This is a genomic window from Streptoverticillium reticulum, assembly GCF_047456005.1.
GTDB lineage: Bacteria > Actinomycetota > Actinomycetes > Streptomycetales > Streptomycetaceae > Streptomyces > Streptomyces reticulum.
This window is the reverse complement of the sequence record NZ_CP179755.1, coordinates 3103695-3217708: the sequence shown is the minus strand read 5'-3', so window position 1 is coordinate 3217708 and position 114014 is coordinate 3103695. Positions and strand designations below refer to the sequence as shown.

Genomic DNA, 114014 nt, shown 5'->3' with positions numbered 1-114014 from the left:
TCGCCCGCCTCGACCGGATGGACGTCGGGCTCGGCAGCCACCTCGCCGCCCTGCTGCCCGGCACCCGGTTCGGCGTGCTCGTCCACCCCGTACCGGCGCTGCTGCGCACCGGCGGCGCCGCCGGGCGGGCGGCCGCGCCCGAGGGGCCGGGCTTCGCCACTTCCCTGACCGTCGCCCGCAGCAGGCCGTGCCGCGAGGGGGACTGGGTCACCGGCACCCTCGCGCCCGCCTGGAAGGTGCGCGGCGTGCAGGAGATCCAGCCGCTGCCCGCGGAGTCCCGGCGCTGGTGGGGCACGCAGCGGGCCGTGGAGTTCGCCGCCGCGATCCCCGATCCCTCGGTGCTCTACCAGCTCGTCTCCTCCGTGCGGCGGGAGGAGTGCCACTGGTGCGGGCGCGAACTCATCGGCGACCGCTGCGGGTTCTGCAACGCGCCCCTCGCGCGCGCCGGGAGCACTCCAGCCATCGGGCCGCCGGCCCGGGCCCGTACCGCCGTCCCCGCTGCCGCCCCCGCCCCCGCTGCCGTCGCCGCCGCTCCGAACAGCCGCTGAACGAGCTGAACGAGGTTCGCCGTCCCCATGAATTCACGCCAGCGCCGCGGGATCGTCCTGCTGCTCCTGTCGGCCCTCTGCGCAGCGGGCGCCTTCGCCGGGGTGTTCGTCGTCGTCCACGACGCCGACTCCAAGGTGGGTCCGGAGGTCACCGCCTACCGGCTGAAGTCCGACGTACCCGCCTACCGGACGCTCGACGGCGGCGAGTTCGAGCGGATCTCGATGCCGCGGCGCTGGCTGCCGGACACGGCCGTCACCGACCTCGACGAGGTGAACGGGAAGATCGCCGTCACGCCGCTGCGGCGCGGATCGCTGCTGCAGAGCGACATGATCGTGGCGCGGCCCGCGCTGAATCCGGGGCAGCAGGAGATCGCCATCATGATCGATGCGGCGACGGGCGTCGCCGGGAAGATCAACCCCGGGGCGCGGGTCAACATCTACGCCACCTTCGACGGCAAGGACCAGGGCCAGGGCGCCAAGCCCGTCTCCAAGGTCATCGTCAGTGGCGCCCGGGTCATGGACGTCGGCAAACTCACCCCTCTCGACCGGGACCGCGACGGCGGTGGCGGGGCGACGGTCCGCCGGGCCGGCGACGCCGTGCCGATCACCTTCGCGCTCGACACCAAGGACGCACAACGCGTCGCCTACGCCGAGTCGTTCGCCTCCCACGTCCGCCTCGCCCTCGTCGCGCCCGGCGGCGACGACGGCGTCGGCAGCGGCGACCGCACCTACACCCTCGACGGCGACAAGTAGAGGCAGGGCCACGGTGACGATCCGAATCCTCCCGGCCATCGGAGACCCGGAGACCGCGCGGTCCGTCTGCGGACTGCTCGGACAGCTGCCCGGCGTGGAACCGCTGCACACCGCCGCCGACTCGACGCGCCTGCTGGACACGCTCGCCGCGCTGGCGGCGGCCTCGGTGCGGGAACTGCCCGAGGTCGTCCTCGTCCACGAGCGCATCGGGCCCGTGCCCGCCCTCGAACTCGTCCGGGAGATCGCCCTCCGCTTCCCCGCCACGGGCGTCGTCCTGGTCGCGGCCGACGCCGGACCGGCGCTCTACGCGGCCGCCATGGACTGCGGGGCGCGGGGCCTGGCCGCGCTGCCGCCGACGTACGACGAACTGGGGGCGCGGGTGCAGGCCGCCGCGCACTGGGCGACCGGGGTGCGGCAGCACCTGGGCGGCAGCCCGCCCGCATACACCGGCGGCGGCGCCGCGGGCGGGCGGCTCGTCGCCGTCGTCGGGTCCAAGGGCGGCGTCGGGACGACCGTGACCGCCGTCCAGCTCGCCCTCGCCGCGTGCGCCGCCGGGCGCAGCGTGGCCCTGGCCGACCTGGACCTGCAGTCCGGCGACGTCGCCTCGTACCTGGACGTCCAATTCCGCCGCTCGGTCGCCGACTTGGCGGGTATCGCCGACATCTCGCCGCAGGTGCTGCAGGACGCGGTCTTCCCGCACCCCACCGGGCTGGGTCTGCTGCTCGCCCCCGCGGAGGGGGAGCGCGGCGAGGAGGTCGGCGACCACGCGGCACGGCAGATCGCGGCGGCGCTGCGCAGCCGGTACGAGGTCGTCGTCGTGGACTGCGGCACGCAGATCACCGCGGCGGGCGCCGCGGTGATCGAGACGGCGGACCTGGCGCTGCTGGTCACCACGCCGGACGTGGTGTCCGTGCGGGCCGCCAAGCGGATGGTGCGGCTGTGGGAGCGGTTGCAGATCCGGAAGGCGGAGGAGACGACGACGGTGGTCAACCGCTATGCGCGGCACGCGGAGATCCAGCCGCCGCTGGTGGCCCGCACGACGGGCACGGCCACGGCGCGGACGACCGTCCCCGCCGCCTTCCGCGAGCTGCGGGGCGTTGTGGACTCCGGCCGGATGCAGGACCTCGACCCGCGGTCCGGGGTGCGGCAGGCGTTGTGGGCGCTGGCGGGGGAACTGGGCCTGGCGGCACCGGTGTCGCATGCGCGACGGCCTGCGCGGCGTGCCCTGGGGAGCGGCGGCGGTACGGGGCCGGATCAGTTGCTGCCGGTGCCGGCGACCCCGCCGCTGAACCGCTTCCGACGGCGCGGGGGCGGCGACCGGGGCCAGCTCGCCGTGGAGTTCGCGGGCCTGCTGCCGCTGATCCTGGTGGCGCTGGCGGTGGTGTGGCAGTGCGTGCTGGTCGGCTACGCGTACTCCCTTGCGGGGCATGCGGCGGACCGGGGGGCGCGGGCGGGGGCGGTGGGGCGCGACTGCGTCGCGGAGGCTCGGGCGGATCTGCCGGGCGGGTGGACGGCGACCCCGCAGTGCGGGGCGAGCCCTGACGGGGAGGTTGTCGCGGACGTCGCGCTGAAGGTGCCGGTGCTGGTGCCGGGGCTGGTCGACTGGCCGTGGCAGGTGCGGAGCACCGCCGGTGCGGTACGGGAGGACTGACGTGGTGACCGCGGGGTGGTGCAGGCCGGTGGTCCGGGTTGTGCCCACCCTCCCCCAGCTACCGCTGGGGGTGCCCCCAGCCCTGCGGAGCGATTGCCCGCAACCGAGGTGGGGGGTCGGGGGGCGAAGCCCCCGGAGCGGGGGTCCGGGGGCGGAGCCCCCGAAACGGGGGGTTTGGGGGGCTTGCCCCCCAAGAAACGGGAAGGGGCGGGTCAGGGGCAACAACACCCCCCGCGACCGCGGGTCCGTTTCCGTCGAGTTCCTCGGGTTCCTCCCGCTCCTCCTCGCCGTGGCGCTGGCCGCGCTCACCCTGGGCCTGGCCGCCTTCGCCGCCCAGCAGGCGGCGACCGGCGCCCGCGCCGCCGCCCGTACCGCCACCCTCGACGAGCCCCGCACCTGGCCGGAGGCCGCCGCGCGCAGCGCGATGACGGGGTGGGTCGGCGACCGGGCCGCGGTCAGCGCGGGACGGTGCCCGGGGCAGGACGTCACCGCCACCGTCACCGTCACGGTCCCCGCGATCCTCCCCGGCACCGGCTTTCACGTCACCCGGCACGCCACCATGCCCTGCCCCGGGGAGGGCGGACCATGAGCTTACGGGCCCGTATCGGCACCCCCGAAGTCCCGGACGCCGGGCGCGAGTCCGGGCACCTGGTGCCCGTCTACCGGGCCAGGCTGCTGGAGGAGATCGACCTTGCCGAGATGTCCTCGCTCGCCGCGGGCGAGCGCCGCAGCCGCCTGGAGCGCGTCCTCGGGCACATCATCAGCCGCGAGGGCCCGGTCCTCTCCACCGCGGAGCGGGACCGGCTCATCCGCCGCGTCGTCGACGAGGCCCTCGGGCTGGGCGTCCTGGAGCCGCTGCTGGAGGACCCCTCGGTCACCGAGATCATGGTCAACGGGCCGGACCAGGTCTTCGTCGAGCGGGCCGGCCGCGTCGAGGCCGTCCCCGTCCGGTTCGCCTCCACCGAGCAGTTGATGCAGACCATCGAGCGGATCGTCTCGACCGTCAACCGCCGTGTGGACGAGTCGCATCCGATGGTCGACGCCCGGCTGCCGAGCGGCGAGCGCGTCAACGTGATCATTCCCCCGCTGGCGCTCAACGGCCCCACCCTCACCATCCGCCGCTTCCCCCGCGCGTACACCCTGCAGGAGCTGACGGCCCTGGGGACCCTCGACGAGCAGACGCTGCTCCTGCTGTCCGCGCTCGTCCGGGCCACATTCAACCTCGTCGTCTCCGGGCCGACGGGCTCCGGCAAGACGACGCTGCTCAACGCGCTGTCGGGGCTGATCCCGGAGGGCGAGCGGATCATCACCGTCGAGGACGCGGCCGAGCTGCAGTTGCAGCAGCCGCACGTCATCCGCCTGGAGTCGCGCCCGCCGAACGTCGAGGGCAAGGGCCGCATCACCATCCGGGACCTCGTCCGCAACTCCCTGCGCATGCGCCCCGACCGGATCATCGTCGGCGAGGTGCGCGGCGGGGAGACGCTCGACATGCTCCAGGCCATGTCCACCGGTCACGACGGCTCGCTGGCCACCGTGCACGCCAACAGCGCGGAGGACGCGCTGCTGCGGCTGCGCACCCTCGCGTCCATGTCCGAGGTGCGCATCCCCTACGAGGCGCTGCGCGACCAGATCGACAGCGCCGTCGACTGCATCGTCCAGCTCACCCGCACCGCGGACGGCACCCGCCGCATCACGGAGGTCGCCCTCCTGGACGGCGACAGGAACGGGGGCGGCTCCGGCCACCGCCTCGTCACCGTCTGCCGTTTCGACGCCGAACCCCTCGGCCCGGACCGTGTCGTCCGTGGCCGCTTCACCCACCTCCCGCTCCCCGAACGCGCCGCGGAACGGCTCCGGCTGGCGAACGAGGCCGTGCCGCCGGCCTTCGGCGTCGCCGCGCTCCCCGGCGGGCTCACGATCCGAGAGGCCAGGCAGAGGTAGCCGCACATGGACAATCTGGCACTGCTGACCGTCGGCACCACCCTCGTGGCCGGTGCCCTGGGCGTCGCGGGCGTCCGGGGGTACGCGGCCGGGCGGGCGCAGCACCGCTCGCTCGTGGACCGGCTCTCCGACACCCCGGCCGGCGCGTCGTCCGGCACCGGGCGGGCCCGCCGGCTCGCCGGTCTCGACCGGTACTTGCGCACCACCCGGTACGGGAGACGGCTGGAGCTGCGCATCGCCGCGACGGGACTCCGCGTCACGGCGGGGGAGTTCACCCTGTACGCGGTGGGCGTCGCGGCCGGGCTGTGGCTGGTCGCGGCCGCGGCGCTCGCGCCGTTCTTCGGCCCGCCGGCGGGGGTGATCGGTGTCTGGGCGGCCTTCTCGTTCCTGGGCTGGCAGCGGCGCAAGCGCACCGAGAGGTTCATCGGCCAGCTGCCCGAGCTCGCCCGGATCCTGGCCAATGCGACGCAGGCCGGGCTGGCCCTGCGCACGGCCCTGGGCATGGCGGCGGAGGAGATGGAGGCCCCCGCGGGCGAGGAGCTCGCGCAGGTGGCGGACCGGCTCTCGGTCGGGCACTCCGTGGAGGAGTCGCTGGGCGAACTGGCCGAGCGGCTGCCGTCCCGCGAACTGGTCGTCCTCGTGACGACGTTGGTGCTGTCGAATCGCGCGGGCGGCACGGTCGTCAGCTCGCTGCGCAACCTCACCGTGACGCTGGAGGAGCGCAAGGAGACGCGGCGGGAGGTGCGTACGCAGTTGTCGCAGGTGACGGTGACGGCGTACGTCGTCCCGCTGATGGGCGTCGGCACGCTGCTGCTGATGGACCGCATCGTGCCGGGCTCGCTCGGCCGGATGACGGGGTCCTGGCTCGGACAGACGGCTGTGATCGCCGCGTTCGGGCTGTACGGCCTCGGGTTCTTCCTCATCCGCCGCATGTCGAAGATCGACGTCTGAGGGCGGGGGAGGGGAGGACGGGCATGGGGACGGGAACAGGGACGGGACTTCTGCTGGCGCTGCTGGCCGGGGCCGGCGTGGTGGGCGTCTGCTACGGCATCGCGCTCTGCCGCAGCGAGACGAAGCTGCCGCCGGACCTGGCGCTGGCGCTGGAGGTCGGCGCGACGCGCACCACGGCGATGGGCTCCGCGGTGGACCGCCTCGGCATGCGGTATGCGCCGCTGGTGCTGCGGATGATGGGCGAGAGGCGGGTGGCGCGGGTCCGTACGCGCATCGACCGCGCGGGCAATCCGGGCGGTCTCACCGTCGACCGGTACGCGGCCCGGCGGGCGGTGTACGGGATGCTGGGCTTCGGCGGCGCGCTGGTGATGGCCCTCAAGGGGCAGCTGTTGCTGGCGGTGCTGCTGGTGGTGTTCGGGCTGTTCTGGATCGAGGTCGGCATCTGGGCGGCCGTCCGCGAGCGCAGGGACGCGATCGAGCGCACCCTGCCGGACTTCCTGGACGTCCTCGCCGTGGTCGTCGGCGCGGGCCTGGGCTTCCGGCAGGCGCTGGACCGGGTGGCGGAGCGCTACGAGGGGCCGTGGGCCGACGAACTGCGCATCACCCTGCGCCAGATGGACATGGGGGTCAGCCGCCGTCAGGCCTTCGACGGTCTGCGCAAGCGCAACGACTCCGAGCAAGTGGCGCGCTTCGTCACGGCGTTGCAGCAGGGCGAGGAGCTGGGCACCCCCATCGTCGACACGCTGATCGGCATCGCGGCCGACATGCGCCGCACCGACGCCCAGCAGGCCCGGCGGCGGGCGGCGCGGGCGGTGCCGAAGGCCACCATGGTCATCACGACGTTCATGGTCCCGGGCACGATGATCCTGCTGATTGCAGGGTTCTTCCTGGGCTCGGGCATGGATTTCGGCGCGGTCACGGGAGGCAGATGAGCCCGGCCCGCCGATGGTGAGAGCGGACGACGAGAAGGGAGACCCCCGTCATGCAGCCGCCTCCTCAGGGCAGCGCATCCGCGCACGCCTCGCAGCACACCTCGCCCCATCACGCCGCCCCGTGCTCCGAACGCGCCCGGGCGGCACCGTCGGAGTTGTGTGAAGACCCTTCGCTCCTGCAACCGGATGTGGGACAGTCGGCGCGGGGCGGCCGGGGCGAGGGCTCCCCGCCGACGGAAGCGGGGTGAGGCGGATGCGGCACCGTGATCGCCAACTCCCCTTGTCCGCACGGTTCCTTACGGGGGAACGGTGGTGCGTGCTCTGTTCCGGGACGGGCGTTCCGGCGTACGTTTCTCGTGCCGTGAACGGCACCGTGAACGGAACCGCCGGGGAAACCGCCGATGAAGGGGAGCACGATGCGGAAGCAGCACTTAGCGCGCACGCGCACGCGCATGCGTACGGTCGGGGCGGTCCGGGACGACCGGGGGCAGACCTCGGTCGAGTACCTGGGCATCATCGCCGTGGTCGTCGCGATCATCCTGGTGCTGACGACCACCGACTTCGGCACCATGATCGCCACAGCCATCACCAACCAGATCTCCAAGATCACCGGTTAGGCGGCGGTCCGGGCGGCGATGCGGGGCAGGCCTTCCCCCTCTACATCACGGCGGTGGCCGCCCTCCTCTTCCTGGCCCTGGCCTTCTTCGCCGTGGGCCAGGCCGGCGCCGCCAGGAACGGGGCCCGCACGGCGGCCGACGCGGCGGCGCTGGCGGCCGCGCAGGACTACCGCGACCAGCTGCGCACGGGCCTGCTGACGGCGCTCGCCGCGGGCGCGGACGGGCAGGACTGGCTGGCCGGGCGCGGCGCCGACGGCGCCCGTGCCTGCGCGGCGGCAGCCTCGTACGCCGCCGCGAACGGCGCCCGCCGGGCCGTCGCCTGCGAGGAGGGCGACCGGCCGGGCTCGTTCACGGTCGCCGTCGTGTCGGCCGCGTCCGTGGGCCGGTCGGTGGTGCCGGGCACCGAGCACTTCCACGCGAAGGCCACGGCGACGGCCGTCGTGGCACCGCGCTGCGCGGCGGGCCCCGCGGCCGGGCAACTGACCTGTGACGGAAGGGTGCTCGACGTCGACCCCCGGCAGCAGCGCCCCGGCACCGTCGTGAAGGCCGCGGACCTCTTCACCGTCCACCTCGCGAAGTGACCGACGACCAGCAAAGGAACGTATTCATGCAGAGGTTCCGCAGATGCAGGGCGCGGGCGACGCTGTCGGCGGCCTTGCTGATATCCCTGGCGGCGCTGACCGGCTGCGGGAGCGACGGCGGAAAGGGGGACGCGTCCCCGGCCGCGGCGTCCTCCGCCCGGCCGGTGTCGGGGCCCGCGAGCGGGAACAGGTCCGCGTCGGACGCGCCGTCGGAGTCGATCGGCGAGATCAAGGGCCCCGACGGGGTGGTGGTGTCGCTCACGTCCGCGACCCGGGACAAGGGCGGCTTCGTCACCGTCAACGGGGCGGTGATCAACCGGGGTTCGAAGCCGTACACCCCGCTGACCTGGCGGTCCAAGGAGACGGCGATGAAGTCCCAGTCGTCGGTCTCGGGCGCCTCGCTCATCGACGAGGCGGGCCGCAAGCGCTACCTCGTGCTGCGGGACACCGACGGCGAGTGCCTGTGCACCACGGGCCTGGTCAACATCCGCCCCGGCGAGAGCCGCCCGGTCTTCGCGCAGTTCCCCGCGCCCCCCGACTCCGTCACGGAGGTCGACTTCCAGCTGCCGGCCATGCCGTCCGTCCACATCAAGCTCTCGGGGTGAGCGCACCGTGCCGACACCACTGCGGGTCCGCTGCGGCACCGTCGTTGCCGCGCTCCTCCTCGGTACGGCGGCCGTCTCCTCCGCACACGCCGACACCGGCCCCGGCAGCCCCGCCGACACCACCCCTCCCGTGAAGACCGACCCGGGCGCGCGCGGCCTCAAGCTCCGCCCGGGGGCGAAGCTGGCGCCCGGGCGCGTCCTGGACATCAAGTCCGTGGTGGAGACGAACGGCGGCACCGAGCGCCGCGAGGACACCAACGCGGACGTGACCTTCGCCGTCCAGGCCGAGGTCCTCTTCGGCAAGGACAGCTCGGGCCTGGGAGGCGCGGCGGACGCCCGCATCAAGTCCATCGCCGACGAGGCGCGCCGCCAGCACGCCACCACCATCCGCATCTTCGGTTTCACGGACAACCTGGGCTCCCCCGAACACGGGGTGGACCTCTCCAAGGAACGGGCCCTGTCGGTCCAGCGCCAACTCGCCGACCAGCTGGGCTCGTCGGCGGTGAGCTACCAGATCCGCGGCTACGGGGAGGACTACCCGATAGCGGACAACGCGACGGAGGAGGGCCGCAGAAAGAACCGCAGGGTGGAGATCAGTTTTCCGAGGGGCACTCCGGCCCCGTAAGGGGCGCTGGGAACCGCGCGACCAGCCATAGACGCTCCGCAGCCGTAGAACAACGCTCGAATCCGCCCCCACCCCGGTAGGGGAACCGGCAGGATAGGACCCGTCCGGTGCGAGGGAGGCGCAAGATGAGGGGCGGGTTGGCCGGGCTGGCCGTCATGGGCGCACTGGCGGCACCGCCAGGCGGCCAGCTCCCCGCATACACGATGGCACCGGACGCCCAGACGGTCCGCGGAGCGGCCACGGCGGACGACGCCCCCCAACTCAAGCCGGGCACCGGCACGTACACGGACAGCATCGCCCCCGGCGAGAAGAAGTACTACGCGGTGACGCTGGACAAGGAGTCCAGCGCCTACGTCTCGGCGGTGGCCGCGCCACGCCCCGGCGCGGCGCTCGGCCTGCGCGACGGCATCGCGGTCTCGCTGCAGACCGCGGACGGCACCCCGTGCGGCACGCCGCGGCACCGCACGTTCCTGTCGGAGGGCGGCCCCTATCCGCTCGCTGACACGGCGGAGCGCGTGGTGAAGGCGGGCGGGCCGTGCCGGGCGGCGGGCACGTACCGGTTCGTGCTGGAGCGCGGGGACGCCGCGGGCGGCGACCCGGCGCCGGTGCCGGTCGAGCTGGCGTACATGACCGCGGAACCGGTGGACGGGCCCACGGCGCAGGGCGGTCGGCCGTCGGGGCCGGCGCACCCGATGCCGGAGGGCGAGGCGCGGAAGGTGACGGGCGGCACGGGGTTCAACGACGCCGCCGAGGTGCGCGACGGTGTGTGGACGGATGCGCTCCGCCCCGGCGAGACCCGCTTCTACCGGGTGTCGGTCGACGAGGGCGAACAGCTCTTCGCGGACGCGGAGTTCGGGGGCGTGGGCGGCAGGACCGCCTACGCGGTCAGCGGGGTGCGCCTCGGGCTGAACAACGGTGTCCGCGGCCATGTGCTGAACAGGACCGGGGGCTACAAGGGCACGCCGACGGAGCTCTCCCTGGCCGCGGCCCCGACCACCCTGCCGGGCTGGCAGTTCCTCCAGGTCAGCGTCAACCCGAGGGCGGGGCAGGGGGAGGCCGTCCCGGTGACGCTGCGGGTGGACGTGTCCGGCGCGCCCAGGCCGTCGGGCTCCGCCGGGCAGGGGCACGGCGGGGTCGGCGGAACGGCGCTGGCGGCACGGGCCCGGCCGCGCAACGAGTCACTGAGGATGGTGGGTTACGCGGGGATCGGCACGGGGACGGCCCTGCTCCTGGGCCTGGGGCTCTGGACCCTGCTGGCCCGGCGCCGGGGCTAGGGCTGCGCCCCGTAAGGGGCGCGGGGAACTGCGCGACAAGCCACCGACGGCCTGCAGCCGACGCACTGCCCCAGGGGTCCGGGGCGAAGCCCCTGGGGGCACCTCCTGGGGGTACCCCCAGCGGTAGCTGGGGGAGGTAGCTGGGGGAACCTCGACTGCGGGAGCGTCGTGGTTGCTCGCGCAGTTCCCCGCGCCCCTTACGGGGCGCCGTGGTGGGCGCGAATCCGTAAACGCACCCCCGGCCGCACCCCCCACCGGGCCATCGCCCCCGCCTCGGCCTCCAGCACGTGGCGCGCCCGGAGCCGCGGTGCGCCGAGCCGCCCCGGGGGCATCCGGCGCACGTCGAGCACGGTGAACTCCCGGTCCAGGTAGGCGACATCGAGGGCGAAGCGCATGCCGAAGGTGTGGACGCTCCCGGCCGGGGTGAGCAGCAGTGCGCCGTCGATCCCGGTCCGGCCCAGCAGCCCGCGCGTCCGGGCCCGCCAGGACGCCGCGATCTCCAGCGGGATCCCGGACGCCCCTTCTGTCACGTCGAGTTGGGGCTCGGCAGTCATGCGCCCAGGTTATCCACGTTATCCACAGGCCCGGGCGAAGATTGCTCACACGCCGTAATCTCGTTGCATGGAGGCGGTGTTGATCGTTCTCGCGGTGCTGTACGGGGCGGTGGCCGGTGCGCTGCTGCCGCGCGCGCGGTACCGGCTGAGCGTGGATCCCGGTGCGGAATGGCGGTCGTGGGGGCCGTGCGGGCATCCGGTCGGCGGGTGGGCCGGGCGGGCGCGGTGCGGGGTGTGCGCCGAGGGGTACGGGGTGCCGGTGGCCGTCCCGGCGGTGGTCACGGCGCTGGTGTGCGCGGGGCTGGCCGTGGGCACGGGTGCGCGGCCGGAGCTGGCGGTGTGGCTGGCGGCGGCGCCGGTGGGGGTGCTGCTCGCGGGGGTCGACCGGTCGGTGCACCGGCTGCCGGACGTGCTGACGCTGCCGCTGGCCGCGGGCCTGGCCGCGGGGCTGGGCCTCGTCGCCCTGATACCGGGGGCGGCCGGGTCGTGGCGCGGTGCGCTGCTCGGCGGGGCGGTGCTGGGCGGCGGGTACGGCGCGCTCTTCCTGCTGCACCCCGCGGGTCTGGGCTTCGGGGACGTGAAGCTGGCGGCGGCCCTCGGCTGTGCCCTGGGCTGGTACGGCTGGCCGGCCGTCGTCCTCGGTGCCCTCGCCGGGCTGCTGTCGGGCTCGCTCTACGGCTCGGCGCTGCTCGTGACGCGCCGGGCGGGCCGCGGTGCGGCGATCCCGTTCGGGCCGTTCCTGCTCGCGGGCGCCTGGGCGGGGGTGATCGCGGGAGGTTCGGGAGCGGTGTGAGGCGGAGCGGGGCGATCAGGTGCGGGGCATCCGGTGATCGGAAATTGCCCAGAGGGGATCACTCTGCGTGTCCGTCCCGGGGCGACGCGTTGCGCGGAGTCTCGCGAATGGCGGCGACGCGTCAATCCGCCGAAAACTTTCGAAGACATTCCGGAAAGTTTCGGCGACGGTTCTCCGGATCAGACCGCTTGACCTGTTATACGGTGTATGCCCTGCGCTGGCTGGCCTTATGCGTTCCGAAGCCGCTTTGTCGACAGGCCTGTTCAAGATCAACTAAGTGGCTTCGGGTCAGCTCGCCACACGCCGTCACCCTCATCGGTGCACAAACAGAGGCCCGGGAAAGGTTATGGTGGAAACCCCCCCTCGGGCCGGTCCGTATCCCCCCCACGGACCGGCCCGTTTTCTTTCCCTCGTGTCACTCTCTGTAGGGAAGAGCGCGACCTTGGGCGACGATCGCCCGTTACGGAGCTCTTTCCGGAATCGGCGGATCCGGAAAACGATCCGTATTCCTCCGCGGCTTCACCCGCGGCGCGCCCAGATATTGATGCCTTCCGTGCTGACGGCCAGCGCCTCGATCTCCGCCAGCTCCTCCTTGGTCAGCTCCGGCGCACCGACCGCGGCGACATTGGCCTCCAGCTGGGCCACGCTGGACGCGCCCATCAGCGCGGAGGTCATGCGCTCGTCCCGCAGCACCCAGCCGAGGGCGAGCTGGGCGAGGGACTGGCCGCGCCGCTGCGCGATGTCGTTCAGGCCGCGCAGCCGCCGTACGACGTCCTCGGTGAGCAGCCCCGCGTCCAGCGAGGTGCCCCGGGAGGCGCGCGAGCCCTCCGGGACGCCGTGCAGGTACTTGTCCGTGAGCAGGCCCTGGGCGAGCGGGGCGAAGGCGATGCACCCCATGCCCTCCTCCTCCAGGGCGTCCAGCAGGGCGTCCTCCTCCGTCCAGCGGTTGATCATGGAGTAGGACGGCTGGTGGATGAGGGCCGGTACGCCCATCTCGCGCAGCAGCCGGGCCGCTTCGCGCGTCTGCTCCGCGTTGTAGGACGAGACGCCCGCGTACAGCGCCTTGCCCTGGTGCACGGCGGACGCCAGGGCGCCCATCGTCTCCTCCAGCGGCGTCTGCGGGTCGAATCGGTGCGAATAGAAGATGTCGACGTAGTCGACACCCATCCGGCGCAGGGATGCGTCGAGTGACGACAGCAGGTACTTCCGCGAGCCCCACTCGCCGTACGGGCCGGGGTGCATCAGATACCCGGCCTTGGTGGAGAGGACCAGCTCGTCGCGGTAGGGCCGGAAGTCCTGGGCGAACAGCTTGCCGAAGTTCAGTTCGGCGGAACCGGGCGGCGGGCCGTAGTTGTTGGCCAGATCGAAATGGGTGACCCCGAGGTCGAAGGCCCGGCGGAGAATGGCCCGCTGCGAGTCGAGGGTGCGGTCGTCGCCGAAGTTGTGCCACAGTCCCAGAGAGACGGTCGGCAGTTTGAGGCCGCTGCGGCCCGTACGCCGGTACTCCATGGCGTCGTAGCGCGTCTCGGCAGCTCGGTACAGCAAGGGATCGGTCATGGCCATCTGCCTATCACGGTCCTGTGACGGGCCGAGTTGGGTGCACGCGACACGCTGGCAGTAGGGTGGCGCCTTCGGGGCGACCGCCGAGCATGGAGGGGCTGGAAGACGTGAAGTTGCGCGACCTGGTGTACAGGCTTTACGCACGCCGGGTGGAGGGCCGCCTCGACCACGCCCAGGTGCCCAAGCACATCGGCGTCATCCTCGACGGCAACCGTCGCTGGGCGCGCGCCGACGGCCGCACGACGATGCAGGGCCACCAGGCCGGCGCCGACAAGATCTCCGAGCTGCTCGGCTGGTGCGCCGAGACGGACGTCGAGGTCGTCACCCTCTGGATGCTGTCCACGGACAACCTGGACCGGCCCGCGGAGGAGCTCAACCCGCTGCTCACGATCATCGAGAACACGGTGCGCGGCCTGGCGGCCGACGGCCGCTGGCGCGTGCACCACGTGGGCACCCTCGATCTGCTGCCGGCCCGGACCCAGTCCGTCCTGAAAGAGGCCCAGCAGGACACGATCGGCGTCGACGGAATAGTGGTCAACGTGGCCGTCGGCTACGGCGGCCGGCAGGAGATCGCCGACGCGGTGCGCTCGCTGATCCTGGAAGCCGCGGAGAAGGGCAGCTCTTTCGAGGAGCTGGCCGAGACGGTCGACGTCGAGCACATCACCAAGCACCTCTACACGCGCGGCCAGCCCGACCCGGACCTCATCATCCGCACCAGCGGCGAACAGCGTCTGTCCGGTTTCATGCTCTGGCAGAGCGCGCACTCCGAGTACTACTTCTGCGAAGTCTTCTGGCCTGCCTTCCGAAAGGTCGACTTCCTGCGCGCACTTCGCGACTATGCGGCGCGACACCGGCGTTACGGGTTCTGAGCGCCCCGAAAGCGCAAGTAACCACAAACGACCCGCACGTAGGCACAGGTGACCAGTGGGCTACGGCCCCTGACGGACCAACCGTTCACCTGTGAGTCGCATATGCCGTTGCATGGTCTCCCGGCACAGCGGGAATATCCCCTCCAGGCCGACGGCCGGTCATAGAGCCGTCGCTCTGCCAGCGGGCGGCATGGGGCCGCCCGCCCGGGAGGCCTTTTTGCACCAGACGACGACCGTGCGCAGCAGGATGCGGATCCGGCGAAGCCGAGTGGATCCCGCGGGCCCATGGGGCCGCCGCACGGTCGGCGCGGAGGGCCGGCGTCCGGCTCCCCGCACGGCAGGCTCCCGGACCGCTCCCCGCGACACCGTCGCGCCCCGACCTCTTCCGAGGGGGTTCGTCCACCCGTGGTGACCAGCAAGAAGCGCCGTGAGAACGACCGGCGCACCTATGTCCTCGACACCAGCGTCCTGCTGGCCGACCCAGGAGCCATGTGCCGCTTCGAGGAGCACGAGGTCGTGCTTCCCGTCGTGGTGGTCACGGAGTTGGAGGCCAAGAGGCATCACCCCGAGCTGGGCTACTTCGCCCGCAAGGCGCTGCGCCTGCTCGACGAGTACCGCGTGCAGTTCGGCCGGCTCGACGCGCCGATCCCGATCGGCGAGCTGGGCGGGACGCTGCGGGTCGAGCTCAACCACTCGGACACGGGCATACTGCCGGCCGGATTCCGCCTCGGCGACAACGACTCGCGCATCCTCGCGGTCGCCCGGAACCTCCAGGCCGAGGGCTACGACGTCACCGTCGTCTCGAAGGACCTCCCGCTGCGCATCAAGGCGTCCGCGGTGGGGCTGCTGGCCGAGGAGTACCGGGCGGAGTGGGCCGTCACGGACTCGGGCTGGACGGGCATGGCGGAGCTGGCCGTCACGGCCGGGCAGGTCGACGAACTCTTCGCCGAGGAGCGGGTGTACGTTCCCGAGGCCGCCGAACTGCCCGTGCACACCGGTCTGGTGCTGCAGTCCGAGCGGGGCAAGGCGCTGGGCCGGGTCACGGCGGACGGTTCGGTGCGGCTGGTGCGCGGTGACCGGGAGGCCTTCGGGATCCACGGCCGCAGCGCCGAACAGCGCATCGCGCTGGACCTGCTGCTGGACCAGGAGATCGGCATCGTCTCGATGGGCGGCCGGGCCGGCACGGGCAAGTCGGCGCTGGCGCTGTGCGCCGGGCTGGAGGCCGTCCTGGAGCGGCGGCAGCACCGCAAGGTGATGGTCTTCCGGCCGCTGTACGCGGTGGGCGGCCAGGAGCTGGGTTATCTGCCGGGCAGCGAGGCGGAGAAGATGAGCCCGTGGGCCCAGGCGGTCTTCGACACCCTGTCGGCGGTGACCACCGCCGAGGTGATCGAGGAGGTGGTCGGGCGCGGCATGCTGGAGGTGCTGCCGCTCACCCACATCCGCGGACGTTCGCTGCACGATGCGTTTGTCATCGTGGACGAGGCGCAATCGCTCGAACGGAACGTTCTTCTGACCGTTTTGTCGAGGATCGGGGCCAACTCCCGTGTGGTGCTGACCCATGACGTGGCGCAGCGCGACAACCTCCGCGTCGGGCGCTACGACGGCGTGGTCGCCGTAGTGGAGCGGCTGAAGGGCCACCCCCTCTTCTCCCATGTGACGCTGACGCGTTCGGAGCGTTCGCCGATTGCGGCACTGGTGACCGAAATGCTGGAGGACGGCCGCATCTAGGCCGGTTCGCCTGAGAAGGGCTCAACCTCCGCTGTGCACAGTGCGCGGCAAAGCCGAGAAGCTTAGCCGCGCGCTGTTGCCGGGTGCCGAACTTTCCGCAAAACCCCAGGAGTAAACAGGGTGTGAGCTTTCCCACGTACCCGTGAATTGCCTACGGGCGTGTCGTTCGGGCAGAGTCTCAGTCCTGTCAGGCCCCGCATACGGCACTTGAGCCCCTCAGGGGGCGGTGTGTAACACAAACTGAACAGCGTCGCCGTATGCCGCCCGAGCATCATGCGGACCTCCTTCGCGGGAGGGCCCACCGGGTCCGTGCCTCCAGTGACCAGCCGGCTCCTGCTTCTTGGGGGCCGCGCCTGACGGAGGCCAGCGCCAGGGGCACGATTGCGCCCGCGAGGTCACCGATGCGGGTGCTGCTGGAAGGAAACCGTGTGAGCCGGATTTCGGTCCGGGGATTCGCCGTGGCATCCGCCACCGCGGTCACCACCGTTGGCGCCGTCGTGGGCGTCGCAGCGGGCAACGATCAGGGCGCGACGACCGACCGGGTCGAGGCCACCGCAGCCGACACGACGCTCCTCGCGGAAATCCCCGTCGGACAGAACGTCCAGGCGCAGACCGCTTCCCTGACGCAGCAGGCCGACACCCAGGCCGACGCCGCCGACACCGCAGCGAAGAAGGACGTCGAGGAGGCCGCGCGCAAGCAGGCCGCCGAGGACGCCACCGCGAAGAAGCAGGCGGCCGACGACGCGGCGAAGAAGGAGGCCGAGGAGAAGGCCGCCAAGGAGCGCGAGAAGGACCAGGTCGCCAGCCGCTCCGCGGCGCGTGACGCCTCGGACTTCGCGGTCAAGGGCTCGTACTCCGTCTCCGACGTCCAGGCGATCGCCCGGCAGATGGTCCCCGGTGACCAGTTCCAGTGCTTCAGCAACATCGTGAACGAAGAGAGCACCTGGAACTACACGGCCGTCAACTCCTCCTCCGGCGCCTACGGTCTGGTCCAGGCGCTGCCCGGCTCCAAGATGTCGTCCGCCGGCGACGACTGGCGCACCAACCCGGCCACCCAGATCAAGTGGGGCCTCAGCTACATGAACGAGCGCTACGGCAGCCCCTGCTCCGCGTGGACGTTCCACCAGGCCAACGGCTGGTACTAGGCCACGGCCCGCCTTATATCTCCACTTTCCAGGCCCTCGACCTCAACCAGGTCGGGGGCCTGTGGTGTCTTCAACGACGGATCGTTTCGGCCGCGGAGCGGTGGCCCGGGTAACGTCGGGGCGGATGGCCACGGGGGAGTGGGGTAGAGGAAGAGAAATGTCCAGATTGCCACAGTGGGTCGGCGGCTTGGGAGCGGGCCTGACGCGGCTCGCCGAGAAACTCGACGAGCGCAAGGCCGCCGTTGCCGAGCCGTCGCCCGCACCTGCCCCGGCCGCGGACCCTGCCGCGGCCCCCGAACCGGCCGTCGCGACGCCGGAGCCGGCCGCCGGACCGACCGCCGGACCGGCCGCCGAGCAGGCCGCCGACCACGTGCCCCCGCCGCCCAGTTATGCGCCGGCCGTGCCGTCGCGGCCGGACCCGGTGGCCGCGGTGCCGTGGGGCGTACGCGTCGCCGCCGAGGCCAGCTGGCGGCTGCTGCTCCTGGCGGGCACGCTGTGGGTGCTGATGCAGGTGATCAGCGCGGTCCAGCTGGTGGTGCTGGCCTTCGTCGTGGGCCTGCTGATCACGGCGCTGCTGCAGCCCACCGTCGCCTGGCTCAAGGCGCACGGCGTGCCGCGCGGCCTCGCCACGGCGATGACCTTCATCTCCGGCTTCATCGTGATGGGCCTGGTCGGTTGGTTCGTGGTGTGGCAGGTGACGGACCACCTGGACGACCTGACCACACAGGTCCAGCACGGCATCAAGGAACTCAAGCGCTGGCTGCTGAACAGCCCGTTCCACGTCACCCAGACGCAGATCAACAACATCGCCGACAACCTCAGCCAGGCGATCGGCACCAACACCAAGGACATCACCTCGGCGGGCATAGAGGGCGTCCAGGTCGTCATCGAGGTGCTGACCGGCATCCTGCTGGCCATGTTCAGCACGCTGTTCCTGCTCTACGACGGCCGGCGCATCTGGGAGTGGCTGCTGAAGCTGGTGCCGAGCGCCGCCCGCGAGGGCGTCGCGGGCGCCGGCCCGCGGGCGTGGGCCACGCTGACCGCGTACGTGCGGGGCACGGTGATAGTGGCCCTGATCGACGCGATCTTCATCGGCATGGGGCTGTTCTTCCTCGACGTGCCGATGGCGGTGCCGCTGGCCGTCTTCATCTTCCTGTTCGCCTTCATCCCGCTCGTCGGCGCGCTGGCCTCCGGTGCGCTGGCGGTGATCGTGGCGCTGGTGACCAAGGACGTCTTCACGGCGGCGATGGTGCTGGCGGTCGTCCTCGCGGTGATGCAGATCGAGAGCCACGTGCTGCAGCCGTTCATCCTCGGCCGCGCGGTGCGCGTCCACCCGCTGGCGGTGATCCTCTCCGTCGCCTGCGGCTCGATGATCGCCGGCATCGGCGGCGCGGTCGTGGCGGTCCCGCTGGTGGCGGTGATCAACTCGGTGGTGGGCTACCTGCGCGAATACGCGAAGGCGTCGGCGGAGCCGGCGGCGCCGGAGCCGGGGGCGGGACGAGTCCCGGGTCCGCGCTGACGCGCAGCGCCCCGTAAGGGGCGCGGGGAACTGCGCGACCAGCCACCGACGGCCTGCAGCCGACGCACTGCCTCGGGTCCGGGGCGAAGCCCCGGGTACTTCGTCTGCGGGCGCGTCGTGGCTGATCGCGCAGTTCCCCGCGCCCCTCGCGGGGCGCATTCGCAACGCAAAAAGGCCCCGCCGACGAATCGGCGGGGCCTTTTTGCGTCAAAGCCTCACGCAGTGAGAACGGCTTCGGCGTCCAGCGTGGCACCAACGGCCTGCAGGACAGAGGCGATCTTGAACGCCTCCTGGATCGTCTCGCGAGAGACCCCGGCCTTGCGCAGCACCTGCTCGTGGGAGTCGAGGCACATGCCGCAGCCGTTGATCGCGGAGACGGCCAGCGACCACAGCTCGAAGTCGACCTTCTCCACGCCCGGGTTGCCGATGACGTTCATCCGCAGACCGGCGCGCAGGTTGCCGTACTCCGGGTCCGACAGCAGGTGCCGGGTGCGGTAGTAGACGTTGTTCATCGCCATGATCGCGGCAGCGGCCTTGGCGGCGGTGTACGCCTCCGGCGACAGGTTCTCCTTGGCCTGCGGCTCCAGCTCGCGCAGCACGATCGGCGAACGGGTCGCGATCGCGCAGGCGAGGACGGTGCCCCACAGCTGCTGCTGCGGAAGGTCGGAGTTGCCGATGACCGAGCCGAGGTTCAGCTTCAGGTCCTTGGCGTAGTCCGGAACGGCGGACTTCAGCTCGTCGAGCGCCATGGCGGTCAGCCCGCGAGCAGGGCGGCGGCGTCGAGGGTCTCCTCGCCCTTGCTCCAGTTGCAGGGGCACAGCTCGTCCGTCTGCAGCGCGTCGAGGACCCGCAGGACCTCCTTGGGGTTACGGCCGACGGAACCGGCGGTCACCATGACGAACTGGATCTCGTTGTTGGGGTCCACGACGAAGACCGCGCGCTGGGCGTAGCCGTCCTCACCCTCGACGCCGCAGGCCTGCATCAGCTCGTGCTTGGCGTCGGCCAGCATCGGGAAGGGCAGGTCGCGCAGGTCCTTGTGGTCCTTGCGCCAGGCGTGGTGGACGAACTCGGAGTCGCCGGAGACACCGAGGATCTGGGCGTCACGGTCGGCGAACTCGTCGTTCAGCTGGCCGAACGCGGCGATCTCGGTCGGGCAGACGAAGGTGAAGTCCTTCGGCCAGAAGAAGACGACCTTCCACTTGCCCTCGTGGGACTTGTGGTCGATCTGCTCGAACTCCTTGCCGCTCTCGAGCGAGACACAGGCGGTCAGGTCGAACTCGGGGAACTTGTCACCGACAGTGAGCACGGGCTCTCCTTGCAGCGGAGGAAACCCCTGGTGGAGAAGTTTCCTGCGGGTTGCGGGTTGGACGGCTCCCACAGTGCCACAGGAGGCATTGATAGCGGAAATAGCTAGACTGGGTCGTGTTGATCGGAGGTGGTTATCAGTGGTGGTGGACATAGGTGCCGGGCAGGCGAAGGTCGCTCCGGCGCGCCCCCGGCAGCCGAGCCTTGCGCAGCTGCGGGCGTTCGTCGCGGTTGCCGAGCACCTGCACTTCCGCGATGCGGCGACGGCGATCGGCATGAGCCAGCCGGCGCTCTCGGGGGCGGTCTCGGCGCTGGAGGAATCCCTGGGGATTCAGCTTCTCGAGCGTACGACGAGGAAGGTGCTGCTCAGTCCCGCGGGTGAGCGGCTGGCGGCGCGGGCGCGCACGGTCCTCGACGCGGTGGGCTCCTTCCTGGAGGAGGCGGACGCGGCGCGGGCGCCCTTCACGGGCGTGCTGCGGCTCGGGGTGATCCCGACGGTGGCGCCGTACCTGCTGCCGACGGTGCTGCGGCTGGTGCACGACCGCTACCCGGACCTCGACCTCCAGGTCCACGAGGAGCAGACGGCGTCACTGCTGGACGGCCTGACACAGGGCCGGCTGGACCTGCTGCTGCTCGCGGTCCCGCTGGGGGCGCCGGGCGTCACCGAACTCCCCCTCTTCGACGAGGACTTCGTGCTCGTCATGCCGAACGACCACTGGCTGGCCGGGCGCGAGGACATTCCGCGCAGCGCCCTGCGGGAGCTGGACCTGCTGCTCCTGGACGAGGGGCACTGCCTGCGCGACCAGGCGCTCGACGTGTGCCGGGAGGCGGGCCGGACGGAGGGCGCGCTGGCCACGACCAGCGCGGCCGGGCTGTCGACACTGGTGCAGCTGGTGGGCGGGGGCCTCGGGACGACGCTGCTGCCGCGGACGGCGCTCCGCGTGGAGACGGGACGCAACGACCAGCTCGCCACGGGCTGCTTCGCCGATCCGGCACCGTCGCGGCGGATTGCGCTGGCGATGCGGTCGGGGGCTGCGCGGCAGGCGGAGTTCGAGGAGTTCGCGGATGCGTTGCGGGAGGCGATGGGAAAGTTGCCGGTGCGGGTCCTGAACGGCTGAGCGTCAGCTGTCGGGGTTGGCGGGCTTGAGCTGGAGGAGTTTGTCCACGGAAAGTTCGACCTCGGCCCCGATGGAGGCGGGGAGGGTGAAGGTGGTCCCCGGTGCGTGGACGGCGTGTTCGTATGCGCCGTTGCGCGGGTCGGTCAGGACATGTACGCGCTGGTGGTGGCGGTCCACGATGACGTATACGGGGATGCCCGCTTCGGCGTACAGCGCGACCTTGGTCCGCAGGTCCGTTCTGTAGTTGGAAGAGGTGACCTCGAGAACCATGCGGAAGACGGCCGGGTCGTAGCTGTTGTACTTGATCAGGTGGTCTTCGACGTCCGCGTCGACAACGGAGATGTCGGGGATTGCGAAGTCCTCTTCGCCCGTGGGGAGCCAGAGGCCGATGGCCTGGAGCACATTGGACTCTTCGCCGTCCAGCCCAGCAGCAATGAGAGGCGCCATGACTTTGGTCAGTGCCTTCGCGTGGGCTGCGTCTGCAGGTGGGGCCACGGTGATCTCTCCCCCGAGGATCTCGACACGGTAGCCGGGGAGCTTCTCGGAGATCTCCTCGGCGGCTTCGAGGAGCGAACGCTCTTCCTCGAAGTGGTAGTAGTTGCGCTCTACTGCTGCGGCGGACATGGAGTGCCTCCTGGCGTCCGGTGTCGAGAACATCATCGTAGGCCGGACAGCCCGCCCCCGCCCCGCGCGCACACGTTCACCCATACGAGGGTTCGGCCCGGCTCCGCCCCCGGAGCCGGGCCGAACAACAGTCACTCCGACCGCAAGCCGTCCGCCCGCATCATGCGCCACAGCGGCACCAGCCCCAGCACCGTCACCGCCAGGATCACCGCCGCCCCCGTGCCGGCCACCGGTGCGAAGGACCACCAGTCCTGGACGCTCTTGTGCAGCAGGCGCAGCATGGCCCAGCCCATGCCGAGGCCGCCGCCCACCGCCAGAGCCATGCCGAGCACCACCGGCACGGCCGTCTGCCACAGCACCGACCAGCCCAGCGTCGAGCGTCGCGTGCCGAACGCGACGAGCACCGACAACAGCCGCTTGCGCTCGCGCAGTTGCTCGGCCGTTGTCACGGCCATGCTGGCCGCGATCAGGGCGAGCGTCGCCACTGCGCCGATGAGCAGGCCCTTCTCGACCGTTGCGTAGTGGTTGTCCTTCACCACGCCGCCCATGCGCCACACCCGCATCGACGGGTCGATGTGGGCCGCCGTGTTCCGGAACTCCTCGATCGCGTCCAGGTCGCCCTTCTTCACCTGCGCCACGAACGTCGTCGTCGCGTCCGGGATCTTCGCGACGTCGATGGCCGAGGGCGTGGCCAGGATGCCGAAGGGGTGGTCGCCGGCCGGGTCCGGCCGCGTCGTCACGACACGGGCCGAGGCGGGGACCGTCCAGTCGTACTGGCGCGCCTTCTGCCCGGACGGGGCGCTGTACTCCTTCGTCGTCAGCCGGGTGCCGGGCGCGAAGCGGTGCTCCGTGTCGACGTCGCCGCCCGGCTCCTGGGCCACGAAGACGTCGCCGTCGCGACAGGAGTCGATGTGCGCCATCCGCTGCAGCGTGGCGCAGTCCCCGACGCGGATCGTGGTGACCGCGTCGGCGTCGCCCGGCTTGTCGGCGTAGCGCTCCACGTAACCGTTCACCGCCTCCACGCCCTTGGTGGCGCGGAACCGCTCGGTCCAGGCGCTGGTCTCCTCGGCGGTTCCGGGGCGGTACGAGGCCCGTACCTGGAAGTGGCTCGGATCGTGACCGTCGGACTTCAGGTAGTCGTTCTGCACTCCGGCGAAGAGCATCTGCACCGCGATCGCCCCGGCCACGGCCACCGTGATGCCGCTGACCGCGCGCGCCGCCGGGCCGCTGTTGAACTGCAGTCGCCGGGCCGCCAGTTGCCAGGGCAGCGGGCCGCCGCGGAAGCGGGACACGCAGATCTCCACCGCCCAGGGCAGCAGCGTCGTCACACCGATCAGCAGCAGGACCGCACCGGCGGCGATCTGGTACGTGTCGAGCGGTACCGAGTGCATCGCATAGCCGGGGGCCTTGCGGAAGAGCGGCACGAGCAGTGCGACGCCCGCTGCGGGGATCAGCAGCCGCCACCACAGCCGGCGGCGCCGGGCGACCGTGTTGCGCACGATGCCCAGCGGCTCGATGGCGATGCGGCGCAGCGCGAACAGCGTCACGATCACGGCGCACACGGGCACGGCCACGGCGATCGTCGCCGCGATCCAGGGCTCGGGGACGATGTCGGAGGGGAAGACGCTGCTGTCCCGGATCGTGAGGTACGTCGCGAACTCCCGCAGGAACAGGAAGAGTCCGGCACCGACCGACAGTCCGAACAGCGCACCGCCCAGTGCCTCGCCCGCCGCGACGCGCCGGGTCATCCGCGCGTCGGCGCCCACGAGCCGCAGCGCGGCGAGCCGTTGATCGCGCCGTTCGCCGCCGAAGCGTACGGCGGTGGTGATGAAGATAGCGATCGGCATCAGCAGCACGACGCACACGACGATCACGAGCAGGACGATTGCGGCGTCCAGCGGGATGTCCGGTTCCTCGTAGCCGTAACCGTCGACGCGGATGGTCCCGTGGCCCGGCGCCAGCTTGTCGCTGCCCGCGTAGTAGAAGAGCTCGCTGGGGCCGACGAGTCCCGAGGGGGCGATGGTGCCGACGGTCCGGTAGCCCTCGAACCGCTCGCGCAGCAGCTTTCCGCCGTCGGAGCGCAACAGCTCGTCGAGCGCGGGGGAGACCACCATCTCGCCGGGCCGGGGCATGGCCTGCACGCCCGGAGGGGCGGGGGCCTCGGGCCCGTCGGCCTGCAGCACTGCGCCCTGGACGGGCTTGTCGTGGTAGTCGGTGTCCGCGGTCTTGTACAGGAACGTGCCGCTGCCGGGCTTGAGTTCGTGCGCCGGCCGCTTGTCGAAGAACATCTCGGGGCTGTCGACCGCGCGGGCGGCGCTGCGCTGGTGGCGCTCGGACATCATGTGCGGCACGGACGCGGCGATCATCAGCAGGGCCACGCCGAGCCCCACGCCGACCGCGGTCAGCGCGGTGCGCAGCCAGGCCTCGCGGCCGCCGGTGACGGCGAACCGGATGCCCATGGCCAGGTCGCGGACCCAGGCCGCCACGCCGGTGGGGCCTGCCGTGATCTTGGTCGTTCCGGGCTCAGGCGGCGTCATACATCCCTGCCATGTCGCGCGCGGTGCCGTCGCGGACGACGACCTCGCGGTCGGAGTACGCGGCCACGCGTGCCTCGTGGGTGACGAGGACGACGGCGGCGCGGGTCTCGCGGGCGGAGTCGGTGAGCAGCTGCATGACGCGCTCGCCGTTGAGGGAGTCGAGCGCGCCCGTGGGCTCGTCGGCGAAGACGACGCGGGGCTCGCCGACCAGCGCACGGGCGACCGCGACGCGCTGGCCCTGGCCGCCGGAGACCTGGCCGGGGCGGTGGTGGCGCACGTCTGCGACCTCCAGACGCTCCAGCCACCGCAGGGCGCGGGCCTCGGCGTCCTTGCGCTTGTGGCCGGTCAGGCGCAGCGGCAGGGCGGCGTTCTCCAGGCAGGTCAGCTCGGGGACGAGCTGGCCGAACTGGAAGACGAAGCCGAACTCGCGGCGGCGCAGGGCGCTGCGCTCGCCGTCGGACATGGCGGCCAGGTCGCGCCCGTCGTAGTGGACGGTGCCCGCGTCGGGGCGCACGATGCCGGCCAGGCAGTGCAGGAGGGTGGACTTGCCGGAGCCGGAGGGGCCCATGACGGCGACGACCTCGCCGGCGTGGATGGAGAAGTCCGCACCGTCCAGGGCGGTGGTGGGTCCGTAGGCCTTGCGCAGGCCGGCGGCGGATATCAGGGAGCCGTCGGGGGTCATGCGCGCACCGCCTTCGCGAGCTGGTCGAGACGGGCGGCGGTCAGTTCCAGCCATCGCAGGTCGGCTTCGAGGTGGAAGAGCGCGTGGTCGCAGATGAGCTGGTCGGCCAGGTCGCCGTCGCGCTTGCGCTGGGTGAGGTCGCGCATCAGGCGCAGGTGCTCCGAGCGCTGGGCGTCCAGCAGGTCGCCGGCGTCGCGTCCGGTGAGCAGGGCGAGGACGACCTTGGTGTAGAGGGTCGACTGGAGGTAGGGCTCGGGCTTCTCCGGCTGCGCCAGCCACTGGGCGACGTCGGTGATACCGGCGTCGGTGATCGCGTAGCGCTTGCGGTCCGGGCCCCCGCCGTGCTCGATGCCGTCGACCTCGACGAGACCGTTCTTCAGCAGCCGGGACATGGTCGCGTAGACCTGCCCGTAGTGCAGCGGCCGGTCGTGGCCGAAGTGCTCGTCGAAGGTCCGCTTGAGGTCGTAACCGTGCCGCGGACCGGACTCCAGGAGGGCGAGGAGGGTGTGACCTATGGACATGTGGGACACAGTACATGGTGTGTATACATGGGATGTATAGCGCCCGAAGGGGCGCGGGGCTGTTTCGATTTGCGGCTCCGCCGCGTGGGCGCGAGCAACCAAAGACGGCCCGCAGCTAGGCACCGTCGGCAGACTTCGGCGGCCGCCCCCGTTTGCGCATCGCACCGACTTCCTTGGGGAGCCGCCCGGCGTCGGCCAAGGCCTTCCGCAACAGGAACTCGATCTGCGCATTCGTGCTGCGCAACTCCTCGCCCGCCCACCGGGCCAACGCGTCATGCACCGACGGGTCGAGCCGCAGCAGCACCTGCTTGCGCTGCCGCGGCTTCCCGGATCCGGCTGCCGAGTCCTCCGTCACTGGTAGAGCGTGCCGGTGTTGAGGACGGGCTGTGCGGCCCGGTCGCCGCACAGCACCACCATCAGGTTGCTGACCATGGCCGCCTTCCGCTCCTCGTCCAGCTCGACGATGCCCTGCTCGCTGATCCGGGCCAGCGCCTGCTCGACCATGCCGACCGCGCCCTCCACGATCTGCTGGCGGGCGGCGACGATCGCGCCCGCCTGCTGGCGCTGGAGCATCGCCGAGGCGATCTCGGGGGCGTAGGCGAGGTGCGTGAAGCGGGACTCGATGATGTGGACGCCGGCGGCCTCGACGCGGGCGTGCAGCTCGATCGCGAGCTTCTCGGTGATTTCCTCGGCGTTGCCGCGCAGCGAGAGCGCGTCCTCCTCGTGCGCGTCATAGGGGTACTCGATGGCGATGTGCCGCACGGCGGCCTCGGTCTGGACGGCGACGAACTCCTGGAAGTCGTCCACCGCGAACACGGCCTGCGCGGTGTCCTCGACCTGCCAGACGACGACCGCCGCGAGCTCGATCGGGTTGCCGTAGGCGTCGTTCACCTTCAGTACGGCCGTCTCGTGGTTGCGCACCCGGGTGGAGATCTTCGAGCGGCTGGTGAACGGGTTCACCCAGCGCAGGCCCTCGGTGCGGATGGTGCCCCGGTAGCGGCCGAAGAGCTGGACGACGCGGGCCTCGCCCGGGGCGACGGTGTTCAGCCCGGACATCGCGATGATCGAGGCCAGGCCGACGACGATGCCGCAGACGATGAGCGCGGCCGCGGCCCCCTTGTTCCCGTCGGCGCCGAAGCCCGCGCCGACGATGACGCCGCCCACGCCGACGAGCAGCCCCACCAGCCCCAGCAGCAGGGCGAGACCGCCCCCGATGTCCCGGGCCGGAACTTCCTTGATGTCGATCTTTGCCGTGGCGTCCGACATGGACGTACCCCCGCTTCGTCGGCGTGCGGTGGTCGGCCGCACGCTCTCTCGGTGTCTAGCAAAGTGATAACACATTAAGGCCCTGTACGGTTTGCCGCTAGTACGCCGTTCCGGGTTCCGCCACCCGGGGTGCTATATGTCACGTCCGTCATTGCCGTGATGGATGGGCGTTTGGTGGCAGATGCGGTGTTAGCTTCATGAGCTGGGTTGGGGGCGGACGGACTGGAGCGACGGGAGAGATGGGCCGAGCGGACGCGCGACGCGCGCAGAAGAAGGGCAGTCGCCCCGGCAGGGGTGGCGGGAAGCCCAGGAAGACGGGCATACGCCGCTTCTTCACCTGGAAGATGCTGCTCGCCTACGTCGGAGCACTGATAGCCCTCGGCGTGGGCTCCTTCGTGGCGCTCTACCTCTATGTGGACGTGCCCGGTGACGGCAATGCGGCGGCCAAGCTGCAGAGCAACATCTACAAGTCGAGCGACGGCAAGACGATCGCACGGATCGGCGAGGTCAACCGCGAGGAAGTCCCGCTCTCGAAGATCCCCAAGAACATCCAGCAGGCTGTCGTCGCCGCTGAGAACAAGAACTTCTACACCGACCCCGGAGTCGACATCCAGGGCACGGCGCGCGGCATCATCAACACGCTGATGGGCCGCGGCAAGCAGGGTGGTTCGACGATCACCCAGCAGTACGTCAAGAACTACTACCTGGACCAGCGGCAGACCGTCACCCGCAAGGTGAAGGAGATGTTCATCTCCCTCAAGGTCCAGGACAAGTTCAGCAAGGACCAGATCCTCGAGGGCTACCTCAACACCAGCTACTACGGCCGCGGCGCCTACGGCATCCAGGCCGCCTCCCGCGCCTACTACAACAAGGACGTCGACAAGCTGAACCTGCAGGAGGGCGCGTACCTCGCCGCCCTGCTCCAGGCGCCGAGCCAGTACGACTGGGCGCAGGCCACCGACGCCGGCAAGCGCAACGCCACGGCCCGCTGGAACTACGTGCTCGACAAAATGGTCGAGCAGAAGTGGCTGACCGCTGCCGACCGCGCCAAGATGCAGTTCGAGCAGCCGGGCACGCCCAAGCCCTCCGAGGGCCTCAAGGGCCAGAACGGCTACCTGGTCGAGGCGGCCAAGCAGGAGATCATCCGCGACCTGGTCAAGGAAGGCCGCAGTCAGAAGGACGCCGAGCAGGACTTCGCCGCGGGCGGCTGGACGATCACGCTCAGCATCGACCCGAAGAAGCAGGCGGAGCTGGAGAAGGCCGTCAAGGACAAGCTCCTGGACGACCTGGACCCCAAGGCCCGCGAGGTCGACGGCCATGCCCAGGTCGGCTCGGTGTCCGTGGACCGCAAGACCGGCAAGATCGTTGCTCTGTACGGCGGTCAGGACTTCGTACAGCACCAGATCAGCAACGCCACGCGCCGGGACTACCAGCCGGCGTCCACCTTCAAGCCGCTGATCCTGGCCTCGGCCCTGGAGCACGGGTCGACGACCCAGGACGGCAAGAAGATCACGCCGGCCACGATCTACGACGGCACCAACAAGCGGGCGGTCGTGGGCCCGGGTGGCGACGGCTATGCGCCGGAGAACGAGGACCAGTACACCAACCCCGCGGTCTCCGTCCAGGAGGCGATGAACCGCTCGGTCAACACCGTCTTCGCGCAGATGGCCGTCGACGTGGGCCTGGACAAGGTCAAGAAGACCGCGGTCGACATGGGCATGAAGGGTGACGGCGTCGGTTTCGATGCCAACCCGTCCATGGCGCTGGGCTCCATGGGTGCGAGCCCGATGGACATGGCGGGCGCCTATGCGACGCTCGACAACCACGGCATGAAGATCACGCCGAGCATCATCAAGTCGGCCTCCCGCGGCGGACAGGAGTTCAAGCTCCCCGACGCGGCGGGCAAGGAGCGCGTCCTCGACCGCAACACCGCCGACGGCCTCACCCACGTCCTGCAGGGCGTGATCGAGGGCGAGGGAGGCACCGGCATCGCCGTGCAGAGCTCCCAGTACCAGGTGGCGGGCAAGACCGGCACCTCCGACGACAACAAGTCGGCCTGGTTCACCGGTTACACGCCGGACCTCATCACCTCGGTCGGCATGTTCGGTGAGGGTACGGGCGGCAAGCAGGTCACCCTCCAGGGCACCGGTGGCAATGGCCGTGTGAACGGCGGTGCGTACCCGGCCAAGATCTGGGCCGCGTACAACTCGAGCGCGTTCGACGACGACTCCGACGCCAAGTTCGACCTGGAGACCGACGAGCCGACCGCCCCGGTCGCGCCCCCGGCCCCGTCCGTGGCGCCGACCCCGTCGACGGGCCCGTCCCGCGCCCCGTCGACGAAGCCGTCGCCGAGCGGCCAGACCCCGTCTCCCTCGCACTCCCAGTCGCAGGAGCCGGGCCCGAACCCCTCGCGCCACACCCCGCCCGTCCCGCCGTCCCCGCCGCCGTCCCCGGTGAACCCGACGACGCCGGCCGGCGGTGACACCGGCGACACGGGCAACAAGCCCAACCGGAACGGCTGAGGCACCGCAGCACGCACAACGGCGACGGCCGCCGCCCTCCCACAGGGGAGGGCGGCGGCCGTCGCCGTATGTCCTTCCGGCAGGACGGAGTCAGTGGCCGGGTGCCTTACCGGGCTTGAACACTTTGTAGTAGTCGCCGGAGTCGAGATCCAGTTTGAACACCATGCCGTACTGCTTACGGATGTCGGCAACTGTCGTGGACGCCGGTTCACGCACGACTCGGGATACCGGCGGATCATTGGAGAGACCTCTGTAGGGATCAGGACGCCACCTGGCCGGATTGCCCGGTGTCAGCGTCTTCCCCACCGGCGCCGAGCTGTTCGTGCCGCCGCCGGGCAAGTATCTGGGAGAACGCGTGTGGGTCATGCCCGATCAGGGCGAGGGTGAGGTCACAGTGACTCTCACCGCTGCCGACGACCTCCGCGAAGCACTCGAAGGCGCTGTACGGCAGCCGGGATGCAGGACCCCGTCATAGCAAGGCTCCCCGGGGCGTACACCCCGGGGAGTAACCGTTCCGCTGTCTCTCAGGCCCCGTTGACCCGCGTAGCGATCTGGTCGCCCACCTTCTTGTCGATGTTGCGCCAGTACTGCAGCGCGCGTTCCAGGACCGGCGGGGTGACGCCGTTCTTGAGGTGGCCGGACACGTTGGAGACGAGGCGTTCGCGGGCCGCCTCGTCCAGGACCTTGCGGACCATGGTGCCCGCCTGGCCCCAGTCGTCGTCCTCGCGGTGGAGCTTGTACGCCTCGCGCACCATCTCGCCCGAGGCCTCCCAGCCCGCGATCTCGCCGAAGCGGGCGGTGTCGGCGGCCGGGCCGCCGTAGGAGTTGGGGGCGTACGGGCGAGCCGTGTTGGCCGGCTCGTAGCGCATCGGGCCGTCCTTGGCGTAGGAGTTGACGGCGGAGTGCGCGCGGTTGGGCGGCAGCTGGGCGTAGTTGGGGCCGATCCGGTACCGGTGGGTGTCCGGGTAGGAGAAGAGCCGGCCCAGCAGCATCTTGTCCGGCGAGGGGCCGATGCCGGGGACGAGGTTGGACGGTTCGAAGGCTGCTTGTTCGATGTGGACGAAGAAATCCTCGGGGTTGCGGTCGAGCGTCATGCGGCCGACCTCGATCAGGGGGTAGTCGCCGTGCGGCCACACCTTGGTGAGGTCGAAGGGGTTGAAGCGGTAGTCCGGGGCGTCGGCGAAGGGCATGACCTGGACGTACATCGTCCACGACGGGGCGTTGCCGCTCGCGATCGCCTCGGAGAGGTCGCGGCGGTGGTAGTCGCCGTCCTCGCCGGCGAGGCGGTCCGCGTCGGCCTGCGTGAGGAAGTCGATGCCCTGGTCGGTCTTGATGTGGTACTTGATCCAGAACTTCTCGCCGCCGCCGTTGACCCACATGTAGGTGTGCGAGCCGTAGCCGTTCATGTGGCGCCAGGTCTTCGGGATGCCGCGGTCGCCCATCAGCCAGGTGACCATGTGGGCGGTCTCGGGGGAGAGGGTCCAGAAGTCCCACTGCATGTCGTTGTCGCGCAGGCCGTTGTCGGGGCGGCGCTTCTGGGAGCGGATGAAGTCCTGGAACTTCTGCGGGTCGCGGACGAAGAAGATCGGGGTGTTGTTGCCTACGAGGTCGTAATTGCCGTGCTGTGTGTAGAACTTGAGGGCGAAGCCGCGGGGGTCGCGCCAGGTGTCCGGGGAGCCCTGCTCGCCGGCCACCGTGGAGAAGCGGGCCAGCATCTCCGTGCGCCGGCCGGGCTGGAAGAGGTCGGCCTTGGTGAACTGGCTGACGTCATTGGTCACCTGGAAGGTGCCGTATGCGCCGCCGCCCTTGGCGTGCACCACCCGTTCGGGGACCCGTTCACGGTTGAACTGGGCCATCTTCTCGATCAGGTAGTGATCCTGGAGCAGGATGGGGCCAGTGTCGCCGATGGTGAGCGAGTGCTCGTCGCTTTCCACCGGGACACCGGCGTTGTTCGTGGTGTACGGAGTGCTCTGCGCCGAGTCGGTCATGTCTGGAGACGCCTCCCGGAACGGGTTGGGTGAGGACGTCGTGATGCCGCCCTCCACCCGAGCCAGTGAACCCCGCCGACAGAGTGTCGGCAACAGGGGGCTGGACACTGTCCAGAATTTCACCTCGTACGAGGGAACGGAAGGCGCGGCAGGTTTCGGTGCGCGGTTCAGTGCACGTGAGTCGGCAGCGCCAGCTCGAACCACACCACCTTGCCCGTGCTCAGCCGGGTCGCTCCCCACCGTCTGGCCAGCCTGTTCACCAGGTACAGGCCGCGCCCGCCCTCGTCCGAGGGCCGGGCCCGGCGCAGCCGGGGCAGCTGCGGCACGTCGTCGCCGACCTCGCAGCGCAGCACGTCCGTCCGCAGCAGGCGCAGCGTGATCGGTCGCTCCGCGTACCGCACCGCATTGGTGATCACCTCGCTGACCAGCAGTTCCACGCTGTCCGTGAGCTCCTCCAGGCCCCAGCGGGTGAGCGCCCGGCGGGCCAGGCGGCGGGCCTGGCGGGCGGTCTGCGGGCGCGGGTCGAGGAACCAGTACGCGACGTCGCTGGGTGCGATGCCCTCGAAGCGGGCGGCGAGCAGGGCGATGTCGTCGTCCCGGTCGCCCGGGCCGAGCATGCCGAGCACCTCGTCGCACAGCGGCTCCAGGGGCGGCGGGTTGGGGCCGGTGAGCCGGGCGGTGTCGATCAGCCGCTCGCGGAGCTGCTCGATGCCGGTCCACACGTCCCGGATGCGGGACTCGACCAGGCCGTCGGTGTAGAGGAGGAGGGTGGCCCCGGCCGGGGCGTCCAGCTCGACGGCCTCGAAGTCCACGCCGCCCACGCCGATGGGCGCGCCCGGCGGGACGCGCAGCACCTCGGCGCGGCCGCCGCGGTGCAGCATGATCGGCGGCGGATGGCCGGCGTTGGCGATGACGATGCGGTGCGCGACCGGGTCGTAGACCGCGTAGAGGCAGGTGGCCATGCGGTCGCTGCCGAGGCGCTGCGCCTGCTCGTCGAGGTGGTGCAGCACCTCCTGCGGCGGCAGGTCCAGGCCGGCCAGGGTCTGCGCGGTGGTGCGCAGCTGGCCCATGATCGCGGCGGAGGTCATGGAGTGGCCCATGACGTCGCCGACGACCAGGGCGACGCGGTTGCCCGGCAGCGGGATCGCGTCGTACCAGTCGCCGCCGACCCGGGCGGTCTCGGCGGCGGGGAGGTAGCGGCTGGCCAGCCGGACGCCCGTGGGCTGGGGGAGGGAGTCGGGCAGCATGGTGCGCTGCAGCTCGTCGGCGATGTAGACCTCGCGGCCGTAGAGCACGGCCTTGTCCACGCCGAGGGCGGTGTGGGTGGCCAGTTGGGCGGCGACGAGCAGGTCGTCGCTCTCGAACGGGGTCCGGTCGGCGCGGCGGACGAACACGGCCGCGCCGATCACCCTGCGCCGCCCGCGCAGCGGCGCGAGGACCGTGCGGTGCGCCTCCGGTACCTGCCGCCCTTCGCCGAGCAGCTCGGGCAGGGCCGCCCGCGCGGCCGGCGAGTCCCCGAAGACGGGTCTGACCCCGCGCAGCACTTCCGCGAGCGGCCCGCCTATCCGCACCTCGCAGCGCTCGGCCGCGGTCTCGGCGAGCGCCGGCCCCGGGTCGGGCCGTTCGTCGGGCAGGCTGCCGGTCTCCTCGCCGTCCGCCCGCACGTACTCCGGCAGCCGGTCGGTGCGGCGCAGCCGCAGCACGACGGGGCCGACGGGCCGCTCGTCGCCCACGGGCAGCGGGTCGCGCAGGTAGACGAGGATCGCGTCGGCGAAGGTGGGCACGGTGGCCCGGCACAGCCCGAGGACGATCTCGTCGAGGTCGATGCCGCGCGCGATCCGCCGCGTCGCGGCCCCCACGAACCGGAGCCGCTCCCCGCCGCCGGGTGCCCCGTGCGGGGCGGGCTCGGTGCCGGGGGCGCCGCCGGAGGGCGAGGCGGGGCCGGTTTCCGGACCGCCGCCCTGCTCCGCGGGCTCCACAGGCGCCGTCACACCCTGCGCGGCGGGCCGGGTACGCGGGGCCTTGCCCGCTCCCGCGGCAGGGGTGCGGGGGCGTTCCGTGTCCGGTGCTGTCGGTTCGTCGCCCTGCCGGGGACGGCATACCGCGTCCGCCCCCGCAGCAGCGGTACGGCAGCGCTCCGCGCCCGGTGCCGCCGGGTCCGGGTCGCGGTGGGCGCGCGGGGACGTGCCGTACGCCCCGGCCGTGGTGCGGCCGGGGGCGGCGTCCTCACCGTGCCCGTGCGCGGGAACGTGCGAGGGCTCGTGGGCGCTTCCGTGGGAGTTGGGGTGCTCCGTCACGCGTGGGGTTCCATCCGTCGGGGCTGTGCAACCCGCCCGAGGGGGCGGGTCAGGCGCGTCGCAGGTTGAGGAAGATCTGGATCTCGGGTGGTACGTCCGTGCTCGCCGGGGCGTACGCCAGCGAGCTTTCCCCGGCGATCTCGAAACCCGCCTCGCGTACGACCTCACGCAATTCGTCCCGCAGATATCCCGATACCCGGATCGTGTGGCCCAGGAACGGAATCGCGTAGTCGTCCACGTCCGCCTCGACCATCGAGAGCGCCAGCAGGCCCCCGGGCCTCAGCAGTGCGTGCAGCATGCGCAGGGCGTGCGGGATCTCCGGGCGCGGCAGCATCAGCAGGGCGAAGAAGGCGGCGGCGCCGTCGAAGGTGCCCAGCCGGCCGTCGCGCAGCGCGGCCAGGTCGCCCTCGTGGAAGGCGGCTTCCGGCACGTTCGCGCGGGCGAGGTCGAGCATGCCGGGGGAGAGGTCGTAGCCGACCACCGTGTGCCCGGCGTCGACGAGTTGACGCGCGGTCGGCAGGCCCGTGCCGCAGCCCAGGTCCAGGATGCGGGAGCCGGGCGGCAGCGCCCCGGCCAGCCAGGCGCCGGACGCGAGCTGGCCCTCCTTGTGCGGGAAGGCCTCGTCGTAGCGGTCGCCGATGGCGTCGAACGCCTCGGCCTGGCCGCTGCGGTCCAGCCCTAAGCGGGCGTAGCCGTCGTAGTCATCCCGCTGGTCGTCACCGCTCACGGCTCCGCCCTCTCTGCGACTGTCCTGTGCGACGTGACGTGTGATCGTCCGTCACCTGCCGTGCGGTCGTGCTGCCTTGCGAGTACCGCGGAGCCCGATCCTACGGTTGCCCCGAGGGGAGACGGCAAGCGGTCAGGTCGGGAGGCGGTCCGGCGTGCGGTCCCAGTCGCCGGGCAGCGGGGGGACGGTCCAGGCGGGGTCGGGGCGCCAGTTCTCCCAGCCGGCGTCGAAGGGCGCCGCCCAGGACTCGATCAGGCCGACCGCCGTCCGCCCGGCGTCCCGCACCCGGACGGCCTGGCCGGCGCTCATCAGGCCCGCGCGCTGCGCCTGGACGAACTCGTCCTCGTCCTTCCACTCCCAACTGCGGTCCGGGTAGACGGCGATGTCCAGGAAGTGGTCCTCCGAGTCGACGCCGCCCGCCCAGCGCACCAGCGGTTCCTCGAGGTTCACGTACCAGTTCCTGAACCGCCAGTCGTCGTCCCAGAACAGCCAGACGGACCAGGGCTCGCCGGGCCGGGCGAGCTTGAGCACGCCGGGGCCGTGCCAGCGGGTGAGCGAGGTGGTGCGCGGCTTGGTGTAGCGGGTGGCGAGCGGCTCCTGGTGCACGGGGGTGCCGTCGGCGAGCAGCGGCTTGACGCAGTCGGTGCCGGGGGCCATCCACACGGCGAGCAGCTCGTCGGTGTCCCGGACCACGGTGACGGGGCGGCAGATGTGCACGTGGTCGGTGGCATTGCCGCGGTAGCGCCAGAGGATGTGGTCCCCCGGGGCCCAGGGGGCGGCGCCCGCCGCCGTCGTGTTCACCGTGTCCGCCGTCATGCGCAGATCTTAGGTGTCCCGGGCAACGAGCGCCGTGACGTAAGGCACGCACCCGCCGCAGAGGGTTTACGGGTGCGTCATGCGCAGGACATCCAGGGCCTCGTCCAGCTGCTCCCGTGTCAGCAGGCCGCGTTCGACGTAGCCGCCCTCCAGGACCGTCTCGCGGATCGTCTTCCGTTCGGCGAGCGACTTCTTGGCCACCTTCGCCGCCTCCTCGTACCCGAGGTAACGGTTCAGCGGGGTCACCACCGACGGCGACGACTCGGCGTACTCCCGCGCCCGTTCGACGTTGGCGGTGATGCCGTCGACCGTGCGGTCGGCCAGCAGCCGGCAGGCGTTGGCGAGCAGCCGGACGGACTCCAGGAGGTTCTTCGCCATCACCGGCAGCATCACGTTGAGCTCGAAGTTGCCCGCGGCGCCCGCCGTCGCGACGGTCGTGTCGTTGCCGGTCACCTGGGCCGCCACCATCAGCACCGCCTCCGGCACCACCGGGTTGACCTTGCCCGGCATGATCGAGGAACCGGGCTGCAGGTCCGGCAGGCCGATCTCGGCGAGCCCGGTGCGCGGCCCGGAGGCCATCCAGCGCAGGTCGTTGGCGATTTTGGTGAGGCCGACGGCGATCGTGCGCAGCTGTCCGCTGGTCTCCACCAGACCGTCGCGCGCGCCCTGCGCCTCGAAGTGGTTGCGGGCCTCGGTCAGCGGCAGCCCGGTCGCGCGGGCGACCTCGGCGATGACGGCGGCGGAGAAGCCGGGCGGGGTGTTGATGCCGGTGCCCACGGCCGTGCCGCCCAGCGGGAGTTCGGCCAGGCGCGGCAGCGAGGCGCGCAGCCGCTCGGCGCCGTAGCGGACCTGTGCCGCGTAGCCGCCGAACTCCTGGCCGAGGGTCACCGGGGTGGCGTCCATCAGGTGCGTCCGGCCGGACTTCACGACGTCCGCGAACTCCCCCGCCTTGCGCTCCAGCGCCGCCTCCAGGTGCACCAGCGCCGGGATCAGGTCGCCGGTCACGGCCGCCGTGGCCGCGATGTGGATGGAGGACGGGAAGACGTCGTTGGACGACTGGCTGGCGTTGACGTGGTCGTTGGGGTGCACGTCGCGGCCGAGGCGCTCGCTCGCGAGGGTGGCGATGACCTCGTTGGCGTTCATGTTGGACGAGGTGCCGGAACCGGTCTGGAAGACGTCCACGGGGAAGTGCTCGTCCCAGCGCCCCTCGGCGACCTCGTCCGCCGCCTCCGCGACGGCGGCGGCGATGTCCTCGTCGAGCACGCCGAGCTCGGCGTTGACCCTCGCCGCCGCGGCCTTGACGCGGGCCAGCGCGGCGATGTGGGCGCGCTCCAGGCGCTGGCCGCTGACGGGGAAGTTCTCCACGGCCCGCTGCGTCTGGGCCCGCCACTTGGCGTGGGCGGGGACGCGGACCTCGCCCATCGAGTCGTGCTCGGTGCGGTACTCCTGCACAGGGGCGTTCTCACTGTCGTTCATGGTCGTCGACCTCCTGACCAACAGAGCATCCGCCCCGTCAATCCTGTTCCCGGTGTTCCCAAATCCACAACTGACGAGTAAATACCGCGGGTAACAGAAAACACCGGGGAGGCTTCATGACACGCAGACCCACCCTGCGCTGTGCCCTCGCTTCCGTCGCGGCCCTCGCCGCCGCCCTGGGCGGCATGGCCGTCACCACCCCCGCCGCCCACGCGGCCACCCGCGCGAGTGCCACCGCGCTGAGCCCCGAACTGGAGAAGATCCGCGCGGCGGAGTCCGCCGAGCTGTACGGCGACGCCGCCGAGCGCCCGCTCGACCAGCGCAGGACCTCGCTGGTCTCGCTGGGCGACAGCGAGATATCCGGCGAGGGCGTCGGCGTCTACGAACCGGGCACCAACGGCCCCGTCAACTGGTGCCACCGCTCGCCCGACGCCGCCATCCACCGCACCGGGATTCCGGCCGACGTCACGTACAACGTCGCCTGCTCCGGCGCCACCACCGCCAACATCCGCATCGGCGGCACCAAGCAGTACGCGGACGAGCTCGTCCAGAGCGACAACCTGGCCGTCAAGGCCCGCACCACGCACGTGAAGATGGTGCTGCTCGTCGCCGGCGCCAACGACGACCTGCAGTTCGGCCCGGTCATGACCGACTGCGTCGAGCACTACCTGTTCCTCCAGGGACCGTGCCAGTCCAAGTACCAGCCAGGCTGGCAGGCCCGCGTCGACGGGCTCGTCCCCAAGGTCGAGCAGACGGTGCGCGACCTGCGCAAGGTCATGACGGACGCGGGGTACGCGGCCGGCGACTACAAGCTCGTGGTGATGGGGTATCCCAGCCCCATCGGCCCCGACATCGAGGACAACCCGAACTTCCCCGGCAAGCTGCCGGGCGGCTGCGTCGGCTACACCTCCGACGCGGCCTGGGGGCGCAACGAGGCCGTGCCCGCCTTCGAACGCGGCATGCACAAGGCCGCCCGGGACACGGGCGCCGTCTACCTCGACAACTCCCGCCTCTTCCACGGGCACGAGGTGTGCATGGAGGACACCTGGGCCCGCGGCCTGTGGATCGACCTGACGAACCCGATCCCGCCGGACGCCAACTCCGTGCGGCAGTCCTTCCATCCCAACGAGCGCGGACACGGCGCCTTCGCGTCCTGCCTGACGCAGCTGTACGACTCCGGCTACCAGGAGGCGGGCTGCGCGGACCCGGCCGGCACGGGCAAACCGGTGCTGCGCAAGGGCGCTTGGGACGACGCGTTCCGCCCGCTGAAGAGCGCGGCCACCGGCACGTGCATCGACGCGTACGGCGCGGCCTCGGCCAACGGCACCGAGGTGGGCGGCTGGCCGTGCTCGGGTGCCCGCAACCAGGAGTGGTGGTACGACGCGGACCAGAAGTCACTGCACTCGGCGTTGACACATGACCGGTGTGTGGACGTGCCTGGGGGCGCGTATCGCGCCGGTGCGGCGCTGGAGTTGTGGAACTGTCACGGTGGTGCCAACCAGCGCTTCACGCGCGACGGTTCGACGTTCCGGCCCCTCGCGGCGCCGGACCTCTGCCTGACCCTGGCGGGGGCCAAGGAGCCGGTGCGGCTCCAGCGCTGTGACGGCTCTTCGAGCCAGCGCTTCGCATGATCCTGTACGGGAATGGGCCCCGCTGTTGCGGGGCCCATTGTCTCGACTTCGGGTGCGGGTTCGCGCTGGTTGCTCGCGCAGTTCCCCGCGCCCCTTACGGGGCGCTCCGTACCGGAATGCTGGTGAACGTCGGCGCCGGCGCCGGGTCGGTGAAGAAGTCGTTGCCCTTGTCGTCGACGACGACGAACGCCGGGAAGTCCTCGACCTCGATCTTCCAGACCGCCTCCATGCCGAGCTCCGCGTACTCGACGACCTCGACCTTCTTGATGCAGTCCTGGGCCAGCCGGGCCGCCGGGCCGCCGATCGAGCCGAGGTAGAAGCCGCCGTGCGCGGCACACGCGTCGGTGACCTGCTTGCTCCGGTTGCCCTTCGCCAGCATCACCTTGGAGCCGCCCGCCGCCTGGAACTGCTCGACGTAGGAGTCCATGCGGCCGGCCGTGGTCGGGCCGAACGACCCGGACGCGTAACCCTCCGGCGTCTTCGCCGGGCCCGCGTAGTAGACCGGGTGGTCCTTGAGGTACTGCGGCATCTCCTCGCCCGCGTCCAGCCGCTCCTTGATCTTCGCGTGCGCGATGTCGCGGGCGACGACCAGCGGGCCGGTCAGCGAGAGCCGGGTCTTCACCGGGTACTTGGTGAGCTCGGCGAGGATCTCGTCCATGGGACGGTTGAGGTCGATGCGGACGACGTCATCGTCGCTCAGGTGCTCCTCGGTGGTCTCCGGGAGGAACCGCGCGGGATCGCGCTCCAGCTGCTCCAGGAAGACGCCCTCGGCGGTGATCTTCGCGACGGCCTGGCGGTCGGCCGAGCACGAGACCGCGATGGCCACCGGGCAGGACGCGCCGTGCCGCGGCAGGCGCACCACACGCACGTCGTGGCAGAAGTACTTGCCGCCGAACTGGGCGCCGATGCCGATCTTCTGGGTGAGCTCGAAGACCTTCTCCTCCAGCTCCTTGTCGCGGAAGCCGTGACCGAGCGGGGAGCCCTCCTCCGGCAGCTCGTCGAGGTAGTGCGCGGAGGCGTACTTGGCGGTCTTGAGCGCGTACTCGGCGCTCGTGCCGCCGACGACGATCGCCAGGTGGTACGGCGGGCAGGCGGCCGTGCCCAGCGAACGGATCTTCTCCTCCAGGAACTTCATCATGGAGGCCTCGTTGAGGACCGCCTTCGTCTCCTGGTAGAGGAAGGACTTGTTGGCCGAGCCGCCGCCCTTGGCCATGAAGAGGAACTTGTAGGCGCCGCCGTCGGTCGCGTAGAGCTCGATCTGCGCGGGGAGGTTGGAGCCGGTGTTCTTCTCGTCCCACATGGTCAGCGGGGCCATCTGCGAGTAGCGCAGGTTGAGCTTCGTGTAGGCGTCGAAGATGCCGCGCGAGAGCGCCTCTTCGTCGCCGCCCTCGGTGAGGACGTTCTGGCCGCGCTTGCCCATGACGATCGCGGTGCCGGTGTCCTGGCACATGGGCAGCACGCCGGCCGCGGCGATGTTGGCGTTCTTCAGCAGGTCGAGGGCGACGAACTTGTCGTTGGCCGAGGCCTCGGGGTCGTCGACGATCTTCCGCAGCTGGGCGAGGTGCGCGGGGCGCAGGTAGTGCTGGATGTCGTGGATCGCCTCTTCGGCGAGCTTGCGCATCGCCTCCGGCTCGACCTTGAGGAAGGTGCGACCGTCGGCCTCGAAGGTGGACACGCCCTCGGCGGTGACGAGGCGGTACGGCGTGTCGTCCTCGCCCAGGGGCAGGAGATCGGTATAGGCAAACTCGGGCCGAGACATCGCGGCGATTCCCTCACTCTGCGGATGATGGTGCTGGCTTCCTCGACAGCCCCTCCAGCGTAGGCGCCCGCGGCGCCGGGACGTTTGTGAGGTAAGGCTCACCAGTGCCCCGTACCCCTGCCCTCTATCGCGATCTATCGCGTTTGGGTACCCTGCTCCCGTGGATGAGTCATCTCTCGAAAAGCGGCCCCAGGACCGGCCGCAGGCCCCGGAAGACCGGCCGGCGGCCCCGGCGGCGCCCGCGATGCGCGCCTCCGACGCCGATCGCGACCGTGTCGCGGACATCCTGCGCGAGGCGCTGGCCGAGGGGCGGCTCACGGCCGAGGAGCACGGCGAGCGGATCGCCGCGGTCTACGAGGCCCGCACCCTCGGCGAGCTGGAGCCGCTGGTGCACGATCTGCCCGCGGGACGGCGCCCCCACGAGCCGGCAGGCTCCGCGCGCCCGTACGACGCCTCCGTGCGCCCCGCCCCCGCGCCCGCGGAGAACCTGGTGGCCGTCTTCGGCGCCGCCGAGCGCAAGGGCCGCTGGCGGGTCCCCGCGCGGACGAACGCCTTCGCGATGTTCGGCGGCGTGGAGATCGATCTGACCGAGGCGGTCTTCGAACAGCGGGAGATCGTGATCAACGCCTCCGCGGTGTTCGGCGGGGTGGAGATTAAGGTTCCGGAAAATGTTTCCGTGCGTTCCACGGGGACGGGCATCTTCGGCGGCTTCGACGTCCGGACCCACGAGGCGCCGGACCCGGACGCCCCTGTCGTCGTGATCACGGGTTTTGCGGTCTTCGGCGGGGTCGAGGCCAAGGCGCGTCGGGGCAAGCGGCTCAAGAACCTCAGGTCGGGGCAATAGCACGCAGAAGGTGGCGTCCGGCGGCGTTCCGGTCATGGCAACGGTGTGAATAAGAGCGCGCACAGCGGGTAAAGCTTGGTGCATCGTCTCTCGTACGGCTGCGGGTGCGAATGGCCGTGCAGGGTGAGACGGCAAGGGTGACTCAACCGGCCGAGCTAAGCCGTCGTCAGGAGTAGACCGTGCTGCTACCGCATCAGCCCCTGCAGGAAGCCGCCGTACCGTCCCAGCGGATTTCCGCTCGGGAACAGGCGGGCCCCTGGCATTCGGAGGCGGTGTGCCGCCGGGATGAAGCCGGGCTCTTCTTCGCACCATCGAAGGAACCCACCGCCGCGCGGCTCTCCCGGGAGGAGGCCGCCAAGCGGGTCTGCGCCCGCTGCCCCGTGATGGTCGAGTGCCGGGAGCACGCCCTGCTGCAGCCCGAGCCCTACGGGGTGTGGGGCGGGCTGACGGCCGCCGAGCGCCGGGTCGTGCTGGCCCGCCGCCGGCGCCGCGAGGCCGAGCTCCAGCGCTCGACGCGCATCGCTGCCGCGGGCTGAGCGCCGTCCGTACGGTTCACATCGGGCCGGGCCCCGCCGAACTAGCGGCGGGGCCCGGCCCGTTGTGGCCGTGCGCCGACTGCGGGCGCGTTGTGGCTGGTCGCGCAGTTCCCCGCGCCCCTGACGGGGCGCGCGATCAGCTGGGGCGCTCGAAGTCGATCGAGCTGTAGGCGCGCAGCTTCGACAGCCGGTGCTCGGACTCGATCAGCCGGATCGTGCCGGACTTCGAGCGCATCACCAGCGACTGCGTGGTCGCGGTCTCCGCGCGGTAGCGGACGCCGCGCAGCAGCTCGCCGTCGGTGATGCCGGTGGCGACGAAGAACACGTTCTCCCCGCTGACCAGGTCGTCGGTGTGCAGGACGCGGTCCAGGTCGTGCCCGGCGTCGAGCGCGCGCTGCCGCTCCTCGGCGTCCTTCGGCCACAGCTTGGCCTGGATGGTGCCGCCGAGGCACTTCATCGCACAGGCCGCGATGATGCCCTCCGGGGTGCCGCCGACGCCCAGCAGCAGGTCCACGCCCGTGCCCTCGCGCGCGGCCATGATGGCGCCGGCCACGTCGCCGTCGGTGATGAACTTGATGCGGGCGCCCGCCTCGCGGATCTCCTTGACGATGCCCTCGTGGCGGGGCCGGTCCAGGACGACGACGGTGACGTCCTCGGGGGAGGAGCGCTTCGCTTTCGCGATGCGGCGAATGTTGACGGCGACGGGGGCGTCGATGTCGACGAAGTCGGCCGCCTCGGGTCCGGTGACGAGCTTGTCCATGTAGAACACCGCCGACGGGTCGAACATGCTGCCCCGCTCGGCGACGGCCATCACGGAGACCGCGTTGGCCATCCCCTTGGCGGTGAGCGTCGTGCCGTCCACAGGGTCCACGGCGACGTCGCACTCCGCGCCCGTCCCGTCGCCCACGCGCTCGCCGTTGTAGAGCATCGGGGCGTTGTCCTTCTCGCCCTCGCCGATGACGACGACGCCGTCCATCGAGACGGTGTGGATCAGCGCCCGCATGGCCCGCACGGCCGCGCCGTCGGCACCGTTCTTGTCGCCGCGGCCGACCCAGCGGCCCGAGGCCATGGCCCCGGCCTCGGTGACCCGGACGAGCTCCAGCGCAAGGTTCCGGTCGGGTGCCTCGGGGCTGACCTCGAGCTGGGACGGCAGGTGATGATCGGTCATCGGGCGGACCTTTCTGTACGGCGGCGGCCGTGGGTGAGGGTGCTCATGACTTTATCTGTTGATTGCGAGAATGAGCAGGGCCCCCCACGCATGAGCAGCGTCAAGGCCTGTTTCGCGGCATGCCGGGCCACCTGCGTAAAGATCGGCAGAGGCATGGGGGACGATGGGGGACGTGGCAGGCAGAGACGGCAAGAAGCAGAAGATCCGCAACATGGTGCTGTCCATGGCGGTCGTGATACCGGTGGCGTGGCTCAGCTACCTGTTCATCCCGCACGACGCCGGGAAGAACCCCGTGCGGACGATCGGCTACCAGGTGGAGCTGAACGCGGCCCGGCGCGCCGCGCCGTACGCGGTGGCCGCGCCCGAGGGGCTCGGCGAGGGCTGGCGCGCGACGTCGGTCCGCTACGAGCCGCAGAGCAAGATGGGCTCCGTGTGGCACCTGGGCTTCCTCGACCCGCAGACGCAGTACGTGGGGATCGAGCAGAGCAACGGTTCGCCTGCCGTCTTCCTCGACGATGCCACCCAGCAGGCCGAGAAGACCGACAAGACCGTGCAGGCGGGCGGCCTCACCTGGCAGCGCTACGAGGGATCGCGGTACAACGCCCTGGTGCACGAGGGGAACGGGGTGACGACGGTGGTCACCGGTACCGCGTCGCTGGAGCGGCTGACGGAGATGGCCGCCGCGCTCAAGGCGGAGAAGACGCAGAGCCCCGAGGGGACGCCGTCGGCGTCCGCGGCTCCCTCGGCGACGCCGGCGGGCTGACCGCAGTACGCAGCAGGCCGGGCACCCGTGGTGGGTGTCCGGCCTTTGCTGTTTCCTGTGACGGCCGTCAGACGGTCGTGACGGCCTGGTCGAAGTCCAGGCGCGGGCCGCGCGGGCGGTAGGCGTCCTCGGCCGGGCGGCCGATGTTGACGATCATCAGCGGCGTGTGGTCCTCGTCCAGGAACTCCTTCTGCACGGCCGCGGCGTCGTAGCCGGTCATCGGGCCGGCGGCCAGGCCGGCGGCGCGCAGGCCGAGGATGAAGTACCCCGCCTGCAGGGCGCCGTTGAGCGTGGCGGACGACTCGCGGGCCGCGCGCTCGGCGAAGAAGAGGTCCTTGGCCTGCGGGAAGGCCGGGAAGAGGGCCGGCAGCTCCTCGTGGAACTCGTTGTCCGCGGCGAGGATCGCGACCAGCGGGGCGGCGCCGGTCTTGGCCCGGTTGCCCTCGGACATGAGGGGGACCAGGCGCTCGCGGGCCTCCGCGGAGCGGACCAGGACCACGCGGAGCGGGGACTGGTTGAAGGCGGTCGGCGCGAGCTTGATCAGGTCGTAGACGGCCTGCATCTGCTCGTCGGTGACGGGCTCCTCGGTGAACGCGTTGGCCGTGTGGGCCGCGCGGAAGAGAAGGTCCTGGGCGGCCTTGTCGAGGGCGAGGGTCATGTGGGGGCACCACCTGTCGCGTGGGGTTTTCAAGCTGGCGACAGCCACTCTAGGCGCAAAGTGTATTAACTTTCAACTAAATGTGGAGGGGCTCACTCCGAACCTCGCCGTTCCCGGCCGTCAGTCCTCGTCGGCCCCCTCCGCTTCCTCCCGGGCCAGCGCCGCGTCCAGCCGCGCCCGGGCGCCGTCCAGCCAGCGGCGGCACACCTTCGCCAGCTCCTCGCCGCGCTCCCACAGTGCGAGCGACTCCTCCAGCGTCGTACCGCCCGCCTCCAGGCGGCGCACCACCTCGATCAGCTCGTCCCGCGCCTGCTCGTAGCCCAGCGCCGCCTCTGCCTCTGCCTCCGTAGCCATGCGCACCAGCCTAGGCCTAGGGGGTGTCCGACGGGTCAGCACAGACGCCGCAGCGCCTGCACTGACCCGTCGGACACCCCCTAGGGACCGACAACGGCCCGCACCGTGAACCCGCCCTCCGCGACCCGCGCCCGCAGTTCCTCGTCCGCCGCGACCTCGTCCGCCGTGCGCACCACGGAGCCGTCGGCGTGCTGCAGCACCGCATAGCCGCGGCGCAGCGTCGCGGCGGGGGAGAGCGAGACCACCCGGGCCAGGGTGTGCGTCAGTTCCGAGTCCGCCCGGTCCAGCAGGTGGCCCAGGGTGCGGCGGGCCCGGTCCTCGAGCGCGGCGATCTGTTCCTCGCGCTCGTCCACCATCCGCTGCGGCCGCTCCATGGACGGGCGCGCCAGAGCCGCCGCCAGGCCGCGCTCCTCGCGGTCCAGCAGCCCCGTCACACAGCGCAGGGCGCGCTCGCGCAGGTGCTGCACGCGCGCGAGCTCCTCGCCCACGTCCGGCACGACCCGCTTCGCCGCGTCCGTCGGCGTGGACGCCCGCAGGTCGGCCACCAGGTCCAGCAGCGGGGTGTCCGGCTCGTGCCCGATCGCCGACACCACGGGCGTGCGGCACGCGGACACCGTGCGGATCAACTGCTCGTCGGAGAACGGCAGCAGGTCCTCCACGCTGCCGCCGCCGCGGGCCACGACGATCACGTCCACCTCGGGCAGCGCGTCCAGCTCCTGCACCGCCTCGATGACCCGGGGCACCGCGTGCACGCCCTGCACGGGGACGTTGCGCACCTCGAAACGCACGGCGGGCCAGCGGTGCCGGGCGTTCTCCAGCACGTCGCGCTCGGCGGCGGAGGCGCGGCCGCAGACCAGCCCGATCAGCTGCGGCAGGAACGGCAGCGGCCGCTTGCGCTCCGCCGCGAACAGCCCTTCCGCGGCCAGGGACTTCTTCAGCTGCTCCAGCCGCGCCAGCAGCTCCCCGACCCCCACGGGCCTGATCTCGGCGGCCCGCAGCGACAGTTGGCCGCGCGGGGCGTACCACTCGGGCTTGGCGTGCACCACGACGCGGGCGCCCTCGGTGACGACGTCGGCGACGCGGTCGAAGACGGCGCGGTAGCAGGTGACCGAGAGGGAGACGTCGTGCGAGGGGTCGCGCAGCGTCAGGAACACGACGCCGGCACCGGGGCGCCGGGACAGCTGGGTGATCTGCCCCTCCACCCAGACGGCACCGAGCCGGTCGATCCACCCGCCGACGAGCCGGCTCACCTCACTGACGGGGAGCGGCGCTTCGGGGGACGTGGTTGCAGCCATGCGGTCGAGCCTAGCGGCGGGCTGTGACGGGGGAGGGGGTTGCGGGGGTCCGGCACCGCACCCCGCACGCTCACCCCGGTGCGGAGCGCCGGAAGACCTCGGCGCCCAGCACGCCCAGCCCCGCCGCCAGCCACAATCCGCCCACCGCCTGCGCAGCAACCGCGGCGCGGGCGATCACCACGATCACCACCGCCAGCCCCAGCAACGGCACCACCACGTGCCGCGCCAGGCGCGAGCGCTTCCGTACCGCGAACCACCCCAGCACCGAAAGGTGCAGCAGTCCGAACGCCACCAGCGCCCCCACGTCCACCACGGACACCAGCCGGTCCAGCCCGTCGTCCCGCCGCGCCGCCCACACGGCGGCGCACAGCGTCACGACCGCCGAGCCCAGCACGGCCGGCCGCGGCACCCCGGACCCACGGTCCACCTTCGCCAGAAGGACCGGCAGCCGCCGGTCCCGCGCCATGGCGAACAGCAGCCGCCCGGCCGCCGCCTGCCCGGCCAGCGCGGCGAACGCCGCACCGACCGCCTTGCTGGCGGCCACCAGGTCGTGCAGCCACGTACCCGCCGCAGCGTCGACGGTGTCGTAGAACGCCGCCCCCTGGCGGACCGGCTTCGCCGCCAGCTCCTGCGGCGACATCGGCGCGAGCAGCGCGGCCAGGTACGCCTGCAGGACGAACAGCACCCCCGCCACCGCCAGGCACGTCAGCACCGCCCGCGCGACCTTCTCGCTCCCCCCGGCCGACTCCTCCGCGAACGCGGCGATCGCGTCGAAGCCCAGGTAGGACAGCACCGCCACCGACACGGCGGCCAGCACCGCGTTCCCGGAGAACCCGCCCACCCCGCCGAGCGGGGACAGCCAGCCGCGCCGGGGGCCGTGCTCCGCGAGTGCCACGCACGCCGCCACCACGAAGACGAACAGCACCGCGATCTCCATGGCCAGCACCAGGAAGCCGACCCGTGCGGCGGCCCGTACGCCCCACAGGTTCAGTGCGGTCGTCACGACCACCGCGACCGCCGTCCACACCCACTGCGGGACGGACGGGACGAGCGCGTGCAGCGCGATCCCCGAGAAGAGGTAGGCCACCGCCGGGATCAGCAGGTAGTCCAGCATCGCCATCCACCCGGCGATGAATCCGGCGCTCTCGCCGAGCCCCACGCGCGCGTACGCGTAGACCGACCCCGCCTTGGGGGCGACCCGCACCATCTGTGCGTACGAGAAGGCCGTGAACCCCATCGCGACCGTCGCCACGACGTAGACCAGCGCGACCGCCCCGTGCGACTTGGCGTCCAGCGTGCCGAAGACGCCGACGGGCGCCATGGGGGCGATGAACAGCAGCCCGTAGACGACGAGGTCCCGGAAGCCGAGCTCCCGGCGGAGCCCTCCGGTCCCGGAGGCGGGAGAGGTGGGAGAGGCAGGAGAGGAAGATGCAGGTGTTGGGGGCATGCGGGCTGTCCCTTCACCGTGAGCAGGTGAACAGTTGAACGATCCTGAAACGCTCCTGGTCGGAAACCGTCCTGATCGTCACGTTTCCTTGGTCATCGTCCCCCAGCCGCGCCCGGCGCGCTGTCGGTGCCGCCCCGTACGATGGACGCCATGACCACTCCCACTGCCCGCAAGGTCCTGCTCGCCGCCCCCCGTGGCTACTGCGCGGGCGTGGACCGCGCCGTGATCGCCGTCGAGAAGGCGCTGGAGCAGTACGGTGCCCCCGTCTACGTGCGCCACGAGATCGTCCACAACAAGTACGTCGTGAAGACGCTCGAGAAGAAGGGCGCGATCTTCGTCGAGGAGACGGCGGAGGTGCCCGAGGGCAACATCGTCATCTTCTCGGCGCACGGCGTCGCCCCCGTGGTCCACGAGGAGGCCGCGCGCGGCAGGCTGGCGACGATCGACGCCACGTGCCCGCTGGTGACCAAGGTCCACAAGGAGGCCGTCCGGTTCGCCAAGGAGGACTACGACATCCTCCTCATCGGTCACGAGGGCCACGAGGAGGTCATCGGCACCAGCGGCGAGGCGCCCGACCACATCACCCTGGTCGACGGCCCGGAGGACGTGGCGAACGTCGAGGTCCGCGACGAGTCCAAGGTCGTCTGGCTGTCCCAGACCACCCTCTCCGTCGACGAGACGATGGAGACGGTCGACGCCCTCAAGGGCCGCTTCCCCAACCTCCTCTCGCCGCCCAGCGACGACATCTGCTACGCCACGCAGAACCGTCAGACCGCGGTCAAGCAGATGGGCGCCGACGCCGACCTGGTGATCGTCGTGGGCTCGAAGAACTCCTCCAACTCCGTCCGCCTCGTCGAGGTCGCCCTCGGCGCCGGCGCGCGCGACGCGCACCTGGTGGACTACGCCGAGGAGCTCGACGAGGCCTGGCTGGAGGGTGTGAGCACGGTCGGCGTGACCTCGGGCGCCTCGGTGCCGGAGATCCTCGTCGAGGGCGTCCTGGAGTGGCTCGCGCAGCGCGGCTTCGCGGACGTCGAGGTGATCACCGCGGCCGAGGAGTCCATCACCTTCTCCCTCCCCAAGGAACTCCGCCGCGACCTGCGCGCGGAAGCCGCGGAAAAGGTGCAGCCGTCCGAGGGGTGACGGCGCCCGCCGCCCCGTAGCGTGGTCGGCATGAACGTATTCGGCGTGGACATCGGCGGATCGGGCATCAAGGGCGCGCCGGTCGACCTGGCGCGCGGCGAGGTGACGGCGGAGCGCTTCAAGGTGCTCACGCCGCACCCGGCCACTCCGGACGCGGTCGCGGACGGCGTCGCGGAGGTGGTGCGGCACTTCGGCGGGGTGCGGGGCCCCGTCGGCGCGACCTTCCCGGGCGTCGTCGTCGGCGGCACGACCCGGACGGCGGCCAACGTCGACAAGGGCTGGATCGGCATGGACGCGGCCGGCCTGCTCGGCGAGCGCCTGGGCGCGCCGGTCACCCTGCTCAACGACGCGGACGCGGCCGGCCTGGCCGAGATGTCCTTCGGCGCCGGACGCGGCCGCAAGGGCACCGTCGTCGTGCTCACCTTCGGCACCGGCATCGGCAGCGCCGTCTTCACCGGCGGCCGGCTGGTGCCCAACACCGAGCTGGGCCACCTGGAGCTCAAGGGACACGACGCGGAGACCCGCGCCTCGTCCCGGGCCAAGGAGGACGGCGGGCTGACCTGGGCCCGCTGGGCCCGCCGGGTGCAGAAGTACCTCGCGCACGTGGAGATGCTCTTCTCGCCCGAGCTCTTCGTCATCGGCGGCGGCGTCAGCCGCAAGGCCGACAAGTTCCTGCCGCTGATCGAGGGGATCAGCGCCGAGATCGTTCCTGCTGCCCTGGAGAACAACGCGGGGATTGTGGGGGCCGCGATGGCCGCTTCCGCTGCTGGTGCCGTTCCCGCCGCCGCAGCCTGATCAGCGCGACCCGCCGGTAGAGCCCGATGAGCGCGGCGAGCAGGGTGCCCGCGTAGAGCCAGCCGGCCTGCAGCGACAGCACGGTGACCAGGCCCATGATCCGGGCGCCGAGGCCGCCGCCGCTGCTGTTGCTGATCGGCAGCGCGCCGACCGCGAAGGCGATCGGCGCGCTCACCGGCGCCGTCAGCGCCTCGGTCGGGCGCACCCACAGGGCGCAGCCCGCGCAGGCGAGCAGGAAGCACACGCCGTAGACGGCGGGCGAGCCGTCCAGCGTCATGGCGTCGAGCTTGCCGGCCGCCAGCATCACCAGCGCGGTGAGCAGCCCGCTGCCGAGGCCCGTCAGGCGGGCCGGGGGCAGCTGCTCCAGGCGGCGCGGCCGTAGCGGCCGGGTGCGGCCCGGCAGCCGCCGGGCCCGGAAGACCGAGCTGCTCTCGCCCGGTCCCACGGGGGCGGCGGGGCGGGGCACCGGCGTGTCGCGGCGGACCTTGCGCTGGGGGGTACGCGTGCTGGGTTGCTCCACGCGACCAAAGTAGGTCGGGGGACCGCGGGAACCCCGGATGGGACACGCCCTTTGACCCCCCTTGGCCGTGCGTTCGGCCGATCACCCGGACGAGGCGGGCGCGCGGTACGGACCCGTAGACTGGGGGACCGGCCCGTCCGGGCCGCGGACCCTTTTACACCATTCCCGTACCGGCGCCCCGCCACGGGAACTCGCTACGGGAAGCTACGGGAAGTCGTCACGTGTCGCTCACGATCGGAATCGTCGGTCTGCCCAATGTCGGCAAGTCGACCCTGTTCAACGCCCTGACCAAGAACGACGTGCTGGCGGCCAACTACCCGTTCGCCACCATCGAGCCCAACGTCGGCGTCGTCGGCGTCCCGGACGCGCGGCTCACCAAGCTGGCGGAGATCTTCGGCTCGCAGAAGATCCTCCCCGCCACGGTCGACTTCGTCGACATCGCCGGCATCGTCCGCGGCGCCTCCGAGGGCGAGGGCCTGGGCAACAAGTTCCTGGCGAACATCCGTGAGTCCGACGCGATCTGCCAGGTCATCCGCGCGTTCAAGGACGAGAACGTCGTCCACGTCGACGGCAAGGTCTCGCCCAAGGACGACATCGAGACCATCAACACCGAGCTGATCCTCGCCGACCTGCAGACCATCGAGAAGGTCCTGCCGCGTCTGGTGAAGGAGTCGCGGATCAAGAAGGACGTGGCCGCGAAGGTCAAGGCCGTCGAGGAGGTCAAGGCGATCCTGGAGGAGGGGAACACCCTGTTCTCCGCCGGCATCGTCCAGGGCACCGAGAAGGCCGAGGTCCTGCACGACCTGCACCTGCTGACGGTCAAGCCCTTCCTGTACGTCTTCAACGTCGACGAGGACGAGCTGGCCGACGACGCCTTCAAGGACGAGCAGCGGGCCCTGGTGGCCCCCGCCGAGGCCATCTTCCTCAACGCCAAGCTGGAGGCCGACCTGGCCGAGCTGGACGACGAGGAGGCCCTGGAGCTCCTCCAGTCCGTCGGCCAGGAGGAGCCCGGCCTGGCCACCCTGGCCCGCGTCGGCTTCGAGACCCTGGGCCTGCAGACCTACCTGACGGCCGGTCCCAAGGAGTCCCGCGCCTGGACGATCAAGAAGGGCGCCACGGCCCCCGAGGCGGCCGGTGTCATCCACACCGACTTCCAGAAGGGCTTCATCAAGGCCGAGGTCATCTCCTTCGCCGACCTGGTCGAGACCGGCTCCGTCGCCGATGCCCGCGCGGCCGGCAAGGCCCGCATGGAGGGCAAGGAGTACGTGATGGTGGACGGGGACGTGGTGGAGTTCCGCTTCAATGTGTAGCGGGTGACTTAACACCACTTCGCTTATCTGGCAAACATGCAGTTCAAGAGGGGTCTGGCTCTTCGGGGCCAGGCCTCTAGATTTTTACCGTGCTGGATTGCTGGATGCCGACAATTCGGATGGGCATCTTGGCCCGCCGCGTCTCCGCTACGGCAGGCCCGTCACGGCCTGGGGTGGTGCGAGGCGACAGTGAAGGGCCGGGGGATGGACATTGGTGGCGATGGTGGCGGCCTGGTTCATGTGGACCTGGGCCTCGGGTGTGGCACGCATCGCCCAGTAGTGGTCCTCGGAGTCCCGCTGGGTGTAGTTGATGACGTGCTGCCCATCCTGGTCGGCGGGGGAGTTCGCGCAGAGGAACCGGCCCAGGTGCTGGCGCGAGGCTGACACGCTCTGTTTCCGCTTCGATACCCTTAACGCTGACGTCCAGAACGGCGGTTGGGAGCACGGATGGGTAAGGGTGCACCGGGGATGCCCCTTGAGGTACAGCACATTAGAAGGGCGCTGCTGCGGGAGTTCGCAGGACGGATCTCCATGGACGACTTCGAGAAGAAGGACCCCAAAGAGCGCGAGACGGCCTTGCTGTCGAGAGCCGTTTCGGCGAAGGCCGCATGCGTCCTCGCGGACTGCACCTCGGACGAGGCGGCGGCGTGGGTGATCGATGGCCGGGACGATTTCGGCATCGACTGTGTTGCGTTTTCTGCCTCGGGATCCGAACTCTGGCTGATCCAGGCCAAGTGGAAGGACAAGGGGACGGCCGGCTTCGACACAGAGGCGGCACTCAAGCTGGTCCACGGGCTGAAGAAGCTCGACAACCGCGATCTCGATCACTTCAACGAGCGGCTGCAACTGCTCGCCGACCGTGTGCACGGCGTTCTCAGGCTGCCCACGTGCAAGGTCAACCTAGTCGTCGCCCTCATGGGAGAGGGGCGCCTCTCTCCCGAGACCCGCAACATCCTGGACGAGGCGGCCAACGAGTTCGGCGGACGCGGACGGACCGTGGAGTACCGGGTGCTGGACCAGGAGGACTTCCACCGGGCGATCCGGGAGGACCTGGAGCCGCAGCCCATCACTCTCAAGGCCACCATGGACCGCGAGTGGTACAGCCGCGAAAACCCCTACAAGGCGGTGATCGGTGAGATCAGTGCTGATCAGCTTGCGCACTGGTACGGCGGCAAGGGTGGTGACGAAGATCACGACAAGGGGCACGGCGAACGTCTCTACGACCGCAACGTCCGCAAGTCGCTGGGACTCACTGGGGTCAACCAGACCATGGTGGAGTCGATGCTGGAGGACCCGGAAGGGTTCCTCTACCGTCACAACGGCATCACGGTGCAGTGCGACAGAGTCGAGCAGGAGTACCACGCCAAGAGAGCAGTCGGCCAGCCCACCACCCTCATCCTGCACAACGCCAGTGTGGTCAACGGCGCCCAGACGGTGTCCTCGGCCTATCGGGCGTACGAGAGAGATCCCGAGGCCGTCGCAGAGGCCCATGTCCTGGTGCGGATCATCTCCCTGGAGGGAGCGCCGGAGGGCTTCGGGCGTTCCATCACCAAGGCCACCAACACGCAGAACCACATGGAGCGCCGGGACTTCATCGCCATCGACACCGTCCAGAGCGAGATCCAGAAGGACTTCCGCCTCTCCCTCGATAAGGAGTACGTCTTCCGGCGGGGCGAGCTGGACCCGGCTCCCGAGTCGGGCTGCTCGGTCACGGAGGCGGCCACGGCCCTGGCCTGCATGCACCGGGACTCGTCGCTCGCCGTGCGGGTCAAGGGCTCCACGAACGCGCTGTGGGAGGAAGGCGCCGGGGGCGCTTACACGAGACTGTTCGGTCAGCAGCCGACCGCTCAGCAGATCTGGCGCGCCGTGCAGGTCTTCCGGCTGGTGCGGGACCAACTGACCGAGTTGCGGACGAGGTTCACCGGACGTCCGGCCGCCGTCGTGGACAGCGGGGGCCTGCTGGTGGCCCATCTGGTCTTCCAACGGATCGGCCGAGACCGCTTCGACGAGCCGGACGACGAGTGGACCGAGGTGCTCGCCGGCGTGCCCGGTCAGGTCAGTGCCGTGCTCCTCTGCCTCATCACCATGGTCGACACCCTTTTCACTGGCAAGAGTTACGTCACCAGCACCTTTGCCAACGAAGAGCGTTGCGCGCGGCTGGTAGCCGCGGTCCTGGGCGTCCTCGAGCGCGGCACCGGACCGGACTCCCCCATGAACCTCAAGGCCCTCATGGCGGATAGCGGATCGAAGCGGCAACGTCGGCCCCAGACGGTCCGCTTGCTCGTCGACCACGACGCCATCAGCGACGGGACTCCCCTTGTCTACGCCCCCAGCACCGTGGAGGAACTGGCTATCGGCGCATGGCTCGACGAGGACCCCCGTCGGCGCCGGGCGAGTTGGGTGAACGACCGGAAGACCCCCATCCTCTGGGAGGCCGACGGCAAGCGGTACTCCCCGACCGGACTGGTCTCCCAGATGTGGAACGCGGCCGACTGGAAGGAACAGTGGAGCGCGGTCCAGGGCCCCAAGCAGTGGAAGGTTCCGGGCGAGGGGACGCTGGTGGAGATCGCCGAGAGGCTCTGGCGGGACATCGCGGACGAGGATCAGTCGGACGAGGACAGCTTGGCGGGCGCATGAGCTCCGGGTTTCGTTCAGCGCAGGTACGCCACGAATGCCGTCCATGCGCTGGGGGAGAAGGCGAGTGTGGGGCCGGTGGGACGCTTGCTGTCGCGGACGGGGATGAGGACGGGGAGGTTGCCGGCGGCTTCGACGCACTCGCCTTGCCCGCCGCTTTAGCTGCTGACGCGCCGTATCGCCTCTGCGAAGACGTGCGAGGGGCGGGGGAGCGTCGTCCACGGCAAGTATGGCGAAGAGGTGCCGTTCCGCCGAACTCGGTGGCGATCTGTCTACGGCTGGACTGAGCCTGTACGGGATGCGATCAGGGCGGTGATCGCACTCTGCCCTCCCTGCGAGGAGGCGGGGAGGGCACGCAGGAGTGATCAGCCCTGAGCAGGTTCCCCCGGGGTGCCAGGTGCGCGAGTCGTCGTCGGTCGGACCGAGGTTTTTCTGACGACGACCTGCCTTCGTGGTCACTGCCCCGGCAGCGCCTCGGCGACTTGGCGGAAGTGGGCGGCTGCCTCGTCGAGCCGGTCCGCCACCTCGAAGGCGATCTCCCTGGGAGAGCCGAAACCACCCAGTTCCGGGGCCAGATGGGCCTTGAGGTCGAGGCTTGTCTTCGGGTGGTCGAGGAGTTCCGCCACCGGATAGCGGCGGAAACGTTTCGACTCAGTCCGTGCGGCGAAGCCCCCCTCCGGGAGGCAGGAGGCCACGAAGTCGTCGAAGTCGGCCTCGGTGACCGGGTTTCCGGTGTCGGTGTGGTGGTTGCCCGTCCGGGCGTCGTACACCCACAGGTCCTTCGTGGCGGGCTCACCGCTCGGCTTGGGGGCGGACTTCGTGAAGAAGAGGATGTTCGACTTGACGCCCTTGCGGTGGAACAGCCCGGTGGGCAGGCGCAGGAGGGTGTGTACATCGCAGTTCCTCAGCAGGTTCTGTCGTACGGAGGCCGCTGCGCCACCGCCGAACAAGACTCCGTCCGGGACGAAGACCGCCGCCCGCGCGCCCTGCGGCAGGGTGATTGCCAGGTGCTGGAGGAAGTTGGTGGGGAAATCCCCGTACGCCCAGAAGTCGTCGCGCATGGCGGCGTCGGGCTGTACGCCGTTGCTCTTGAACGGCGGGTTGCAGATGGCCACGGTGGGTGCGATCCCGGACCCCGAACGGACCACCGGGACCTTGCGCTTGAGTGTGTCGGCGAGCTGGATCGGAGTGGGGGCGGTGAACGGTCGGCCGGTGTGCAGCAGGATGTTCAGCATGCTTAGCCGACACATCTGCGCGTCGAGGTCGGCGCCCGCGAGGGCGGTCGGGGTCAGCTGGCGGTTCGCGGCGAGCATAGCGTTGTATGCGGCGATGAGCGTCGTGCCCGTGCCGCACGCCGGATCGATGACGATGTCCTCGGGGCCCACATCGAGCACCTTGGTTATGGCGTTCAAGATGGGGAGGGGCGTGAGGGTCTGGCCGGTCTCGATCTTGAGGTCGATGTCGTCGCGGCAGTCGCGCAGCATCTGTGAGAAGGCACGGCCCAACTCGGCCTGGGGGACCGCCAACCAGCGGTAGGGCCCGATCTGCTCGACGATCAGCTTGTTGAGCTCGGCCATGCGGTCGAGCCCCCAGAGCTGGGCGTCGCGGAAGACGACACTCGCGATCTGCCGGTCGGGCCGGTCGGTGAGGTCCTGGTTGCCGAGATCGTCCATGAGTTGGGTGAGGCGGGTGTGCAGGGCGTCGCCGCTGAGCAGAGCCAGGTCCGGCCAAGCGTCTGTAGGTGCGACGGGTGGGTGCGCGAACCGGGCCGAGCGCTGGGCGCGTTCGTGGTCCAGCTTGAGGAACAGCAGGTAACCGACGTGCTCCACGAACTGAAGGCGGGTGATGGCGCGGGTATTGGTTCCCTCGCGGTAGAACCTCCAGAGCCGCTCGGCAATCGCCTCGCCCGTCCAGAGCCGCTCCGCTGGTACGCCTGCTGCCGCCGCGCCGTTGCCTCGACCGAGCCCGTTGGCCATGTTTCACCTAGTCCCTGTGTGAAGTCCCTGGCGGGCCGTCTGCCTCTGTACCGTCCGCACGGATAGAGGGGCCACGCCTCCCGTTTCCAGGCGCGGGCTTCGGTCGGCCCTCGGGACCACCAGAGCCCGTACCCGTATGGGGCTTGGCAGGCTAGGAGGCCGGGCTTACCGCTCCTGGGTTGTGCTGTCGTCCGTCGTGCCGTCTTCGGAAGCGCTGGTGGTATTGCCGGCCGTCCTCGTGCTCGCGACCTTCTTCAACGCCTGTGCCACGGCGGTGAATTCAGCCAAGGCTGTCTCCAGGTCCTCCACGATCTCTTGCGCGATCACGTCCGGAGCCGCGAGGGCGGCAGAGGAAGCGGAGGCCGGCTGAAGCACCGTCAGGTCGAGGTTGACCTTGTCACGGGCGATCAGTTCATCGTACTCGTATGATCGGAAGCGCTCACTTGGCTTTCGGGCCGAGTAGTCAGTGCCGCCGGAGTGGAAGGCGGCGACGAACTCGTCGAGGTGCTCGCGGCGCAGAGCGCGTTGCTTGAGCGTAAAGCGCTGGTCGGTGCGGAAGTCGTAGACCCAGAGCTGCTTGGTCGCAGGCTTGCCACCGGGACGGGGGGGACGCTTGTCGAAGAACAGGACGTTCGCCTTGACGCCGTTGGCGTAGAAGATGCCAGTGGGCAGGCGCAGCAGCGTGTGGACGTCGGTGAGGTCCAGCAGGCGGCGGCGGATCTCTGCGCCCGCGCCGCCCTCGAACAGCACGTTGTCGGGCAGGACCAGGGCAGCCCGGCCGTTCGTCTTCAGCAGGGTGTAGATGTGCTGGACGAAGTTGAGCTGCTTATTCGTGGTCTGCGTCCAGAAGTCCTTGCGGGAGGTGTACGCCTCGCCGGTGACCGAGCCCACGCCGAAGGGCGGGTTGGCCAGCACGATGTCGTAGAACTTGTGCGGCGACTTCGCCAGAGAGTCCTGGATGGTGATCAGCGGGCGGGCCTCGGACGTGCCGATGCCGTGCAGCAGCATGTTCATCAGGGCCAGCCGGGCCGTCTCTCGGACCAGTTCGTAGCCGGTGATGGCGCCTGTCTGGAGCTTGCGCGCCTCATCGCCGTACAGCTGCTCTTCGTAGCGTTCGACGATGTGGGCGTGCGCGGCGATGAGGAAGCCGCCGGTGCCGCAGGCGGGGTCGGTGATCGACTCGCCGGGGCGCGGCTGCACGCAGTCGACCATGGCGTCGATGAGCGGGCGGGGCGTGAAGTACTGGCCAGCGCCTGTCTTGCGGTCCTCGGCCCCGCGCTGGAGCAGGCCCTCGTAGGCATCGCCCTTGAGGTCCAAATTCTCGCGGGTCCAGGTGTACGGGTCGATCAGGTCCTTGATGAGGCGTTCCAGGACAGCGGGCTCGTGGATCTTGTTCTGTGCCTTGGTGAACACCTCGCCGAGCATCGTGCCGCCGTTGCGGCCGAGCTGCCGCAGGACGTGCTCGTAGTGGTCCACGAGGTCCTCGGCCGACCGGCTGGTGAGACTCGGCCAGTCCAGGCCTGGGGGAACGAGCGGCTCCTCCGGCATGTTCCGGCGGAACTTGGCCGGCCGGTTGGCGCGCTCGTCGGCCATCTTCAGGAAGAGGAGGTACGTCAGCTGCTCGACGTAGTCGAGGGTGGAGACACCAGAGTGGCGCAGCAGCTCGCAGTACGACCAGAGCCGGTTCACGAGCGTGGAGGTCGTCTCCCCGGCGGAGCGGCTGGGGCCTGGAGTGGTGGCGCTGTTCATGAGGGCGGGGGTGGTGCTCACTGGGGCAGTTCTTCCTGACCGGGCGGGGCGGAGCGCGGTTTGCGCTGGGTGCGCTTGCGGGGTGCCTTCTGGGCGGTCGCGCGGGCGGCTCGGATGCGGTCGAGCAGGGCTGAGGCGGGCTCGTCAGCGGGGTCTTGCGGGACGAGGGTGCCGGTGAAGGCAGCGTTGAGGAGGGCGGCGCGGAGTTCGGCGCTCTCGGTCTGGGCCTCGCTTACCGATGCTGCAAGTGGGTCTATAGCTGCCTCCTGCTGTTTCACCCACTCGATTGCCTCACGTTGTTGGTGAAGTGCGGGCACCGGGAAATCGACGTTCTCGATCATCGCCTGATCGATCTTCGGCATAGAACCGGAAAGGCCGCGTGCATTTTGACGGAAATAGAAAAGGATCCGGTTTGTGCGCAGAGCCAAGGCGGTGTACTCGGGCAACACGCGGGACTGATTAACGCGCACACGGATGAGGAGATCGGGGTAGATCGCCCAGTTTCTCTCGCCGTGGTAAATTGCGGATGTCCCGACCAGTTCGGCGGAGTTGGAGCGCTGGATGAAAATATCCTGATCTTCGAGCCAGAGGCTCTTGATCCGTTTCGGGTCCGCGCTTGTGACTTTGGTGAATTGCGGGCTGAAATCATTTCGCGTGACCGCGGTTAGGGTGAGCGTTCGAATGCCGGTTCCGTCGGTCGTTGCCTTGGCCGACACGCCATTACGCAGAGGTTCGCTCAGGAGGTCCTGCAGGCGTTCCCAGGGGGACTCGGAGTGTTGAGAGATAGCTGTATCGGCGATGCTGGAGCGGAGGTCTGATACCCGCCTGGTTGCCTCGGCCAGTGCATCTTCGCCAGCCTCGATGTGGCTGATTTGCTGCTCAACCTGGGTAACGATACGGCGCTGCTCCGCAAGCGGTGGCACGGGAATCTCAAGGGCTTCCAGGTAAGGCCGTGGCACCCGGCGTTGGCCAACCGCGCCGGACATGTTCTGCTCTGCGTTGGTGCGCACGTTGCGCTGCAACAAATAATGCATCAGGTACTCGGGAAGAACTGCCCCGAGGGTGCGCAGTACATGGAATTCTGTGCTTCCGAGGGCGCGGCCGTTCAGCAGTCCTCGGGCTACCGCGATCTTCCCGTTCTCCATGCAGGGCGTGATCTTGGCGAAGAGAACGTCGTTCTCCTGGAAACGTGTCAGCGACTTCTTCTTGAAGTCGCCGTACCGCACCTGACTGGACGCATCAATACGCCCCGTTTCGGCCTCAACGGCAGCCATGGGTACTTGGGAAATGAAGTCGCCGTCTTCGGGCTCATCGTCGAAGGCACGCGGGTTGACATCGCACAGTTCCGCCAGCGTCGCCCGAGCCCACCCCCGAGGCAGCTCCCCGGTGCCCCCGCCCGGAAGCTCCTCCCGGCCGTCACCGGAATCCGCACCCAACCCCAGCGTCACGCGCCCAGCTCCCTGTCCAGTTCGTCGAGGATCTCTTCTGCCCGATCCTCGCCAAACTCCGCGAGGAATCCGTCCGTGCCGTTCATCTTCGTGAACGGGGCGTAGTCGAGGTCGGCGGTGTCGAAGCGTACACGCTCGACTGTCGCACCGGCGATGTGGTCGAGCCACCAGCGTTCGGTGTCGGTGAAGGTCACGCCCGCCTGTGCCTGCCGGGCCAGCCAGGCCGCGTACCGCTCCCGTACCGCCTCCTCATGCGGGCGCGGCAGGGCGGCGCCTTCGTCCGCGCCGCCCGCCAGCTCGTACCGCAGCAGTGCTAGCAGGTCGGCCGCGGTGCGGGCGGCGGACCGGTTCGCCGTCACGGCCTCGCCCACCTGCTCGTAGCAGCGCCACAGCTTCTCCGCCGTCCAGGCGCGCGGCGGGCGTGCCACGGCCCGCGCCAGGTCCTTCAGGCGCCGCAGAGCCTCGCGGGGTGGTACGGGTGAGTCGGCCGAGAAGGCGAGGGAGAGCGCCGCCATCTCGTCCCGGTGCTCCTTGACGTACGCCTGCCAGTCGTGGATGGTCTCGCGTGCCGTCGACTCGACCTCCGGGACGGCGCCGGCCGATACCAGAGCGTCGCGGCTCGTCTCGTCGTACAGGATGTCCTTCGCGCGGCGCATCTCCAGCAGGCGGTTGCGGAGTTCGGGGTTCGAGGCCAACGGGCGTAGCGCCCGCTCGGTCACGTCCCGTACGGCCTGGTCGGGGTCGAGGCCGAGGCGTTCGGCGGCCTCGCGGGTCTTGGCCTGCTCGTCGATCGAAACGGCGTCGACCATCTTGTGCACGATGTGCTTCAGCGGTACGCCGCCGGTGAGCGTCTCGATCTCGGTGTGCTCCTCGTCGGTCATCTGGAGGTCGAGCTTGGCCAGACGCGAGGCCAGAGTCGAGACGTGGTTGTCCTCCGCGACACCCCGGGCGGTGAGGCGGAGGAGCTTCTCAAGGTTGAGGTCCTTCTCCGTGTGCTGCTCCAGTGGACCGGCGTCCACCTTCGGCTTCCGGGTCACGCCCACCGCGTCGACGATCACGAAGTGCGTCTTGGGACCGACGCCTGGGGTGACGCGCTCGAACTCGGTCAGCGAGAGGGTGCGGGCGCCACGGCCCTTCATCTGCTCGAAGTAGGCCCAGCTCTTGACGTCCCGAAGGAAGAGCAGGCATTCGAGGGGCTTGACGTCGGTGCCCGTGGCGATCATGTCCACGGTGACGGCGATGCGCAGCTGCGGCAGGTTGCGGAAGTCGGAGAGCCGTTCCGCAGGCTTCTTCGCCGCGTGCGTGATCTTCGCGCAGAAGTCGTTGCCCTTGCCGAAGACATCGCGAATGACCTCGACGATCTCCTCGGCGTGGTTGTCGTTCTTGGCGAAGACGAGCGTCTTAGGGACGTATATTTCGTCCCACAGCAGCTCGCCGGTCTCCTTGTCGCGCTTGGCGCGCTCGGGGAAGATCTCGGTGAACAGACGCTCGCGGAAGGTGCGGACGACAGTCCGTAGCTGGTCCTTGCTGATCACGCCGACGCCGACTTCCGTCGCTCCGTAGGAGACGTCCTCGTCGAAGTCCTCGTAGCGCTGACGGCGGGTGCGGCGGTCGCGGACCGGGATGGTGCCGCGCGCGATGACGCCGCCCTCACCGGTTATCCGGGTCAGAATCTCGTACACCTGGAAGTCGACGTTGACGCCGTCGGCGACCGCCTCCGGGTACGTGTACTCGCTGACTAGGTTCCCGTTGAAGTAGCCGAAGGTCTGCGCGACGGGTGTCGCGGTGAGGCCGACGACGGGCGCGTCGAAGTACTCCAGCACGGAACGCCACTTGCCGTAGATGGAGCGGTGGCACTCGTCCACGACGATCAGGTCGAACGACTCGGGCGGGATGCCGGGGTTGTAGCCGACGCGGATGTCGCCCGCCACGTCGTACGCGTACTCCTCCTCGCCGTCCTCGCCCTGCGTGGCGGGGACGGTCGCGCCCGTCAGCTCCATATAGAGGCGCTGCACCGTGGAGACGACGACCTTCGCGGAGGGGTTCATGCCCTCGGCGCCCAGGCGCTGCACGTTGAACAGGTCGGCGAAGGTGCGGTTCGTGTCGGGCGTCGTGAAGTTCTCGAACTCGTTCTGCGCCTGGGCGCCCAGATTGTTCCGGTCCACCAGGAACAGGACCCGCTCGGCCTGCGCGTACTTGAGCATCCGGTACGAGAACGTGACAGCCGTGTACGTCTTGCCGGCGCCCGTCGCCATCTGTACGAGGGAGCGGGACTGACCCGTGCCCTGCTGGCCCTTGCCCAGCGCCACAGACTGCTCCACGCCGCGCACCGCCTTGATCTGGGCGGGGCGCAGGGGGCGCTCGTCTAGGTCGGGCATGCGCAGGCGCAGTCGGGCGCGGTAGGAGGGTGCCTGAGGGTCCTGTTCGGCCTGGCGGATCCAGCGGGACAGGGTGCGGGGCTGGTGGAAGGAGAAGATCCGCCTGCTGCGCGAGTCGGGGTCAAGGGTGTTGCGGAACCGGGTCTCGCCACCGTCCGACACGTAGCGGAACGGCAGCGGGGTGCGCCAGGCGATCAGACGTTGCTGCGCCTCGGTGGGGTGGTCGGCGTACCGGTCGGCCTGAGCCTCGGCGGCCGTCAGGTCGGCGCCCTCCCGCTTGGCCTCGATCACCCCAACCAGCTTCCGCTCCACGTACAGGGCGTAGTCGGCGCGGCCTGTGGCGGTGGTCGTCTCGCGGACGGCGACACCGCTGCCGCGCCGGTCCCCCTGGACGTACAGGTTGAGGTTGCCGCCCGCGTCCTGGACGCTCCAGCCCGCGTCGATGAGCATCTCGTCGAGACGGGTACGCACCTGCGCCTCGGTGAGGGGCTCGCGGGCCGCTTGCTCGGCGTTCTCCAGGAGACGGGCACGCTCGGCCACCGCCTCGGAGGCGGCGCTGGGGTTGGTGACCTGCTCGCGCAACAGCCGGGCGTCGGCCGCGGACTGAGCCTGCTGGAGCGCCGCGAGCTGATCGTGCATGGCGGCAACCTGGCGGGCGAGCTCCTCGCGCACCGTCGCTGCGTCGGCGAGTTCCCGCTCCGCCGTGAGGCGGGCGGCCTGTTCTGCCTGTGCCTGGGACGCCTGACCCTCGTAAGTGAGACGAGCCTCCTCCAGCGCGCGCCGGGTCTCCTCCACCTGTGCGCGCAGGGCAGTGTTCTGCGCGGCCGGTGTGCGTGCCGGATCCGGTGGAACGAACGTGTGCTGTTCGCGGGACCCGGTGATCAGTCGGTGGTACCAGACGCCGAGCCGGTGACAGGTCCGCAGGGCTCGGAAGGCATCGTCCGGGGCGTCATAGTCGTCGTGGTTGGCCTTGTTGCCGAGAACGCGGACCTCGTGGAACGCGGGTCCCACGTTGCCGTGCAGATAGCCTTCCCTATCGAGGGCTGCCAGGCGCTCGACCTGCTTGCTCCCGGCGAACTGGACACGACCCCGGCGCACCAGATCGGAAGCGAGTGCCTCACCGAACTGCCGGGACTTGATCAACGAGGTGTTCGGGTCGGTGAAGACATTGGCCTCGGCGCCCGAGCCATAAGCGACGAGCAGCGGCAGATGGTCGTACAGGAAACCGAAGTTACGTGAGGTGCGGGCAAGTTCGGCGAGTCTCGGGTCCGGCGTCTGTGCCGCGCCACCTGCGCTCATCAGAGGGGTACCGCTCTTCCTGGGGTGCTGTACGACGTGGAGTGCTCAGGTTGTCCGGGTGCGGAGAAGGGATCATCGAGCTTAGTGCCGGGGGTGCGTCGGCGCCAGGAGTTTCATGTTGCTGGAGACCGCAGCAGAGGCCGCACCCGAGATGCAGGCGGAGGGTGACTCGGCTCCGTGAAGCCGCGTACGACCCGCAGTGCAGGGAAGTCGGTGTGAATCCGGCACGGTCCCCTCACGGCGACTGGGGAGCGCGCCGTCGAGCAGGACGCCACTGACGAGCTGGACGCCGGGAACGTGGACGGCGCGCGCTGATCCGGGAGTCAGGATACCGGCCGCGGGATGTTCCGTGTTGTCCACGAGGGTGGGGCTGACGCGCATGGCACCGGTGTGTACCCACGACCGTGGCGAACCCACCCTCTGACAGGATTTTGACCATACGCGATCTCGCGCCCCCGGCATGCGTACGCCACCCGCGTACGTATGCCGGGGGCGGCGCACCATCCCCGGATCCCTCCTGAGAGAGCAAGCAGCCATGGTCCGCGAGCATGAACGGGCCTCCGTGCGCGAGTTGACTCACTTCTTCGGCGGCAAGCACACCCCGGGAACCTCAGGGGCGCACGGCGAGGTGTACGGTCCCAACACCGGCGAGGTCCAGGCCCTGGTGTCCCGCGAGTTGTACCGAGATGGAGCGGTCATCGCCAACGCCGCCAACGCGCAACTCGATTGGGGCTAGTGAACCCCGCAGCACCGTGCCCGGGTCCTGATGCGGTCCCTTCAGTTCGCCGAGCGGGAGAAGGACGGGCTGGCCCGCTTGTTGTCCGCCGAGCAGGGCAAGGTGATCGCCGACGCGCACGGCGATGTCCAGTGAGGACTGGAGGTAGTGGAGTTCGCGGCGGGTATCCTTCACCTCCGCAAGGGATAGTTCACTGACAACGCCGACACCAGCATCGCCGCCCACTCGCTGCGCGCCCCGGCCGGACTCTCGGCCTGCAGGCGTTCTGGGCTTTTCCGGTTTTTGGCAACACATCTGACGGAACATGTGCAAATTCTTGGCCGTGAATGCACCGTGCTGGACAGGTGCTGGATGCGCCCGCGTTTCTGCAGATAAAAGGCTTATTGTCGAGTTCCGCTTCAACGTCTGACGGCCGCAGCGCCTTCGGGGCCGGACCTTCGGGACGCTGTTGGTCTATTCGGTCTCTCGCGTGACGTCGGTCCTCATAACCCGGTTGTGGTCGTGGGGACCGACGTTTTTGCGCACGGGGGGGGTGGGTGTCGATGTCGATGCAGCCGAAGGGTCCGGGGGAGATTCCGGCAGAGACGGTGCGGGTGGCTCGCGCCGCGTTCCCGAAGGGGAGCCTGGCAATCCGGGTGCGGGACGAGCTCGGGGTGCTGTTCCGTGACGAGGACTTCGCGGATCTGTTTGCTGTGCGTGGCCGGCCTGCCTGGTCTCCCGCCAGGCTGGCTCTGGTGTCGGTGCTGCAGTTCGTTGAGGGGCTGACCGACCGCCAGGCCGCGGAGGCGGTTCGGGCGCGGATCGACTACAAGTACGCGCTCGGGCTTCAACTCGACGATCCAGGCTTCGATTTCTCGGTGCTGTCGGAGTTCCGGGACCGGCTGGCCGCCTCGGACGGCGGGCGTCGGGTGCTGGATGGTGTGCTGGCCGCGGCCCGGGAGAAGGGGCTGCTCAAGAGCGCGGGCCGGGCCCGGACGGACTCCTCGCACGTGCTGTCGTCGGCACGTGACCTGCGTCGGCTGGAACTGGTGGCGGAGACGTTGCGGGCGGCGCTGAACGCTCTTGCGCAGACCGCTGGCGACTGGCTGGTGCAGGTCGCGGGGCCGGACTGGTTCCGCCACTACGCCACGCGGGCCGAGGACTCCCGGTTTCCCAAAGCCAGCGCGAAGCGAGACGAAGTGGGAGCCCGAATCGGCCGGGACGGCATGCACCTGCTCCAGGCGGTCCGCGCCGCCGATGCCCCGGCGGGACTGCACGAGCTTCAGGAAGTAGAGGCCCTGCGCCGAGTGTGGGTGCAGGAGTTCTCGGTGGTGGAGGGGGAGGTGAGGTGCAGGGACCCAAAAGACCGGCCGCCGGGCGCGATGCGCCTGGTCACCCCCTATGACCTGGACGCTCGGGTCGGTGTCAAGCGGGACACCAAGTGGGACGGGTACAAAGTCCATCTCACCGAGACCTGTGGTGAGGACGTGCCGAACCTGGTCACCAACGTGGCGACCACCGTGGCCACGGTCGCGGACAGCATGATGAACGACGAGATCCACACGTCCCTCGCGGCCAGAAATTGCCTGCCCAGCGAGCACTGGGTGGACGCCGGCTATCCCACCGCCGCCCGCGTCCTCGCCGCCCGCAACGATCACGGCGTCGAACTGCACGGGCCGCTGACCGGCAACACCTCGGCCCAGGCCAACGGCGCCTTCGGGCTGGACGCGTTCACCATCGACTGGGAACGCAGGCAGGCCACCTGCCCCAGCGGGGCCACCGCCACGCAGTGGTATCCCCGCACCGATTCAAAGGGCCTGCCGGTGATCCGTGTGCGGTTTCCCGACAGCCGCTGCGGCCCCTGCCCCGACCGGCGTTCATGCATCAAGTCGGCCTCCAGCCGCGGTCGGGAGATCATGCTGCGGCAGCACCGGGCCGAACACGACGCCATCCGCAGCATCCGCGCCGAGCAGCAGACCGACGCCTGGAAAGAGCGCTACAAGATCCGCGCCGGTGTCGAGGGCACCATCTCGCAGGCCGTCGGGCGCTGCGGCCTGCGCAGATCCCGTTACCGGGGTTTGGCGAAGACCAGTCTCCAGCACCAGTTCACCGCAGCAGCCCTCAACCTCACCCGCATCGACGCCCATCTCACCGGCACACCACGAGCCCGCACCCGCACCAGCCACTTCGCGCGACTTTGCCCCGTCGAGCTGATGCTCGACGGGGCAAAGCAGGGGCCGAATTAGCCAGCAGCGTCCTTCGGGTCCGGCCCTTTCGCGTTCCTGACTCCCCGTGACCGCGACCCGCCCCGCATCGATGCAGAAGTGCTCCCGGTGCGTGCTCCCCGCATGTGCCGCTGCTTCTCAACTACGCACCGCCGACCTGCAATTCACCACATCCGGTGATTCGTTGGCCTAGAGTTGCGCTCCGCAACCGACGGTTGCCAAGCTGTTGCGGACTGTCAACCCCTTGGGAGTGGACGTGGCATTCGGTGACCAGCCCGCATATCTCCGTGTGGCCGGCGATCTGCGCCAGAAGATCGTGGCGGGCGAGCTGCCGCCGCACACCCGGCTCCCCTCCCAGGCGAGGATCCGGGAGCAGTACGGCGTCTCGGACACGGTGGCCCTGGAGGCCCGCAAGGTCCTGATGGCCGAGGGCCTGGTCGAGGGGCGTTCCGGGTCCGGGACGTACGTCCGCGAGCAGCCCGTGCCGCGGGCCGTGGTGCGCACGGGGTATCGCGCGCTGGGCGACTCGACGCCCTTCCGGCAGGAGCAGGCCGACGAGCGGGTCGGCGGCACCTGGGAGTCGCGCAGCGAGCAGGGCATGGCGGACGCGGCCATTGCGCGGCGGCTGCGGATCACTCCCGGGGACCGCGTGATGCGCACGCACTACCTGTTCCGTTCCGCCGGCGAGCCCGTGATGCTCTCCACCTCCTGGGAGCCTCTGACGGTCACGGGGCGTACACCCGTGATGCTGCCCGAGGAGGGGCCGCTGGCGGGCCGCGGCGTGGTCGAGCGGATGGCCGCCATCGACCTGGTCGTGGACAACGTCACCGAGGAGGTGGGCGCCCGGCCGGGTCTCGCGGAGGAGACGCTGGCGCTCGGCGGGGTGCCCGGGCACTGCGTTCTGGTGGTCTCGCGGACGTACTTCGCGGGCGGCTGTCCGGTCGAGACGGCGGACGTGGTGATGCTCGCCGAGCGCTATCGCGTCGCTTACCACCTCCCGGTGAAGTAGCCGTGACGTGCACATGAACTGACTTCGCAGTCAGGTTCCAGGGCTCCGGAAACCCCTTGTCATGGTCCGTACCAGCGGGTAGGAACGGCCCCTTCTGTCTGGGTTCACCCCGGTATGGAAGAGGCCCTTCCGGTGTTGCAAAACTCACAGACGCCCAGGTCAGAGCCATTTTGCGGAACCAACTCGGCGAAATCGCTCGTACGATGGCGCGGTTTGTGTCCTGCCGTGGGGGAGTAAGAAAGAAAAGGAGATCCGGGGCTTGAGTACCGAAGCGGGTTCGCACTCCAATTACCGCCGGACGCTCGGTCCGGTGGCCCTGACGGCCATCGGCCTCGGGTCGATCATCGGTTCCGGCTGGCTCTTCGGCGCCCAGCGCGCCGCGGCCATCGCCGGTCCTGCGGCGATCCTCGCCTGGGTCATCGGAGCGGCCGTCGCACTGACCATTGCGCTCACCTACAGTGAGCTGGGCGCGATGTTCCCGAAGGCCGGCGGCATGGTCCGCTACGGCCAGCTCTCGCACGGCTCGCTCGCCGGCTATCTGGCGGCCTGGGCCAACTGGATCGCGATCGTCTCCGTCATTCCCGGCGAGGCGACCGCCTCCGTGCAGTACATGAGCTCCTGGAAGTGGGAGTGGGCGAAGTCCCTCTACGACGGCAAGGAGCTGACCGGCAGCGGTGTCGCGCTGGCCTCCGTGCTGCTGCTCTTCTACTTCTTCCTCAACTGGTTCGCGATCACCCTGTTCGCGAAGACCAACAACGCGATCACGATCTTCAAGGTCGTCGTCCCCGCGCTCACCGCGGGCGCGCTGATGCTGTCGCACTTCGACACGCACAACATCGAGTCGGCCGGCGGCTTCACCCCGAACGGCTGGAGCTCGGTCTTCACCGCGGTCGCGCTCTCCGGCATCGTCTGGGCGTTCAACGGCTTCCAGTCCCCGCTGAACATGGCCGGCGAGGCCCGCAACCCGGGCAAGTCGCTGCCGAAGGCCGTCATCGGCTCGATCCTCATCGCGCTGGTCATCTACATCGCGCTGCAGATCGCCTTCCTGATGGCCGTCCCGTCCTCCGACCTGGCCCAGCACGGCTGGTCCGGGCTCGGCACGATCTACAAGTCGCCGCTGGCCGACCTGGCCATCGCCTGGGGCCTGAACTGGCTCGCGATCGTGCTCTACGCGGACGCCTTCATCTCCCCGTCCGGCACCGGCATGATCTACGCCGCCACCACCTCCCGGATGGTCCAGGGCGTCCAGGAGAACGGCCACCTGCCCGGCATCTTCGGCAAGGTCGACAAGAAGACCGGCGTCCCGCGCCCGGCCCTGCTGCTCAACCTGGGTGTCGCCTTCATCTTCCTGGCCGTCTTCCGCGGCTGGGGCTCGCTCGCCGAGATCGTCTCGGTCGCGACCGTCATCTCGTACATCACCGGCCCCGTCGCCGTGATGTCGCTGCGCCGCATCGCCCCGGACATCAAGCGCCCGGTCATGCTGCGCGCGATGCCGGTCATCGCGCCCGTCGCGATGACCTTCGGCTCCCTGGTGCTCTACTGGGCCCGCTGGCCGCTCACGGGCAAGGTCATCCTGATCATGGCCGTCGGCCTGCCGATCTGGGCCTGGTACGAGCTGCGCAAGCCGTGGGCCGAGCTCAAGCCGCACCTGCAGGCCGGCGTCTGGATGGTCGCCTACCTGCTCGTGATGGCCGCGGTCTCCTGGGCCGGCGGCACCGAGTTCGGCGGCAAGGGCTACCTCGCGCCTGGCTGGGACATCGCGGTCGTCGTCGTGATCGCCCTCGCCTTCTATGTGTGGGGCGTGCGCAGCGCGTGGCGCAACCCCACGCTTGTGGAGACCGAGAAGGAGATGCTCGTCGCCGAGCAGGCCGAGGCGGCCGCCGAGGCGGAGACCGAGAAGGTCAAGTAAGCACGCGTGCGGCCACCCTCGGTGGCCAAATGCGTACCTCTTCGTGAAAACCCGTATCCGCTGCGTAAAGGTCGGGCGTACGCTCGGGCATATGCGGACTGCGGTTTCTTCGGGAGGCGCCGAAGGGCGTGCGCCGGTGCGCGCAGCTTCGGCGGGAGGGCAGGGGCGATGACTGACACCGGACCGGTCCTGCCCTGGCTGGTGATCCGCCAGGACGAGAACGGCAACCGCTACCGCGTCGGGCGCTATGCGACCCGGACGGAGGCCGAGCGGGTCGCCGACCGGCTGGACGCCCACGGCAACCGGCAGCTCTACATCGTGGAGCGGGTGGGCCGGGCGGTCTCCTAGACCGCACACGAAAGTTCCCCGCGCCCCCCCAGGGGGGCGCGGGGAACTTTCGTAGGAGCGCCTAGACTTTCCCGCCATGGCTACGGTGCGTGTGGTGGTGGGCGGAGCGGTCTTCGACCGGGGGCGGCTGCTGGCCGCGCGGCGCAGTGCCCCGCCCGAGCTGGCCGGCCGCTGGGAGCTGCCCGGCGGCAAGCTGGAGCCCGGCGAGACGCCCCGGGAGGCGCTCGTGCGGGAGCTGCGCGAGGAGCTGGGCGTCGAGGCCGAGCCGCTGGAGCGCATCGCCGGAGAGTGGCCCCTGAAGCCCGGGTACGTCCTCCAGGTGTGGACGGCCCGGCTGCTGTCGGGCGAGGCCCGCCCCCTCGAGGACCACGACGAACTGCGCTGGCTCACCCCCGACCGCGTCGACGAGGTCGACTGGCTGGACCAGGACCGTCCCGCGGTGGCGGCTGCCATGAGGCTGCTGGAGAAGCTGCCCCGGTGAACCGGTGGAGGACCCCACGGCGAAGGGATCCTCATTACGCCGAACGTGGCATGCTCCGCGGACAGACGCCGCAGATCACGATAGGCCGCCCCCCATACCGGGTATGTGCTGATTATTATCCCCAAAGCCGGTCATACCGGCGGGGTCGCAGCGGTCTGGGAAGTGGTCGGCGTGAGCGACAGCGCAGGGACCCTGGCTTCGACGCCCGGATTCGCCGAGTGGACCTTTCCCGCCGAGGCCGGTGCCGTGCGGACGGCGCGCACCCTCGTCCGCGACACCCTGCGGGAGTGGGGTCTCGACGCGGTCACGGACGTGACGGTCCTGCTGGTCAGCGAGCTGGTCACCAACTCCCTGCGATACGCCAGCGGTCCCATCGGCGTCCGGATGTACTCGCACGCCGGCCCCACCCTGCTCGTCGAGGTCTCCGACCCCGTGCCCGACCCGCCCCGCGAGCGCCCCGCGGGCGCAGACGACGAGGGCGGCCGCGGACTCCAGCTCGTCGCCCTGGCCTCGCGGCGCTGGGGCACCCGGCCCGCCACTACCGGCAAAACGGTGTGGTTCGAGCTGAGCTTGCCGACTTCCTGACGCGGGGAGAAGACATAGCGGGTTGAGACCGTGCTGTGATCGTGAAGTCCGTGTTCCGAGGGCCCGCCGTGCTGGATACTCGGGCTTCTGATGCCGGTGCGAGCACATGAGCCGGAGGGGACGGGCACGTGAGCGAAAAGCCAGCGGGTACTGCAGCGGGCGGTCCGGAGGGTACGGGCGCCACGGCGATGTGGCAGAACAGTCCGCCCGGTTCCCTCTACGACCACATTCGTGTGGCGTCGTTCTCGCTGGGACCCGACGGGCGTATCGAGCAGTGGAGCGAACGGGCCGCGGAGCTGTTCGGCATAGCGGCCCGGCAGGCCGTCGGCAGGGATCCGCTGGACGTGCTCGCCCCCGCGCCGGCCGCGCGCCGCAGGCCGCTGACCGACACCCCGTTCCTGGGCGACGGCGGCCTCGACGGGCGCGCCTGGACCGGCCTGGTGCCCTACCAGCGCGGTGACGCCGGCCGGCAGCAGGGCCTGGCCGAGATCTATGTGATGCCCAGTGAGAACCGGCGCGGCGAGCGCTCGGCGCTCTGTGTGGCCGTCGACGTCAGGGCGTTGCGCGGAATAGAGACCGACATTGCCGCTTCGGAAGCCGTTTTCGGCCAATCTCCGCTCGGCTTCTTCTTTGTCGGTACGGACCTGACCCTGCTGCGCGTCAACGAGAGTTTCGCCCAGGCTTTCGGCCGCCCCGCCGACTGGCACCGCGGCCGCACCCCGCACGACTTCCTGCCCCGCATCGAGGCCGAGCGGCTGACGGCCGCGCTGCGTCAGGTCCTCGACTCCGGAAAGCCGGTGGCGGACCTCCAGCTCGTCGGGCCCGTGCCCGGCCGGCACGAGCGGCGCCGCTGGTCGGTGTCGCTGTACCGGCTGCACAGCGGCAGCGGACGGCCGATCGGCGTGGCTGCGATCGCCACCGATGTCACCGGACGGCGCCGGGCGGAGCGCGAGGCCGCGGGGGTGCGCCGCAACCTCGCGCTGCTCAACGAGGCGGGCGCGCGCATCGGCAACTCGCTGGACCTGGAGACCACCGCCCGCGAACTGCTGGACGTCGCCGTCCCGCAGTTCTGCGACCTGGCCTCCGTCGACCTCTACCAGGGCCTGCTCGTCGGCGACGAGGCGCCGCCCGGACTCGCCGACGGCAGCGGCGAGTTGCGGCGCGTGGCCTACTCCAGCGCGGTCTCCGGAGTGCCCGTGGACGGGGACCACAAGTCCGTCCAGGTCGGCGAGGTGCACCGGTACCCGTTCCACTCGCCCTGCGCACAGGCGCTGCGCACGGCCCACGTGCAGAACGTCCCCTGCCGCGACGGCGACGAGGGCGGCCCGGAGCTGGGCGCCGTCGTGCAGTCCACGCTGGCGGTGCCGATGGTCGCCCGGGACACCGTGGTGGGGCTGGCCCAGTTCTCCCGCACCAAGGGCAGCGAGCCGTTCGGCGAGCGCGACACCGCCCTTGCCGTCGAGCTGGCGGCCCGCGCCGCCGTCTGCATCGACAACGCCCGGCTCTACCGGCGCGAGCACGAGCGGGCGCTGATCCTCCAGCGCAGCCTGCTGCCCCCGGGCGACCCGGAGGCCGCGGGCCTCGACATCGCCTGCCGCTACCTGCCGGGCAACGCGGCCACCGAGATCGGCGGTGATTGGTTCGACGTCATCGAGCTGCCCGGGCACCGCACCGCCCTGGTCGTCGGCGACGTCATGGGACGCGGCCTGCGCGCGGCCGTCGCCATGGGCGAACTGCGCACCGCCGTGCGTACGTTGGCCATGCTCGACCTGGAGCCGGCCGAGGTGCTCTCCGCGCTCGACGAGATCGCCCACGGTCTCGGCCGGCCCGGCGGCAAGCAGTCCGCCCCGCGCGGGGTGCGCGGCAGCATCCGGCCCTCCGACCTCTCCGAGGTCTACCTGGCCACCTGCGTCTACGCCGTCTACGACCCGGTCACCCGGCGCTGCACGGTGGCCAACGCCGGGCACCTGCCGCCCGTCCTGGTCGAGGAGGGCGAGCCCGCGATGCTGCTGGACGTGCCGCCGGGCATGCCGCTGGGCGTCGGGGGCGAGCCCTTCGAGGAGACGGTCGTCGAGCTCCCCGAGGGCGCGCTGCTCGCCCTCTACACCGATGGCCTGGTCGAGTCCCGGGACCACCCGCTGGACGAGGGCCTGGAGGCCTTCCGTGAGGCCCTGCGCGACCCCGGCCGCCCGCTGGAGGACGTCTGCGACCACGTGCTGGGTGCCCTGGACACCCATCACGGCGAGGACGACATCGCCCTGCTCATGGCCAAGGTCCGGGGCCTGCCGCCCGACCGGGTCGGCGACTGGACCCTGCCGCCCGAGCCCCGCTCGGTCGCCCGCGCCCGCGAGCTGGCCCGCGACCAGCTGACGGCCTGGGAGCTGGACGCCCTCCTCGACACCACCGAACTCCTGGTCAGCGAGCTCGTCACCAATGCGCTCCGGTACGGCGAGGGCGAGATCCGGCTGCGGCTGCTGCTGGACCGCACGCTGGTGTGCGAGGTGTGGGACGGGGGGCTGGTCCAGCCGCGGCGCCGTCGGGCGCGCGACACCGACGAAGGAGGCCGGGGCCTCCAGCTCGTCGGGCTGCTGAGTGCGGCCTGGGGGAGTCGGCGGATTCCTCGGGGCAAGACCGTGTGGTTCGAAATGGCGTTGCCGGACGGGGATTCGCCGCCGCCGGACGCGGTTGAGGCGTTGCTGAGCCTGTATTGACGGTGCGGGTCGGCTGTGGTTGCTCGCGCCCACGCGGCGGAGCCGCATGATGTAACAGCCCCGCGCCCCTTCGGGGCGCGGTACTTGTGCAGTGCGTGATCGCGGCCCCGAAGGGGCGCGGGGAACTGCGCGACCAGCCACGACGAGCCCGCAGTCGACGCACTGCACTTCCCGCGGAGCGCTCAGCCGCCCAAGCGGCCCCGGGTCGAGCCGCCGCCGAAGGTCGGGGGCAGGAGGCCCGCGAGGATGATGCCGCCCAGGAGGGCGCCGCCCACGCCGTGGGCGGGGGTGTCGTAGCCGGCCACGTCGTGTTCCGCCAGGGTCCGGGCCTCGCGGGCCAGGGTCGTGGCGTGGGCCGCCTGGGCGGGGTCGCCCCGGGCCAGGGCCAGGCGGCGTTCCGCCTCGGCCAGCAGGGTGCGGGCCGGGCAGCCGACCGCGCCCCGGTGGGTGGCGACGAAGTCCCGCGCGGCGGCGGCCTCGCCGCGGGCGGCCTCCAGGGGGTCGAGGGCGCGGATCACCTCGCGGGGGTCGCGCGCGGCGTCCGCCATGGTGCGCAGTACGGCGTGCAACCGGGCCGTGGCGCCGGTGAGTTCGCGGACGTGCCGGAGTGCGGCGGCGACCAGGGTGCGGGCCTGGGAGAGGGCGGCCTCGGCGGCGCGCAGGGAGACGACGGCCTGTTCGGCGTCCCCGTCGGCCAGGGCGGCACGGGCCTCGGTGAGCGCGGTGCCCGCGAAGGCGAGGCGGTCGCGGGCCTCGGCCGGGTGGCGGGCGACGGGGGCGAGGGCGGCCTCCGGGCAGTGCGCGGCGACGGCCGCCAGCGCCGCCTCGGCGGTGCGCAGGCGCGGGGCCAGGGCGCGGGCCGCGGCCTCGGCCCGTACCAGCAGTGCGGCGGCGTTGGCCCGTATGCCGCGGAGCCGGTCGAAGGCGGCGGACTCGGCGTCCAGGCGGCGGTTGGCGCTGGTGCAGCGGGAGCAGATGTCGTCCAGGGCGTGCCGCCGGGCGTCCTCGTCCTCGTACGGCGCGTCGTCCAGCTGCTGCCGGAGCCGGAAGGCGTCGGCCAGTTCGCTGCGGGCCCACTCCACGGCCTCGGCGAAGGGGCGGGTGGCGGGCCGGCCCAGCTGGGCGGTCGCGAAGTGGAGCTCCTCGGCGCTGGTGCGGACCGCGTCGTCGGTGTCGACGAGGTTCCGGCAGGCCTCCGCGTCCAGTTCGGTCAGCGGGGTCAGCGGCTGGGCCATCCGGGCGAGTCCGCGCGGGGTGGCCGTGGCGACCAGCGGGTACGGGTCCTCGTCCAGCAGGTAGTCGGCCGCGCGGCGGCGCCGGGTGGCGCGGCGCGAGGCGAGGTAGAGCCCGCCCAGGCACAGCCCGCCGCCCCCGGCCAGGGGGACCCAGAGCCGGCGGTCGCCGGGCAGCAGCCCGTCCCCGCCCGGGTCGCTGCTGCCGGGCTTGATGAGCGGGGTGCGGACCGGCTCGCCGCGCAGCACGGCGCGGTAGCCGTCGGCGGCGCCGATGGCGGCCCCGGCCCAGTCGTGCTCCTTGAGGGCGGGGGAGATGGCCAGGGCGGCCACGGTGGAGAGCTGGTCCTGGCGGAAGCCGGAGTCCTCGGCGGCGGAGACGGCGTACTGGCGGCCGGAGGTGGAGATGGCGAGCAGGACGTCGTGCGGCCCGAGGCCGTTGCGGTCGGCGGTGGCGTCGGCCCAGTCGTGGCCGTTGCGGCCGGAGAAGTCGTGGACGTAGGTGACGTACAGCTGGACGTGCTGGGTGGCGTGCAGCCGGTCCAGGGCGGCCTCGACCTGGCCGCGGCGGTGCCCGAGGGCGCCGACGGTGTCGGTGATGCGGCCGCCGGAGTCCAGGTCGAGGGGGGTGTCGGCGCGGGCGGACGCGGTGGGGAACAGGAGGGTGCACAACGCGGACAGTGCGGCGGCGACCAGGGCCATGCCGGGGCGCGCCGCGGGTCGTTCGCACCGCGTCGAGGGCCGCGTCACATTTTGGAGCGTATGACCGGAATCGTCGGTCCGCTACCCGTAGCAGCTGTGCGGTTGCTGTGAGTGGTGGCGTGCGCCCCTTGCCCCGCCCTGCCTGCCCGTCCTACGTGCTCCGCCGCCCGATCCGGTTCCCCAGCCAGACCAGTGGGTCGTAGCTGCGGTCCACCACCCGCTCCTTGAGCGGGATCAGCGCGTTGTCCGTGATCCGGATGTGCTCCGGGCACACCTCCGTGCAGCACTTGGTGATGTTGCAGTACCCGAGCCCGTGCTCCTCGCGCGCCCCGCGCTTCCGGTCGGTGCCCGTCTCCTCGGCCGCGTCCAGCGGGTGCATGTCGAGCTCCGCGATCCGCATCAGGAAGCGCGGCCCCGCGAACACCTGCTTGTTCTCCTCGTGGTCACGGACCACGTGACAGGTGTTCTGGCACAGGAAGCACTCGATGCACTTGCGGAACTCCTGCACCCGGTTGACGTCCTCCTGCATCATCCGGTACTCGCCCGCCTTCACCCCGGGCGGCGGGACGAAGGACGGCACCTCGCGGGCCTTGGTGTAGTTGTACGAGACGTCCGTGACCAGGTCGCGCAGCACCGGGAAGGCCCGCATCGGGGTCACGGTGATCGTCTCCGCGGGGTCGAAGACGGACATCCGCGTCATGCACAGCAGCCGCGGACGCCCGTTGATCTCCGCGCTGCACGAACCGCACTTGCCCGCCTTGCAGTTCCAGCGGACGGCCAGGTCGGGGGCGGTGGTGGCCTGGATGCGGTGGACGATGTCGAGGACGACCTCCCCCTCGTGGACGTCCACCTCGTAGTCGACGAGGCCGCCGCCCTCGGCGTCACCCCGCCACACCCTGAAGCGGCCCTGGTAGGTCATGAGGTGAGCTCCTCGTCCGTCAGGTACTTGACCAGCTCTTCCTTCTCGAACAGCGCCAGCAGGTCCGGCCGCATCGGCGGCATCTCCTGCCGCTCCAGCCGGATCCGCCCCAGCGCCGGGTCCGCCGTGCCGGCCCCGACGGCCCCGTTGGCGAGCCGGCAGACCAGATTGATCCGCCGCCACTCCCGGTCCATCGCCGGGTGGTCGTCGCGCGTGTGCCCGCCGCGGCTCTCGGTGCGCTCCTGGGCCGCCCGCGCCACGCACTCGCTGACCAGCAGCATGTTGCGCAGGTCGAGGGCCAGGTGCCAGCCGGGGTTGAACTGCCGGTGCCCCTCGACCCCGGCCCGCCGGGCGCGGGCCCGCAGGGCGTCCAGACGGCGCAGCGCCTCCGCCATCTCGGCCTCCCGGCGGATGATCCCCACCAGGTCGTTCATCGACTGCTGCAGTTCCTGGTGGACGGCGTACGGGTTCTCCGGGCCCTGCGCGGGGTCCTGCTCCGCGCCCTCCGCGCCGAACGGGCGCAGCGCCTCCGCCTCCGCCAATTCCACGTCCGCGTCCGAGACCGCGGGCCGGTCCGCGGCGCCGAACGAGGCCGCGTACTCGGCCGCGTAGAGCCCGGCCCGGCGGCCGAAGACCAGCAGGTCCGAAAGGGAGTTGCCGCCGAGGCGGTTGGAGCCGTGCAGGCCGCCGGCGACCTCGCCTGCCGCGAAGAGGCCCGTGACGCCGACCGCCTCCGCGGTGTCCGGCTCGACCTCGACGCCGCCCATAACGTAGTGGCAGGTGGGGCCGACCTCCATGGGCTCGGCGGTGATGTCCACGTCCGCCAGCTCCTTGAACTGGTGGTGCATGGACGGGAGTTTGCGGATGATCGCGTCGGCGGGCATCCGGGTGGAGACGTCCAGGAACACCCCGCCGTGCGGGGTGCCGCGCCCGGCCTTGACCTCGGCGTTGATGGCGCGGGCCACCTCGTCGCGGGGGAGCAGCTCGGGCGGGCGGCGGTTGTGGTCGGGGTCCTCGTACCAGCGGTCGGCCTCGGCCTCGGTGTCGGCGTACTTCTCGCGGAAGACGTCCGGGATGTAGTCGAACATGAACCGCTTGCCGTCGCTGTTGCGCAGCACCCCGCCGTCGCCGCGCACGGACTCGGTGACCAGGATGCCCTTGACGGACGGCGGCCAGACCATGCCCGTCGGATGGAACTGCACGAACTCCATGTTGACCAGCCGGGCCCCGGCGAGCAGCGCCAGGGCGTGCCCGTCGCCGGTGTACTCCCAGGAGTTGGAGGTCACCTTGAAGGACTTGCCGATGCCGCCGGTGGCCAGGATCACGGACGGGGCCTCGATCACGAAGAAGCGGCCGGACTCGCGCTCGTAGCCGAAGACGCCGGCGACGCGGTTGTCGTCCTTCAAGACCCTTGTGACCGTGCACTCCTGGAACACCTTCAGCCGGGCCTCGTAGTCGCCCGTCTCCTTGTGGTCCTCCTGCTGCAGGGAGACGATCTTCTGCTGGAGCGTGCGGATGAGCTCCAGGCCGGTGCGGTCGCCGACGTGGGCCAGCCGCGGGTACTCGTGCCCGCCGAAGTTGCGCTGGGAGATCATCCCGCGGTCGGTGCGGTCGAAGACCGCGCCCCAGGTCTCCAGCTCCCACACCCGGTCGGGCGCCTCCTGGGTGTGCAGCTCGGCCATCCGCCAGCTGTTGAGGAACTTGCCGCCGCGCAGGGTGTCCCGGAAGTGGACCTTCCAGTTGTCCTTGGAGTTGACGTTGCCCATGCAGGCCGCGATGCCGCCCTCGGCCATCACCGTGTGCGCCTTGCCGAACAGCGACTTGCAGATCACCGCGACCCGCAGTCCCCGCTCCCGCGCCTCGATGGCGGCCCGCAGCCCGGCGCCGCCGGCGCCCACCACGACCACGTCCCAGGACTGCCGCTCCACCTGTGTCATCGAAAAAAGGCCCCTGTTCTGGAAGTTCTGGAAGTCCTGTTCCGGAAGTCCTAGAAGAACCGCGGGTCGTCGAAGGCGCCGCTCGCGATCAGATACACGTAGAAGTCCGCCACGGCCACGCTGACCAGGGACGCCCAGGCGAGCTGCATGTGACGGGCGTTGAGCCGGCTGACCCAGCCCCACAGGCGGTAGCGCACCGGGTGCCGCGAGAAGTTCCGCAGCCGCCCGCCGACGATGTGCCGGCAGGAGTGGCAGGAGGCCGTGTACGCCCAGATCAGCACGATGTTGACGAGCAGGACGAGGGTGCCCAGGCCCATGTGGCCCCACTCGCCGTCCGCGTTCCGGAAGCCCAGTACGGCGTCGTAGGTGAGGATGCCCGCGACGATCACCGCGAAGTAGAAGAAGTAGCGGTGGATGTTCTGCAGGATCAGCGGGAAGCGGGTCTCCCCGGTGTAGCGCGCGTGCGGCTCGGGCACCGCGCAGGCCGCGGGGGCGGCCCAGAAGCCCCGGTAGTAGGCCTTGCGGTAGTAGTAGCAGGTGAGCCGGAAGCCCAGCGGGAAGATCAGGACCAGCAGTGCGGGCGACAGGCCCCACCAGGCCCCGAACACTCCCCAGTCCGCGCCGCCCTTCATGGGCACGCAGTTCTCGGCGAGGCAGGGCGAGTAGAAGGGCGAGACGTAGGGCGCCGCGTAGTAGTGGTCGCCCGCGAACGCGCGCCACGTCGAGTACACGACGAACGCCAGCAGCCCGGCGGCCGTCGCGGCGGGCGCCAGCCACCAGCGGTCGCGCCGCAGGTGGCGCTCGGGGATCGCGGCGCGGGAGGAGTGGTGGACGCCGCCCCGTGCGGGGCGCGCTCCGGTGCCGGCGGCAACGGCTTGGGGGTCGGTACCAGTGGCCAAGGCGGACTCCGGGAGGAGTGGGCGGACGGTTCGGTGTCGGTGCCCGGCCCGGCTAGGGGGCGCGGCGGTCGCGCGCGCCCAGGCCCTCGTCGTCGGCGTCCCGCCACAGCGAGGCGTCGTAGGGGGCGTCCGGGACCGGCACCGGCACCATGGCGGGGCGCAGGCTCTCGGCGGGCTGTGCCCCGCGCAGCAGGGCGACGCTCTCGCGCAGGTGGTCGGCGTCGGTGCGGACCCGCCGCACGTCCAGCGGGTCCCGGCCCAGCTGTTGCTCCAGCCGGCCCAGCGCGCGGTTCAGCTCGTCCAGGCTGCGCTGGACCGAGGTCAGGTCGTCTTTGACGGACATGGTGTGCCCTCACTTCCGCGTCGGCGGTTGCGGGTGGCGGCGCAGATGCGACAGAGAGTGTCGCGCGTCACACCCCTTCAGGGGAAGATAGCCGTCCCGATCGCGCCTTCGCGGGAGCGCATTCCCTGTGCGCGTCAGGGTGATGGCCCGTGCGCGTCAGGGTGACGCCGCGAGGCTGCGGAAACGTTCGTCCAGGCGGGTGGCGTGCGGGGCGGCGGCGCCGTGTCTGCGGGTCTTCGCCGGGACCGTCGCCTTCAGTGGGCGGCGAGCAGCGGCCGCCTGCGCCGGCTGCGAACGAGCCCGGCCCAGCCCGCGGAGGTCAGCGCCCATGTCCCCCATCCGCACCCGGTCGTCCCGTGCCCGCCGCTGCGCCGCGCTGCTCGCGGCGGGTGCGCTGCTCCCGCTGCCGCTCCTGGCCGGCTGTTCCTCCGGCGAGCAGGACGCCTCCGACGGGGCCGCGGCCGCCCGGGACATCGCCGTCGCCGCGCGCGCGAAGATCGCCGACAAGGGCACCCTGACCTGGGCCGTCGACGCCCTGCCCACCACCTTCAACACCTTCCAGGCCGACGCCGACGCCAGCTCGCAGCGGGTCGCCGGGGCCGTGCTCCCCGCCCTGTTCACCCTCGACGGGCACGGCCGCCCGCAGCGCAACCCCGACTTCCTGCAGTCCGCCGAGGTCGTCCGGCGCGAGCCCCGCCAGGTGGTGCTCTACAAGCTCAACCCGTCCGCCGTGTGGAGCGACGGGAGCGCCGTCACCGCGGCGGACTTCGAGGCCCAGGCCAAGGCGCTGCGCGGCAAGGACAGCGCGTACTGGACGGCCCGCAACGCCGGCTACGACCGGATCGAGCGCGTCGAGCGCGGCGCCGACGCCCACGAGGTCAAGGTCACCTTCGCGAAGAGCTATGCCGACTGGCCCTCCCTCTTCACCCCGCTCTACCCGAAGTCCGTCATGGGCACCCCGACCGGGTTCAACGACTCCGCCCGCAAGGAGCTGCCGCTGGCCGCCGGGCCGTTCAAGGTCGGCAGCCGCGACGAGGACCAGGGCACCCTCACCCTCGTGCGGAACCCCAAGTGGTGGGGCGACCGGGCCGAGCTGGACCGGCTCGTGCTGCGCGTCGTGCCGCGCGAGCAGCGGGCCGAGGCGCTGGCGAGCGGCAAGGTGGACCTCGCCGAGATCACCCCCGACATCGCCACGCGCATTGCGAAGGCGAACATGCCGCCGAAGAAGGACAAGGCCGGGAAGCCGGTCAAGCCGTCCGACCCGCAGCTGCGCGGGCTGGTGGTCCGCAAGTCCCTGGAGCCCGCCTACACCCAGCTCGCCCTCAACGGCGCCTCCGGGCCGCTCGCCGACGAGCGCGTGCGGCGCGCCGTCGCCCGGGCCATCGACCGCCGGGCCATCGCCGAGTCCGTCCTCCGGCCGCTCGGGCTGCCCGCCGAGCCGCTCGGCAGCCATGTGCTCGTCGCCGGACAGGAGGGCTACCAGGACAACAGCGACGCGATCGGCGGCATGGACCCGCGGGCGGCCATGGCCCTGCTCGCCGACGCGGGCTGGAAGGAGGGGCAGGCGGCCCGGAAGAAGCCGGCCGAGGCGGCGGAGGACACGACGAAGGAACTGCGGGACGACCGGAACAACGGCTCCACGTCCGGCAAGGGCGCGGCAGCGCCCGTCCGCCTCAAGGACGGCAAGAAGCTCGCCCTCCGCTTCGTCCTGCCGAAGGGGTCGGGGACGGAGTCCCTGCGGGCCGTCGGCGACCGTATCGCCCGCCAGCTGGAGGCGGTCGGCATTCGCACGGAGATCACCAGGGTCGAGGACGCGGGCTACTTCAAGGACCACATCGCCTCCGGCGACTTCGACCTCGCGCTCTACTCCTGGCCCGCGAGCGCCTTCCCGGCCACCGACGCCCGGCCGATCTTCGCGAAGCCGCAGCCGGCGACGGACGGGTCGCTGACCGTCGAGCAGAACTACACGCGGGTCGGCACCGACCAGATCGACCGGCTCTTCGACCAGGCGTCGAGCGAGCTGGACGAGGACGCCTCGCGGGACCTGGTCACCCGGGCGGACGCGCGGATCTGGGCGGCGGCCGGGTCGATCCCGCTGTACCAGCGGCCGGAGCTGGTGGGGGCGCGCTCCACTGTCGTGAACGCCGGGGCCTTTGGTCTGGCGACCCCGCGGTACCAGGACATGGGGTTCCGCCGCTGAGAGCGCTCCCACCAGGAGTAACCCCAGGTCAGAGCCCCTGGAGAGCCAAAGCGGCGCCGCACCCTTACCATGGAGTGAGGCCGTGGCGTTGATCTGCCCGGCGGGCGCGCGTGCCGGACCGTACGCGCCGCCATCCACGATTCCGGGAGAAGCGCCGCAAGTATGCCCACGCGCCACGACATTCGTAACGTCGCCATCGTCGCCCACGTCGACCACGGTAAGACGACCATCGTCGACGCCATGCTCAAGCAGGCCGGCGCCTTCGCGGCGCACCAGCTGGAGTCCGTCGACGACCGTGTCATGGACTCCAACGACCTGGAGCGTGAGAAGGGCATCACGATCCTCGCCAAGAACACGGCGGTGAAGTATCACCCCAAGGACGGCGGGACCCCGATCACGATCAACATCATCGACACCCCCGGCCACGCCGACTTCGGTGGCGAGGTCGAGCGCGGTCTGTCGATGGTGGACGCGGTCGTGCTGCTCGTCGACGCCTCCGAGGGCCCGCTGCCGCAGACCCGCTTCGTGCTCCGCAAGGCGCTCCAGCAGCGGAAGCCGGTCATCCTCTGCATCAACAAGACGGACCGCCCGGACTCCCGCATCGACGAGGTCGTCAACGAGACCTACGACCTCTTCCTCGACCTGGACGCCGACGAGGACCAGATCGAGTTCCCGATCGTCTACGCCTGCGGCCGTGACGGCATCGCCTCGCTGACCAAGCCGGAGGACGGCACCGTCCCGGCGGACAGCGAGAACCTGGAGCCGTTCTTCTCCACCATCCTGGAGCACGTCCCGGCCCCGACGTTCGAGGAGGACGCGCCGCTCCAGGCCCACGTCACCAACCTCGACGCCGACAACTTCCTCGGCCGTATCGCGCTGCTCCGCGTCGAGCAGGGCGAGCTGCGCAAGGGCCAGACCGTGGCCTGGATCAAGCGCGACGGCTCGGTCTCCAACGTCCGCATCACCGAGCTGATGATGACCGAGGCCCTCACCCGCAAGCCGGCCGAGGTGGCCGGCCCGGGCGACATCTGCGCCGTCGCCGGTATCCCCGACATCATGATCGGCGAGACCCTGGCCGACCCGGAGAACCCGGTCGCCCTGCCGCTGATCACGGTCGACGAGCCCGCGATCTCCATGACCATCGGCACCAACACCTCCCCGCTGGTCGGCCGCGGCGGCACGGGCAAGGGCGCGGACGCCAAGTCCGCGGTCAAGGACCGCAAGGTCACCGCCCGCCAGGTCAAGGACCGTCTGGACCGCGAGCTGGTCGGTAACGTCTCGCTGCGCGTGCTGGACACCGAGCGCCCCGACGCCTGGGAGGTGCAGGGCCGCGGTGAGCTGGCGCTGGCCATCCTGGTCGAGCAGATGCGCCGCGAGGGCTTCGAGATGACCATCGGCAAGCCGCAGGTCGTCACCAAGGAGGTCGACGGCAAGGTCCACGAGCCGGTCGAGCGCCTCACGGTCGACGTGCCCGAGGAGCACATGGGCGCCGTCACCCAGCTCATGGGCACCCGCAAGGGCCGCATGGACAACATGTCCAACCACGGCTCCGGCTGGGTCCGCATGGAGTTCGTCGTCCCGTCCCGTGGTCTGATCGGCTTCCGCACGGAGTTCCTGACGAACACCCGCGGCACCGGCATCGCCCACTCCATCCACGAGGGCCACGAGCCCTGGTTCGGCGAGCTGAAGACCCGTAACAACGGCTCCCTGGTCGCCGACCGCGCCGGTGCCGTCACCGCCTTCGCGATGACGAACCTCCAGGAGCGCGGCGTGCTCTTCACCGACCCGGGCACCGAGGTGTACGAGGGCATGATCGTCGGCGAGAACTCCCGCGCCGACGACATGGACGTCAACATCACCAAGGAGAAGAAGCTCACCAACATGCGCTCTTCTTCGGCCGATTCCTTCGAGGCCATCGTGCCGCCGCGCAAGCTGTCGCTGGAGCAGTCGCTGGAGTTCTGCCGCGACGACGAGTGCGTCGAGGTGACCCCGGAGGCCGTCCGCATCCGCAAGGTCGTCCTGGACCAGAAGGAGCGCGGCCGCTCCGCCTCGCGCGCCAAGCACGGCTGAGCCGCGGTCACCTGACCTCACGGTCAACTGACTGACAAGAGGCCCGGAACCTCCGCTTCCAGAGCGGGGGCCCCGGGCCTCTTGCATGCCCGGATATCGGACCCGCGATCCCGGATGTTGTGTTAACAGTCCGTTTCGTAGCTGTCTGTCTGGGCGGTATTTGTCCGCTTTCTCAACTTTTTTCAGGGGTCGCTGTGACCAAAGCGAAACCCTTTAAGTGTGGTTTACAGGCCGCAGTTACTTAATAGTTGGGTTCACTGAGCTCGGGTCAATGGGTCACGCGCTGTGGGGAGCGCCGACTCACGAGCACACTCGAGGTGCCGGTTCCCTCTCCGCTGTCAGGGGTGTCAGCGGGGGACCGGCGCCTCACTCGTAGTGATAGTGGACTCATGAGGAGGCGAACCCATGCGCGGTGCAAAGAGCGCCAAGTGGGCGGCGTGCGCAATAGTCGTGGCGATGGCCGCCACGGCCTGCGGCGGTGACAAGAAGGACGGGGCGTCCGGTGACCCGGATGCCAAGGGGATCTTCACCTACCAGTCGACGGAGCCGCAGAACCCGCTGCAGCCGGCCAACGGCAACGAGGTCGGCGGCGGTCGCATCCTCAAGAGCATCTTCCGCGGTCTGACGCAGTACGCGCCCAAGGACGGGTCGCTGAAGATGGCCGTGGCCGACAAGATCGAGACCACGGACTCCCAGCACTTCACCGTCACGCTGAAGCCGGGCTGGACGTTCCAGAACGGCGAGCCGGTGACGGCCGCATCCTTCGTCGACGCCTGGAACTGGGGCGCCAACTCCAAGAACGCGCAGCTGAACAGCTCCTGGTTCTCCGACATCAAGGGCTACGACGAGGTCCACCCGGAGAAGGGCGACCCGTCCAGCGACAAGATGTCGGGTCTGGTGGTCAAGGACGACAAGACCTTCACCGTCGAGCTCAAGCAGCCGGTCTCCTACTGGCAGTACAAGACGGGTTACCCGGCCCTCTCCCCGCTGCCGAAGGAGTTCTACAAGGACCCGAAGGCGTTCGGCCAGAAGCCGATCGGCAACGGCCCCTACCAGGTGGAGAAGTGGGACCACAACACGCAGATCTCCCTGCGTTCGTGGGACGGTTACAAGGGTGACGACAAGCCGAAGAACGGCGGCGTCGACTTCAAGTTCTACCTGAAGGGCGAGGCGGCCTACGCCGACCTGCAGTCCGGCGGTCTCGACGTGCTGGACATGGTCCCGCCGTCCAGCCTCACCAAGTACAAGCAGGACCTCGGCGACCGCGCCGTGGACCAGCCGATGGCGACGCTCCAGATGATCGGCTTCGCCATGTACGACAAGGAGTGGGACGGCGTCGACAAGGCCAAGGTCCGTCAGGGCCTGTCCATGGCCATCGACCGCGACACCATCACCAAGACGGTGCTGCAGGGCTCCCGCAAGCCCGCCAACGGCTTCCTCACCCCGGGCATCCTCGGCTACGACGCGAACGCCAAGAACGACCTGCTGCAGTTCAACCCGGACAAGGCCAAGCAGTTCGTCAAGGACGGCGGCGGCGTCCCGGGCAACAAGATCACCATCCTGTACAACAGCGACGGCAACCACAAGCCGTGGGTCGACGCGGTCTGCAACTCCATCACCAAGACGCTCGGCGTCGCCTGCGAGGGCAACCCGAAGCCGGACTTCAAGACCTCGCGCGACCTGATCACCAGCAAGAAGCTGGGCGCCGGCGACATGTTCCGCACCGGCTGGCAGGCCGACTACCCGCACATCGCGAGCTTCCTCGCCGACGTGTACCGCACGGGTGCCGCCTCCAACGACTCCGGTTACAGCAGCAAGGAGTTCGACGACCTCGCGAACGAGGCCGACAAGGCCAAGACGCCCGAGGACTCGGCGAAGCTGTACAAGAAGGCCGAAGAAATCCTCTTCAAGGACATGCCGCAGATCCCGCTGTGGAACTACGAGGAGAACGGCGGCTACTCGACGCACGTCAAGGACGTGGCCTACGACTGGATCGGCGACCCGATCTGGACGAACGTCCAGGTTCTCAAGAAGTAGTTCACACACCGGCGTTCCGTCCCCGGCGCCCACCGCCGGGGACGGTTGAACCGGTCGCACGGCGGGCGGCCGGCGGGTTCCGGGAGAACCCTCCGGCCGCCGTCGTGCCGACCGCATTGGAGGCACGATGGGGCGTTATATCCTGCGACGCCTGCTCCAGATGATCCCGGTGTTCATCGGCACCACTTTGATCATCTTCCTTGCGGTGTACGCCCTCCCGGGCGACCCCGTGAAGGCGCTCTTCGGCGACAAGGCCGCCGACCCGGCCACCGTGGCCCGGCTCAAGCACCAGTACGGACTCGACAAGTCGCTGATCGAGCAGTACTGGACGTATCTCAGCAACCTGTTCCAGGGCGACCTCGGCCTGAGCTTCAGCCAGCGCGAGGTGTCCGACATCCTCGGGGACGCGATCCCCGTCACCATTCAACTCGCGCTCGTGGCCTTCGTGCTGGAGGCCGTCTTCGGTGTCGCCCTCGGCGTGCTGACGGGCCTCAAGCGGGGCAAGATCGTGGACCAGATCGTCCTCGTCCTCACCCTGCTGGTCATCTCCATCCCGATCTTCGTGATCGGCTACATCGCGCAGGTCTACGTCGGAACGAAGTGGGGCATCGTCAACCCCACGGTCACGGATTCCAACGACATCACGCAGCTGATCCTCCCCGGCATCGTGCTCGGCTCGGTCTCGCTCGCGTACGTCTCCCGGCTCACCCGCACCAGCGTGGTCGAGAACATCCGCTCCGACTACATCCGCACCGCGGTCGCCAAGGGCCTGCCGCGCCGCCGCGTCATCGGCGTGCACCTGCTGCGCAACTCCCTCATCCCCGTGGTGACGTTCCTCGGGACCGACCTCGGCGCCCTGATGGGCGGCGCGATCGTCACTGAGGGCATCTTCAACGTCAAGGGCGTCGGCAACACGCTCTACAAGGCCATCACCGGGGCCGACGGCCCGCTGGTCGTCGGGACCGTGACCTTCCTGGTCGTCGTGTACCTGGTCGCGAGCCTCCTGGTCGACCTCCTCTACGCCGTTCTGGACCCGAGGATCCGCTATGCCTGAGCTGAACGACACCACCACCGCCCGGGCATCCGCGACCGTTTCGTCCACCGGTACCGGCGCCGCCGCCCCGGAGAAGCCCAAGAAGGAAGTCTCCAACAGCCTTTGGGCCAACGCCTGGCGGGATCTGCGCCGCCGGCCGGTCTTCATCGTGTCCGCCGTCATCATCCTGCTGCTGCTGGCCATCTCGGCCTTCCCCGGCTGGTTCACCGATGCGGACCCGAAGCCGGGCGACCTGACGCACTTCCTCCAGAAGCCCAACCTCAGCCACGTCGGCGACGTCGACTGGTTCGGCTACGACGCCCAGGGCCGCAGCATCTACGCGCGTGTCATCTACGGCGCCCGCGCCTCGATCATCGTCGGTGTCGTCACCACGGCGATCGTCACCCTGCTCGGCAGCTTCATCGGCATGATCGCCGGCTACTTCGGCGGCTGGCTCGACGCCGTGCTCTCCCGGCTCACCGACATCTTCTCGGGCGTGCCGATCCTGCTCGGCTCCCTGGTCATCCTGCAGGCGTTCACCGGCCGTACGGCCTGGACCGTCTCGGCGGCCATCGGCATCCTGGGCTGGACCCAGATCACCCGCGTCATGCGCGGTGCGGTGATCACCGTCAAGCAGGCGGACTACGTCCAGGCCGCCCGGGCCCTCGGCGCGGGCAGCGGCCGGATCCTGATGAAGCACGTCCTGCCCAACTCCCTCGCGCCGGTCATCGTCGTGGCGACCATCTCCCTCGGCATGTACATCTCGCTTGAGGCGACCCTGTCCTACCTCGGCATCGGCATCCAGAACGGCATCTCGTGGGGCGGCGACATCTCCGACGGCTCCGAGCAGATCCGTAACGCGCTGCACGTCCTGCTCTTCCCGGCAGGCTTCCTGAGCGTGACCGTGCTGGCGTTCATCATGCTCGGCGACGCGGTGCGCGACGCCCTCGACCCCAAGCTGCGCTGAGGGAGACGCACGTGACCACCACCCCCACAGAGAAGACGGCGAACACCCCCGAGCAGTCGGGGAAGAAGGACGCCCCCCTCCTCGAAGTCCGCGACCTGCACGTGGAGTTCCACACCCGCGACGGCATCGCCAAGGCCGTCAACGGGGTCAACTACTCCGTGAACGCGGGCGAGACGCTCGCCGTGCTCGGCGAGTCCGGCTCTGGCAAGTCCGTGACGGCGCAGGCCGTCATGGGCATCCTCGACATGCCGCCGGGGTCGATCCCCAAGGGGGAGATCCTCTTCCGCGGCCAGGACATGCTCAAGATGTCCGCCGAGGAGCGCCGGAAGATCCGCGGCGCCAAGATCGCCATGATCTTCCAGGACGCGCTGTCCTCCCTCAACCCCGTGCTCAGCGTGGGGTACCAGCTGGGCGAGATGTTCCGCGTCCACCAGGGCATGTCCAAGAAGGACGCCCGCGCCAAGGCCATCGAGCTGATGGACCGGGTGCGCATCCCCGCCGCGAAGGAGCGGGTGAACGACTACCCGCACCAGTTCTCGGGCGGTATGCGGCAGCGCATCATGATCGCGATGGCGCTGGCCCTGGAGCCGGACCTGATCATCGCGGACGAGCCGACGACCGCGCTGGACGTCACCGTCCAGGCCCAGGTCATGGACCTGCTGGCCGAGCTGCAGCGCGAGTTCAACATGGGGCTCATCCTCATCACCCACGACCTGGGCGTCGTCGCGGACGTCGCCGACAAGATCGCGGTGATGTACGCGGGCCGGATCGTGGAGACGGCGCCCGTGCACGAGCTGTACAAGCGCCCCGCGCACCCCTACACCCGGGGTCTGCTGGACTCGATCCCGCGCCTGGACCAGAAGGGCCAGGAGCTCTTCGCGATCAAGGGTCTGCCGCCCAACCTGCTGCGCATTCCCACCGGTTGCGCCTTCAACCCGCGCTGCCCCAAGGCCCAGGACATCTGCGGCTCGGAGGTTCCGGCGCTGCACCCGGTGACCGAGCAGGACGGCACCGCCCTGGCCGGCCGCGGGAGCGCGTGCCACTTCTGGAAGGAGACGATCCATGGCTGAGACCGGTACGAAGGACGAGGCCCTCTCCGACGTCGTGGCCAGTGACGCCAGCACGACCGCCGAGGTCGAGGCCGTGCTCGACGCCCCTGTGGAGCGCGGCGAGCCGATCCTCCAGGTCCGCAACCTCGTCAAGCACTTCCCGCTGACGCAGGGCGTCCTGTTCAAGAAGCAGGTCGGCGCGGTCAAGGCGGTCGACGGGGTCTCCTTCGACCTCTACCAGGGCGAGACGCTCGGCATCGTGGGCGAGTCCGGCTGCGGCAAGTCCACCGTCGCCAAGCTGCTGATGACCCTGGAGACGGCCACCGCGGGCGAGGTCTTCTACAAGGGCCAGGACATCACCAAGCTGTCCGGGCGTGCGCTGAAGGCCGTGCGCCGGAACATCCAGATGGTGTTCCAGGACCCGTACACCTCGCTCAACCCCCGTATGACGGTGGGCGACATCATCGGCGAGCCCTTCGACATCCACCCCGAGGTGGCCCCGAAGGGCGACCGCCGGCGGCGGGTCCAGGAGCTGCTGGACGTCGTGGGTCTCAACCCGGAGTACATCAACCGCTATCCGCACCAGTTCTCGGGCGGCCAGCGGCAGCGCATCGGCATCGCGCGCGGGCTGGCGCTCAACCCCGAGATCATCATCTGCGACGAACCGGTGTCGGCCCTGGACGTGTCCGTCCAGGCCCAGGTCGTGAACCTGATGGAGAAGCTGCAGGACGAGTTCAACCTGTCCTACGTCTTCATCGCGCACGACCTGTCGATCGTCCGGCACATCTCGGACCGCGTGGGCGTGATGTACCTCGGCAAGCTGGCCGAGATCGGCACGGACGCGGAGATCTACGACCACCCGACGCACCCGTACACGCAGGCGCTGCTGTCGGCCGTCCCGGTCCCGGACCCGGAGGCGCGCGAGGGCCGCGAGCGGATCATCCTCACCGGCGACGTGCCGTCCCCGGCCAACCCGCCGTCCGGCTGCCGGTTCCGCACGCGGTGCTGGAAGGCGCAGGACAAGTGCGCGGAGGAGGTGCCGCTGCTGGCGGTGCCGGAGGTGTTCGCGGGGAAGAAGACGCCGGCGGCGCATGAGTCGGCGTGCCACTTCGCCGAGGAGAAGGACGTGGTGCACGCGGCCTGACGGCTGCGCCGGTTGGGCGGTTCTTCGGCTGCGGGTTCGCTGTGGCCGGTCGCGCAGTTCCCCGCGCCCCTTACGGGCGCGGGGAACTGTTCGTTCAGAGGCTTCTGATCTCCGCCGTGGCCTTCTTGAGCCATCGGCTCAGCCTTGGGCCCAAAGGGCGTTCCACCAGGCGGTGGAGGAGGTAGGCGGCGAGCATCATGGCGACGGTCGTCCCGGCCACCAGCACCAGCGGCGAAGCCGTATGGCGGAGGGCGGCGATGATCGTCCAGCCGATGTCCTCGTGCAGCAGGTACAGCGGGTAGGTGAGGACGCCCGCCGTGGTCAGCCAGCGCCACTGGATGCGGTCGAAGGCGCCCAGCGCCAGCAGCGCCATGAAGGCGAAGGCCAGCGCCACGATCACCTGGGCGGGCCAGGCCGGGATCGGGCGGTGCGGCTCGGTCAGGTTGAAGCCGACGCGCTTGACGATCTGGTTCTCGGCGAGCAGGAACGAGACCAGCACGATGCCGGTGAGCACGGCGTTCGGCTTGTACCGGTACATCAGGTAGAACGCGATGCCGGCCACGAAGTACGGCGAGAAGAGCGGCATGGCCCACATGTCGAGGAGCTGGCTCGGCGCGGTGTAGTCGACGATGCCGGCGACCGTCCAAAGACAGCAGAAGATCACGCAGTTGCGGTAGCTCACGCCCCGGGCCACGACCACGAGGGCGAAGAGGAGGTAGAACTTCAGCTCGCAGAAGAGGGTCCAGTACACGCCGTCGACGTCCGGGATCCCCATGCCGCCCTGCAGCATGGTCATGTTGATCGCGGCGTGCGTCCAGCCGTCCACGCGGTGGAACAGCGGGACCAGCGGCCAGAGGGTGATCACGGCGAACGACACGGCCACCGCGACCCAATAGGCCGGGTAGAGCCGGGAGATGCGGGAGGCGAAGAACTCGCCGACCGAGCGTCCCCAGCTGCTCATGCAGATGACGAAGCCGCTGATGAGGAAGAAGACCTCGACGCCGGTCCAGCTGTACTGGGAGAACGTGTGGAGCGTGGGGAAGATCGTTCTGGTGTGCCCCGCCCACGGGTTGTCCATCGCCGTGTAGTGGTAGACCACGACCATCAGGGCCGCGACGAGCCGGAGCCCGTCCAGCACGGCGAGCCGCGAGGCCTTCGCCGGGCGGGCCCGGCCGGCGGGCACTGACGTGGGGGAGGGCGCGGGCGCGGTGTCTTCCGCCGCCGGATTCATTACTTGGGACATGACAAGGGGGCATTGTACCGGTCTGTCGGTTAATCCCTCGGCTGCGGGTACCTGCTGCCGGTATGGCGGGGCGCGGCAACTCCCTTGGCCCCGGCCGATGTCGAGGCGGCCGGCCGGCTACGTCGGCCGGCCGCCCTCGATTTCGCGGTGTGCCGCTCGGACGATCTCGCCGGCCTCGCGGATCGCCTGTTCCCGTACGGCTGCGTGCTCGCTGTCCATCGCTCGCTCGGCGGTGCGCAGACGCCGGGCGATCTGCGGATGACGATCGATCTCCACGATCACGCCCCAGTGCCGGTAGAACATCCGGATGGGGGTGACGCTGCCCTCGTCCCCGGCGCGGACGAACGCCTTCTGCATGTCGTCGAAGAACTCGGGCAGACGCGACGGGGCCACCGTGGCCACGGCCCGGCGCAGAGCGGGCAGCGTAAGAGCGGGTTTGGGGATGAGCGGGCCACTGGGCTCCGTGTGCTGCACGGTCATGCGCCGTCCCTTTCGGTGAGCCGAGTTCGCTGCCGGCCGGAGGCCGGGCGGCTCCGGGTTACTTGATCCAGAGGTACGTGAGGTACGAGTCGCCCGCCCAGTCCTTGAGGGAGTAGCACGTGTGCCGGGCTATGTCCTGTCCGGCCGGGCCGCCGGAGGCGAACTGGACGTAGATGTCATTGTTCCCGCTGCACACCTGCCAGACGCTGTGGATGTTGGGGTGCGTGGATCCGGCGTTTGCGTAGCAGGTCGAGCCGTAGTCGGAGTACACGGTGACGTAGTCGCTGCCGTCGCACACCGGGTTGGTGATGGCGGGGCGCGCGGCCTCCTGGGCCGTGGCGGGTGCGGCGACGGCCAGGCCGAGTACGGCGGCTGCGGCTGCGGTCCCGAGCATGCGCTTGATCACAGATGGTCCCTCTCCGGAGACGGAGCCCGTTACCAGCGGTAGGGGCGTCAGAGATCCTGCTGATCACCGCGCCTGGCGGCCAGGTCTTTCGATGGTGATCGAATCCTGCTGATCAGCTCAGGGTCGATGCCCCGCGCGTGCCCGCGCTCCCGCATCCGGGCGGTTTATCCGCCCCTCCGGCCTCGGAGGCCCGTCCCACACCTCCGCATGGTGTGAAATCTGGCCGTAAGTGATATTTGCCGGATTACCCCACCGCGCCGACGGAGGAGCCCCCATGCGCCGAGCCGCGCGCACGCGCCGCCGCCGGGCCGTCTGCGGTGCCGTGGCCGTCGTGCTGGCGGTGGCGGCCGCCGCCGGGTGTACGGGGGGCGGGCGGGCGCGGGCCGGGGTGGTGAGGGCCTCGTGGGGGGATCCGCAGAGTCCGCTTGAGCCCGCCGACACCAACGAGGTGCAGGGCGGCAAGGTCCTCGACATGGTCTTCCGGGGGCTCAAGCGGTACGACCCGCAGACCGGCGCCGCCGAGGACATGCTCGCCGAGACGATCGAGACCCCGGACCAGCAGAACTTCACCATCACCGTCAGGCCCGGGTGGACCTTCAGCAACGGCGAGCCCGTCACCGCCCACTCCTTCGTCGACGCCTGGAACTACGGCGCGCTCGTCGACAACAAGCAGAAGAACGCCTCCTTCTTCGAGTACATCGACGGGTACGACAAGGTCCATCCCGCCTCCGGTCGCGCCACTGCCCGCACTCTCACCGGGCTCGCCGTGCAGGACGACCGCACCTTCACCGTCCGGCTGCGCACCAAGTTCTCCACCTGGCCGGACACCCTCGGCTACGCCGCCTACGCCCCGCTGCCCCGCGCGTTCTTCACCGACCACGCGGGCTGGCTGAAAAAGCCCGTCGGCAACGGGCCCTACACGATCGACTCCTACGCCAAGGGGTCCGTGATGCGGCTCAAGCGGTGGGACGGCTACCCCGGTCCCGACAAGGCCCGGAACAAGGGCGTCGAGCTGCGGGTCTACACCGACAACAACACGGCCTACACCGACCTCATGGCCGGCAACCTCGACCTCGTCGACGACATCCCCAGCGCCCAGCTGAAGAACGTGAAGAGCGATCTCGACGGCCGCTACATCAACCAGCCCGCCGGCATCATCCAGACCCTCTCCTTCCCCATGTACGACGCGAGCTGGACCGGGCGAGAGATGGCGAAGGTCCGCCGGGGGCTGTCGATGGCGATCAACCGGGAGGAGATCACCGGGCAGATCTACCGGGGGACCCGTACCCCGGCCACCGACTGGACCTCGCCCGTGCTCGGCGTCCAGGGCGGCTACAAGGCGGGCCTGTGCGGCGAGGCCTGCGCGTACGACCCGGTCCGGGCCAGGCAGCTCATCGAGGAGGGCGGCGGGCTGCCCGGCGGGCACGTCACCGTCAGCTCGAACGTCGACACCGGATCCCACCGGCTGTGGATGGACGCCGTCTGCAACAGCATCAACAACGCCCTCGGCAACGACCGGGCCTGCACCGTCGACCCCGTCGGCACCTTCGCGGACTTCCGCAACCGGATCACCGGCGAGAAGGTGACCGGCATGTTCCGCTCCGGCTGGCAGATGGACTATCCGCTCGTCCAGAACTTCCTCCAGCCGCTCTACTACACCGACGCCTCCTCCAACTACGGCAAGTTCAGCAGCAGCGACTTCGACCGGCTCGTCGACGAGGCCAACGCCGAGTCCGACCCGGCCCGGGCCGTCGCCACCTTCCAGGACGCGGAACAGGTCCTCGCCCGGCAGATGCCCGCCATCCCGCTCTGGTACCAGAACGGCAGCGCGGGGTACGCCGAAGGCCTCTCCGGCGTGATGCTCAACCCCTTCAGCGTCCCGGTCTACGAACGGATCACCGTCAAGTGAGGAATGCGATATGGGGCGTTATGTGATCCGGCGGCTGCTGCAGATGATCCCCGTCTTCATCGGCAGCACCTTCCTCATCTTCGTCATGGTCTACGCGCTCGGCGACCCCGTCGCCGCGCTCTTCGGCGACAAGGCGCCCGACCCCGCGACCGCCGCACAGATCCGCAAGGACCTGTATCTCGACCGGCCGTTGGGCATCCAGTACCTGCACTACATGGGGCAGATCCTCACCGGGAACTTCGGCACCGCCTTCAACGGCCAGAAGGTCACCGAGCTGATGGCCGACGCCTTCCCGGTGACCCTGCGCCTCACGCTCGTCGCCATCGCCTTCGAGATCGTCGTCGGCATCGCGCTCGGCGTCTTCAGCGGGCTGCGGCGCGGACGCGCCCTGGACACCACCGTGCTGCTGCTCACACTGGTCGTGGTCTCCGTCCCGACGTTCGTCAGCGGCTACGTGCTGCAGTACGTGTTCGGCGTGAAGTGGGGGACCGCCACGCCGTCCGTCTCGCCCGACGCGCGGCTCGGTGAACTGCTGCTGCCCGGCGTGGTGCTGGCCCTCACCTCCCTCGCCTACGTCACGCGCCTGACGCGCACGTCCATCGCCGAGAACTCCCGCGCCGACTACCTGCGCACCGCCGTCGCCAAGGGACTGCCGCGCCGCCGCATCGTCGTCCGGCACCTGCTGCGCAACTCGCTCGTCCCGGTGGTCACCTTCATCGGCACCGACGTCGGGGCGCTGATGGGCGGCGCCATCGTCACCGAGCGCATCTTCAACATCCACGGCGTCGGCTTCCAGCTCTACCAGGGCATCCTGCGGCAGAACTCGCCGACCGTCGTGGGCTTCGTGACCGTCCTGGTCATCGTCTTCCTGGTGGCCAACCTGCTCGTCGACCTGCTCTACGCCGTGCTCGACCCGAGGATCCGCTATGCCTGAGCCGCCGCCCGACCCGCCCGACCCCCGGGACGCCGTCACCCCTGCGGGCGGCGGTGCCATGAGCCTGGCCACCAGCGAGGCGGAGACCCTGGAGGGCGGGCCGTCCCCCGGCTACCGCCTGGAGGTGCCCCCACCCGCCGCGCCCGGCAGCGCCAAGGCACGCAGCCTGTGGTCCGACGCCTGGCACGACCTGCGGCGCAACCCGGTGTTCGTGGTCTCCGCCGCCGTCATCGTCTTCCTGGCGCTGATCGCCGTGTGGCCGCAGATCGTCGCGAGCGGGAACCCGCTGCAGTGCAACCTGGCCCTGGCCCAGGACGGGGCCCGGCCCGGGCACCCCTTCGGGTTCGACACCCAGGGCTGCGACGTCTACACCCGCACCGTCTACGGGGCCCGCGCCTCCATCACCGTCGGCGTGTGCGCGACGGCGGGGGCCGCGCTGCTCGGCAGCGCGCTCGGCGGGCTCGCCGGGTTCTACGGGGGCTGGTGGGACGCCCTGCTGTCACGGCTCGCCGACGTGTTCTTCGGCATCCCGATCATCCTGGGCGGGCTGGTCTTCCTGTCCGTGGTGACGGGCCGGTCCATCTGGCCGGTCGTCGGCTTCATCGTGCTGCTGGGCTGGCCGCAGATCTCCCGCATCGCGCGCGGCGCCGTCGTCACCGCCAAGCAGCACGACTACGTCCAGGCGGCGCGGGCGCTGGGCGCGGGCAACATGCGGATGCTGCTGCGGCACATCGCGCCCAACGCGGTGGCGCCGGTCATCGTCGTCGCGACCATCGCCCTCGGCACGTACATCGCCCTGGAGGCCACGCTGTCCTTCATCGGCGTCGGGCTGCGGCCGCCCACCGTCTCGTGGGGCATCGACATCTCCAACGCCTCCACCCAGATCCGCAACGCCCCGCACATGCTGCTGTGGCCCGCGGGGGCACTGAGCGTCACGGTGCTCGCGTTCATCATGCTCGGCGACGCGGTGCGCGACGCCCTCGACCCCAAGTTGCGCTGAGGAGCGGGGAGATGGAGCAGGACGTTCTGCTGGACGTGCGCGACCTGCACGTCGAATTCCGTACGCGCGACGGGGTGGCCAAGGCCGTCAACGGCGTGAGCTACTCCGTGGCCGCCGGGCGCACACTGGCCGTGCTGGGGGAGTCCGGGTCCGGCAAGTCCGTCACAGCCCAGGCCGTCATGGGCATCCTGGACTCGCCGCCCGGCTTCGTCACCGGTGGTCAAGTCCTCTTCCGGGGGAAGGACTTGCTGACCGCGGGCGAGGAGGAGCGCCGCAAGATCCGCGGCGCCAGGCTCGCCATGATCTTCCAGGACGCACTCTCCGCCCTCAACCCCGTGATGACGGTGGGCGCGCAGCTCGCCGAGATGTACGAGGTGCACCGGGGGGCGACCCGCAAGGACGCCCGGGCGCAGGCGGTCCGGCTGATGGACCGGGTGCGCATTCCGGCCGCGAAGGAGCGGGTGAACGACTACCCGCACCAGTTCTCCGGTGGCATGCGGCAGCGCATCATGATCGCGATGGCGCTGGCCCTGGAGCCGGACCTGATCATCGCGGACGAGCCGACGACCGCGCTGGACGTCACCGTCCAGGCCCAAGTGATGGACCTGCTCGCGGAGTTGCAGCGCGAGTTCACCATGGGGCTCATCCTCATCACCCACGACCTGGGGGTCGTCGCGGACGTCGCCGACGACATCGCGGTGATGTACGCGGGCCGGATCGTGGAGACGGCACCCGTGCACGAGCTGTACCGTGCGCCCGCGCACCCGTACACCCGCGGTCTGCTGGACTCCATCCCGCGCCTCGACCGCAAGGGCGCGGAGCTGTACGCGATCAAGGGCCTGCCGCCCAGCCTGACGGCGATCCCGGCCGGCTGCCCCTTCCATCCGCGCTGCCCACGCGCCCAGGACGTCTGCCGGACGGACCGGCCGCCGCTCTTCGCGGTGGCGCCGGGGCGGACGAGTGCGTGCCACTTCTGGAAGGACACCCTCGATGACGCACGGTGAGTCTGTTCTCGAAGTCCGGGACCTCGTCAAGCACTTCCCGCTCACCCGCGGCATCCTCTTCAAGAAGCAGGTGGGGGCGGTGCACGCGGTGGACGGCGTCTCCTTCGACGTGCGCAAGGGCGAGACCCTCGGCATCGTGGGGGAGTCGGGGTGCGGCAAGTCGACGGTCGCGAAGCTGCTCGTGAACCTGGAACGGCCGACGGCCGGGCACATCCGCTACCGCGGCGAGGACATCACGCGGCTGTCGGGAAAGGCGCTGAAGGCGGTCCGGCGCAACATCCAGATGGTCTTCCAGGACCCGTACACGTCCTTGAACCCCCGTATGACGGTCGGCGACATCATCGGCGAGCCGTACGAGATCCACCCGGAGGCCGCACCGAAGGGCAGCCGGCGGCGGAGGGTGCAGGAGCTGCTGGACGTGGTGGGTCTCAACCCGGAGTACGTCAACCGCTATCCGCACCAGTTCTCGGGCGGCCAGCGGCAGCGCATCGGCATCGCGCGCGGGCTGGCGCTGCGGCCGGAGGTGATCGTGGCGGACGAGCCGGTGTCGGCGCTGGACGTCTCGGTGCAGGCGCAGGTGGTGAACCTGCTGGAGCGGCTGCAGCGGGAGTTCGGGCTGTCGTACGTGTTCATCGCCCACGACCTGTCGGTGGTGCGGCACATCTCGGACCGGGTGGCGGTGATGTACCTGGGGCGGCTGGCGGAGTCGGGGTCGGACGCGGAGATCTACGAGCACCCGACGCATCCGTACACGCAGGCGCTGCTGTCGGCGGTGCCGGTGCCCGATCCGCGGGGGCGGGAGGGGCGGGACCGGATTCTGCTGACGGGGGAGGTGCCGTCGCCCGCGGATCCGCCGTCGGGGTGCCGCTTTCGCACCCGGTGCTGGAAGGCGCAGGCGGTGTGCGCGGAGGTGGTGCCGCCGCTGGAGGTCCCCGCGTGGTTCCGGGAGGACGGGGGGCCGGCTGCGCACCGGTCGGCGTGCCATTTTGCGGAGGAGGGGGCGCCCGGCGCCCCGTAAGGGGCGCGGGGCTGTATCTCCCCCAGCTACCGCTGGGAGGTACCCCCAGCGGCTCCGCCGCGTGGGCGCGACCAGCCGGGCGCCCCGTCAGGGGCGCGGGGAACTGCGCGATCAGCCACCGACGGCCTGCAGCCGACGCACCACCCCAGGGGTCCGGGGCGCAGCCCCCTGGGGGCACCTCCTGGGGGGTACCCCCAGCGGTAGCTGGGGGAGGTAGCTGGGGGAGTCGACTGCGGGCGCGTCGTGGTTGCTCGCGCAGTTCCCCGCGCCCCTGGCGGGGCGCATGGCGCCACGTGGTGCCACATGGCACCGCCCCCGCTTTCCCGTGGCGGCGCCACCACGGCTTGCGCATGGCGCCATAGTGGTGCCATCATCTCCGTCATGGACCTCACCCCGTATGTCGACTCCCTCCGCCGTGAACTCGCGGTGGCTGCCGAAGCCGGCGGCGACGATGCCCGGGAGCTGGCCGAGCGGCTCACCGCTCCGCTGGAGTCGGCGACCCGTCTGACCATGCTCAACGTGCTCTCCGCCGCGATGGACGAGATCACCCGTGAACTCGCCCCCGGCTCGGTCGACGTACGGCTGCGCGGGCTGGACCCCGACTTCGTCGTGACCCCGCCGCCCGCCGACAGCGGCCCCGCGGAAGCAGTGGCCGCCCCCGCCGCACCGCTCGCGCCGCCGCCCCCGGCGGAGGGCGACGAGGGCGGCATCGCCCGCGTCAACCTGCGCCTGCCGGCCCACCTCAAGGCACGCGCCGAGGAGGCCGCGAGCCGCGAGGGCCTGTCGGTCAACGCCTGGCTGGTGCGCGCCGTTTCGGCCGCGGTCGAAGGCGGCGCCCAGCCGCGCGCGACGCAGAAGACCCGCACCATCGGACAGAGCTTCACGGGCTGGGTGCGCTAGCCGCGCCCCGCCCGCACCACGCCACCCACACCGCGTCCCACCTGCGGGGACGGTGCAAGGACTCATGAGGACGGGACAGCCATGCCTTCTTTCGACACTCCCGAATCCATTTCGGTCACCGCCTACGTGTACGCCGGTTCCATGCAGTTCACCGCGGACGACCGTCTCGACACCGTCGTCGAAGTGCGGCCCCGCAACCCGAAGAAAGACCTGGATGTACGGGCGGCCGATCAGACCGAGGTCGCCTACGCGAGCGGCATCCTGACCGTCACCACGCCCAAGGCCAATCTGCTCGGGCGCGGTGGCATCGTCGACGTGACGGTGGAACTGCCCACGGGCTCGCGCATCGACACGACCGGCGCCGGGGTCAATGTGCTCGGTGACGGCCGGCTCGGCGAGGTCCGTGTGAAGACCACGGCCGGCGACGTCCGCCTCGACACCACCGGGCCGCTGAAGCTGACCGTGCCGCACGGCTCGATCACCGTGGACCGGGTCGAGGGCATGGCCGAGATCACCAGCAGCACCGGCAGCATGCGCGTCGGCATCGTCGACGGCCCCGCCGTCCTGAAGAACTCGCACGGCAACACGACCGTCGGTGCCGTGACCGGCGAGCTGCAGGTGCGCGGCGCCAACGGCAGCATCGACGTCGCGTGCGCCGAGGCGTCGGTCACCGGCACCACGACCAACGGCCCTCTTCGCCTTGCCGAAGTCGTCCGCGGAGACGTCCAGTTGGAGACCTCCAACGGCTCCATCGAGATCGGCATCCGCGAGGGCGCCGCCGCCTGGCTCGACGCCGCCTCCAGCCATGGACAGGTGCACAACACCCTCACCGCCTCCCAGGCCCCGGGGGACATCGAGGACAGCGTCAAGATCCGCGCCCGCACCCGCTACGGCAACATCGACATCCGCCGCGCCCGGCCCTGACGCCACGGCGCCACCGCCAAGCCACCCCAGCCCTCGAACAGGAGGACCTCATGCGCACTTCTGTCATGCCCATGTCTATTCGGGACGGTTCGCAGCCGCCCGCCGCCGTCTCCGCCATCGGCCTGCGCAAGGCGTACGGCGACAAGACCGTGCTCGACGGCATCGACCTGCGCATCCCGGCCGGCTCGGTCTTCGCGCTGCTCGGGCCCAACGGCGCCGGCAAGACCACCACCGTGCAGATCCTGTCCACGCTCATCGCGGCCGACGGCGGCCAGGCCCAGGTCGCGGGCCACGACGTCGCCACGTCACCGGACGGGGTGCGCGCCGCGATCGGTGTCACCGGGCAGTTCGCCGCGCTCGACGACCTGCTCACCGCCGAGGAGAACCTGCTCCTCATGGCCGACCTGCTGCGCCTGGGCAAGCGCGAAGGCCGCTCCCGGGCACGGGAGTTGCTGGAGCGGTTCGAGATCGCGGACGTGGCGAAGAACCGGGCCGCGACCTTCTCCGGCGGCATGCGCCGCCGCCTCGACATCGCCATGACGCTGGTCGGCGACCCGCAGGTGATCTTCCTGGACGAGCCCACGACCGGGCTCGACCCCCGCAGCCGCCGCACGATGTGGGACACGGTGCGCTCGCTGGTCGCGGGCGGCACCACCGTCTTCCTCACCACCCAATACCTGGAGGAGGCCGACCAGTTGGCCGACCGGATCGCCGTGCTCGACGGCGGCCGGATCGTCGCCGAGGGCACGGCCGACGAACTCAAGGCGCAGATCCCCGGCAGCCACGTACGGCTGCGGTTCGCCGACCCCGCCGAGTACGAGCGCGCGGCGGCCGCCTTCCCAGGCGCGGCCCGGGACGACGAGAACCTCGCCCTGCGCGTGGCGGGCGACGGCGGCATCGACGCGCTGCGCGCCCTGCTCGACCGGCTCGACGCCGCCGGCATCCGGGCCGCCGACTTCTCCGTGCACACCCCCGACCTCGACGACGTGTTCCTCGCCCTGACCGGCCGCGGTGCCGGCGCCCCGCTTCACGCCAAGGAGACCCTGCGATGAGCACCCTCACCTACGCCGTGCACGACTCGATGACGATGCTGCGGCGAAACCTCAAGCACGCGATCCGCTACCCCTCGGTGGGCCTCGGCAGCGCCATGATGCCGATCCTGATGCTGCTGCTGTTCGCGTACGCCTTCGGGGGCTCGATCGGCGCCGGGCTCCCGGGCGGCGGCGGCCGGGACGCGTACGTGAACTACCTGACGCCCGGCATCATCATCATGGGCGTGGCCGCCGGTTCGATGTCGACCTCGATCGCGGTCTGCTCCGACATGACCGAGGGCATCATCAACCGCTTCCGCACCATGAACATCACGCGTTCGTCGTTCATGACGGGCCATGTCATCGGCAGCGTCATCCAGACGATGGTGTGCATGGTCCCGGTCGTGGGCGTCGCCCTCGCCGTCGGCTTCCGCTCCGGGGCGACCGTGCTGGACTGGCTGGCCGCGGCCGGCCTCCTCGCGGCCATCGCCTTCGCGGTGACCTGGCTGTCGGTGGCGCTCGGCCTGATCTCCAAGACCGTCGAGTCCGCGAGCAACAAGCCGCTGCTGATCCAGTTCCTGCCGTTCCTGGGCTCCGCGTTCGTGCCGGCCGACTCGATGTCGCCGGGCCTGCGCTGGTTCGCCGAGTACCAGCCGTTCACCCCGATGACGGAAGCCCTGCGCGGCCTGCTCACCGGCGCGGAGATCGGCAACAACGGCTGGATCTCGCTGGCTTGGTGCGCGGGTATCGCGGTGGTCGGCTATGTGTGGTCGCGCGCCCGCTTCAACAGCACCACGAAGCGGTGACGGACCGTTCCGACAGCGGAAACCCTCACTTTCCGGCACCGGAAAGTGAGGGTTTCCGCTGTCGGAACGCGGGCGGGGCGTCTGAGTACGGATGCTCATGAGCACTGCCAGTGGCCTGTTCAATACACAGATCGCTCATGGTTGGCAGGTTAGACGTACGCTAGGGCGGCTTTCATTGGCTCTGCGCGCAACCTCATCACGACACGCCGTTCGCGGGTACGTGGCCGTGCAGTGGCGCGAGCCGGTTCCTCGTCATGCAGTCGGGGCAAGCGTAGATCTTTCTGGCGGCGTGGTCGCTCTCGATGATGTCGACCGCCGTGGCCTCGGGCGTTGGCTTCTTGCACCACGCGCAGTGCCTGCTCACCGCGTCTGCCCCTGTCGCCTTCCGGCCTTGCCGACGAGCAGCCGGATGTTCGCCGGGTCGCAGAGCATGCCGTTGTCCTCCGGCGCCGGCATGAGCCAGTGGGCCCCTGGTGGCTCGCGGCGTGTGGGGGCCGGTACCCCGAGGTAGTTGGTGGGGTGGTGCCTGCCAATGCACTGGGTCCCGGGTTCCGCCCAGTCCTGGGCGGTGTCCGGCGGTACGAGCAGGCAGTACCGGGTCCGCGTGCGGGAGAGGATGACGGCGCTGGTGATGCCGACCGCACGGAAGTGGTTCTGGATCGCGGCCCGGTCCTTGACGCCGCACATGCCGTTCTCCACGATTCCGGAGGGCACTTGGACGACATCGAAGTGCATGCCGACCTGAAGCGTGGCGGCCACTCCTCTCCTCCACGACTCGCGTGCGTCGTCCGGACGCCGCTCTCGGGAGACGAGCCAGAGGGCTGCTCCCCCGAGGTCCACCATCATGGGGGGAATCATCACGCCCGGCCTCCGGCTCGCAGTCGCACAGAGGAGTCCGGCCTGCCCCGTCCGGCACGATGCCGTGCGCACAGGCAATCCGGAAACCTTATGGTGCCGGGCGGCAGGTCGAGACCGTCCTGCGACATGCCCGGTTCCCGATCGGCCCGAGGAGCCAGGAGCCTGCCGTCGATGCCCTGATTCGTGATCCGGCGGGGCAGTTGTTCCCGCGCGGCGCTGCACATGGTGCGCCCCCTATGTCTTTTCGTCGCTGTGCGAAAGACCGTAGAGGGGCGAAGAGTTGGCCAGAGGGACGCCATGTCCCCCTGCCTTGCGATGGGACGAACGTCCCTGTGGCTTCGGCGCTATGCGGCAGTCACGCCGACAGCCTCGGCGAGTGCAGCTGCTTCGGCCTTGAGCGGTCCGGATGCCGTCTTGGCCAGCTTGGCGGCAAGCCCTCGCGCCATGGGTACGTATCGAACGCCTTCGGGGCTCACGCGGTGCGCATGGCCCAGGTAGTGGACAGCCGCTGCTGTCTCCTTCTTCTGCTGGTGTCCAGCGGCAATGTCCAGCAGCAGCCGGGAACGACGTTCGAGTGAGGCGATCTTCTCCGGCAGGATGGACTCGGCACGCCGCAAGGCCTCGCCCGGAGTCAGGAGGCCCACGCCGACGCTGACTCCATGAACGGCAACGTTCGCAGCGTCGAACGCCGACTGCGCGTGGGTGTAGTCGGCAGGCAACCGGCCTGCCGTACGGTCGGCTTCTGCCAAGTAGCGCTCGGCATCACCGGAGCGGCCGTCGAGGCCGCAAGAGATCGCAGCCTGGAGGTTCAGCGCGCCGTAGATGCCGAGCACGTCAGGGGAACCGCCCTCCAACTGGTCTCGCAGCAAGGCCATGCCCGCTTCATCGGTCTGCACGGCCTCCTCGGCGAAGCCCGCCGAACGCTGTCCGATTGCTGTTGACCAAGCCGCAAGAGCCAGCGACATGGGGTCGTCGGCCTCTTCGCTGTGTGCCCGGCCGCGGTCCAGGGCGACCCAGTAGAGCTCCGGCTCACAGATATGGGCCAGCAAGCGCTGTACGAGTCGATACAGGTCACTTGCGGCGGCGTGAGCCTCTCGGCGCTCATCACCCTCGTGCGCCTTGATGCACCTGTGGGCGTCACAGATCAAGTCGGGCAGCAGCGCACCGACTTCCGTTCGCTGGTGGGCGCTGCTGTGCCAGAGTCGCCAGGCGCTGTCCACACGGCCCCTCAATGCCTCTGGCCTCACCGGGCCCACGGAAGGGACGGTGCTGAACGAGGCGCCCAGCATGGCTGTCCTGATGGCCAGCACTGCGCTGTGGGAAAGCTTGCCGACTGCTTCGACAGAGATACCCAGCTCGCCCCCTGTCAGGGTTGCTACGTCCGGCACATGCAGCACGTTTGCCAAGCGGACAAGGTGGGTGATCGACCGGATTTCGCGGTCACCGTTCTCGATTTTCTTCAGCCAGTCGGACGACCGGCCAACCAGGCCGGCCAGTACCGGCCGAGACATCCCACGGCGTTCGCGGAGGATGCGAATGCGTTCACCGGTCGTCAACTCAGCGGGCAGGTCAGCCATGACGTGCGCTCCCTCGACAGGTAGGGCTCCGACACCCGCAGAGTACGCCCGTTGAACGGCCCGGAACACGCGTCAAGCCTGCTGGCAACGCCTTGTTCGGCTCCGCCTCAGCACCGCTGCCGCGATATCTCGGGCAGGCGCTGGTCCGCAGAGCCCTTCAGCTCTTCCGTCTCCAGGGTGAAGCCCACCGGTTCGGGGATCTCGATGGGTGTGCCGTACGGCCGCGACGTGAGACTCCGGTACCTGCCGTCTTCCGGCATGGAGTACACGGCAACCGAGCTGTCCTCGCGGTCCACAAGGAGGTAGACCGGGATGCCTGCCGTCGCGTATCCGTCCCGCTTGTCCACCCGTTCGCAGCGGTTCGCCTCTGCGTTGTGTGCTGTGATGCCGACGGCCATGAGCACGCCCTTCGGGTCCGACCACTCGCCGTGCCCGGCGAAGTGTCGGTGAGGAGCGAGTACCCCGTCGGGGCGTACGCGGTCCGTGCCGTTGCTGCCAGTCTTCAAGCCGCACCCCTGGTACAGCCGCGTCTCCGGGAGCTGATCCCTGCACGTCATTTGCAGCCACATGACGATCTCGCTGTGATTGCCGTCCTGCACCGGCTTGACCTCGATCCTTCCGTTGACGAGCTCCAGGCGTACGGTTTCCGGCGCCGTGCGGGCCAGGTCCTCGAAGTCTTCGACAAGCAGCGTCACGCTCTGCTCCTTTTGCGTGTGCGGTTGATGGCCCGAAGCTGTTCGACGTGGGTGCGGACCGCGGCGCGCGAGGGGCCGTGCGATTCGTGGGGACGGGCCTCGCCCCGGCACTCCCGGCACACCCCGCCCGGCAGGGCCTCCGGGCGGCCCGGGGTGGCGCAGACGGTGCATTCCAGGATGCGGAGCGGGGCGGGGGCCGGGAGCGGCTCCGGTTCCGGTGGGAGTTTGTCCGTGAGGCGGCGGCGGGCGAAGGCGGCCGCGTGGTGGACCTCGGGTGGGAGGCCTGCCGTCAGGGCGCGGACGATCGTCCGTTCGTCCGCGCCGCGTTCCAGCCACTGCATGGCCAGCGGTTCGAGGGCTTCGCAGTCCGCCGCGGAGAGTGTCATGCGGGGGTCCGTGCGTGCTGCCGAGGCCAGGGCTGTGTAGGCGGTTGAGCGAGTGGGGCGGGGTGGCTTCGGCGGTGTCGGGACATCTCCCGTCAGCACCGGACCCCACCACGCGTCGTCCCTCGGCGTGCGGGAGAAGTACGTGCGCGTCACCCAATGCGCGCTGCCGTCCTCGCCCTTGAGGTGTTCCTTCACGCGGCGCAGGTGCCCCGCCTCCGACAGGCGTCGTAGTGCCGTGCGGCACGCCGCTTGGCCGTACGAGGGGAGGTGTGCCGCCAGCGTCTTGGCGTCCATCGCCGCGCCTTCCGGCAGGCGGTCGATGAAGGCCGCGATCGTCGCCTCGCGCGGCTTCAGGTGCGCGAAGTCGGCCCGGTTGCGGGGGGCTTGGTCCGGCGCGGTGCGCTTTCCGTAGCCCGGCTTGGCAAGGGGGTGTGCGATAGAGTTGGCCATAGCCATGGGGGTCGTTTTCCTTAGTTGTCGATCTCGATGGTCAGACCCCGGTTGGTGTTCCCGCACCCTCCGGGGTTGTTTTGTTGCTGCTCCGGACGCTAGGGGCTCGCAACACCTCGTTGCAACCGCTCACCAAAGGTGAACACACGTGCTACGCACGCGACTTGGGTGGGCGGGTGGGGTCAAGCCCACCCACCATTCCTTGCATAGAGCGCTCGGATCCCGACCCCCGGAGCCCGGAGCTCACCTCAGCTCAGCTCAGCTCAACGCCGGATCCAGTACCACCTCCGTGTCCCGGTCCACCGTCGGCGGTTCCGGGAAGTGGCACGCCGACAGGTGGCCCTCCCGCGAGCCGTCCGCACGGACCAGCGGCGGGGTGTCCGTCGCGCACAGGTCCCGCGCCTTCCAGCACCGGGTGCGGAAGCGGCAGCCCGACGGGGGGTCGATGGGGGACGGGACGTCCCCGGCCAGCCGGATGCGTTCACGGCTCGCGCCGTCGCCCGTCGTCTCCGGCACCGCCGACAGCAGCGCGTGCGTGTACGGGTGGCGTGGGCGCCGGTAGATGTCGTCGCGGTCGCCCACCTCCACGATCCGGCCCAGGTACATCACCGCCACCCGCTGCGAGAAGTGCCGGACCACGGCCAGGTCGTGGGCGATGAAGAGGAACGCGATGTCCAGTTCCCGCTGGAGCTTCTGCAGCAGGTTCACCACCTGCGCCTGGATCGAGACGTCCAGCGCGGACACCGGCTCGTCCGCCACGATCAGCTTCGGCTCCAGGGCCAGCGCCCGTGCCACCCCGATGCGCTGCCGCTGGCCGCCGGAGAATTCGTGCGGGAAGCGGTTGTAGTGCTCGGGGTTGAGGCCCACGGTCTCCAGGAGTTCGCGGACACGGGCCTCCCGGCCACCCGGCGGTGCGATGCCGTTGATCTCCATCGGGCCGGAGACGATCTTTCCGACCGTCTGCCGCGGGTTCAGCGACGAGTACGGGTCCTGGAAGATCATCTGGATCTCGGAGCGGATCGGGGCGAGCTCCTTGCGGCTCGCGTGGGTGATGTCCTCGCCCCGGTAGCGGATCCGTCCGGCGGTCGGTTCCAGCAGCCGGGTCAGCAGCCGGCCCGTCGTGGACTTGCCGCAGCCCGACTCACCGACCAGGCCGAAGGCCTCGCCGGACCGGACGGTCAAATCGATGCCGTCGACTGCCTGGACGGCGCCCACCGTTCGCTTCACCGGGAAGCCGCCCCTGATGGGGAAGTGTTTGGTCAGCCCCTCGGCCACCAGGATCTCGCTCATGTCCGCCACGTCCGCTCGTTCCTCAGCCCAGCCGGGGCTTGATGCGCTCGATGAAGGTCGTACGTTTCTGGGTTGCCGTCAGATGACAGGCCGAGCCGCGGTCCGCGGGCAGCTCCGGGCGTTCCGAGCGGCAGCGGTTCCCGCCCACGTCGGCGACGAAGCCGCACCGCGGATGGAACGGGCACCCCGGCGGCGGCGCCAGCAGGCTGGGCGGGGTGCCGGGGATCGGGGTGAGCGGCTCCGTCACGTCCGAGGTGAGGCGGGGCATCGAGCCCAGCAGGCCCCAGGTGTAGGGGTGTTGGGGTGCGCGCAGCACCTCGTCCACCGTGCCGCGCTCCACCGCCCGTCCCGCGTACATCACCAGCACCTCGTCCACCGTGTGCCCGACCACGCCGAGGTCGTGCGTGATGAGCACGATGGCCGCGCCCGTCTGCTGCTGGAGCTCCTTCAGGAGGTCGAGGATCTGCGCCTGCACGGTGACGTCCAGCGCCGTCGTCGGCTCGTCGGCGATCAGCAGCTCCGGGTCGCAGACCAGCGCCATGGCGATCATGGCGCGCTGCCGCATGCCGCCGGAGAACTGGTGCGGGTAGTCGTCCACGCGCAGCCCGGCGTTGGGGATGCCGACCTTCTCCAGCATCTCGATCGCCCGCAGCCGCGCGTCCCGCTTCGAGGCGCCGGTGTGCTTGCGGAAGGGCTCGGAGATCTGGCGGCCGACGGTGTAGTAGGGGGAGAGCGCGGTGAGCGAGTCCTGGAAGATCATCGCCATCTTGTTGCCGCGCAGCTTCTCCAGGACGGACTCGGGGGCGCCGGTCAACTCCTGGCCGTCCAGCAGGATCTCGCCGCGGATCTCGGTGGACCGCGGGTCGTGCAGGCCGAGCACGGCGAGGTTGGTGACGGACTTGCCGGAGCCGGACTCGCCGACGATGCCGAGGGTGCGGCCGCGCTCCAGGTCGAAGGAGAGACCGTCGACGGCCTTGACGGTGCCGTCCTCGGTGTCGAAGCGGACGAAGAGATCCTTGACGGACAGGAATGCGGTCACGGTGGTGAACTCCCTGAGGGGCCTGAGGAATTACGCGAGCCGCACCCGCGGATCGATGAAGGCATAGGCGGCGTCGACGACAATGTTCGCCAAGACGATCGCCGTGCAGCTGATCAGCATCACGGCCATCAGCGTCGGCAGATCCGTCTGGTTGACGGAGTCGACCGCCAGCCTCCCCAGCCCGTGCAGGCTGAACGTGAACTCGGTGATGATGGCGCCCCCGAACAGGGAGCCGAGGTCGATGCCGAAGATGGTCACGATGGGGGCGAGCGCCCCCCGCCACGCGTAGCGGAAGAAGACCGTGCGGCGGTCCAGCCCCTTGGCGCGGGCGGTGCGGACGTGGTCCTCCGAGAGCTGCTCGACCATCTGGGAGCGGGTCATACGGGTGTAGTTGGCGACGAAGATGATGGAGAGGACGAGCCAGGGGATGAGCATCCCGGTGAACCACTTCCCGGGGTTCTCGGTGATCGGGTAGTAGGCGGGGTTGTCCGCCCAGTGCAGGCCGGTGACGAAGACGGCGAGGGCGAGGATGCCGACGAAGTAGATCTGCAGCGAGTTGGCGACCAGCGACAGCGAGCTGAAGAACTTGTCGATCCACCGGCCCTGGAAGGCCGCGGCGATCATGCCGAAGCCGACGCCGACGGTCAGGAAGACGACGGCGCCGCCCACGGTGAGCGACAGGGTGGTGGGGAAGCGGTCCACGATGGTGCCCCAGACCGGCTGCTGGTTGGAGAAGGAGTAGCCGAAGCAGGGGGCCGCGCAGTGGCCGACGGAGAAGTCGCGGCCGGTGAAGATGCCCGTCATGTAGTGCCAGTACTGGAGGAGCACCGGCTGGTCGAGGCCCAGGTTCTTGTGGATGACGGCGAGCGCGTCGGCGGTGCAGTTCTTGCCGCAGGACATGCGGGCCGGGTCGGAGGGCAGCGCGAAGAAGAGGAAGAACGTGATCGCGCTGATCAGCAGGATGATGACGAGCGCGCCGGCGGTCCGGCGGGCGAGGAATCTCAGCATGGCTGCGCTGCCTCACGGTTCGGGCGTGGCGGGGCGGGACGGAGAGGGGGCCGGCCGGGCCCGTACGGCCCGGCCTTCCGCCGCGGTTACTTCACGAAGACACCGGACGGGTCCGGGTAGCCGTACACCGGGTGGTACTTGACGCCGCCGAGCCCCGAACCCCACAGCGAGAACTGGAGGTTGGCGTAGGTGGGTACGGCCGGCACGTCATCGGTGAGGATCTTGTCGGCGAGCTTCATCCACTCCGGCGCCGCCTTCTTCACGTCGGGGATCGCGTTGACGCGGTCGATCTCCTTGTTGACGGCGGGGTCGTTGAGGTGGGCGTAGTTCTGGGCGCCGTCCGAGATCACCCGGCCGTCGTAGAGCGGCGGGACGACGGTCGAGGCGACCGGCCAGTCCGCGCCCCAGCCGGTGCGGAAGATGTCGAAGCCGTTCTTGACCTCGGCGATCGAGTTGTCCCAGACGTTGGCGTCGATCTCCTTCTTCTGCACCTTGAAGCCCGCCCGCTCCAGGGCCTGGGTGACGACCACCGAGACCTTCTGCTGGACGTCGGTGTTGGCGTAGGCGTAGACGATCTCCTGGCCTTCCTTGCCGGCCTCCTTCAGCAGGGCCCTGGCCTTGTCCGGGTCGCCGTTCGGCTTGGCCTTCTTGCCGAACGGGTCGGAGGCCTTGTAGCCGTCGATGGAGGGGGAGATCAGGTTGGTGGCCAGCTGTCCGGCGGTCGCCCCGCCGATCTGCTGGATGATCTGGCCGCTGGGCATGGCGTAGGCGAGCGCCTTGCGGACCTTGATGTCCTTGAGCCGGTCCATGTTGAAGTTGATGACGTCGAGGTAGGGCTGGATCTCGATGAAGCGGCGCGACTTGGTGCCCGGGTCCTTCAGCACCTGCTCGACCATCTCGGGCGCGACGGCGTTGGTGTACGACATGCCGGCCTTGTCGGGGCCCTGGTCGGCCAGCAGCCGCCGGGTGGAGTCGGTGGCCTGGTGGCCGAAGCTGATCTCGAACTTGTCGGGGTACTGGGTGCGGATCGGGTCCGTCTTGGGGTCCCAGCCCTGGTTGCGCACCAGGGTCAGCGACTTGCCCGTCTTGTAGTCGGCCACCTGGTAAGGGCCGGACGAGAAGGGCGCGTTGTCGTACTTCTGCTTCCCGTCCTTGTCGGCCTTCACCGGACCGACGTTGGGCATCGCGGTGGCGAACGACACGTCTGCGTGCGGCTTGAGGAAGTGGAAGACGATGGTCTTGTCGTCCGGGGTGTCCAGCACCGAGGACGGCAGGTGCTTGCCGTCGTACGGGCCGTCCGGCAGTGCCTTGCGGTAGCTGGTGCCCTCACCGGAGAGCCACTGCTGGATGTACTGGGGGCCGTCGGTCTCGAACGAGGCGTAGAGCCGCTCGATGCCCCAGCGCACGTCCTGCGCGGTGATCGGCGAGCCGTCCTGCCACTTCAGCCCGTCCTTGAGCGTGAACTTCCAGGTCTTCCCGCCGTCGGAGGAGGTGCCGGTGTCGGTGGCGAGGTCGCCGACGACCTTGACCTTCCCGTCGGGGGCGATCTTGTAGCCGGTGAGCGTGCGGTTGTAGAGCAGCTGGCTGATCAGCATGTCGCCGTAGTAGATCTGCCCCGGGTCCAGGTGGTGGAAGGCGTCGCGCTGGAGGACGGTGACGGTGCCGCCCTTCTTGGCGCCCGAGGGTGCCGGGGCGGGGCCGGTCGAGTCCGCGGCGGTGCCGAGGGAGTAGTTGGCGGCCACGTTCTTGTCCTGGCCGGGGCCCGCGCTGTCGGTCGCCCCGCCGCCTCCGCCGCCCCCGCTGCTGCACGCGGAGAGCACCAGGGCGCCGGCGGCCAGCACCACGGCCGTCCGGAGTGCCCTGCGGTTGACTGTCGTCCTCATCGATCTGCACCTGCCTGTCGGTTGACGGTGGAGAGTGCCGGTTCGGGCCGCCGGGGCGGTCAGCGTCGGGTGCGGGGGTCGAAGGCGTCCCGGACGGAGTCCCCGAGCAGGTTGAAGGCGACCACGAAGATGATCATCGCGAGCCCGGGAAAGAAGATGTAGGTGACGTCGCTCTCGTAGTACTTCGCCCCGTTGGCGAACATCCGCCCCCAGTCGGGGGTGGGTTCGACGACGCCGACGCCGATGAAGGAGAGCCCCGCCTCGGCGGTCACCAGCGTCGGCAGCATCAGGGTCGACTGCACCAGGATCGGCGTCCACAGATTGGGCAGCAGCTCCTTGGTGATGATGCGCCAGGGCGAGGCCCCGGTGACCTTCGCCGCCTCGACGAACTCCCGCTCCCGCAGGCTCAGTACCTGGCCGCGCAGCAGCCGCGCCAGGCCCATCCAGCCCAGCACCCACAGGACCAGGATCAGGGTGATGACCCGGAGGTAGGTCGGGGTCTCCTTCTCGGGGCTGACGAAGAGGGAGTAGACGATCGGGGTGAAAGCGACGAACGACAGCTGCTGGGGGAAGGCGAGCAGCAGGTCGATGAAGCGGCCCAGGAAGTAGTCGGTGCGGCCGCCCATGTAGCCGGCCGTCACCCCGACCAGGATGCCCGTCACCACGCACAGCGCGGTGGCCGCCGTGGCGATCAGCAGTGAGGTGCGGATGCCGTAGACGAGCTGGGTCAGCACGTCGCGGCCCAGGGTAGGCTCCAGGCCGAACCAGAAGCGGCCGGAGATGCCCCCGTTGGGGGCGATCGGGTAGCCGAACCGGTTCAGCAGGCCCGGTTCGTCGAGCCCGTAGGTCTCCGTCGGGTTCTTGCCGTAGACCATGGAGATCAGCGGGGCCGCGACGGCGACGAGGAAGAAGAAGACCACGATCCAGGCGGAGATCACGCCAGAGCGGTCGCGTCTGAAGCGCCGCCACATCAGCTGCCCGGGCGAGCGGCCCACCGGCGGGCCTGCGGCCGGCGCGTCGTCGAGGGCGCTGTTGCCGGTGCTCCGGGAAGGGCTCGTCATCGCGTGCATCCCCCGCCAAGTCGTCTCGGTCCCCGGCGTGTTGATCACGGTGTGACGTATCGAACACGTTGGGTTGAGCGGACTCTGGCAATGGAGTTACGGCGCAGTCAAGGGGGCTGCGGTGGAAGGCGCGGCGCTCCGCCGCATCTTGAGCGAAGGTTGTGCAGATCGAGGTGGCGGCGTGCTTGACAGCAAGGTCAAGCACGCCGCGGACGGTATCACTCCTCAGGGCGTGTCCGGCGGACCTTCGCTGCGCGGCACCGGCGCCCCGTACGGGGTGGTGCGTCGACTGCGGGCGCGTCGTGGCTTGTCGCGCAGTTCCCCGCGCCCCTTACGGGGCGCTATATGAAGGCGCTACGGCTACCGCATGCCCAAAGATCGTTTGACGAAGTCGACTTGGAGCAGCAGCAGGTTCTCCGCGACCTGTTCCTGCGGGGTCATGTGCGTCACCCCGGACAGCGGCAGCACCTCGTGCGGCCGGCCCGCCGCGAGCAGCGCCGAGGAGAGCCGCAGGGTGTGCGCTGCGACGACGTTGTCGTCCGCCAGGCCGTGAATGATCATCAACGGCCGGTGCTGCTGCGCCACTTGGGACAGCCCGTCGTCCGTGACGAGGGAGTTGCGGGCGTACACCTCCGGCCGCTCGCCCGGGTGCCCCAGATAGCGCTCGGTGTAGTGGGTGTCGTACAGCCGCCAGTCGGTGACCGGGGCGCCCGCGATGCCCGCGTGGAAGACGTCGGGGCGGCGCAGTACCGCGAGGGCGGCCAGATAACCGCCGTACGACCAGCCGCGGATGGCGACCCTGGTCAGGTCCAGCGGGTACTCCCCGGCGAGCGCGTGCAGCGCCTCGACCTGGTCGTCCAGGGTGACGCCCGCGAAGTCCTCGTGGACGGCCTTCTCCCACGCGGGGGAGGTGTGCGGGGTGCCGCGGCCGTCGGCGACCACCACGGCGAAGCCCTGGTCGGCGAACCACTGCGAGGTCAGATGGGCGTTGTGCGCCGCGGCCACCCGCGGCCCGTGCGGCCCGCCGTACGGGTCCATCAGCACCGGCAGCGGCCCGTCGCCGTCCCGGTACCCCGAGGGCAGCACGACCGCGCACGGAATGCGGCGGGAGCCCGCACGGGTGAGCCGGGCGCGCGTGGCGAGCACCGGCGCCTCGGCGTACGAGGGCACGACGGCGGTCTGCTTGCCGTCGCACAGCACCCGCACCTGCGTCCCCGGGCGTTCCATCGACACCGAGACGAGCACCGTCACCGCCCCCGACCGCACGGCCGAGTGCCGGCCCGGCTCCGCCGAGAGCCGTTCCACGCCCTGCCCGTCGACCCGCTCGTCGACCCGGTACACGTGCACCTCGCCCGTCTCGTCGTCCGCCGCCTCCGGTCCGGCCGACGCGGTGACGAGCACGCCGTCGTCGGCGACGTCCAGCACGGACTGCACGTGCAACTGCGGCCCGGTCAGCGCCCGGTCGCCGACCAGCAGCACCCGCGCGCCGTCCCGGTCGGCGATGCGCACCAGCTCGCCGTCCGGGGTCCATGCGGGCACGCCGACGAACAGTTCAAGCCACTTCGGATCCTCTTCCGTGTGCAGCACCTGTGTGCCGCCCGTGCCCGGGTCCACCGTCAGGTACGCCTGGGAGCGCTGGTCCCGCGCCTGGACGAGCAGCAGCGGCGCGCCGGCCGCCGACCAGTGCACCCGCGCGAGGTAGGGATAGCGGTCCCGGTCCCACGCGATGTCCGTCCGGGTGCCGTCCAGGCGCAGCAGGGACAGCGTCACCTCGGCGTTGGGCGTGCCGGCCGCCGGGTAGGCGACCTCGGCGGGCTCGCGGTCCGGGTTCGCCGGGTCGGCGATCCACCAGCGCCGCACGGGCCCGTCGTCGGTGCGGGCGGCCAGCAGCGCATCGCCCTCCGGGGACCACCAGAAGCCGCGGAAGCGGTGCATCTCCTCGGCCGCGATGAACTCGGCGAGCCCCCAGGCGACCCCGGGGCCGTCCGGCTCCGCCAGCGCCCGGTCGCCGCTGCCGTCCGCCTCCGCCACCCGCAGCGCGCCGCCGGAGACATAGGCCACCCGGCGGCCGTCGGGGGAGGGGCGCGGGTCGATCACCGGTCCGGGGACGTCCAGTTCGCGGGCGGTGCCGCTGCGCAGCTCGGCAACGAAGAGCCGCCCCGAGAGGGTGAAGGCGGCCAACTCCGCGGCGCCGTCCACCGCGTACCCCACGACCCCCGCCGACCCCTCGCGGGTGCGCTCGCGCCGCGCCCGCTCCTCGGCGGACAGTTCCTCGGCGGAACCGCCCAGCAGGACGGCGGGATCCGCCGCCGGATACTCCCGGCCCGTCTCCGGATCGAGTACCCAGAGGACGTTCGCCCGGTCCGTACCGGAACGCGAGCGCAGGAAGACGACCCGTGTGCCGTCGGGCGACACGGAGAACGACCGTGGCGCACCGAGGGAGAAGCGTTGTGTGCGGGCGTGCTGACGGGGGAACGAGGGCAGTCCGGTCATGTGCGCGAGCCTACGGCCCGTACCACCGGGCCCGTTCGGAACGGCGAGAACTCGCCGTGCGCCCCGGGTTTGCTTCCGTGCACCGAGTCATGCGGGGGCACGGAAAGTTATGATCGCTCGCGCACCGTGGGTATGTCTTCGGCATCCGCACGGTGTCCCGCCCGAGCATGCCTTCGTCCGACCCGACCGCGTGTACCTGGAGGTGAACCGCCTTGGCACTCTCGATCTCCGTGGTGGTGCTATTGGCGATCGTCGTCTTCCTGCTGGTCCAGAAGTCCGGACTGAAGACCGGCCACGCCGTGCTCTGCATGCTGCTGGGCTTCTACCTGTCGAGTTCCTCGTTCGGGCCGACCATCCGCCAGCTGACGACGAGCATCACGGGAATGATCAGCAGCTTCAAGCTGTGACCCGTGGCGTGCGGGCCCGCTCCCCGGCGGGCCGCCGCTGCTCGTAGGCTGGAGCCATGACCGACCTTCCCGGCCGCCGGCTACTCCTGGTGCACGCGCACCCGGACGACGAATCGATCAACAACGGCGCGACCATGGCCAAGTACGCCGCCGAGGGCGCCCACGTCACCCTGGTGACCTGCACGCTCGGCGAGGAGGGCGAGGTGATCCCGCCGGACCTGGCGCACCTCGCCGCGGACCGGGACGACACCCTCGGCGCCCACCGGCGGGGCGAACTCGCCGCCGCGATGGAGGAGCTGGGCGTCACCGACCACCGCCTCCTGGGCGGCCCCGGCCGCTACCGCGACTCCGGGATGATGGGCTCCGTGCAGAACGAGCACCCCGGGTGCTTCTGGCGGGCCGACGTGGACGAGGCCGCCGCATCCCTCGTTGAGGTGATTCGCGAGGTGCGGCCGCAAGTGCTCGTCACCT

At 70.4% G+C, this 114014-nt stretch carries 99 protein-coding genes, 3 pseudogenes and 1 riboswitch (2 of these 103 cut by a window edge); of the genes and pseudogenes, 53 read left to right on the top strand and 49 right to left on the bottom strand.

Translation table 11 applies throughout. The features are described 5' to 3' along the window. The 12 genes from ACMATS_RS14370 to ACMATS_RS14315 all read left to right on the top strand — a co-directional run. Positions 1-548, top strand: partial view of a hypothetical protein gene (locus tag ACMATS_RS14370; RefSeq protein WP_414168100.1) — the 3' portion only. The gene continues 403 nt to the left of window position 1, outside the view; the window shows 548 of its 951 coding nt (coding positions 404-951); its start codon lies beyond the left edge, outside the window; it ends in the stop codon at positions 546-548. Between the two features lie 27 nt (positions 549-575). Next, on the top strand, positions 576-1301 hold the full coding sequence (gene cpaB / locus ACMATS_RS14365) for a Flp pilus assembly protein CpaB (protein WP_414168099.1): 726 nt from the start codon (positions 576-578) through the stop codon (positions 1299-1301). Between the two features lie 13 nt (positions 1302-1314). Further along, a complete protein-coding gene (locus ACMATS_RS14360) occupies positions 1315-2952 on the top strand; it encodes an AAA family ATPase (RefSeq protein ID WP_414168098.1) in 1638 nt (545 codons plus the stop codon). Beyond that, the gene (locus ACMATS_RS14355) at positions 2933-3541 is read left to right on the top strand and encodes a TadE/TadG family type IV pilus assembly protein (protein WP_414168097.1); all 609 of its coding nucleotides are present in this window, start codon (positions 2933-2935) and stop codon (positions 3539-3541) included. Before ACMATS_RS14360 ends, ACMATS_RS14355 begins: the two co-directional genes overlap by 20 nt. Then, a complete protein-coding gene (locus tag ACMATS_RS14350) occupies positions 3538-4890 on the top strand; it encodes a CpaF family protein (RefSeq protein WP_414168096.1) in 1353 nt (450 codons plus the stop codon). The genes ACMATS_RS14355 and ACMATS_RS14350 overlap by 4 nt, the downstream gene beginning before the upstream one ends. 6 nt (positions 4891-4896) lie before the next feature. Continuing rightward, a complete protein-coding gene (locus ACMATS_RS14345) occupies positions 4897-5841 on the top strand; it encodes a type II secretion system F family protein (protein ID WP_391152424.1) in 945 nt (314 codons plus the stop codon). A 23-nt stretch (positions 5842-5864) separates the two neighbouring features. After that, positions 5865-6773, top strand: coding sequence for a DUF5936 domain-containing protein (locus ACMATS_RS14340; protein WP_390776281.1), 909 nt, complete (start codon positions 5865-5867; stop codon positions 6771-6773). Positions 6774-7225: 452 nt separating this feature from the next. Continuing rightward, entirely contained in the window at positions 7226-7390 is a 165-nt protein-coding gene (locus ACMATS_RS14335; protein ID WP_336416269.1) for a Flp family type IVb pilin, read from the top strand. 53 nt (positions 7391-7443) lie between these two features. Then, positions 7444-7971, top strand: coding sequence for a hypothetical protein (locus ACMATS_RS14330; protein ID WP_391152429.1), 528 nt, complete (start codon positions 7444-7446; stop codon positions 7969-7971). Positions 7972-7997: 26 nt separating this feature from the next. After that, positions 7998-8576 carry a hypothetical protein gene (locus tag ACMATS_RS14325; protein WP_391152430.1) on the top strand — a complete coding sequence of 193 codons (579 nt, stop codon included), beginning with the start codon at positions 7998-8000 and terminating at the stop codon, positions 8574-8576. A 7-nt stretch (positions 8577-8583) separates the two neighbouring features. Next, entirely contained in the window at positions 8584-9201 is a 618-nt protein-coding gene (locus ACMATS_RS14320) for an OmpA family protein (protein WP_414168095.1), read from the top strand. A gap of 125 nt (positions 9202-9326) precedes the next feature. Beyond that, on the top strand, positions 9327-10475 hold the full coding sequence (locus ACMATS_RS14315) for a hypothetical protein (protein ID WP_390776284.1): 1149 nt from the start codon (positions 9327-9329) through the stop codon (positions 10473-10475). A 197-nt stretch (positions 10476-10672) separates the two neighbouring features. Here ACMATS_RS14315 and ACMATS_RS14310 read toward each other — a convergent pair whose 3' ends face one another. Continuing rightward, positions 10673-11029 (bottom strand): DUF192 domain-containing protein, encoded by a 357-nt coding sequence (locus ACMATS_RS14310; protein ID WP_390776285.1) that lies wholly within the window; start codon positions 11027-11029, stop codon positions 10673-10675. Positions 11030-11096: 67 nt separating this feature from the next. Between ACMATS_RS14310 and ACMATS_RS14305 the strand changes: the two genes are divergently transcribed. After that, entirely contained in the window at positions 11097-11822 is a 726-nt protein-coding gene (locus ACMATS_RS14305) for a prepilin peptidase (RefSeq protein ID WP_390776286.1), read from the top strand. Between the two features lie 519 nt (positions 11823-12341). Here ACMATS_RS14305 and mgrA read toward each other — a convergent pair. Next, on the bottom strand, positions 12342-13379 hold the full coding sequence (mgrA, locus tag ACMATS_RS14300; RefSeq protein WP_414168094.1) for an L-glyceraldehyde 3-phosphate reductase: 1038 nt from the start codon (positions 13377-13379) through the stop codon (positions 12342-12344). Positions 13380-13489: 110 nt separating this feature from the next. On the opposite strand from mgrA, the gene ACMATS_RS14295 reads away from it, so the two are divergent. The 4 genes from ACMATS_RS14295 (at position 13490) to ACMATS_RS14280 (ending at position 18643) form a co-directional block, all read left to right on the top strand. After that, on the top strand, positions 13490-14251 hold the full coding sequence (locus ACMATS_RS14295) for an isoprenyl transferase (protein WP_390776288.1): 762 nt from the start codon (positions 13490-13492) through the stop codon (positions 14249-14251). A 405-nt stretch (positions 14252-14656) separates the two neighbouring features. Continuing rightward, positions 14657-15979 carry a PhoH family protein gene (locus ACMATS_RS14290; protein ID WP_390776289.1) on the top strand — a complete coding sequence of 441 codons (1323 nt, stop codon included), beginning with the start codon at positions 14657-14659 and terminating at the stop codon, positions 15977-15979. 428 nt (positions 15980-16407) lie between these two features. Continuing rightward, positions 16408-17124: a transglycosylase SLT domain-containing protein gene (locus ACMATS_RS14285; RefSeq protein WP_390776290.1), complete on the top strand. Its 717-nt coding sequence runs from the start codon at positions 16408-16410 to the stop codon at positions 17122-17124. A gap of 157 nt (positions 17125-17281) precedes the next feature. Beyond that, positions 17282-18643 (top strand): AI-2E family transporter, encoded by a 1362-nt coding sequence (locus tag ACMATS_RS14280; RefSeq protein ID WP_414168093.1) that lies wholly within the window; start codon positions 17282-17284, stop codon positions 18641-18643. A 215-nt stretch (positions 18644-18858) separates the two neighbouring features. On the opposite strand, the gene ACMATS_RS14275 is transcribed toward ACMATS_RS14280, so the two are convergent. Then, positions 18859-19392, bottom strand: coding sequence for an alkyl hydroperoxide reductase (locus ACMATS_RS14275; protein ID WP_336415431.1), 534 nt, complete (start codon positions 19390-19392; stop codon positions 18859-18861). Between the two features lie 5 nt (positions 19393-19397). Next, entirely contained in the window at positions 19398-19949 is a 552-nt protein-coding gene (locus ACMATS_RS14270) for a peroxiredoxin (RefSeq protein ID WP_336415432.1), read from the bottom strand. Between the two features lie 142 nt (positions 19950-20091). On the opposite strand from ACMATS_RS14270, the gene ACMATS_RS14265 reads away from it, so the two are divergent. Further along, a complete protein-coding gene (locus ACMATS_RS14265) occupies positions 20092-21066 on the top strand; it encodes a LysR substrate-binding domain-containing protein (RefSeq protein ID WP_414168092.1) in 975 nt (324 codons plus the stop codon). A gap of 3 nt (positions 21067-21069) precedes the next feature. On the opposite strand, the gene ACMATS_RS14260 is transcribed toward ACMATS_RS14265, so the two are convergent. The 7 genes and pseudogenes from ACMATS_RS14260 to ACMATS_RS14230 form a co-directional block, all read right to left on the bottom strand. Next, a complete protein-coding gene (locus ACMATS_RS14260; protein ID WP_414168091.1) occupies positions 21070-21690 on the bottom strand; it encodes a Uma2 family endonuclease in 621 nt (206 codons plus the stop codon). A 131-nt stretch (positions 21691-21821) separates the two neighbouring features. Next, positions 21822-22238 carry an FtsX-like permease family protein gene (locus ACMATS_RS14255; protein ID WP_414170722.1) on the bottom strand — a complete coding sequence of 139 codons (417 nt, stop codon included), beginning with the start codon at positions 22236-22238 and terminating at the stop codon, positions 21822-21824. Positions 22239-23219: 981 nt separating this feature from the next. Next, positions 23220-23804, bottom strand: a pseudogene (locus ACMATS_RS14250) (FtsX-like permease family protein); the annotation flags it as partial. A 409-nt stretch (positions 23805-24213) separates the two neighbouring features. Then, entirely contained in the window at positions 24214-24909 is a 696-nt protein-coding gene (locus tag ACMATS_RS14245) for an ABC transporter ATP-binding protein (protein WP_390776295.1), read from the bottom strand. Continuing rightward, positions 24906-25430 (bottom strand): PadR family transcriptional regulator, encoded by a 525-nt coding sequence (locus tag ACMATS_RS14240; protein ID WP_171079933.1) that lies wholly within the window; start codon positions 25428-25430, stop codon positions 24906-24908. The genes ACMATS_RS14245 and ACMATS_RS14240 overlap by 4 nt, the downstream gene beginning before the upstream one ends. A gap of 115 nt (positions 25431-25545) precedes the next feature. Then, a complete protein-coding gene (locus ACMATS_RS14235) occupies positions 25546-25785 on the bottom strand; it encodes a hypothetical protein (RefSeq protein ID WP_414168090.1) in 240 nt (79 codons plus the stop codon). Next, positions 25782-26696, bottom strand: coding sequence for an SPFH domain-containing protein (locus ACMATS_RS14230; RefSeq protein ID WP_414168089.1), 915 nt, complete (start codon positions 26694-26696; stop codon positions 25782-25784). Before ACMATS_RS14230 ends, ACMATS_RS14235 begins: the two co-directional genes overlap by 4 nt. 239 nt (positions 26697-26935) lie before the next feature. On the opposite strand from ACMATS_RS14230, the gene ACMATS_RS14225 reads away from it, so the two are divergent. Continuing rightward, on the top strand, positions 26936-29218 hold the full coding sequence (locus ACMATS_RS14225; protein ID WP_414168088.1) for a transglycosylase domain-containing protein: 2283 nt from the start codon (positions 26936-26938) through the stop codon (positions 29216-29218). A 90-nt stretch (positions 29219-29308) separates the two neighbouring features. Here the strand turns inward: ACMATS_RS14225 and ACMATS_RS14220 are convergent, their stop codons facing one another. The 6 genes from ACMATS_RS14220 to ACMATS_RS14195 all read right to left on the bottom strand — a co-directional run bounded on the left by ACMATS_RS14220 (position 29309) and on the right by ACMATS_RS14195 (position 36498). Then, positions 29309-29584 carry a hypothetical protein gene (locus tag ACMATS_RS14220; RefSeq protein ID WP_414168087.1) on the bottom strand — a complete coding sequence of 92 codons (276 nt, stop codon included), beginning with the start codon at positions 29582-29584 and terminating at the stop codon, positions 29309-29311. A 158-nt stretch (positions 29585-29742) separates the two neighbouring features. Continuing rightward, positions 29743-31206 carry a catalase gene (locus ACMATS_RS14215; protein ID WP_414168086.1) on the bottom strand — a complete coding sequence of 488 codons (1464 nt, stop codon included), beginning with the start codon at positions 31204-31206 and terminating at the stop codon, positions 29743-29745. Between the two features lie 167 nt (positions 31207-31373). After that, the gene (locus tag ACMATS_RS14210) at positions 31374-33503 is read right to left on the bottom strand and encodes a SpoIIE family protein phosphatase (protein ID WP_414168085.1); all 2130 of its coding nucleotides are present in this window, start codon (positions 33501-33503) and stop codon (positions 31374-31376) included. Between the two features lie 49 nt (positions 33504-33552). Then, positions 33553-34230, bottom strand: coding sequence for a class I SAM-dependent DNA methyltransferase (locus ACMATS_RS14205; RefSeq protein WP_414168084.1), 678 nt, complete (start codon positions 34228-34230; stop codon positions 33553-33555). Between the two features lie 132 nt (positions 34231-34362). After that, positions 34363-35046, bottom strand: a complete 684-nt coding sequence (locus tag ACMATS_RS14200) for a DUF402 domain-containing protein (RefSeq protein WP_390776305.1) — start codon at positions 35044-35046, stop codon at positions 34363-34365. A gap of 66 nt (positions 35047-35112) precedes the next feature. Further along, entirely contained in the window at positions 35113-36498 is a 1386-nt protein-coding gene (locus ACMATS_RS14195; RefSeq protein ID WP_391152630.1) for a class II fumarate hydratase, read from the bottom strand. 140 nt (positions 36499-36638) lie between these two features. Here ACMATS_RS14195 and ACMATS_RS14190 point away from each other — a divergent pair, with 140 nt between their 5' ends. Continuing rightward, positions 36639-38153 carry a ricin-type beta-trefoil lectin domain protein gene (locus ACMATS_RS14190; RefSeq protein ID WP_390776306.1) on the top strand — a complete coding sequence of 505 codons (1515 nt, stop codon included), beginning with the start codon at positions 36639-36641 and terminating at the stop codon, positions 38151-38153. A 94-nt stretch (positions 38154-38247) separates the two neighbouring features. Here ACMATS_RS14190 and ACMATS_RS14185 read toward each other — a convergent pair whose 3' ends face one another. Then, positions 38248-39912 (bottom strand): fumarate hydratase, encoded by a 1665-nt coding sequence (locus ACMATS_RS14185; RefSeq protein WP_391152453.1) that lies wholly within the window; start codon positions 39910-39912, stop codon positions 38248-38250. Between the two features lie 160 nt (positions 39913-40072). On the opposite strand from ACMATS_RS14185, the gene ACMATS_RS14180 reads away from it, so the two are divergent. Both ACMATS_RS14180 and ACMATS_RS14175 read left to right on the top strand, forming a co-directional pair. Next, a complete protein-coding gene (locus ACMATS_RS14180) occupies positions 40073-40756 on the top strand; it encodes a DUF1707 SHOCT-like domain-containing protein (protein WP_414168083.1) in 684 nt (227 codons plus the stop codon). Between the two features lie 179 nt (positions 40757-40935). After that, entirely contained in the window at positions 40936-41292 is a 357-nt protein-coding gene (locus tag ACMATS_RS14175) for a WhiB family transcriptional regulator (protein WP_207247897.1), read from the top strand. 136 nt (positions 41293-41428) lie between these two features. On the opposite strand, the gene glpX is transcribed toward ACMATS_RS14175, so the two are convergent. Further along, positions 41429-42460 (bottom strand): class II fructose-bisphosphatase, encoded by a 1032-nt coding sequence (gene glpX, locus ACMATS_RS14170; RefSeq protein WP_390776309.1) that lies wholly within the window; start codon positions 42458-42460, stop codon positions 41429-41431. Positions 42461-42623: 163 nt separating this feature from the next. On the opposite strand from glpX, the gene ACMATS_RS14165 reads away from it, so the two are divergent. Continuing rightward, positions 42624-43223: a DUF4245 domain-containing protein gene (locus ACMATS_RS14165; RefSeq protein WP_414168082.1), complete on the top strand. Its 600-nt coding sequence runs from the start codon at positions 42624-42626 to the stop codon at positions 43221-43223. Between the two features lie 67 nt (positions 43224-43290). Here ACMATS_RS14165 and ACMATS_RS14160 read toward each other — a convergent pair whose 3' ends face one another. From ACMATS_RS14160 to ACMATS_RS14145, 4 genes are all read right to left on the bottom strand, one after another. Continuing rightward, positions 43291-43881, bottom strand: a complete 591-nt coding sequence (locus ACMATS_RS14160; protein WP_390776311.1) for a malonic semialdehyde reductase — start codon at positions 43879-43881, stop codon at positions 43291-43293. Positions 43882-44001: 120 nt separating this feature from the next. Then, entirely contained in the window at positions 44002-44235 is a 234-nt protein-coding gene (locus ACMATS_RS14155; protein WP_390776312.1) for an exodeoxyribonuclease VII small subunit, read from the bottom strand. Between the two features lie 80 nt (positions 44236-44315). Continuing rightward, positions 44316-45530 (bottom strand): exodeoxyribonuclease VII large subunit, encoded by a 1215-nt coding sequence (gene xseA, locus ACMATS_RS14150; protein ID WP_414168081.1) that lies wholly within the window; start codon positions 45528-45530, stop codon positions 44316-44318. A gap of 70 nt (positions 45531-45600) precedes the next feature. Beyond that, positions 45601-46977 carry an APC family permease gene (locus ACMATS_RS14145; protein ID WP_414168080.1) on the bottom strand — a complete coding sequence of 459 codons (1377 nt, stop codon included), beginning with the start codon at positions 46975-46977 and terminating at the stop codon, positions 45601-45603. 150 nt (positions 46978-47127) lie between these two features. On the opposite strand from ACMATS_RS14145, the gene ACMATS_RS14140 reads away from it, so the two are divergent. Together ACMATS_RS14140 and ppgK are read left to right on the top strand one after the other, a co-directional pair. Further along, positions 47128-48117 carry a 4-hydroxy-3-methylbut-2-enyl diphosphate reductase gene (locus tag ACMATS_RS14140; protein WP_414168079.1) on the top strand — a complete coding sequence of 330 codons (990 nt, stop codon included), beginning with the start codon at positions 47128-47130 and terminating at the stop codon, positions 48115-48117. A 30-nt stretch (positions 48118-48147) separates the two neighbouring features. Then, entirely contained in the window at positions 48148-48912 is a 765-nt protein-coding gene (ppgK, locus tag ACMATS_RS14135) for a polyphosphate--glucose phosphotransferase (RefSeq protein WP_390776316.1), read from the top strand. On the opposite strand, the gene ACMATS_RS14130 is transcribed toward ppgK, so the two are convergent. Next, on the bottom strand, positions 48809-49432 hold the full coding sequence (locus ACMATS_RS14130) for a DUF6542 domain-containing protein (RefSeq protein WP_414168078.1): 624 nt from the start codon (positions 49430-49432) through the stop codon (positions 48809-48811). The genes ppgK and ACMATS_RS14130 overlap by 104 nt on opposite strands. A gap of 221 nt (positions 49433-49653) precedes the next feature. On the opposite strand from ACMATS_RS14130, the gene ychF reads away from it, so the two are divergent. Beyond that, entirely contained in the window at positions 49654-50742 is a 1089-nt protein-coding gene (gene ychF / locus ACMATS_RS14125) for a redox-regulated ATPase YchF (protein WP_390776318.1), read from the top strand. 147 nt (positions 50743-50889) lie between these two features. Here the strand turns inward: ychF and ACMATS_RS14120 are convergent, their stop codons facing one another. Beyond that, positions 50890-51129 carry a hypothetical protein gene (locus ACMATS_RS14120; RefSeq protein ID WP_414168077.1) on the bottom strand — a complete coding sequence of 80 codons (240 nt, stop codon included), beginning with the start codon at positions 51127-51129 and terminating at the stop codon, positions 50890-50892. A gap of 81 nt (positions 51130-51210) precedes the next feature. On the opposite strand from ACMATS_RS14120, the gene ACMATS_RS14115 reads away from it, so the two are divergent. After that, complete coding sequence (locus tag ACMATS_RS14115) at positions 51211-53379, top strand: AIPR family protein (protein WP_414168076.1); 2169 nt, start codon at positions 51211-51213, stop codon at positions 53377-53379. A 14-nt stretch (positions 53380-53393) separates the two neighbouring features. Here ACMATS_RS14115 and ACMATS_RS14110 read toward each other — a convergent pair. The 5 genes and pseudogenes from ACMATS_RS14110 to ACMATS_RS14090 form a co-directional block, all read right to left on the bottom strand. Continuing rightward, positions 53394-53522: pseudogene (locus tag ACMATS_RS14110) on the bottom strand (DUF397 domain-containing protein); the annotation flags it as partial. A 309-nt stretch (positions 53523-53831) separates the two neighbouring features. Beyond that, positions 53832-55352, bottom strand: a complete 1521-nt coding sequence (locus tag ACMATS_RS14105) for an HsdM family class I SAM-dependent methyltransferase (protein WP_414168075.1) — start codon at positions 55350-55352, stop codon at positions 53832-53834. Positions 55353-55517: 165 nt separating this feature from the next. Beyond that, positions 55518-57122: an N-6 DNA methylase gene (locus ACMATS_RS14100; protein ID WP_414168074.1), complete on the bottom strand. Its 1605-nt coding sequence runs from the start codon at positions 57120-57122 to the stop codon at positions 55518-55520. Next, positions 57119-58549 carry a restriction endonuclease subunit S gene (locus tag ACMATS_RS14095; RefSeq protein ID WP_414168073.1) on the bottom strand — a complete coding sequence of 477 codons (1431 nt, stop codon included), beginning with the start codon at positions 58547-58549 and terminating at the stop codon, positions 57119-57121. Before ACMATS_RS14095 ends, ACMATS_RS14100 begins: the two co-directional genes overlap by 4 nt. Next, complete coding sequence (locus ACMATS_RS14090) at positions 58546-62226, bottom strand: DEAD/DEAH box helicase family protein (protein WP_414168072.1); 3681 nt, start codon at positions 62224-62226, stop codon at positions 58546-58548. Before ACMATS_RS14090 ends, ACMATS_RS14095 begins: the two co-directional genes overlap by 4 nt. A gap of 204 nt (positions 62227-62430) precedes the next feature. Further along, positions 62431-62559: riboswitch (cobalamin riboswitch) on the top strand. Between the two features lie 202 nt (positions 62560-62761). Between ACMATS_RS14090 and ACMATS_RS14085 the strand changes: the two are divergent. The 8 genes and pseudogenes from ACMATS_RS14085 to ACMATS_RS14050 all read left to right on the top strand — a co-directional run. Continuing rightward, positions 62762-63217: pseudogene (locus tag ACMATS_RS14085) on the top strand (aldehyde dehydrogenase family protein); the annotation flags it as partial. 287 nt (positions 63218-63504) lie between these two features. Continuing rightward, on the top strand, positions 63505-65187 hold the full coding sequence (locus ACMATS_RS14080; protein ID WP_414168012.1) for an IS1182 family transposase: 1683 nt from the start codon (positions 63505-63507) through the stop codon (positions 65185-65187). A gap of 235 nt (positions 65188-65422) precedes the next feature. Then, positions 65423-66175 carry a GntR family transcriptional regulator gene (locus ACMATS_RS14075; protein ID WP_390776319.1) on the top strand — a complete coding sequence of 251 codons (753 nt, stop codon included), beginning with the start codon at positions 65423-65425 and terminating at the stop codon, positions 66173-66175. A gap of 259 nt (positions 66176-66434) precedes the next feature. Next, positions 66435-68084: an APC family permease gene (locus tag ACMATS_RS14070; protein ID WP_390776320.1), complete on the top strand. Its 1650-nt coding sequence runs from the start codon at positions 66435-66437 to the stop codon at positions 68082-68084. Between the two features lie 168 nt (positions 68085-68252). Continuing rightward, positions 68253-68432, top strand: coding sequence for an SPOR domain-containing protein (locus ACMATS_RS14065; protein ID WP_171080009.1), 180 nt, complete (start codon positions 68253-68255; stop codon positions 68430-68432). Positions 68433-68508: 76 nt separating this feature from the next. Further along, positions 68509-68913, top strand: a complete 405-nt coding sequence (locus ACMATS_RS14060) for a (deoxy)nucleoside triphosphate pyrophosphohydrolase (RefSeq protein ID WP_336415464.1) — start codon at positions 68509-68511, stop codon at positions 68911-68913. A 162-nt stretch (positions 68914-69075) separates the two neighbouring features. After that, complete coding sequence (locus tag ACMATS_RS14055) at positions 69076-69498, top strand: ATP-binding protein (protein WP_171080048.1); 423 nt, start codon at positions 69076-69078, stop codon at positions 69496-69498. Between the two features lie 188 nt (positions 69499-69686). Next, positions 69687-72209: a SpoIIE family protein phosphatase gene (locus ACMATS_RS14050; RefSeq protein WP_414170721.1), complete on the top strand. Its 2523-nt coding sequence runs from the start codon at positions 69687-69689 to the stop codon at positions 72207-72209. A 182-nt stretch (positions 72210-72391) separates the two neighbouring features. Here ACMATS_RS14050 and ACMATS_RS14045 read toward each other — a convergent pair whose 3' ends face one another. From ACMATS_RS14045 to ACMATS_RS14020, 6 genes are all read right to left on the bottom strand, one after another. After that, positions 72392-74191: a TPM domain-containing protein gene (locus tag ACMATS_RS14045; RefSeq protein WP_414168071.1), complete on the bottom strand. Its 1800-nt coding sequence runs from the start codon at positions 74189-74191 to the stop codon at positions 72392-72394. A gap of 103 nt (positions 74192-74294) precedes the next feature. Beyond that, positions 74295-75062 (bottom strand): succinate dehydrogenase/fumarate reductase iron-sulfur subunit, encoded by a 768-nt coding sequence (locus ACMATS_RS14040; RefSeq protein WP_390776322.1) that lies wholly within the window; start codon positions 75060-75062, stop codon positions 74295-74297. Further along, positions 75059-76999 carry a fumarate reductase/succinate dehydrogenase flavoprotein subunit gene (locus ACMATS_RS14035; protein ID WP_414168070.1) on the bottom strand — a complete coding sequence of 647 codons (1941 nt, stop codon included), beginning with the start codon at positions 76997-76999 and terminating at the stop codon, positions 75059-75061. Before ACMATS_RS14035 ends, ACMATS_RS14040 begins: the two co-directional genes overlap by 4 nt. Before the next feature lie 50 nt (positions 77000-77049). Then, positions 77050-77898, bottom strand: a complete 849-nt coding sequence (locus tag ACMATS_RS14030; protein ID WP_390776324.1) for a hypothetical protein — start codon at positions 77896-77898, stop codon at positions 77050-77052. Between the two features lie 52 nt (positions 77899-77950). After that, positions 77951-78241: a hypothetical protein gene (locus tag ACMATS_RS14025; RefSeq protein WP_390776325.1), complete on the bottom strand. Its 291-nt coding sequence runs from the start codon at positions 78239-78241 to the stop codon at positions 77951-77953. 156 nt (positions 78242-78397) lie between these two features. After that, entirely contained in the window at positions 78398-78571 is a 174-nt protein-coding gene (locus tag ACMATS_RS14020) for a hypothetical protein (protein ID WP_391152479.1), read from the bottom strand. Between ACMATS_RS14020 and ACMATS_RS14015 the strand changes: the two genes are divergently transcribed. The 7 genes from ACMATS_RS14015 to ACMATS_RS13985 all read left to right on the top strand — a co-directional run bounded on the left by ACMATS_RS14015 (position 78570) and on the right by ACMATS_RS13985 (position 88741). Next, positions 78570-80441 carry an ABC transporter family substrate-binding protein gene (locus tag ACMATS_RS14015; RefSeq protein ID WP_414168069.1) on the top strand — a complete coding sequence of 624 codons (1872 nt, stop codon included), beginning with the start codon at positions 78570-78572 and terminating at the stop codon, positions 80439-80441. The genes ACMATS_RS14020 and ACMATS_RS14015 overlap by 2 nt on opposite strands. Positions 80442-80603: 162 nt before the next feature. Beyond that, positions 80604-82511, top strand: a complete 1908-nt coding sequence (gene typA, locus ACMATS_RS14010) for a translational GTPase TypA (protein ID WP_414168068.1) — start codon at positions 80604-80606, stop codon at positions 82509-82511. 405 nt (positions 82512-82916) lie between these two features. Then, positions 82917-84548 (top strand): peptide ABC transporter substrate-binding protein, encoded by a 1632-nt coding sequence (locus ACMATS_RS14005; protein ID WP_390776328.1) that lies wholly within the window; start codon positions 82917-82919, stop codon positions 84546-84548. Positions 84549-84675: 127 nt separating this feature from the next. After that, complete coding sequence (locus tag ACMATS_RS14000; RefSeq protein WP_390776329.1) at positions 84676-85602, top strand: ABC transporter permease; 927 nt, start codon at positions 84676-84678, stop codon at positions 85600-85602. Beyond that, entirely contained in the window at positions 85595-86548 is a 954-nt protein-coding gene (locus ACMATS_RS13995) for an ABC transporter permease (RefSeq protein WP_414168067.1), read from the top strand. Before ACMATS_RS14000 ends, ACMATS_RS13995 begins: the two co-directional genes overlap by 8 nt. Before the next feature lie 11 nt (positions 86549-86559). Beyond that, a complete protein-coding gene (locus tag ACMATS_RS13990; protein WP_390776331.1) occupies positions 86560-87618 on the top strand; it encodes an ABC transporter ATP-binding protein in 1059 nt (352 codons plus the stop codon). Beyond that, positions 87611-88741: an ABC transporter ATP-binding protein gene (locus ACMATS_RS13985; RefSeq protein WP_390776332.1), complete on the top strand. Its 1131-nt coding sequence runs from the start codon at positions 87611-87613 to the stop codon at positions 88739-88741. The genes ACMATS_RS13990 and ACMATS_RS13985 overlap by 8 nt, the downstream gene beginning before the upstream one ends. 94 nt (positions 88742-88835) lie before the next feature. Here ACMATS_RS13985 and ACMATS_RS13980 read toward each other — a convergent pair whose 3' ends face one another. From ACMATS_RS13980 to ACMATS_RS13970, 3 genes are all read right to left on the bottom strand, one after another. Further along, a complete protein-coding gene (locus ACMATS_RS13980; protein WP_414168066.1) occupies positions 88836-89924 on the bottom strand; it encodes an acyltransferase family protein in 1089 nt (362 codons plus the stop codon). 177 nt (positions 89925-90101) lie between these two features. Next, positions 90102-90464 (bottom strand): hypothetical protein, encoded by a 363-nt coding sequence (locus ACMATS_RS13975; RefSeq protein WP_390776334.1) that lies wholly within the window; start codon positions 90462-90464, stop codon positions 90102-90104. Positions 90465-90522: 58 nt separating this feature from the next. Next, complete coding sequence (locus ACMATS_RS13970; protein ID WP_390776335.1) at positions 90523-90858, bottom strand: beta/gamma crystallin domain-containing protein; 336 nt, start codon at positions 90856-90858, stop codon at positions 90523-90525. Positions 90859-91144: 286 nt separating this feature from the next. On the opposite strand from ACMATS_RS13970, the gene ACMATS_RS13965 reads away from it, so the two are divergent. The 9 genes from ACMATS_RS13965 to ACMATS_RS13925 all read left to right on the top strand — a co-directional run bounded on the left by ACMATS_RS13965 (position 91145) and on the right by ACMATS_RS13925 (position 100396). Further along, positions 91145-92779 carry a peptide ABC transporter substrate-binding protein gene (locus tag ACMATS_RS13965; RefSeq protein ID WP_414168065.1) on the top strand — a complete coding sequence of 545 codons (1635 nt, stop codon included), beginning with the start codon at positions 91145-91147 and terminating at the stop codon, positions 92777-92779. A gap of 10 nt (positions 92780-92789) precedes the next feature. Continuing rightward, on the top strand, positions 92790-93713 hold the full coding sequence (locus ACMATS_RS13960; protein ID WP_390776337.1) for an ABC transporter permease: 924 nt from the start codon (positions 92790-92792) through the stop codon (positions 93711-93713). Next, complete coding sequence (locus ACMATS_RS13955; protein ID WP_414168064.1) at positions 93706-94713, top strand: ABC transporter permease; 1008 nt, start codon at positions 93706-93708, stop codon at positions 94711-94713. Before ACMATS_RS13960 ends, ACMATS_RS13955 begins: the two co-directional genes overlap by 8 nt. An 11-nt stretch (positions 94714-94724) precedes the next feature. Beyond that, a complete protein-coding gene (locus tag ACMATS_RS13950) occupies positions 94725-95717 on the top strand; it encodes an ABC transporter ATP-binding protein (RefSeq protein WP_390776339.1) in 993 nt (330 codons plus the stop codon). Then, positions 95704-96735: an ABC transporter ATP-binding protein gene (locus tag ACMATS_RS13945; protein WP_414168063.1), complete on the top strand. Its 1032-nt coding sequence runs from the start codon at positions 95704-95706 to the stop codon at positions 96733-96735. Before ACMATS_RS13950 ends, ACMATS_RS13945 begins: the two co-directional genes overlap by 14 nt. Before the next feature lie 381 nt (positions 96736-97116). Then, positions 97117-97635 carry a hypothetical protein gene (locus ACMATS_RS13940; protein WP_414168062.1) on the top strand — a complete coding sequence of 173 codons (519 nt, stop codon included), beginning with the start codon at positions 97117-97119 and terminating at the stop codon, positions 97633-97635. Positions 97636-97716: 81 nt separating this feature from the next. After that, positions 97717-98559, top strand: coding sequence for a DUF4097 family beta strand repeat-containing protein (locus ACMATS_RS13935; RefSeq protein ID WP_414168061.1), 843 nt, complete (start codon positions 97717-97719; stop codon positions 98557-98559). Between the two features lie 65 nt (positions 98560-98624). Continuing rightward, the gene (locus ACMATS_RS13930) at positions 98625-99611 is read left to right on the top strand and encodes an ATP-binding cassette domain-containing protein (RefSeq protein ID WP_414168060.1); all 987 of its coding nucleotides are present in this window, start codon (positions 98625-98627) and stop codon (positions 99609-99611) included. After that, positions 99608-100396 carry an ABC transporter permease gene (locus ACMATS_RS13925; RefSeq protein ID WP_414168059.1) on the top strand — a complete coding sequence of 263 codons (789 nt, stop codon included), beginning with the start codon at positions 99608-99610 and terminating at the stop codon, positions 100394-100396. Before ACMATS_RS13930 ends, ACMATS_RS13925 begins: the two co-directional genes overlap by 4 nt. 360 nt (positions 100397-100756) lie before the next feature. On the opposite strand, the gene ACMATS_RS13920 is transcribed toward ACMATS_RS13925, so the two are convergent. From ACMATS_RS13920 to ACMATS_RS13875, 10 genes are all read right to left on the bottom strand, one after another. Continuing rightward, a complete protein-coding gene (locus tag ACMATS_RS13920) occupies positions 100757-101257 on the bottom strand; it encodes a hypothetical protein (RefSeq protein ID WP_414168058.1) in 501 nt (166 codons plus the stop codon). A gap of 341 nt (positions 101258-101598) precedes the next feature. Further along, the gene (locus tag ACMATS_RS13915) at positions 101599-102831 is read right to left on the bottom strand and encodes a helix-turn-helix domain-containing protein (protein WP_414168057.1); all 1233 of its coding nucleotides are present in this window, start codon (positions 102829-102831) and stop codon (positions 101599-101601) included. A 107-nt stretch (positions 102832-102938) separates the two neighbouring features. Beyond that, positions 102939-103526, bottom strand: coding sequence for a Uma2 family endonuclease (locus ACMATS_RS13910; RefSeq protein WP_414168056.1), 588 nt, complete (start codon positions 103524-103526; stop codon positions 102939-102941). After that, the gene (locus ACMATS_RS13905; protein WP_414168055.1) at positions 103523-104368 is read right to left on the bottom strand and encodes a hypothetical protein; all 846 of its coding nucleotides are present in this window, start codon (positions 104366-104368) and stop codon (positions 103523-103525) included. The genes ACMATS_RS13910 and ACMATS_RS13905 overlap by 4 nt, the downstream gene beginning before the upstream one ends. Before the next feature lie 252 nt (positions 104369-104620). Next, positions 104621-105652, bottom strand: coding sequence for an ABC transporter ATP-binding protein (locus tag ACMATS_RS13900; RefSeq protein WP_414170720.1), 1032 nt, complete (start codon positions 105650-105652; stop codon positions 104621-104623). 22 nt (positions 105653-105674) lie between these two features. Next, positions 105675-106691: an ABC transporter ATP-binding protein gene (locus ACMATS_RS13895; protein WP_414168054.1), complete on the bottom strand. Its 1017-nt coding sequence runs from the start codon at positions 106689-106691 to the stop codon at positions 105675-105677. Positions 106692-106721: 30 nt separating this feature from the next. After that, the gene (locus ACMATS_RS13890) at positions 106722-107699 is read right to left on the bottom strand and encodes an ABC transporter permease (protein WP_414168053.1); all 978 of its coding nucleotides are present in this window, start codon (positions 107697-107699) and stop codon (positions 106722-106724) included. A gap of 86 nt (positions 107700-107785) precedes the next feature. Then, the gene (locus ACMATS_RS13885) at positions 107786-109582 is read right to left on the bottom strand and encodes an ABC transporter substrate-binding protein (RefSeq protein ID WP_414168052.1); all 1797 of its coding nucleotides are present in this window, start codon (positions 109580-109582) and stop codon (positions 107786-107788) included. 59 nt (positions 109583-109641) lie between these two features. Beyond that, entirely contained in the window at positions 109642-110643 is a 1002-nt protein-coding gene (locus ACMATS_RS13880; protein WP_414168051.1) for an ABC transporter permease, read from the bottom strand. A 360-nt stretch (positions 110644-111003) separates the two neighbouring features. Then, positions 111004-113136 carry an alpha/beta fold hydrolase gene (locus tag ACMATS_RS13875; RefSeq protein ID WP_414168050.1) on the bottom strand — a complete coding sequence of 711 codons (2133 nt, stop codon included), beginning with the start codon at positions 113134-113136 and terminating at the stop codon, positions 111004-111006. 212 nt (positions 113137-113348) lie between these two features. On the opposite strand from ACMATS_RS13875, the gene ACMATS_RS13870 reads away from it, so the two are divergent. Beyond that, complete coding sequence (locus tag ACMATS_RS13870) at positions 113349-113543, top strand: hypothetical protein (protein WP_171088065.1); 195 nt, start codon at positions 113349-113351, stop codon at positions 113541-113543. Positions 113544-113599: 56 nt separating this feature from the next. After that, positions 113600-114014: the 5' portion of an N-acetyl-1-D-myo-inositol-2-amino-2-deoxy-alpha-D-glucopyranoside deacetylase gene (gene mshB, locus ACMATS_RS13865; protein WP_414168049.1), read on the top strand. Its footprint extends 476 nt past the window's final position; the window shows 415 of its 891 coding nt (coding positions 1-415); the start codon lies at positions 113600-113602; its stop codon lies off the right edge, out of view.

Bases quoted from the DNA above. Each gene is read 5' to 3' on its own strand.
- cpaB (WP_414168099.1), top strand. From the start codon at position 576: ATGAATTCACGCCAGCGCCGCGGGATCGTCCTGCTGCTCCTGTCGGCC.
- ACMATS_RS14350 (WP_414168096.1), top strand. From the start codon at position 3,538: ATGAGCTTACGGGCCCGTATCGGCACCCCCGAAGTCCCGGACGCCGGG.
- ACMATS_RS14345 (WP_391152424.1), top strand. From the start codon at position 4,897: ATGGACAATCTGGCACTGCTGACCGTCGGCACCACCCTCGTGGCCGGT.
- ACMATS_RS14340 (WP_390776281.1), top strand. From the start codon at position 5,865: ATGGGGACGGGAACAGGGACGGGACTTCTGCTGGCGCTGCTGGCCGGG.
- ACMATS_RS14335 (WP_336416269.1), top strand. From the start codon at position 7,226: ATGCGTACGGTCGGGGCGGTCCGGGACGACCGGGGGCAGACCTCGGTC.
- ACMATS_RS14325 (WP_391152430.1), top strand. From the start codon at position 7,998: ATGCAGAGGTTCCGCAGATGCAGGGCGCGGGCGACGCTGTCGGCGGCC.
- ACMATS_RS14315 (WP_390776284.1), top strand. From the start codon at position 9,327: ATGAGGGGCGGGTTGGCCGGGCTGGCCGTCATGGGCGCACTGGCGGCA.
- ACMATS_RS14310 (WP_390776285.1), bottom strand. From the start codon at position 11,029: ATGACTGCCGAGCCCCAACTCGACGTGACAGAAGGGGCGTCCGGGATC.
- ACMATS_RS14305 (WP_390776286.1), top strand. From the start codon at position 11,097: ATGGAGGCGGTGTTGATCGTTCTCGCGGTGCTGTACGGGGCGGTGGCC.
- mgrA (WP_414168094.1), bottom strand. From the start codon at position 13,379: ATGACCGATCCCTTGCTGTACCGAGCTGCCGAGACGCGCTACGACGCC.
- ACMATS_RS14280 (WP_414168093.1), top strand. From the start codon at position 17,282: ATGTCCAGATTGCCACAGTGGGTCGGCGGCTTGGGAGCGGGCCTGACG.
- ACMATS_RS14275 (WP_336415431.1), bottom strand. From the start codon at position 19,392: ATGGCGCTCGACGAGCTGAAGTCCGCCGTTCCGGACTACGCCAAGGAC.
- ACMATS_RS14260 (WP_414168091.1), bottom strand. From the start codon at position 21,690: ATGTCCGCCGCAGCAGTAGAGCGCAACTACTACCACTTCGAGGAAGAG.
- ACMATS_RS14255 (WP_414170722.1), bottom strand. From the start codon at position 22,238: ATGGGCGGCGTGGTGAAGGACAACCACTACGCAACGGTCGAGAAGGGC.
- ACMATS_RS14245 (WP_390776295.1), bottom strand. From the start codon at position 24,909: ATGACCCCCGACGGCTCCCTGATATCCGCCGCCGGCCTGCGCAAGGCC.
- ACMATS_RS14240 (WP_171079933.1), bottom strand. From the start codon at position 25,430: ATGTCCATAGGTCACACCCTCCTCGCCCTCCTGGAGTCCGGTCCGCGG.
- ACMATS_RS14230 (WP_414168089.1), bottom strand. From the start codon at position 26,696: ATGTCGGACGCCACGGCAAAGATCGACATCAAGGAAGTTCCGGCCCGG.
- ACMATS_RS14225 (WP_414168088.1), top strand. From the start codon at position 26,936: ATGGGCCGAGCGGACGCGCGACGCGCGCAGAAGAAGGGCAGTCGCCCC.
- ACMATS_RS14220 (WP_414168087.1), bottom strand. From the start codon at position 29,584: ATGACCCACACGCGTTCTCCCAGATACTTGCCCGGCGGCGGCACGAAC.
- ACMATS_RS14215 (WP_414168086.1), bottom strand. From the start codon at position 31,206: ATGACCGACTCGGCGCAGAGCACTCCGTACACCACGAACAACGCCGGT.
- ACMATS_RS14200 (WP_390776305.1), bottom strand. From the start codon at position 35,046: ATGACGGCGGACACGGTGAACACGACGGCGGCGGGCGCCGCCCCCTGG.
- ACMATS_RS14190 (WP_390776306.1), top strand. From the start codon at position 36,639: ATGACACGCAGACCCACCCTGCGCTGTGCCCTCGCTTCCGTCGCGGCC.
- ACMATS_RS14185 (WP_391152453.1), bottom strand. From the start codon at position 39,912: ATGTCTCGGCCCGAGTTTGCCTATACCGATCTCCTGCCCCTGGGCGAG.
- glpX (WP_390776309.1), bottom strand. From the start codon at position 42,460: ATGACCGATCATCACCTGCCGTCCCAGCTCGAGGTCAGCCCCGAGGCA.
- ACMATS_RS14165 (WP_414168082.1), top strand. From the start codon at position 42,624: ATGGGGGACGTGGCAGGCAGAGACGGCAAGAAGCAGAAGATCCGCAAC.
- ACMATS_RS14160 (WP_390776311.1), bottom strand. From the start codon at position 43,881: ATGACCCTCGCCCTCGACAAGGCCGCCCAGGACCTTCTCTTCCGCGCG.
- ACMATS_RS14155 (WP_390776312.1), bottom strand. From the start codon at position 44,235: ATGGCTACGGAGGCAGAGGCAGAGGCGGCGCTGGGCTACGAGCAGGCG.
- xseA (WP_414168081.1), bottom strand. From the start codon at position 45,530: ATGGCTGCAACCACGTCCCCCGAAGCGCCGCTCCCCGTCAGTGAGGTG.
- ACMATS_RS14145 (WP_414168080.1), bottom strand. From the start codon at position 46,977: ATGCCCCCAACACCTGCATCTTCCTCTCCTGCCTCTCCCACCTCTCCC.
- ACMATS_RS14140 (WP_414168079.1), top strand. From the start codon at position 47,128: ATGACCACTCCCACTGCCCGCAAGGTCCTGCTCGCCGCCCCCCGTGGC.
- ppgK (WP_390776316.1), top strand. From the start codon at position 48,148: ATGAACGTATTCGGCGTGGACATCGGCGGATCGGGCATCAAGGGCGCG.
- ACMATS_RS14115 (WP_414168076.1), top strand. From the start codon at position 51,211: ATGCCCCTTGAGGTACAGCACATTAGAAGGGCGCTGCTGCGGGAGTTC.
- ACMATS_RS14105 (WP_414168075.1), bottom strand. From the start codon at position 55,352: ATGGCCAACGGGCTCGGTCGAGGCAACGGCGCGGCGGCAGCAGGCGTA.
- ACMATS_RS14090 (WP_414168072.1), bottom strand. From the start codon at position 62,226: ATGAGCGCAGGTGGCGCGGCACAGACGCCGGACCCGAGACTCGCCGAA.
- ACMATS_RS14080 (WP_414168012.1), top strand. From the start codon at position 63,505: ATGTCGATGCAGCCGAAGGGTCCGGGGGAGATTCCGGCAGAGACGGTG.
- ACMATS_RS14065 (WP_171080009.1), top strand. From the start codon at position 68,253: ATGACTGACACCGGACCGGTCCTGCCCTGGCTGGTGATCCGCCAGGAC.
- ACMATS_RS14060 (WP_336415464.1), top strand. From the start codon at position 68,509: ATGGCTACGGTGCGTGTGGTGGTGGGCGGAGCGGTCTTCGACCGGGGG.
- ACMATS_RS14050 (WP_414170721.1), top strand. From the start codon at position 69,687: ATGTGGCAGAACAGTCCGCCCGGTTCCCTCTACGACCACATTCGTGTG.
- ACMATS_RS14040 (WP_390776322.1), bottom strand. From the start codon at position 75,062: ATGACCTACCAGGGCCGCTTCAGGGTGTGGCGGGGTGACGCCGAGGGC.
- ACMATS_RS14035 (WP_414168070.1), bottom strand. From the start codon at position 76,999: ATGACACAGGTGGAGCGGCAGTCCTGGGACGTGGTCGTGGTGGGCGCC.
- ACMATS_RS14025 (WP_390776325.1), bottom strand. From the start codon at position 78,241: ATGTCCGTCAAAGACGACCTGACCTCGGTCCAGCGCAGCCTGGACGAG.
- ACMATS_RS14015 (WP_414168069.1), top strand. From the start codon at position 78,570: ATGTCCCCCATCCGCACCCGGTCGTCCCGTGCCCGCCGCTGCGCCGCG.
- ACMATS_RS14020 (WP_391152479.1), bottom strand. From the start codon at position 78,571: ATGGGCGCTGACCTCCGCGGGCTGGGCCGGGCTCGTTCGCAGCCGGCG.
- typA (WP_414168068.1), top strand. From the start codon at position 80,604: ATGCCCACGCGCCACGACATTCGTAACGTCGCCATCGTCGCCCACGTC.
- ACMATS_RS14005 (WP_390776328.1), top strand. From the start codon at position 82,917: ATGCGCGGTGCAAAGAGCGCCAAGTGGGCGGCGTGCGCAATAGTCGTG.
- ACMATS_RS14000 (WP_390776329.1), top strand. From the start codon at position 84,676: ATGGGGCGTTATATCCTGCGACGCCTGCTCCAGATGATCCCGGTGTTC.
- ACMATS_RS13995 (WP_414168067.1), top strand. From the start codon at position 85,595: ATGCCTGAGCTGAACGACACCACCACCGCCCGGGCATCCGCGACCGTT.
- ACMATS_RS13985 (WP_390776332.1), top strand. From the start codon at position 87,611: ATGGCTGAGACCGGTACGAAGGACGAGGCCCTCTCCGACGTCGTGGCC.
- ACMATS_RS13975 (WP_390776334.1), bottom strand. From the start codon at position 90,464: ATGACCGTGCAGCACACGGAGCCCAGTGGCCCGCTCATCCCCAAACCC.
- ACMATS_RS13970 (WP_390776335.1), bottom strand. From the start codon at position 90,858: ATGCTCGGGACCGCAGCCGCAGCCGCCGTACTCGGCCTGGCCGTCGCC.
- ACMATS_RS13965 (WP_414168065.1), top strand. From the start codon at position 91,145: ATGCGCCGAGCCGCGCGCACGCGCCGCCGCCGGGCCGTCTGCGGTGCC.
- ACMATS_RS13960 (WP_390776337.1), top strand. From the start codon at position 92,790: ATGGGGCGTTATGTGATCCGGCGGCTGCTGCAGATGATCCCCGTCTTC.
- ACMATS_RS13955 (WP_414168064.1), top strand. From the start codon at position 93,706: ATGCCTGAGCCGCCGCCCGACCCGCCCGACCCCCGGGACGCCGTCACC.
- ACMATS_RS13950 (WP_390776339.1), top strand. From the start codon at position 94,725: ATGGAGCAGGACGTTCTGCTGGACGTGCGCGACCTGCACGTCGAATTC.
- ACMATS_RS13945 (WP_414168063.1), top strand. From the start codon at position 95,704: ATGACGCACGGTGAGTCTGTTCTCGAAGTCCGGGACCTCGTCAAGCAC.
- ACMATS_RS13940 (WP_414168062.1), top strand. From the start codon at position 97,117: ATGGACCTCACCCCGTATGTCGACTCCCTCCGCCGTGAACTCGCGGTG.
- ACMATS_RS13935 (WP_414168061.1), top strand. From the start codon at position 97,717: ATGCCTTCTTTCGACACTCCCGAATCCATTTCGGTCACCGCCTACGTG.
- ACMATS_RS13930 (WP_414168060.1), top strand. From the start codon at position 98,625: ATGCCCATGTCTATTCGGGACGGTTCGCAGCCGCCCGCCGCCGTCTCC.
- ACMATS_RS13925 (WP_414168059.1), top strand. From the start codon at position 99,608: ATGAGCACCCTCACCTACGCCGTGCACGACTCGATGACGATGCTGCGG.
- ACMATS_RS13915 (WP_414168057.1), bottom strand. From the start codon at position 102,831: ATGGCTGACCTGCCCGCTGAGTTGACGACCGGTGAACGCATTCGCATC.
- ACMATS_RS13905 (WP_414168055.1), bottom strand. From the start codon at position 104,368: ATGGCTATGGCCAACTCTATCGCACACCCCCTTGCCAAGCCGGGCTAC.
- ACMATS_RS13900 (WP_414170720.1), bottom strand. From the start codon at position 105,652: ATGAGCGAGATCCTGGTGGCCGAGGGGCTGACCAAACACTTCCCCATC.
- ACMATS_RS13890 (WP_414168053.1), bottom strand. From the start codon at position 107,699: ATGCTGAGATTCCTCGCCCGCCGGACCGCCGGCGCGCTCGTCATCATC.
- ACMATS_RS13885 (WP_414168052.1), bottom strand. From the start codon at position 109,582: ATGAGGACGACAGTCAACCGCAGGGCACTCCGGACGGCCGTGGTGCTG.
- ACMATS_RS13880 (WP_414168051.1), bottom strand. From the start codon at position 110,643: ATGACGAGCCCTTCCCGGAGCACCGGCAACAGCGCCCTCGACGACGCG.
- ACMATS_RS13875 (WP_414168050.1), bottom strand. From the start codon at position 113,136: ATGACCGGACTGCCCTCGTTCCCCCGTCAGCACGCCCGCACACAACGC.